The organism is Bradyrhizobium sp. UFLA05-112, assembly GCF_053572325.1.
In genome coordinates this window covers 1-115,343 of record NZ_JBANBK010000011.1, presented here as the reverse complement: position 1 = coordinate 115,343, position 115,343 = coordinate 1, and the positions used below count along the sequence as shown (strand labels likewise).

Below are 115,343 nucleotides of genomic sequence, written 5' to 3'. Positions count from 1 at the left end.
GGAAAACTATGAGGTGCGCGACCTCATGCGGCGTGGGATTGAGTATGGCCGGAAGTATGGTGCGGCGTTCGATCTCTTCGTTGAAATCGCGCGGCTAGGCACAGCAGCGGGTGCGCGAGCTGGTGCAGGAATGGCCGCCTTGGGCGTGGACAAGGCAATCATCGGCGTCTCGCCTGATCTGCGTTCGGCAGGTGCGGTGCTCGTCCTGATGACTAAATACATGCGAAACGCGGTCGGAGAACTCGTGCAGAAGGTAGATGGCTACAATTCGAAGGTTGAGGCAAGAGGTGGCTCGGCTGTCATTATCGACGCCTCGCTAAAGGGAGACCTGACGGCGATCCATTTTCTCGCCGATCGAATTTGCACAGAGTTGCAGAAGATATTGGATGAAGAGCCATAATATGAATCGTAGCGCGCTTGAACCCAAAAAGTTGCCTTACACTTACGGAAGGGAGGCGAACGGGCGTTGATTCGATCCTCATCAGATAACGACTCGTCTTCTCATTTCCTTAACGTTCTTCAATCCCTTTTCGAGCCCGTGACCGTTAATCCAAATGCCGATGTCGACTCCGCCTCCGTCGCGCGTGAACGCTTGACACTCGATTTTCGCATTAGGGATGTCCAAGTCCGCCAGTTCCGATTTCTCCTTCAATGCCGCACGATGGCACTTTTGCGAGGCGACCTCCAGCGTCCTATCGTCGACACCTGTGACCGCATTCCCTGCCCTTGCGAGCAACGTGAACCACTCGTTCGGTGGAAAGCCGCTAATTTCCCACTTCAGGGAAACTCCGGTAAGCCGATGGCTCATGCAACTTAAGTACGCTTCTTGAAGAAGCCATCGTCACCTGAAGGTGAGTAGTGATCGAAAGTGGTGCCCGTCAGATCGACCAGACGAGCCGTTATCTCCTTGGATTCAGGAGACTGCGCGCCGTTGTCGGCAATCGCTTGCGAGCCGCCAATCCTGATCCAATGAGCGTCATGACTACCGACATCTTCTTCGTGCTTTGCGTTATCCCGTTCGGCCAATGTGAGCCGTCTTGAGTTCGGAAGACATTTTCTCTCCCGCTTCAGCAGTAACGAGACTTCGTTGAAGTAAGCCTCTGAGTACGTCAGTTGGACTTACTCTTGGAGCCCAAAACACCGGAGTATCTGCTCTTCGCGGATTGGAATTCAAAGCGGCAGACTTAAGGACGGCTCCTCGATCGTGAGTATGAGAAGCTCTCATCCACCTACCGGAGAGACGGCAATGCTCCGCGCGTTTCTGGTCGACCCGGGTCTCGCATGCATGCTGACGAGTCCTAAACGAGCGGTGCGCATCCGCGTCCGCTTGGGTCTCATGGAGGCGGGCACGGCGCTGGAGGCCGCCAAGAGGCCGCTGGCTGCGCTCGACGCACACCACCGATCACGCCTGAGGCGCTGGATCGGCTTTCAAGGGTGATGCGATGGCATGGTGAGAAGCACACCATGCTCGTGATACGGACAATCATCGAGTCTGAGTGCAATGAGTCAGCCCTGATCGCCCCCGTGATGAGTGCCGTCTCACAGTGATTGTCTGGGGCCCAACTGGGCGAATAAGGGACTACCTGGATCGAGGCTTTCGACTCGCTTCTACTACTCCAAATCTTGGACACGATGCGGAGCCTCAGCCTCTTCAACGATAGCTCGCTAGGCGGATATCTCGCGAATATCTTGCATAACAATCTGCTACCCGTGTTTGATCCGCCGCCCGCACCACCCGAGCCTAAGCGACCATATCTGCGCCGTCGGCCGGGCGAGCCGCTCGCGGTTAAGATAGCCTGAACGTGCCTCCGGGCGCATATTTCGGTCCAATGGGCGCCTTGCCTATTGAGGGCATTCACAATGTGGATGATGGGAATTTGAGCCCGACCACTCGGGAACGTTCTCGCGCGCGCTGGGTTTCTGAATACCCTTCTTGAAGGGTACTTTGACGGCCCCAGCTCTCCCCTGCCCCCTAAGAGCTGGGGCCTTTTTATGTGCCAACACTCGCAACACGAGACCATAACGTTGACAACGACTTTACCGTCTCGGTATGGCCCCTTTCGAACTTTGAAAGGCTCCCGGCGGGACATGGAAGCTGGTAGTCAGGAGCCGATTGGCGCGCATGTGGTGACGGGAACCTTGGGGACCGCGGGCAGTTGATTAGGGGTCCCCGACAAGCGGAGTTTTTCCCATGCGCGAGAAGCGCAGGCTGGCGGCGCCAATAGCGTCCGCCCGCACCACCAAGGCATCGATTGAGCCCCTGAGGACCGGTTATGCCTTAATCGTCGACGGCCATGTCAAGGCGACCTTCACCGCGAAACCGAGCGCCCTGGAAGCTGGCACACAGTTGAAGAACCGATTCCCTCGGCTTCAAGTCAAGATCTACGACGCCGAAAGCAAGCTCAGCGAGGTCGTTGAGATCGGCCGCGCTTGACGCGCCGATCGGCGGCCGTTTGGAGTTGGCACTATCATGAGGCGAAGCGGAGACCGGATGCTGGTCATCCGGCAGGACAAGCGCGTGCGACATGCAAGCAGGCTTTATCGATTGACAGGGCTGCAAGACAGTGGTTGTTCGAAGCTGGCGACGAACGTCAACGCCACCATCCTCGAAATCGCAACGAAGCTCCTGCGCAATTGGCTGCCGTGCAGGATGTGTCGCAATTCGCAGCCCCATCGAGGAGGATTAATTGCAGGTACTTGTCCGAGACAACAATGTCGAGCAGGCACTCCGTGTTCTTAAGAAGAAGATGCAGCGAGAGGGCGTCTTTCGGGAAATGAAGCAGCGGCGGTCCTATGAAAAGCCGTCGGAAAAAAAGGTACGCGAGAAATCTGAAGCTGTTCGCAGGGCCCGCAAGCTCGCTCGGAAGCAGGCGATCCGAGAAGGATTGCTGCCCGCGCCGCCCAAAAAGAAGCCTTTTGAGCGCAGGCCGCCCCTGCCGGAGATCAAAGCACGCGCGGACTAGAGCGAATTTCAGTTCGCCGCGAAATGAGTACTTGAAGCTAACGACTCGGCTACTGAACAGCGGGAACGTCGATGGGCTTGCGAGATTAAACCCGGTCCTGGAGTGAAGACGCAAATGTTTGGCCGTGAGGATTGACAAGGCAGGAAGAACGGCAGATCACGGCAAATCTCTTTGGCGACCTGGCTAGCCGCACCTTTGAGGCCGCAGGACGGGCCTCGACCTTTATGCTGGCGCTTGCGGTGGTCGTCGTAGGGCGGTGACTGGCCCCCTAGCCGCCGACGACAAGCAAACATCAACTCTGCATCGGTATCCAGGCCACCTAGCTGATCAAGACCGTTGGTACGGCCGGCCAGCCTCTGCTCATCTCTACTCACAATGACCAGCGGCCCACGACAAGCGCGTGCGCAATTGGATGCTTTCAGAAAATGTCATTTGCGGGCGATCTATGCTTCAAAGTGCAGGCGCCTCGACTTGTTCACATCGAACAATTTCCAACAGAATCAAGGCTTGCCTAGCGAGCGTTATATGGGTCCGCTTTTCAGCTTGTCGTGCCGATTTGAAGCGTATCATCCGCCGCTTCGTCGGCGAGCAACTTAGCTGGAGCCGGAAGATCGACGAAGTGCCTTTGACGCGAGCGAGCTCTCGCAATCGCGCCGCGCTGATAGGCTTTGGCATGAAGTCTTAAACGTCAAGGGGCGTCTCGTTCTGCACTCACCGGTTTGAGTTCAGTCCAGAGGACGGATCAGGCACTGCAGGGTCCTATCATGACTATCGAGTGGCATTCCCACGGCGAAGCAGTCAGGTTTAATGGATCGAGTGCACTTTCCATTCCGTTCGTTTTCGAGAGAGCTTGAATCGTACGTAGCGTCATATTGTACGATCTCGATCGTATGAACCGGCCCGACGCGGTTGTGACAATCCTCGGGATCGTATTGACTGCCCATTGGTACGTAGCTGCCAATGGCATGGCCAACGTGTGTATCGCAAGAGGTTAGAACAATGACCAATGCCGGCGAACTGAGGAGTGGATCTTGCGCCGGCGGTTACCGAACTTGCCGAAACATCGACGATGATTAGGTCCCGGGCTTGGCGCGCTTACTCCCGCACATCCGCACCACTTACCGGCATTTCAACTGGATGCAGCGGAAAGGGAGCCCTAGACGTGGAATAACCTCGATCCAGCTGCGTTTTGGCCCCAGCTGTGTCGCCTTTATCGACCATCGTCCGAGAACATGCATGAGCAAGCCCCTATGAAGTACGCAAGTGGGCTGCGTCGGGACGCTCGATGTTCCGGACATTTGGGAGAACACCCTGCAAATGGTTGATTCATACCCGACGAATTTACAGGACCTGCGCGCTGCAATTCCTCTTAGCGGCCGGGTTTTAGAGATAACGACGACCACGGGCTGCGTCGTCGGATGCTCCTATTGTCCGCAGGCCCAGTTCGCCGAACGGCAAAGAGCCGTGTCTCATGCAAAGCATCTTCGTCTCGAAGATTTCAAGAAATGCCTGGCGCACGTACCGGCAGCTGTCGATATCAGCTTTTCCGGGTACTCGGAGCCCTGGCTCAATCCGGCTTGCACCGAAATGGTTGAGCATGCTTACGAAGCTGGCCATGGCATTCGGATTTCCACGACACTCGTAGGAATGAACGAGCGGAATCTACGACGCTTGCAAGCGCTGCAATTCCGGATTTTCCTGGTGCACGTCTTCGATGACGGCGCGCACATGAACAGCCGCCTGGTCAGGCGCAAATTTGTCGATTTGATACGCCAATTGGTCGACGCAGACATCTCATCCATGCTTTTCGTCGTCATGGGAGAAGTCCATCCCGACCTAGTCGAGATAATACCCGAGGAATCGTTGGTTCGCTCGCGACCGCTGAGCAGCAGCGGTGGAAGTGTCGATTCAAAAATCGTTGAGGCACGACAGCCGATCGTCGGAGCACTGACATGTCCCGACGAACGAGAACATCGTAATCTTCTTCTCCCAAACGGCGACGTTACGCTCTGCTGCATGGATTTTGAACGACGCCACATCTTGGGCAATCTTCTTCGCGATGAATATCAAGATCTTTTTAAAGGACCGACTTTCTGCGAAGTTGTCGATCGTATGCACGGAATGGACGGCTTTCTGCTTTGCCGAACCTGCGAATTCGCCCAACCAATAGCATCGGCCGCCTGATTTGTAAGAAGTTGGCGCCTGTCCAGCCAACACGAAGCTGGGCATGCATTGTTTAGTTCTATCCTGGTTCAGTTCTACTCTGCCCGGCTGATCTGCAAGACCCGCAGGCCTAGCAAGGTCAGTACCGGTGGGGGTTCACACATGATGCGGGCGCGCGGAGAGCACGCGTTTCACAGACAGCGGCTTGTCAGCGCCGATGCGGTCGGGATTGCTACTTTGTCAGGCGGCAACGGCGCGGTCGGATAGTTGATAGCGTTTCACACCCATCCACGCAGCCACAAAGCAATAATTCGGAAGCTATTGATTCTGGACTCAATGCAGACAATCCTGAATGTGGATTGTCCTAGAGCATGATCCGGAAAACGTGAAGCGGGTTTGCTTCGCGACAAAATGCGGAAGGCGTTCGGGCGGAGATCACGCTCAAATAACCGAAGGCGCGATGATGATTCAGCAAAATCTCATCGCGCCTTAATGAACCGGACCTTGGTTGATCAGATGGGCCCGCCTCCCCTCTGGTCTGCGCGCATTCTCGAAGACAAGACCCAACGCATATCCTGCACATGATTCACCGCGACATTCAACTCCTCAGCCGTCGCGTAGATGGGCATTTGGGCATCGTTGATCCAACCGAACCCGAGATATCGAAACTGATCAGCTGGCACTCTCACCCGACTGTGGTCGAGCTCGCGAAGAAAGTCCTTCGACCAGCCGTGGATCGTATACGCCTCGAGTTTGTCGCTCATCGCTCGCCAGCGTTCGATGCGCTCCTCGCGCGGCATCTCCATGGCTGTTGAAATCGCGGCCGCAATGTTCTCAGGAGAGGTTGGATCTACATGCAGCGCCTCATCTTCGTTGAGGTCTTCTGCCGCGCCTGCGAACTTCGATAATACCAGCACGCCCGGATCGTCCGGATCTTGCGCAGCAACGTATTCTTTCGCCACCAGGTTCATGCCGTCACGCAACGGCGTCACCACACCGACCTCCGCGGTGCGGTAAAGGCCCGCGAGCTCCACCTGCGAGACGTGATCCTTCTCATAGAGAATCGGCCTCCAGCCGCCGCCCGTTCCATGCTTACGATTGACGTCGTCGACGAGGCCGTCGATATCGCCCTGATATTCACTGTATGCTGGAATATCGCTGCGCGAAGGGGTCGCGATCTGCAACAGCGAGATGCTGTGCGGCTTATCTGTCTGCAACTGATCGAAAGCTTTGATCCGGTTGTCGATACCCTTCGTATAGTCGAGCCGGTCGACGCCAATTGCTAGCCTCGTGCCATCGAGTTTGGACTGCACCGACGAAATCCTCTCTCGATGCTTGGTCAGCGATTCCACAACATAGTCTGCGAACTGCTTCGGATCGACACCAATCGGAAACACTTGGCACCGGGTCAAGCCGCGGGCCGAGATCACAACATCGCTCCTGCTCTCGAGCCCAAGATGCGATTGGAGGCAAGAAAGGAAATTATCGAGATCCCAGCTGGTCTGAAAGCCGATAAGATCGTACGCCAGCATCGATTCCATCAGTTCGTCATGATGGGGCACCTCTTCTATCACATCAGGTTTCGGCCATGGCGTGTGTAGGAAAAAGCCAATCGGTTGCTCAATCTTGAGCTCGCGCAGCTCGCTGCCGAGGGGAAGGAAATGATAATCATGCACCCAGATCGCGCCTCGACTTTCAAGGCGCGACAGCGCGCGCGCTACGGCGCAGTTGACGTCGCGATAACTCTTATAACTTTCCTCCGATGCGGGGGACATCCGCTCGGTCAGCGAATGAAATGCCGGCCACAGAGTGGAATTTGAAAATCCATAATAGAATCCGGCATAGTCGTCGGTCGGCACCTCTATCTTTGCGACTTGACCCTTGCCGTGCTGTTCGAAGGCAGTTACCTGCTCGCTGCCCTCGCTTAGGGTGCCCGAAACCCCAATCCAAATAGCGCCAGAACGTTCAACGACGGGTTCAAGGGCCGCGGCAAGACCACCCGTCTTGGGTTTGTTAGGGTCGAAAGTCGAAACACGGTTGGAAACAACGATCAGTTTTTCATCTGGCTGCTGAGACGCTGTGCCGATCTCGGCCGCGTTCAGGGCAGACGCAATATGAGGGGAGAGCTCCGCATCGGCTTGCCTTGGCCGCCCCTGTGCGGCTTTCCTCAGGCGCGGCTCAAGGGCGGCTTGGTTCACTTGCAGCCGTTCCGGCCTGGCGCGCGACATGCCAGAAGAAGCCGTACTTGAAGCCTTCATGACGTTAAACGGGTCCATTCCACACCTCCGATTGAGCAATCAGAACGGCTAGCTCCGGACTCCCCCGCTTCTCATGTTAGGAGCTAAATCTTTCGAGAAGCCGACGAGACTTAGATCGAATCATGGCGGCCGCACAGAAGGCTCGATGCGGCGGCAAGCTCGATCATGTCCTCGATGCCGGGAGGGCAGTCGAGGCATCCTATGACGACCTTTCTTGCAGCAAGGCCAATGCAAATCGCGCTTCGAACTCAAAAGCCGGCGTATGGAACGAAAGGTATTTTCGGCGGCCACCCTACAGCAGGTGCCTTTTGGCATAGCTGCTGGTGGCATAGCTGCCGGTCTATGGTTCACAAGACCCGACCGTATAATCGTGGCGTGCGCACAACAACAAGGCGGTCTCTCGGGATGGATATGCTTGAGCTACCCGCTGCCACTGCTCCATCGCCACGCGGCCGTCAGACGCCTTGAGCATAACGGTCATATCTTCATACTTTTTTGCTTCAGCCGATCTTGAACGTATTCACCCGCCCCCGCGCGCTCAAGGCACTTGAATCGCACGGAGCGTCATATTGTACGAGTTTCAAAGTAGGTCGCGACGGTCTGACGCGCGCGTACGTTCAAAGCTGTCGCTGACAGTTCTCGTTAGCCGTCTTAAGTTTTTTTGTGGGCACGTCGCCATGACGCATGGCCGATGTCCCTTGCCACAGGTGGGACAATGACGTCCAACGCCGTTGACGTATGCGTAGTCGGCAGCGGTGCCAGTGGCTCGATCGCTGCCCATGAGATCGCCCGAGCCGGATTCCGGGGGCTCGTCGTCCAAGCGGACTACATGCTTCCCACTGGCGCCTCACTGTCAACTGTCCAAAATGGCAGGGATGACGCGGTCCGGGTGCGCTCTTCGGCCGGCACATTGACGCCGTTCGGACAGCCATGGACCGTTTCGGTGCCTGGCGGCGGAATGACATTGTACGCCGCCATCGCCTTCCGATATCGCATCGGTGATTTCGACGCGAAAACCCATGTCGCGGACGACGCGCTCGACCTGATCTCGCCCATCGATTACGCCGACCTCCGCCCTGATTGCGAGGAGCTCGAACTTCGGATCGGGATGGCCCGGCTGGCCGGCGCAGATCCACTCGAGCCACCCAGCGATCCAGCCGTTCTGCCGCCGCGCGGCTGTCGAGCGGGGATTGACCCAAAGGCCTCCGTGGTCGACCGCTGGGGCCGTGTGCACGATATCGACAATGTCTACGGCGCTGACGGCGGGTTCTTCCCCTATCCCCGGGGCGTCAATCCAATCTTCACCATTCAGGCGAACGCGCCGGGATTGCTCGGAGAACGAAGCTGGTCTGACCGGCCGCGACCGGAGAATTGTTGATGTTTACCAGCACCTCCAATGGCACGTTGGCCGCGACGGATAGGCACAAATCCGCGCTACGCCGCGCCTTGCGGATCACGGCGTCGGAAAAATGGGATCTCAATCGGCGTTTTCCGGTCGTCATGAGCCGTGCCTGCGGTGCGCATGTCTGGGATGTCGACGGAAGACAATATGTGGATCTGACCTCCTGTGGCGGGGCTGCGCCGCTTGGAGCCGGATATGAACCGGTCGTCGATCATGTGACTGCAGAAATCCGCCGCACCGTCGGCATTCTGCCCGGCCCGTTGTCCGTGCATCGGATCGAGGTGGCCGAGCGGTTGGCGGAGATATTCCCCCTCGCGCAACGCTCGATATTTTTCCGCACTGGCTCCTGCGCCACGACCGCTGCAGTCCGCCTTGCTCGCGCGCATACCGGTCTGAATCTGGTGCTTACCAGCGGATATCATGGCTGGCACGACTGGCACTTACAGGACCGTCCCGGGATGGGACTACCCGACCGGGACCTTGACAGTATCGACTTCCATTACGACCTCGACCTGCTCAAGAGACTGATCAAAGGGCAGCTTGTCGCTGCTGTGATCATCACCCCCGAGGTTAACTTCTTCCCGCCCGAATATCACCGGGAATTGCAGAATCTCGTGCACCAGTACGGCGCCCTGCTGATCCTGGACGAGGTGATGACGGGATTCCGCTACGGCCTCGGCGGCTATCACACCGCGATCGACCTTGCGCCCGACCTGATCACACTTAGCAAGGGACTGGCCAATGGCATGGCACTGGCGGCGGTGGTAGGTCGCGCAGACGTGCTCGATGCCGCCGAAAAGACCTACATGGGCAACACCTGTCAAGGCGAGATCAGCCCCTTCGCGGCAGCGCTCAGCACCCTCGAAGCGCTTGCCAATGGCAGCGCGCTCGCGCGGATGCGACAGGTTGGCGAGCAACTCATGAGCGGTCTCAACGAGATCTTCGTTCGTCAAAAGGTTCAGGCGCGCGCGTTCGCATGGCCCACCATGTTTGACGTGGTGTTTGCCAATGCCGACCTCGGTCATGCCTTCTTTCAGGAAATGTCGTCGCGCGGCTTTCTCATGCAGTACGGCCGCCGTTTTATGCCTTGCGCGGCGCTCTCCGATGCCGACGTGCGAGCCACGATTGAAGCCGCCGCTCACGCCCTGCCGGCGGCACTTACTCGGGTAGAGGCGACGTCCGACGATCCGGATCCGACTGGCGCTGCCGTGCGGTTCGCCGGTGATCACTTCATTGCCACTGCAGATTCGATCCGGCATTGGTTGTCCGCGCCGAGCCGCGCATGAGCACCGACCGTCGAACAGGGAACACTACCATGCCCGAGGCCGACCCGTTCTCCACCTCGCCAGTGCTGCTCGGTGGCGATAACCGGTCCGGCATCACCTTGCTGAGCGTCATGCTGGACTCGCATGCCGACCTGGTGGTGGGGCCGGAGATCGACTTCCTAGAACCGCCCAATCTCGGCCCGCACATTTTGGGAGCGACCGACCTGCTCGCAGCTAGCGATCCCGGCGTCACCGGCACGATCAAACGTGTGATCGACCCGTTCTGGTATGACGGCGCGCACTTCGTGGTGCAATGCCAGCGGTTTGGCCTCCACTTCGACGATGTACGCAAGCTCGTCATCAAGGTGATGGACGAGACGGCCGGCGACATCGTTTCATTCGCCGACAGATGCAGGCTGATTAACGAGATCGGGGAGCTCCGTAAGGCACGAAAGGGCGCGCGGCGCTGGGGACTGAAGCTGCAACGCAAGATCACCCAAATCGACGTCTTCGCCCAGCTGTGGCCGGATGCGCATTTCGTGCACATCGTACGGGATGGTCGGGACCTTGCCGCCTCGCATGTAAAAACTGTGCCAGACTGGGGTTACCAGACCATACCCGAAGCCGCGCGCGGATGGCTTGAATTGGTATCTCGGCCTCATTTGGTCGCACCGCCTGAGCGCTATCTCGAGGTACGCTATGAGGATCTGATGACTTGCCCCCGTGTCTGCCTGATGCAGATCCTAAATCACCTGCACCTGCCCTGGGACGAGGCGGTTCTGCGGCATGCCGAACATGAGCACGCGCCGTTCGAACGGCCGTACGGCAACCCAGCGGTCAAGCCCGCAGGGAAGCCGCTGCATGCCAGCCGTCTCGGACGTTACACGCAGGATCTCACACGCGCGGAGATCGAGGAGTTCGAGCGTATCGCCGGCGGTGAATTAACCCGGTTGGGTTATCTATCGGCCGCGAGCCCTGCCGTCGACGCATGAATCCCATCGAGATCTCCAGCCCATCTCGCAGGCTACCGGGCGGCTACTTGGGGCTGCTCGTCGGACGCACGGTCTCTGAATTGGGATCCGAAGTGACGCTGCTGGCGCTACCGCTGACGGCGATCACTCTGCTGGGAGCGGGCCCGGCGCAGACCGGGCTGCTACTCGCCTGCGGCCGGGCGCCGTACCTCATTATTGGCCTGTTCGCCGGGGTGATCGTGGACCGCCTCCCGCACCGATGCATCCTATTGACTGCCAATTTAGTGATGGCAGCAACGCTCGCAACGATTCCGCTGCTCGCCAGCCTTGGCCAACTCGGAATGGGCCAACTGTGTATGGCAACCACCCTGGTTGGGACGGCTGCAGTGATCGGCGACGTCGCCTATCTGGCGTACGTGCCAACGGTCGTCGATCGGGCTCTACTCGTCAGAGCGCAGAGTTCCTGGCAACTCAGTAGATCTTGCGTAGTGACAGTCGGTCCGTTCCTGGCAGGCTTGCTGGTCAGCGCGTTCTCCGCGCCAACCGCGATTCTCGCCGACTCGGCCTCCTTCGTGCTGGCCACTGTCTTGCTGTCGCTAGTGCCGGCACGCACGGCCGAGCTGCCGACAAGTGGATCGAGCTCGGTCGTCATTCAGATCGCGGAAGGACTGACGGCCGTGTTTGGCAATCCTTTTCTGCGAGCGGTTACATTTGCGACCGCCAGCTTCATCTTCTGCTACAACGCTTACTCTGCGGTTTTTCTGCTTTACCTGACCCAACAGCTTGGTTTGGACGGTTGGACCACGGGCTTGGTTCTCAGCGTCGGCGCACTTGGTGGTATTGGGGGCGCTGTCACCTCAGGGTGGGCCGCCCGCGTGATCGGCCTCGGTCCGGTATTGATGGTCACCTTGGCGCTCAGCGGCGCAGGCATGACTCTGGCAGCGCTGATCACGCAGCCGCGGTCGGCGGCCGTCATTTGCGTGGCGCTGTCCCAGTTCGTGCTGTCGTTTGGTCAAGAGATCTACAACGTGCACCAGGTCTCCGTTCGATACGCGCTGTCCCCGCCTCGGCTGCTGGGCCGCGTCAATGCGAGCATCCGGAGCCTGGTGTGGGGGCTTGCGCCACTCGGCGCGGTGCTTGGCGGTGCGGTCGGTGCCGGATCTGGCCTGCGGGCTGCGTTACTGGCCAGCAGCGCGCTGGGCGCGGCCTCCCTGCTATGGATTTGGCGATCGCCCCTGCGCCACACCCGCAGCTTGCATCTGTGAACCTACGGACTGGCTGGCAGGACTGCGTATTAAGATCAAGAGCTCGGGATCTCGAGCTGCGGCCGGGCCGGCTGACCTTGGGGCGCATCAGGGTGCCCGGCCCTGTTCAACACGGCTCGCTCAGCGCGACATCGACGATCATGCGATCTTGTGAGCGGCGAAATCACGGTGCCGCTCCGTGGAATTGGCCGGGGTTCTTGTCGGCGCCGCACTCGCCGAAAAAGTTGGCATGCAGTGGTCACGCATTCAGCCGCATTGTCGCCGTCAGGCTTTTGGCGCGGGACGATCGTGGGATCGGCAAGTTGATGGAACGGTGCGCTCTCCGGCGGCCGTCGTCCGCGCGCGAGCTTCCAGCCTCTCGATCGAGGCGCCAGGGCTCCTCGCCATCCGGACGCAATGAGCGGGCGTCTCGATTTGGTCCCCGCTATAAGGTCTAGACGTCGCTGCGAGCCTGGTCTTGGACAGTCCGCGTCGGCAGAGGCGTTGAGCAGATTCACAGTCAACTTTAGCAACATGACCAGCATCATAAGAGACGTTCGAGCTGCGATTTCCGGCCAGACCACACTGGTTTGACCTACCCCGAAAGCCAACCGGCCAGCGGGACGCCTATTCATTTCGGACCAGCGGCTTCAGGCCAATCTGCGAACTCCATCTCGAATCGACCAAATCCGGCCGGCTTGGTCGTGAAATTGACGGTCTTTCCCGACAGAGCCGCCAATGAGCCGGATGCGAATTTAAAGACCATCTTACCGGACGCGGCTATGCCAAGAGATCTCTCGTCCCGCATGACAAGGAAGGCAATCCCCTCCAGAAGCTGTCCAACCGCAAATCCGTCGATCGTACGGTGAAGATCGAGAGACGCTAAAGATGTCCCTTTCTCACCGTTCAACTCGCTGACCGAAATCGCCGTAATGCCCGCATCTCGCAATGTCCCGTCGGCCACGTGACAGGTATATTGAAGGCTAACAATGACGTGCTCATCTCGATCACCTATTGGCTCTCGGTCAACCCCGTCTATCGAGCAGTCGTACGCCGGATCGTATCCGCAAGCGCTCCCCCGCCGAGCTCAAGCAAACTCAAAGCGGAACATAGCACGATCGCGAGAAAGGACGTCTTCATCTGCCTATGCCTTCGTGGGATATCCTCCGTTTGATGCGTACAACTTGACGCAGCGGCCGATTCAAGCGCCTTCGGCGGCTTGCGGCCCGGACGGTCGTCAGGTGCCCTCGGTCTCCGGCAGCGCCGCAGGATCGGAACGCGCCCAAGCGAACAGCTACGGTGAAAGCTCGCGTTCGGCCTGCGCACTTATGGGGGTTTCCCGAGCTAGGCGTAGCACAGTGTTTTCGCATCGGACGCCAGACAACAAATGGCGGAGCGCGCCGCTTCCGCTAGCGTCACAACTCGGATGAGGCGCAGCGATGCCGGTCTCCACGCGCTGACTTCCTCCATTGAGGCTGAAGTCCGCGCCATCGCTGCGGAAGAGCGGCGGCCAGCCGTTTTGGAAGGTCTCGCCAGTCTCGGTTATGAGGTCTCGGAGGGCTGATGACAGCATAGGTCACGGGCGGTCGGGTTGTTCTCCGAAAGCCCGCCAGTCCGAGATATGGGGTCCGAGCTTTCGGGCGGATCCCAAGCGGACAACACGTAGGCAGCCGTCGGCATCGAAATCCCACAGAGAGGCGCGATCCAGTCCGAGATGGGGACATGGAAACGACTTGGTACGGTGAGTTCGAACGCCTGCAGTCACTGGTCGCAAAAACGGGAGAAAACGTCTCCATCGAATCTGCCGGGCCCTTTGGCCAATATCCTCACAAGGTCGTTGCCGACCTCGCAACGCATCCGGCGGATAGTGACGCTATCGCGACGCGACAGCGTACGCGCTGAGCGGTCCATCGCTGATCTTGACCGTCGTGGGCGCGCGCGTAGTGTATGAAGCTGCTCGGGCCGCTCGATAGCGTGCTGAGATGTTGGCAATCTCCTCGTTTCCGTCATCGGTCGTGCCCGACCATGCTTGACTTTCGAGAATTAGGCTCCTCCTTTGCGGTCCGCCTCAAACGCTTGCTTCCCCTTTGCGGCCCTTCAGAGGAACGACGGTCTCCAGCATGGCCTCATCACTGCGCGCGCCGCCTTCCATCAAGAGGTCTGCCTGCCATTGGGCTCGCCCAGCCGCCGACGATGAGTAAACAAGTCTACCTGCAGTCCAACGGCTTCGCGCTGATCATGCTTTGGTACGAGCCCGCGGACGATCCTGACTTCGACGCGGACGGCAAACGGACGGCCGAAGAACGCCTGCAGTATCGTCGCGCGGTTCTCCTGAATGCCGTCAGCGCCTTTTGGTCTAGGATGCGACGCGCCGGAGCGCGCATTCCGCAGCGATCGACTCTCGCGCAGGTCACGGCCCCCTGAGTCCGACTGGCTCTTCTAGATCCAACTGATTGGGAAGTAGAGGCTCTTCGCCGAACGGACGATTGATGATACTGAGCGCTTCGGTGGCGACATAAACGCGATTGCGCGAGTAACCGGTACGCTCTTTCAGAATACCCGCTTCTTCCAATTGCACGATCGCCTGATGGACCTGCGGCGGACTGATGTCCAGCAATTCGCCAAGCCGCTTGGCGGTCACGACCGGATAGTTGTGAAGTTCGTCGAGAGCGCGCGCGGCCGCCGACGCCTTGCGGAATTTGCGGCGCTCCCGCCAGACATTGGATAATTGGGACAACGCCTCACGGGTCCGAATGAGTTCTTCAACCGTGCCGGCGACGGCGTCGGCCATGAAAGTGATGATCGGCTGCCAGTCCAACCGTTGTTGGGCATCCTTGAGCGAGGCGTAGTACATACCCTTTTTGCTCTCGATATATGGCGACAGGTACAGCGGCACATGCTTCTCGGCCGCCATCATGAGCGGAAGGAGGAGACGACCGACACGGCCATTGCCGTCGCGGAAGGGATGGACCGCTTCGAAATGAGTATGCGCTATCGCCATTCGCGTGACGAATCCTTGTGTCATCTGCTGCATTCCCTCGTTCCGCAGAAAGTCGACGGTTTGAGCGAGGCAGCCGGGGACGTCTTCAGGCGGAGGAGGATTCACACTCGAATACGCGATGTCCTTATTTCCACCGATCCATACGACGCGCGTGCGAAGGTCGCCCGGAACGTCCTTATAATCCCGATCGTCCTTCATCACGGCGCGGTGGAGATCGCTGATCAGATCCATCGTGAACACGCCGTAACCGTCCTTTGCCGCCAGCGGAATGAATCCATCGAGTGCCACGGCGTAGTTGCGTACTTGACGCGCTTCATCCCTGGCGCCGTCGTCCCCCGTCTCCTCGACTGACAGCAGTTCGTCGAGAGTGCTCCGGGTACCTTCGATTGACGACGAGCTCACCGCCTCACGTCTGGTAAGCACGCGGCTGACGATGTAGGGGTCTTTCATCTGGGTGGGGATGGCATCGACCTTACCGAAGGCCACTTGGGCGGCATCCAAAGCTTTCGCCGCAGCGGCTACCGGTACGCCCTCCTCCGGGGGTGCCGGTGGAATGATCCCGTAATGGGAATCGTACGGCGGCGGCAACCGTTTCAAGGTTTCCCGGATGGTATGGCTGAGGTCGCTACGCTTCATGGGAAACCCAAATTAAGGAATAGATTTCCCTTTTTATAATTAGGGTTCTTCCTTTGTATAATTAGGGTTCTTGAAAAAAGCCATACCATGTTGCGATCTAAGCCGCGAATGTAGGGGCCGGTTATAAGGTCTCCATTTTTTGTCTGAAGATTGCCGCCGTTATAGTAGCAACCCCCGCGGTCAATCGGGATGACGACCGATTGGAGTGACGCGTTACCCGCTCCCTTAAACGCCACGGTCGTACTTTGGCTGCCCTTCTGGGTTCCGCCTGATCCCGTCCATTGGAATCGGAGATCGTACGTGCCCTTGCCGTTGACGTGCGCGTCAACCGCCGCATGGCGGAACTGTCAGGCAAGCCAAAGATAGCAGGCGGGACGGCGGCTTACTTGACCGCCGGAAACAGGAGATCGAGCATTGAGTGGAGCGGATGGCGCTGCATGCCGCCCACAAGTCGGAAGCGCAAAAGCTGTTTATCCGCGCTGCAGGCGCGATATTTGCTTTATTCGACCGTGTGCCAGGGCTGCGGTCGATGATCACGCCGCTGCGCAGGAACCCCAAGATCAATCCTGCTGAGCCGCGAGGCGCTTTTTCGTCCAGCGCAGACAACGCGATGCCCGGTCATTGGCGGGATCCATACACTTGGCCGGAGTGGCCCTATTGACCAGATTCTGACCAACTGAACGTTTTTCACGGAATCTGCATTGGGAAATTGTTTTTCATGGGATATGATAGAAATTCGACCGGTGAGGGTTTTCCGCGAAGGAAATTCGAGGTCAGAGATCGTTTTTCAGGAAACCTCAGGTGAGCGTGCAATTTTCAGGGGCGGTGAGCGTTTTTCATGACCGGCGGGTGCCTGAAACGGCGGTCCCAGCGGGTTACGCTGCCCTGATCGACGCTTACAAGCTGCCCGTTCCCGTCCCTAGTACCCTCTCGGGGATTGGCATCAAGCACCGTATCATCGAGCAGGGCGGCTGGCGCATCTACACGCCGCGACACGCCCCAGAGGCATCCCTTGAGGGGCATCTGACTTTTGCCCTAAAAAACGAGGGGTTGGACCTGGCCGTTCTGAAGCGGCTTTTCCTCGCCGTGAACGAAGGAGAGGTCGCGGCGCTCGTACGGCAAAAGCCTACTGGCCTCTACACCCGCCGCATCTGGTTCCTGTACGAGTGGCTGCTTGGCCGTGAGCTGAAGCTGCCGCCCGCCGACAAAGTCTCATATGTGGACGCGGTCGATACCGAACTCCAGTTCGCAGGGACCGGCGAGAATTCGGCCCGGCATCGTGTCCGTAACAACCTTCCCGGTACGCCGGAATTCTGTCCGCTCGTGTTCAAGTCTGCTGCGCTGAATGAGTTTATTGCGCAGGACTGGAAGGAGCGCGCGCGCGCGGTCGTCAGCGCAGTTCCGAAGGACCTGCTCGCGCGGACGGCTGCGTTTCTTTTGTTGAAGGATTCGAAGTCCAGCTACGTGCTTGAGGGAGAAAGGCCGCCACAGGATCGTATTCAGCGGTGGGGCCGTGCCATCGGCGAGGCAGGCCGTGCGCCGCTCAATGAGCAGGAATTTCTGCGCTTGCAGACCATCGTCATCGGCGATGAGCGCTTTGTGAAGATGGGCTTCCGCCAAGAAGGCGGCTTTGTCGGTGAGCACGACCGAGACACGCAGCGGCCCATTCCCGACCATATTGACGCCCGGCATGAAGACATTCCCTCCCTCATGGCGGGTTTGATTGCCTTCGATCATAGCGCCGAGAACGATCTTGATCCCATCATAGCCGCAGCGGTACTGGCATTCGGATTCGTCTACATCCATCCGTTCGAGGATGGCAACGGACGCATCCACCGTTACCTGATGCATCACGTTCTCGCGCGTCGAGGGTTTAATCCTGCTGGACTACATTTTCCGGTATCGTCGGCAATCCTGGACAGGTTCACCGAATACAAGGGCGTGCTGGAGAGCTATTCCGCACGACTGCTTCCCTGCGTCCAATGGGAAGCTACGCAGAAGGGCAATGTAAAGGTCCTCAACGATACAGCCGACTTTTATCGGTTTTTCGATGCAACGCCGCACGCTGAGTTTTTGTACGAATGCGTGCGCCAGACGATTGAGCAGGATCTGCCGAACGAGACGAGCTTTCTCCGTAACTTCGACGCTTTTCGTGCAGGCATCGAGAGCATGATCGACATGCCGGAGCGAACGCTCAATAACCTGTTCGGCTTTCTGCGACAGAATGATGGAAGGTTGTCGAAGCGGGCACGAGAGAACGAATTCGCCGAGCTCACTCAGGACGAAGTCTCGACGATTGAGCAACTATACACGGACTCATTCGGTCAAAGCGGAGCCGCAAGTGGCTGACGGCGCATCTGGTTCAGATACAGGAAAGCCCACTCTTTCCAGCGGTGGCACGTCCCTTGAAGGGGACGGTTCGTCATTGGAGGGTTGATGAAACGCATCAAGATCGACGCCGTAGAGCCAGGGGACATTCTCTTTACAGCGCGCCCTGGAAAGATCAGCAAGACCATTCGGGTCACGACGGTGGTGTAGTATCTCACGCAATGATCTGCGTGCAGCATGGTTCCTTTATCGACTCGACTTCGAGCGGAGTGCAGGCACGCAATCTGCAGCGTGAGTTATTTGAAAACGATGAAAAGGCGTTTCACTTCCGTCTGAAGAATCCACCTGATCGCAAGGTGCTTGAGCAGATTGTTGACTATGCTCGATCTGAAATCGGTGCGCGCTATTCCATAAGCGAAGCGGCACGGTCAGTCGCCGCAGCCATCACCGGACGTATGAACTTCCGGATTTCGGACTTCGATGCGGGCGTGGCCGCAGCTTTATGAGCATGGCATTGCTGGCATAGATGCGGGACGCTCAAAATGAGCTGGGCAAGCGCGTTGATCAGCGGGCTGGAAAGCCAGCAATGACCGTCGTGCCAGTGCAAAGCGACTTGGCCGCCTTTGTCCGAGAGCTCGGCGATGATTGGAAACAAGGTGAGCAGCGGGGCATTCATCGGCGCCGCTATGTGCGGCGCAAATCTGTGCCACGTCGGCCATCGATGCTCGATCCTTACATTCCCATGATCGAGGAATGGCTCGCCGCGGCCCCGCACTTGTCCGCGGTCGATCTTCTCTCCCGGCTAGAAGCGCATGCGCCCGGTCAGTTCAGTGGCCATCAGCGGCATACGGTGCAGCGGTTGGTGAAGAATTGGCGATCAAAGGCCAGTCGACCGCTCATCAGCAGCACAGAAACCATACTATCGGTCCGAGCTTCGTGCCTCGGCGTCTAATCCCACGGGTTGCTTCGCCGAATCACCGCAAGGCGCTCGCTCGCTACGGCGCTTTGGAGGGCGCGCTTCGCGAGCGGCTTGCTCGGACTCGCGGCGTCCAATTCGGGCGACGGCAGGGGGGCACTTCGGTAACATTGTCATCTGAGGCAATATGAGGGGGCAGTTCCGGGTGACGTTTGACACGCAGAAGTGGACGTTGCCTTTCAGTTTGTGGGGCAAAAGAATCTGTTCATCCCTTTGGCCTTCACCAACAAGTTGCTTTGGATTGACGGAACATCAAACACCTGCTTGCGATTGGCTATCATCGTCGAGCAAGGCGTAATGCCCATTCACGTCGCAGCCGGTTCCTTCGGAAATGGCGTGATGGGAGCCGCCGCGCCGCGGCGTCACTTCGGTCGAGCAGCGTCAGGCCAATCTGTGAACTCCAACTCGAATCGACGGGAACCGACGGGCTTGGTCGTGAATTTGACGGTCTTCCCTAAAAGAGCCGCCAATGAGCCGGATGCGAACTTAAACACTGTCTTACCTGAAGCCGCGATGCCCGCGGCTCTCTTGTCCTGCATGACAGAGGAGCCGCTCGCCTCCAAGAGCTGTCCAACTGCAAATCCTTCGAGCGCTCGGTGAACGTCGAGAGAAGCCAAATACCTTCCTTTCTCGCTATCCCACTCGCTGACCGATATTGCGGTAATACCGGCGTCCTTCAACGGCCCATCCTCGACGCGGCAGGTATATTGAAGGCTGACGACGACATGCTCGATCCGATCGCCGATTGGCTCCCGATCAGTCCCGTCGATAGTGCAATCGTAGCGCCGGATTGTGTCCGCGAGCGCACAGCGCTTCACCTCGAGCAGACCGAAAATGAAAAGCACTACAATCGCAGAAAAGAGCTCCTTCATTTGCCTATGCCTTCGCGGGTAGCCATATTTTATATGTACAACTTGACGCCACGACCGATTCAAGCTCATTCCAATGGCTCCTCGCGTGTGGACATCTCGCCCAACCTCGAAATCCTCGGCGCTGCGGCAATCGAGACGCTCGAGGGCTTTGCATAGTGACAATGAGAGGTTAGTGGGGCCGGCCTGCAATAGTGCCGACATAGCTTCACAGATGTACTGACCACGCTGTCACAGCGTGGTCAGCGAATGAAGCATGCTGGATTTCATAGCAATACGACGCAAAGGCAGGCCGGCGCCACATTGTAAATCGTGACGGGGCGTTCAAACCATTCGAGCTGCTGGGTCAGCCGGTCCAAGCACCGGCTGATCACTGCCTCCATTCCTCCGAAATGTCCGGCGACAAGAATCTTCGGGAATGTCGCCTCAACAACGAATGCCTGGGAACTCGCTTGCGGCAGTACTTAACCTCAATTGTCCTAGCTTTGGGTGTGGCAATTCCCTAATTCGTCCTGAACGGCCTAAGTCTGTTCCTTGTCCTCTTCACGGTTGCCGGCGTTCGGCCAACTTCAGTTCATGTCCGAACAGACTAGCCCGTTATACCTAAGCACTCACGAACTTTTAGCGAACGCGAGGGTCCGCCAAACGAACAGTCTAAGTATTTCCGGCGTATGGTAACTCGAGCGGCGCAGACCCGAGCTCAGCCCCAAGAGATCGACGTCCCCGACTTTGATGAAGCGTCGCAATGCGCCGAGATGAGCTGCTACCCCCTGCGAATCGTAGCGGTTGCTCGAATCTCGGGCCTCGCGCCGGCCCAGCTTCGACCATCTTTGAACGGGTCTGCGTTGAACGCGCCGGTTGGCCCGTAAGTCTTTCGAAGAATTCGGACAGTTCGATGTGGTCGGCGAGCACCACTCGTTCTCCCAGCGCAAACTCCACCGCACCTGAGAGGAGGTGGACAGGCCCCTATCGCACTCGACATCGGGATGTTCATAGCTGGTTCCTGACCACGGCTGGGCGTCCAAGGGCAGATTTGACGAACGCGAGCAGTTCCCGCGGAAGCGGGCCCACCGCGTGCGCGGCCGCGAAAGCAGTGGGCACAGCGCGCGAATTGTCGCTGAATGGCTTGCTGCGTAAATGTGTGGTGCAACCTCGCAGCGCCCGCGCACGCTGATGATCAAGAAAGCGATCCACGAGCAGAATGGTCGGGATGGCTTTTCCAGATGCCACCAGATGCTTGTAGAGCTGGAGCCCGCTCATTTCGGGCAGTTGCATGTCCGCGATCAAACAGGACGTTCTAAGACGGCATTCTGATTCCAAGAACTCCTTCGCCCCCTTGAAAGGTTCTGCGACATAGCCTGCCGAAAAACAAAGCGCCGTCAACTCTTCGCGCAGCTCTGGGACGGCATGCACGATGGAGACGACCTCCAGCGAGTGTGCCCTTCGCACCAGATCCATGAGGGACTTCCCGGGCATTTTACACTCGGGCCTACTGCACAACCCACGAAGCAATCGACAGGGCCGGCGCATATGGTACGCGCGATCGGCTCCGGACTGGTCGCGAACCTGCGTCACGAGGGAGCGGTGCCTCAATCGTACGGACGTAAAGGGGTTTTATAAAAAGGGTTGTGAAAATCATACCCTCGTTTGGTCGGAAGCGCCGACCAGAGCAAGCGCACCGTCGTCGCATTGGGCGGGCGGCATGCAGGGTACATCGGAGCCAGACGGGAGTGAATGAAGTGGAGCTGCGCCTCCGGCTATACTCGGCGCGCAACCGAGAGCTTGCCCCCGACCCAGAGCAACGATCGACAATCATTGGAACATGCCTCAGTTCAAGTTCTCTAAACTGGCGTTTGCTATCTCCTTTTGGTTGAATTGGTAAAATCGATTATTTGGATGGAGCACATCCAGCTAACGGATAAACTAAGACCAATGCGTTTCAACGGCCTCGATCTTAACTTTCCCGCCGCGCTCGATGCTCTGATGACTGAGATCAATCTCACGGCCGCGGCCCGCAGCATCAACCTCAGCCAACCCGCAATGAGCGCCGCAGTCGCAAGACTGCGCGCTTATTTTGGCGATGAACCATTCACGATGAGGGGGCGTGAACTTGTCACAACTGCGCGAACTGAAGGGCTTGCTGCTCCCCATTCGCGAGGCCCTGGTGCACATTCAGCCGTGCATTATTTCGCCTGATGCATCCAATCCAGCGAAGTCGAATCGCCGATTTCGAGTCGTTCTCTCCGATTTCATGACTGTCGTATTCTTTCGGAAGGTCGTGGATCGTGTTGCGAGGGAGGCTCCTTTCGTCAGCTTCGAATTGCTAGCACTCACTGATGAAGCCAACGAGCTACTCCGGCGAAGTGACGTCGATTTTCTGGTCACGCCGGACGTATTCATGGCGAATGTGCCCCCTAAAGCGGCCCTATTCGCGGAGACGCTAGTGTGCGTGGGCTGTCATACAAACAAGCAGCTATCCAGCCAGCTTTCATTTGACCGATACGTGTCGATGGGACACGTTGCGGCGAGATTCGGGCGGACACTGAAGCCTTCGATTGAGGAATGGTTCCTGCTCGAGCACGGCACACGAGCCGCATCGAGCTAGCCGTACAAGGCTTCAGCATGATCCGCCCATGCTGTCGGGAACAGAGCGTATAGCAACCATGCCATCTCGGCTGGCCACCATCTTGCGAAGACGATGCCTATAAAGATCGTCTCACTTCCGCTTCCCCTTCCCGCATTCACCGAGGCTGTCCAATGGCCAGTGATTCACAACAGCGTTCCGGCCAGCATTTGGACGCGCCGGATCTTGTTGGATGAGGCATCTAAGATGACCGCGGCGCTCGAGCCCGTCAGACCTCGCAGGCGGCGCTGATTCGGAAAAGACTTTCGTCCCTGGCAAGGCTCGAGCTGCTCTTGAGTGCACGAGGGGTCGTCTGCACCCTCCTGGTTGGAATGCATTTTCGTCGACAGCAGAAAGCTACAATTCGCGGCGGCAGCAGCGGAGCAGTCGGGCCTGCGTAAATTGACGATCGATTCGGCCGTGCTGCCCAACGAACCGGTCGCAGCCCGAACAGTTTTGTCGCCTGAGATTAGTCAAGCCGCGACAGTGATCCGATACTCTTTAATTCATGCGAACGTCTTTTGCGCGTTATCGTGCCACAGCTGGCGCAATTTCTCGGACCCGGCGAGACCGAAAAATGACAAGGCCCCGAGGATTTGGCGGACGGTTATGTCCGCCTAGCTTTGCCGGCGAATGAGGACACTTCATGTCAAGCGGCCATAGATTAGGATAAAGTCGGGTCACTCGAACAAAATCGCTTGAATCGTACGCTGCGTCAGGTTGTAGGAAAGCCCGGCATTCGCGATGATCAAAGCTACAATGGCGCAGACGAAGACAACTTCGAGAGGCTGCCGGCACACTATTCCTAGCGGATCAGCGCCGACGTTCATGAGTGATCATGAATCGAGCAATCGGACCGTTAAGAGCGCACTCAAGACTAAGAAGCAGCCTGTCGTGTCGTCGCGCGCTGCTGCGAATCGGGCCGGTCTGACTGCCGCTGTCGGCGAGCTGGCGCATGCGGCGACAGTGGTCCGCCGGGAACCAACTTCTGTCCTACGCTTTGGACGCTCTCGGCCATGAGACTGCAATCGCAAATGGCAGGCAATTGAGTTGCTCAAACGTGCGACGCACCGCGATAAAACGGAGCAAGAGACGTGCGTTTTAAGGGTCTTGATCTAAATCTTCTGGTCGCGCTCAACGCTCTGATGACAGAGCGCAATCTCACCGCAGCAGCGCGCAGCATCAACTTAACGCAGCCGGCCATGAGCGCCGCAGTTGCCCGGCTGCGCGTCTATTTTTGTGATGAACTATTCACGATGAGGGGGCGCGAACTTGTCCCAACTCCGTTAGCTGAAGAGCTCGCCGCTCCAATTCGGGAGGCTCTGGTACACATTCAGGTCTCCATTATCTCCCGGACCGTGTTCAACCCAGTGGAGTCGACCCGCCGCTTCAAGATTATCCTTTCCGACTTCATGGCGGTCGTCTTCTTCCGTAACATCGTCGACCGGGTCGCGCGAGAAGCACCCGGCGTGCGTTTTGAATTGCTCTCACGCGCCGACGAACCCGATGAGCTTCTCAGGCGCGGCGAAGTCGACTTCCTGATTCTACCGGAATTGTTTCTGTCCAGCACGCATCCCAAAGCGCAACTGTTCGAAGAAACTCTGGTGTGTGTGGGCTGCCGCATGAATAAACAGCTATCAGGCCAACTTACGTACGAGAGATTCGCGTCAATGGGACATGTTGCGGCCAATTTCGGACCGACACAGAAGCCCTCCATCGATGAATGGTGCCTGCACGAGCATGGGTTCAAGAGGCGCATTGAGGTCATTGTTCAGGGCACTAGCATGATCCCGGCTATGCTATCGGGGACTGAACGAATAGCGATGCTGCCGTCGAGGTTAGCGAAGCTCGTCGCAGAGACGGCACCCTTGCGGGTTTTGCCGCCCCCATTGCCGTTACCAGCTTTCACCGAGGCCGTTCAGTGGCCGACACTTCAGAATGCAGATCCGGCAAGCATTTGGATGAGGCGCATATTATTGGATGAGGCGTCCCACATGGCTTGCGGTGCGTGAGACCAGTCAAATAAGTAACCCTCCTAACGCAATCGAAGCGCCTCGTCACGCTCTATCGTCATACAAGCTCTAGCCGTTCGAGCGGCTCGAGGAACAACTATGTTCAAAAAGCAGACTCTTAGTAGACGATCAGAGAACGGTTTCGTTATTAGCAACATTTCCCCTTTCTGGCTTCTTTCGGATATCGTCATTTTCGAAGCTCACGTTCGCGAAACACTCGCCGGGATGGGTCACCGGGCTCGGAAAGTCTCGGAAGCATTCCTTGTGCAAGTGCAACTCTTCGTGCAAGTGCAACTCTTCCGCCCAGAAGGTTGTAGGCGATGAGCTCGCCGCTTTGCACCTACCATTTTTGGGTGTCCTCTCGTTTAGAGTTCCGAGTGCTTGTGAACACAATGGTGCAGCGGCCGTGCGCTCTTGTTAATGTTGAGTCGCACCTCAGGAACCTGCAATAAGCTTCTTTGAAGCGTGCTATTCAGGTTATCGATCACAGCATCTCCACTCATGTCGAGCGCGAACTCGATTTGGGGTTAGCCGCTAGGTCTGAGGGAAGGCCAAAAAACGCTCTGTTGCACGACTGCCTCACTCGAGCAGTGCTGCCGTGTTATTGGTGTACGCCGCAAGTCTGTCTTGTTTTAGCCCTACCGGAGCCAAACGCCTTGGTCAGGTGCGCTATTGCGCGTTGGTAAGCAAGGACGCGAGCGTGCAGCAACGCATAGGTGTCTACGATCCAGAAAACCTCTCGCTCTTAGGAAAGATTTTTGACGAGACAATCGCCGCGCTGCCTTGTTGCCTCCCGGTCCTTGACGGGAGTCGACCACAGTTTTGGCGGAGTTCGAGATTCCACCTATGATGTCGCCGATTTCGGCAAGGGCAGCCACCGACTAAGACGCCGCTGCCTGAATGCCGTTGATGTGTTCGCTGATCTCAAGGTTCGCGTAGGCGGTTTGTGCAGCAAGAGATCTGAGTTATTCGACCACGACTGCAAACCCTTTGCCAGTACCCGCGGCTTCAAATCGCCGCGTTCAGTGCGAGCAAATTGGTTTGGCGCGCGATCGCGTCAATCAGCTGCACAACGTTTCCAATTCGCGCCCGCCCCTGCCGTCACACTCAGTATGCACTTGTCGCTGAGTGGCCTAGCGCACGGCTTCGCCGGCCAGATTGGCCACTTCCTCAACGGTCGGCCGATGTTGGTTATCGTGGCCACCATTTCGTCGGTCGCGGCCGCAACACGCTGAACATTAGCGGACGCATTCTCCGACGAGGAGGAGACTTCGACCGAGCTGCCGGCTCGATCCGCTGTCGAGGCCAGGTCGTGCGGAGCCTTCAACTTCTGAAGATGCAAGCTTCGGCCATTTGCCCAAGCTCATCTCTTCGGCCCAAGGCCCTGAACGACATCGGTGACCGTTGTCGAGCTGGCGCATTGCCGCTGCCATGGAAGTTCTGCCGGTGAGCTGACCAGCGTCCATTTCGACTAGTCTGGAGCAACTCGAGGAGTACGCGCGGAAACCTTCGCCAAGTTCTGGTTGAGATGCTGGTGGAGGGACTCCGTCGGCTCTCAACCGACTCGCCGAGGCATTATTTCGAGAGCGCTCGTCAGCGCGGATTGCAGAACGAATCAGATTTCTCGCTCATTAATGAAAGCGCTCCAAAAGTGCAGCCTGTCCATGGCATCTGAAACTCCGAACGAGAGCATCCGGCAGGGTTTTTTACGACGAGCATAAGCAAGCATTTGAGCTATCATATCTCTTTACACGAAAGTCGTTTCTGATGTCACCAAGCCCGGTACCGGTCTCGATTCATCCACGGTTGTTCTTTGTTTTGCGGAACTGGATCATTTGCTTCGCTTCTCGCAGTAGCCTTTGGAATCGACCTGAGCGCTGGAGCCTTTTAGCGGCGTTTGCGGCAACGGCGACGCCCCGAACTCGCGGAATAGATTTCATTCCTCAGTCGAACGCGCTCGGCGTCACGAGCCGGTCTCCCGAAGATGATGCCCGAATTAGAAGAGCGCTGTGAGGCCAGCCGAATGATATCGAGCGCGTCAAACCGGCATCAAGCTTCGTGGTGCATAGTACTGACCGCGGGACATCCCCATACTAAATCCCGTGTGAATCGTCCCAGGTCGATCGGTGTTCCGGCTCGGCAAGCCGATACTGAGCAGTGCCGCTAAGCACAGTGGGCAACAAGGACTTGCAGAATGCAGGTGTGAGCTTGCCGCGGTGGACCACGACGTTCTCGTGACCCGTGGCGGCCCGGGCATTCTGCCACTGCCGATTGAAGCCGCGTTGTGAATTGGACTTGACGTGGCAAGCGGCGAAGTCAGCGTCGTCCAGCGTCGTTAACTGCCACCCATGTACCGGCCGCTTCGTATGGATGTGCACCCACATGGGATTCGGCATTGTACCATTGCGCAGCGCCTTGGGTTGCAGCTTGATCTCAAACAGCGCCCCAGGCTCGCCCTTTAGCGCGCGCGGTAGATCCGGGGATGCCAACTCCTCGGCCGTCCGCAACTGTTCAAGGTATTTCTGCGAGGGGAAGGCGTAGGTCTTCATGCAATCAATCCTGGTGGTGGCCTTTCGCTTTTCCAAAGAATCGGCAATCCCCTGGACTTGGGACGACACCTCTCTGAGTCCGACTATCTTGCTGTGTACTTGGGGCAGTTGTGCAGGCGTGAGTAAGCGCAGTCGACCGGGCTCCTGCAACGCGCCCACACAGGCCCGCATCTCGGCGACCTGCGTCCGCAGGCGCTCGACGACTGTGTCCACGACGTGGTCGGCATCCTCTGGTTTCATCTGGCGCGCTTCCGAGGCTGCCCGTTGCTGACCAGCCAGATCGAATTGCAAAAGTTCATCCAACCGGTTGAGGAGTTGGGGCAATTCTTCGATCGAAGGCGAGGCCTGCCAGATCCCCAACTGTGCCGTCAGCGACGATGATGCCCGCGCATGCGCTTCTTCCGCCCTCACGAGCTTCTTCGTACCTAAATCCGTGAGCACGACAACCTTAGCTGGTGGCGCGGTTGCCTCGTCGGCTGTAGCGGCCTGCGGTTGCGCGCGCCCGTGAGCCGAGCTTTTGGCGCCACCGGCCGACGTGCGCTTGCTTTTCCCTTTTCGGCGCGCTGTTGCGCCTTCGGCCACTACAGCCTTCTGGGTAGTGTTGGCCCGTATCGCAGCTCCAGCGTCGGCCAATGGTGCGGTAGCCGGCGTCTTCGGCTGCAAGGCCAGGAGGCGCATGACCTCATGCGCAGTTACCCACGCGCCTTCGACGATCTGGCCCGAAAGTTCCGATGGGAGGACGGTATCTTTTCCGAGATCGCTTACGTTGGCAACGATGTCGTGCCACGCGGCCCCAAATTCAGAAAGCCGCTCCATGACTCCTTCCAGAACGGCACAGTGCTCTGCGTCGAGTGCGCGTCCTTTGCTCTGTAAGACAGCATCGCTCGTCGAGTTGAACGCCGGGAAAACGTCTCGGACGAAGGTCCCCAGCAGACGCGCCCGCCCGTTCTCATCCATGAGGATTTTTTCCGTGGTTGGTTCGAGCGTGCTCGCCAGCGGCTCAATCATGACCTGCGCGAGAGCGATCCGCTGCTGCAGATGCATGCACTTCGTATTGAGTGCCCAACCCGTTTGCAGGCGGAGTGCGGCTTCTTCAGCCTGCCGCATCTCGGCCGTTGAACTCGGGAAATTGGCAGTGGCGGCGCAGACGGACTGCATCCATTCCGAGCGCAATGCCTTCTTTCCCCACCACTCCATACAGGCCGCATAGTGCTTTGCTACACTGGAAACCGCTCGGCTCAGCTGGTCGGATGGAGCATCGGATTTGCGCAACCGGTCGAGCACGGTTGCCGCACTCACCCTCTTCTGCTCCAAGAGGTAGATTGTCGGGGTGGCCAGCTCGTTGCATCGGTCCGCCGCACGGAGCGCCTCGTCGCGGATTCCGCGAGCCTGATCGTCGGGCAAAATCCTACGCGCCACATGCGAAGGCAGGCTCGCGCGGTACTCCAGAACGTTTGAGCTTGCTTTGACAAGCTTATCGAGCTGCTCTTGCATCTCTGACGAGTTCTGCGGTTGCATGGCCGCGGTACGGCAAATGTCGAGCTCCTGAAGCAGCCTTTCCATTTCTCGCTTTGCCGCCTTGATATCGTCGGCTGACGACGAAATCGGGACTGCCATTCCTGAGCTTCGCGTCGTTGTATCTTGAGGCCCAGAGCGCATCCGCTCGACGACGGAATCGAAAAAATGGCTAGCTTCCCCAGGGGGACGACCCGACTCCGAGCGCGAACTGCTCGATACCCATGTGCTGTCGCCTCCAGTAGCCTCACCGTGCGAGTTGCCAGCTTGGCCAATGCCCTTCATACTCCACTCCGATGCAAGCGAATGCGCAGCCTGTTTAGATAAAGCGCCTGGCTGACAATTAGCTGACGAATGAGCCCGCCCCGTCACGGAAATCTCGTTCCTCCTCGTACTCTACGGAACCGCTCCTGGGTCTGCCCGGTCGAGGGGCGGACGAGCCTTTTGGTCGGCCGACGGGACGACTTTCCCCAAAGGAGGAGCGTCATTCCGTGAGTCCATTCCGCTATGCCAAATGCAGGCGTCTCGCTCTCGGGCGCAAGGTGCGAAACATACCAGTTCGCCTAAACTGAAGGCGACTGCGAGCAGGCTCGGGCAGAGCAGCACGAGGCCAGTCGCAGTCACTGCCAAGAGGCTGTCGGAGACATAGAGAATGCGCGTTTGCCCTTGGTGGAGCACTGTCGGCGTCATAAGGTCATGGCTTTTGCTTCAGAGCAAGCATGCAATCCAGCAAAACCGATAGCTGAATCGTTGGCTCTTTAAAGAAATATGTCTGCACGCAACGAACAAAGCGCATCGTTATTTCAACGCTGCAATCGGAACTTTCGTGCGAAAGCGTTCCGGCTGCTTTGAACGGCGGCCCCAGGCGAGAATTGAGACGGCCCCCAAATGCCGAAGTGATTCACGATCTGCGAATGCGCATGCGTGCTCGCGCCGATCGCGACGGCGTGAGGTTTGGTTTCTTCGCGCTGCCATTGAGGCGTTCTCGCTGTGGGGTACCGCGACTGATCCCTCCACGAGATGAAGACTGGCTTTTACGTTAGCATGACCCGGGGCACTTGAGTCGCATTACCCGGTGGCCCTTCTCCGCCGATGAGGGCGCGCTCACGATGGTTCAGCCCGCGCGAGAGCTTAACTTGCGAGCTTGATCCTTGGGCCGATTTCGACCTCTTCGGAACGTGCTCTCGGACGCCGCAGATAAGATGGGCGTGCTCAATGACCCACTCGCGCCTGAGTGGGGTTAACTCGCCTCGGACTCATCCACATGACGGATTTAGTCCCGCCGAACGTCTCGCTAACCCGATTTGAGGGCGTGGGAAAAACGGCTGATCTGAAACGGTGATATGGCCAGAGCATTTGGATTGGCCGTAGGGGCCTTGGGTGAAATGACCGGTAAAGATTCAAAGCGGCGTGGCCCGCTCCGGCAGATCGCGCCAGGGTCCCCGCTCCGTGCCGGTACAGAACCGCGTCGACGAACAGTCGATTGTCGGCGGCGGTTCCACCGACATGCCTTCCCGGCCCAGCACAAGATTGATCCGATACGTAGCGTCGCATCGGCCGGTTCCTCCAAAAGCCGACACTCATAAATCACTCATTCCCTGATTGGGAATCCCTCAAGACAGGTTCTAACCTGAGAGACATCACCCGATCGCTCGCATTCGGCCGAGTTGGGGACGTTTGAGTTGCCGTTAGCGAATCGCGTGGCTTGGATCAGCAAACTGCGGCGCAAGGATCGAACACCAGATGACATACTGGTATAAATGCAGACCACGCGTGCTTGGAGGCGGAAAACCGTGGCACCTCTCAGCGTGATGCGTGGCAGACACATCCCTGCCGAACCTGTGGTGCTTCTGATGATCCTCCTAAGCGCGCTCATCTGGGCTGCCGCCTAGTGGCTCTTCTGCCCGTTCCCATGAACGGGACCGCAACTGCGCACCAAGAGCGCGCCATTGTAGACGCGTGAGGACTAAGTGCCAGGGGACGGCCTGAGGTCCTCGGCTGACGTTTCCCACCCATTGCCGCGTGAGAGTGCTGGGCAACATGCATACGCGCGCTGTTCTGGTTCTGCGAATCATTGATCTCGTCTAGGACCGGGCGTAAGAGGGGCCCTGGCAAAAAAGAGGCCCAACTTCGCCGTTAGGCCGAACAGCGTCGTCGACGCGGCAAGCTCGTATCTAAGGGGAGGCCGCCGCGATCGGCTCTCTTGTCGCACCATTCGAGTAGCGCTGATGAATGGGTCCGTCCAGTAGCTGATAAAGGGGAACATCTGGTGCGCAAGCGCTCTGACTTGCGGACCATGCGCGCGAACGCTGAGATACCCGGTGGGAAGCGAAGATTTTCATTGTGGACGGCGATGTCTCGGTGCGCCGCTCACTCACGAGCCTTCTTCGGTCGGTGGGCTAGATGTCCTTGCATTCGGTCAGCTCAGGAGTGCTTCAGAGCAAGCTCCCGCATGTCACCAGCTGCCTCGTCCTTGACGTCTGCCTGCCGGGAGTAAGCGGGCTCGAGCTCCAAAATGAACTTGCGAAACTGAACATTTCACATTCCAATAATCTTTATGACGGGGCATAGCGACATCCGAGGAGCGTCCAGGCCATGAAAGGCGGAGCCGTTGAATTTCTTGCGAAGCCGTTCCGCGGTCAGCAGTTGCTTGATTCCGTAGTCGCTGCGACCGAGCGGGATCGCAGTAGTCGGGAAGCCGAGAAGATGACCTCAAAGCTGCACTCGCTCTTCTTTAAGCGGCCGCGTACAGGAGGTTTGAAACTGGTCGCTTGTGGCCTTATGAACGAGCAAATAGCCGCGGAAATAGGCTCGCGAGATTGCCGTCAAGATCTATCGCGGACAGATGATGAAGAAAATGGGTGCCCGGTCTGTGGCCGATTTGATCAAATGACTGAGCGGCTGGGAATTGAGGCCACCCATTCCAGCGCCCAAACCTACGTACGATTTTACAATCTAGCCGCTTGGGCCACTTTCGGTCCAGGCGGCTTTACTCAGGCAAGTTGCCTTCTCCCTTGAGACGATCGTTTCGTCCACGCGCTCGACTACCGTTGTAGATGATGACGCGTCTATCCGTGCTGCAACGAACATATTTTGAAGTCGTGCGGATACACCGTCCATACATTTGCGTCGCTGGACTTTTTGGTCCCCCGCACATGAACGAAACTGCATGTGTGATCACGGATGTGCGGATGTTCCCATGAGCGGTTGGACCTGCTGGCATGCACGTGCTCGTGGGTACCGCGTTCATTTTCATCACTTCCTTTCCAGATGATGACGTTCGCGCGATCCATTCGCCGGCTGGATGCATTACATAAAAACAATAGATTTTTCTCACCTTACCTGAAGGTCCATAAGGCAGTCGCCATTCTTTACAAGTAGGAGCAGGAACGTCGTGCGAACCGATTTCCCCTTCTGTTGGGCGGCTAGTTCGACCAGGTGGCCGATTCGCCAGACTTCACTGTCGACCGCAACGCGCTCGGGTTTCGCTATGGATGTACGCTAGGCTATCGAATGCGAGTTCTCTTGGTTGATCGTGATGCGGCTTTTGCGCGCGCCGTAAAGACAGGGCTATTGGACCGCGGTTTTGCCGTCGATGTAATCGAGACTCTTGACGAGGCGCAGACCGCGCTAGATTGCGCGAACTTTCATATTGTCTTGCTCGAATTGGTCTTGCCGGATGGAAATAGCTTGGACTGGCTGAAGCAGCTGAGACGCCAGGGATGTCCAACGCCAGCCATGATGATCAGCAACCTGAACGATGTAGCCACGCGGATTGAGTTCTTCAACGGCGGTGCGGACGACTTCCTGCGAAAACCGGTGTCTATCGATGAGCTCATCGCCCGGATGCGCGCCATTTTGCGGCGATCGACGCAAATGACGGCACCTGTCGTAAGCTTCGGCAATCTACATTTCGATCCCATCGGCCGGCAAGTTACAGTTGAAGGTCGGCCATTGCGGATTGCGCGCCGCGAAGTCTGCATTCTTGAACTTCTGCTCAGTCGGGCAGGCCGCACCGTGCCGCGAGCGTCTCTGGAGGAAGGTCTCTATGCGTTTAACGAGGAAGTCTCGACCAATGCTTTGGAGGTCGCGATCTATCGCTTACGCACACATTTGAGCCAGTCGGGTGCGACGCTACGAATTAAAACCGCGCGCGGCATCGGCTATGGACTTGAACTGAAGGCAGCATGCGCTGCCCAGCCGATCACCTTGAACACGAAGCAGCTACCTTGAACTTCGCCCTTGATCCTCGCATAAGCGGACGGCCAATCGCCGTCACATCCGCTATTCTGCTCCGACTTCTGTACGCCTTTTGCACGGTCGCCCCCATATTTCCTCTCACTGCCGCAGCTCAGATAAAGCGGAATGGCAGTCAGGAGGCGCCGCGCGCAACTGCCGGCAGCGTTAGCGGAACTTTAAATCTTACCTCCTCTCAGGGAAAGACCGTCCATCTTTCGGCGGCGGCGGCCAGCATCTTTGTTGCCGACCCAACGATCGCCGACTACCAGGCGCCGTCGAACACAACCCTCTTCGTCTTTGGCAAAAAGTCGGGACGGACCAGCCTGTTCGCTTTGAACGATAAAGGCGAGGCATTGGCCGAGCTTCGTGTTGTGGTCACCCAACCTGTCGAGGATCTTAGAGCCACCCTCAAGGCCGAGCTCGGAGACTATCCGATCCAAGTCACCTATACACCACGCGGCGCGATTCTGAGCGGGACAGCACCTAATGCCGAACTAGTCGACCAGGCGAAGAAGGTTACGGAGCAATTTCTGGGTGCTGGCGCGCTGGTCGTCAACAAGATCCAGGTGGCCGGCTCACTGCAGGTCACTCTGAGCGTGCGCGTGGCCGAGGTATCGCGCACCGCCATGAAGGAGCTTGGCATTAGCCTCTCTGCGAAGGCGCAGAACGGCGCGGTTGTTTTCGGCTTTAACAGTGGCAGAGCGAGCAGTTCCGGCAGCAGTGGCGGTTCCACCACGAGCGGCGGCTCCGGCACGAGTAGCGGTGGTGGCGGCACGGCAAGTATCGGATTCGGCGTTGCCGGTGCGAACGTTAGTGCTGTTCTTGACGCACTCGCCGACGACCATCTCGCTTCAGTACTGGCTGAACCGAATCTTACCGCCATGTCAGGCGAATCAGCAAGTTTCCTGGCAGGTGGCGAATTTCCAATTCCGATCATGCAAGACAATCGGCAAGTCTCAGTGCAATTCCGTCAATTCGGGATCAGCTTGGAGTTCGTTCCGACCGTTCTAAGCAATAATCAAATCAATATTCACGTGAAGCCTGAAGTCAGCGAGCTATCAAAAGAAGGTGAGGTCAACGTCAACGGAATATCCGTGCCTGCTCTCTCGACGCGTCGAGCCAGTACTGTCGTGGAGCTTGCCAGTGGTCAAAGCTTTGCAATAGGAGGCCTCATCGGACGCAATTTCAACACTGACATTAGCACGTTTCCTTGGCTGGGCGATGTGCCGATTCTGGGTGCACTTTTTCGCTCCTCCTCATTTCAGAAGCAGGAGACCGAATTGGTCATTGTTGTCACTCCCTACATCGTGCGACCGGCATCGACCCCCGGCAACATGAGCGCGCCCACCGACAGAATCCGACCGCCCTCAGACGCGGGGCGTACGTTGACGAACACGCTGGCAAGTCCGCCGCGAGGCCGCAACGCGCCCCGCACGCCTAACCCAGGCGCGACAGAGGGAGCCGGCTTTATTATCGAATGAGGACCATGAATGAGCTTTCGACATCTGTGCCCCTTGATCGCTATTGCGGCAAGTGTAGGCGGATGCACAAACAGTGCTCCGATTTATTCTGCGCCAGCTGAACAAGCGATTGAAGTGGAGCAGAAGACCAGTGTGTTGCTATTGCAGCGCCTTCTTCGCAGCGAAACGTATCGTCTGCGGGATTTTATCGCAAATGCCAGTCGCGGTCGGCGGGATGCACTCCATCTCGAAGTCTCCGGCTCACCCCGACTTATGGCGCAGGTGGCCCATGAAGCGCGAGCGATGGGCGTTGCCCCCTACAATATACATCTGATGCCTTCCTCAGCCGATCTGTCTGGTCATTTCGGGGTACGAATCGAGGCGATTGTCTACCAAGCACGTCCTCCCGTCTGTCCATCGCGTCCGATTGTTGGCCCTTCCGTAGACGACAATTCTTTCGATCCAACGCTTGGCTGCTCGGTCCGAAGTAATCTCGGAGCGATGGTGAACGATCCCCGCGACTTGCTGGGCAATACCGCAGTCAGGCCAACCAGCGGTGATCGTGCGGTGCTTCCCCTTAGCGCACACGGAAGCCTCCCGGCCGCCGACAAAAGCAACTTGCAAGACGATGCTCACAAGTCACAAACCCAATGAGCGGCCGAGCCCGCGAGCAGCGCTAAGCCATAGACTGTTCAATGAAGGTGTCGCGGAGGGGACTAGTCGCCATAGAGAGTGCGTTTCGCTTTCCACTTTTTTTAAGAGTGCGCCGCTTGCATTTCAGGTTCCGCAAGTTGAGGTTGGTTGCTAAAAGGCCGGATTGAAGCCACTTTTTGCGCGCCGAGCTAGGCCAAGCCCGCGGCAAAGACTGCCTTTGCGACCCTCTCGAAACATTCGATCGGAACGGCCTTGCCCATCGTAGCCTTTCGGATCAGTTGCCGCGCCAAAATGGGGTCCTCGACGATACTCAGATTCAGCCCTCGCGCACGTTCAAGCAACCGTGAGCCAAGTTCGCCCTCACCGCGACACACTAATACAGGCACTCCAGTTTCGGCGCGAACGTAACGCAGCCCAACCAACAGTGCAGGCCCCGTTACGATCATTGTGGCGCGATGCACGCCAAGCGGCGACTCTTGCGCCGTCTCCCGACGGAGACGGCGATGTTCACCCTTTATCTGCGGATTTCCTTGTTGCTCCTTAGACTCGCGCTTCGCCTCACTCTGCGTCATGCGCATGTCGCGCAAGAATAACCACCGCTGGATTAGCAGATCGATCAAGCCGCCGATCAGGAACGCGCCGGCCGCAATTTCGATCAGAGCTCTGATATCCTTGAACACAAGGCCAAAACAATCCAAACCGCAGGCGGGTACGTATACCAGTGCTCTCCAACTTGCGAGTGCCGTGGAAAGAAGAGTAACACCGAGTATGAGCACTTTGATCAGCGATTTACCAAGCTCGAGAAGCGCTTTCTGCGAGACAATCCGCTTTAGCCCTTTGGTAGGATCCAATTTCTGAAGATTTGGCTTCAGCGACTCCAGGGAAAAGGTTAGCCCACCGGCAGCCAAAACACTGGCCAGAATGGTTGCAGCCACGGCGGCTGCGATGGTTGGGATGACGGTGATCATCGAAAGTTGGATCAATCCGAGCACTGCTCGCTGGACCGCACTGTTGAAGGGCTGCCCCTGGAGCTTGTCAATGAGCCGTACTGCTTCATGCCACTCATCTTCGATTGAGCTCGCTGTCAGGCAGAGGCAGCCGAGACCGGCCGATACGCTGAGCGCGCTCACAAAATCGGCGCTGCGCGGAATCTGCCCTTTCTTACGCGCATCGCGCAGCTTCTTGGGAGTTGGCGGAAGCTTTTTCTCTTCGCTCGAATCGTTCATCTCAAGAACTTCTCGAGCCACCCCAGCACGCCATGGAACTGGATAATCTCCGCTCCCATGTAGTCAATGAGGAAGACGGTGTAGCTGGTCATGACGATTCCAAAGGCGACATTCTTGATAGTCGGCGAGAGATCGTTCAGCTTGATTTGCGGCGCAAACCGCCCAAGCAACATAAGGCACACGTCGACCAGGAGCAGGAGAGCGACCACCGGCCCCGAGACGAGCAAGGCCGTATGCATGATATGATCGAGAAGGCGTAAGAATTCCATTGCCCCTTGCGTGCTCAGGGTAGGCAGTGCCCGATAGACAGGCCAGATCAGATAGCTGTCATAAAGGCATGTGACCACTGTCTGCAGACCGCCAGATACCACGAAAATCGTAACTGCAGCCGTCCCGAGAAAAAGGGCTGTGGCCGAGACTTGGCTGCGTGTCGCAGGATCGTCCACCTGGCTTGAAACACCTCGCTGGGTGTCGATGATGTCACCAACTGCCTGGATGCTCCATAGCGGCGTGCTCAGTAGGAAGCCAAACAGCAAGCCGATGAACATCTCCTTGAGACCGAGGAGCGCGACGGCGACCACACGGGTACCCGGATCTAGCGTCTGTAAGCCGTCCTTGATATGTGGCAGGCATGGCAGCCCGATCGCGATCGCTAAGCTTGCGCGGATCATCCCGCTAATGCGCGGGCGCGTAAATACCGGGAGCACGAACATGATGCCTAGGGCCCTAGCCGAACAAAGCCCTGCTGCAGCGGCGTAGTCGATAGCAGCCCTGACCACAGTTTGCGTCTCGGTAGGTGACAAGCCATCCATTTTAGGTGCTAGTTGCTTGCTTGTGTCAATAAGCCGGCTCCGCTCGACGCGCGGAGATGTTCGACCTCGAAGGGCTGAGGACAATCGGTTGCTGAGTTGCCATAACTGGTCAACAGAGCATCAGCCAAACTGCCCCTACGGGGGTCCGACGGTCTCTATACCCGCATGCTACTGACCCTACCTTTGCACTATCTGTCTCTTGGCAATTCATCACGGATGACTCTGACCAGACACTCAGCGGCCTCCTTCGAGGCATCAATAGTTCGCAGTGAGGATAGGGAAATCACTGAAAATCCGCTGAGCTTGTTCGATAAGCGGGGCGCTCAGTACCGGAGCAAACATCACGAGCACGCCGAGAACGACGAGAAGCTTGACAGTCAGGGGCAACGTTTGGTCCTGCAGCTGCGTTGCGGCCTGAACGATGCCGATCACCAGTCCGGCCACGAGAGCGGCGACGAGCGGCGGCAGGACCCAGATCATGAAGACAACGAGCGATCGGCTCAAGTGAGTGAGGATGCTAGCTTCATCCATGTTAACCTCCCGGCGTTGCGTAGCTTAGGACCAGCCCGTGCATGAGCCGCGACCAACCGTCGATCGTGACGAACAGAAATAGCTTGAAAGGAACAGAAATGAGTGTTGGCGTTACCATTGACATGCCCATAGCCATCAAGATCGTCGTCACGATCAGATCGATCGTGATGAATGGAAGATAGAGCAGGAAGCCGATTTCGAAGCCACGCTTAAGCTCGGAGATCAGAAAGGACGGTATAAGGATCGCGAAATCATCAGCGCTTGCGTTTGCGCGCATGTCGTCCGACCAGACACGTTCAGCGGATGACAGGAAGAACGTGCGCTGCTCCTCATTGGTAAACTTTTTCAGGTGGGCGCGCAGCGGCTCGCTCGCCTGCTTGGCTGCTGTTACCCAGTCGTCTAAACTTTGATAGTGAAGTTGCGGGTCGCTGACGCGGCTGTAGATCCCCTCTAACAACGGAGCACTGATGAAGACGGTAAGAATCAGTGCAGCGCCATACAGAACGATGTTCGGGGGTATGGACTGTGTCCCGAGCGCGTTACGAACGAGGAAGAGAACGACCGAGACCTTTATAAACGCCGTCGTGGTGACAACGGCAAACGTCAGTAGACCAAGGCCGACTGTTACCGAAATAAGCGCAAGGATGTTCGGTTGAATCTCAGTCATTGACCGCCAACTCGCCGCGTAGCCTGATAGCCAGTTGTTCACCGACACGCACGATATCGCCGTGGCCGATCACTCTTCCATTCGCAATAATATCGATCGGGCGATCGATGGAGCGGCCAAGTTCGAACACGTGGCCTTCGTTGATGGTTCTCAACGCACCCAGCGGGATGGGCCAACGGCCACATTCAAAGACGAGCGTGATCTCAATGCTATCGACATCGGCTTCCGAGGGCGGCATTGCTGGCTGTGTTTGCGGTTGGTTTGTCATATCTGCGCACCTTAGTGGGTGGAATTGCCGGCGGAATGGGCCCCGCAGAATCGCTCCTCCACCAGCGACCTGCGAGGGGGCCCACAGCGTTCCGGCAGTGAGGATGAGCTGGCCGCGTGCAAAAGGAATGACGTCCGGCAAAAGCGCGTCGCCAGTTCGTGCTTGGCGAAGTAGCGCGAGGGGAATGCGCAACGAGCCAATCTCTGCGGCAAGCATCACAGGCAATTCCGGAGAAAGCTTGCGCCTCTCTTGCGGCAATTGGCCAAGCAACTTTCGCATCATAGAGAACGCGGACGGAACCAAACCGTCTAGTGACGAGAATAGGAACAGGCGCGCACTGCCCGTAAGCGGTCCACAGGCGATCTCGAGCTCCAGATACGGGCCTTGCATCGTTGCTTCGTCTATGCGGATTACTTGTACCTCCTCGGCTAGCAAGTTCTCCAGACGAGTGAGCCACGCTTCTAGGGCCAGTTCGAGAAGGAGAGAACGGGCTGGATCGGAAGGTAAAGCAAGGTCATTCTGCACAATCGAGATCAGTGTCTCGACCATCGGGCGAGGCAACGACAACACAAGCTTTTCGGCTCCGACGCGGAATACACAGTCAAGCATGGACATGGCAGATGGCTGCGGTTGCCACACGATCCGGTTCACCCGAACTGACAGCGGCTTATCAGCAAGGCGACTCTGCGGGACCATCCGCTGAGGCGCGATATCGTTCAGCCACAAGACCACCTCATGGGACAGTCTGAGCGCTGGCTCGAACGGTGCAGAGTCACCCCGCATACTCGCCGGTCTCATTCTGACACCGATACAAGAGGAGCAGTCATTAGATGGACTTGCCAAGCGTTTGGCTACGCGAACCATTCTGATATCGGACCAAGATCTCATCCTCTGTTTCGAGTTCAGCCGCGAATTCCGAATGCGCGGTGCTCGTGCGCTGAACGTCGCACTCGATCTGCTGCCACTTTTGACTCGCCGCCGAACGCGTGGCCCAAATGGTCTGCGCCTCAACAAGCTCTGCCGTGACCTGCTCTTGAGCGATGCGCGCCTGCTCAACTGCTTGGCGTGCTAATGTGACCTCGGCTGTGAGCCTCTCAAGGGCGCGATGGCAGCGACGATCGAGTTCCGTTGCAGACATCGTGTCACACGATGTCAGCTCCAGATAAAGTTCAGTTTCGAATCTTGCGCGGCGCTGCTCGACCTTTGCAAGATCCTTTGAGGCACGGTCCATGGCATCGACCGCGATGCGGCGCTTGGTTTCCATGTTGGATAACTCACGTAGCGCGCTGCGCTCCCTCATGTCCTTCACACGCCGCAGTTTCGACGTTTGAACGGAAGTCAGGCGGTCAGATGCGACATCCACGTGATGGTCTCCTCAAAAGTGGACGGCTCGTCCTGCCCCTGGCGCAAGAACTTGTGTAATTCCTCGATGGAGGCGATTGCCCGATCAGTTAGCGGATCGGAACCCGGGCTGTATTCACCGACCTTGATTAGGAACTCTGTCTCGTTGTAGCGCGAGAGCAGATCACGGAATAAAGAGGCCGCCTTGCGATGTGGCACAGATACGACGGCATCCATCACGCGACTTCGGCTCGATAGCACGTCGATGGCCGGGAAATGCTCACGGGAGGCGAGCGCGCGTGAGAGAATGATGTGACCATCGAGAATCCCCCGCGATTCCTCGGCGATTGGATCGCCCGTACCGTCTCCTTCGACAAGCACGGTATAGAAGGCGGTGATCGACCCGGTCTCGCCCATACCGGCGCGCTCTAACAAACTAGGCAGCATTGCGAAGACGGAGGGAGGAAAGCCGCGTCTGGTGGGCGGTTCTCCTGCGGCAAGGCCGATTTCGCGCATCGCGCGGCTAAAGCGCGTCAACGAATCCATCAACAGAACGACGCGCAGCCCCTGATCACGAAAGTACTCGGCGAGTGCAGTGGCCATATGAGCACATTGCGCGCGCTCCATTGCCGAGCGATCGGACGTCTCGACGACCGCGATTGTACGATCAATGGCATCTCCAATATGGCGCTCGATGAACTCGCGCACTTCACGCCCACGCTCTCCTATAAGCGCAACGATGGTCACGTCGGCGGCCGCGCCTTTTACGATTTGCGACATCAGCGTGGACTTGCCGCAACCGGCGTCCCCATAGATTCCTATCCGCTGGCCTTCGCCGCACGTCAGAAGCCCATCCAGCACACGGACGCCTAACGGAAAGGGCCGCTCGATGCCACGCCTCGTCATTGGGTTAGGCGCCCTGCCGCGGAGGGGGCGAGTGTGGGCCGTCTTTATTGGACCCTTGCCGTCGAGCGGACGGCCGAAGCTATCGATGACGCGCCCGAGCAAATCGGGGCCGACTGAAGCTTCCTGCATTCGCCCAGTGGGAACCACCTCCGCGCGGCTAGACAACCCCACCATATCGCCGATTGGCGTGAGTAATACCCCATCCGGCAGCAGACCAATGACCTCGGCTTCAAGCGACCGTCCGGTAGCTTGATCCTGCAGCAAGCACAGCTCTCCAACGCGGGCTCCTGGCAATACGGCGTGAATCAGCGTACCAATCGCCCGCGTGATGCGTCCGCGTACCGCACGCGTGTCGATATGCTTTGCTGTAGACCTCAGAGATGATAGCGCCGCATGCACAGATCCTTCGCTAACCGCATCGTCGTAGCTTGCTTGGTGGGTCGTCACGGTGCGCCCTCCTGGGAAGACGGATTAAGGCCGAGGCGCAATTCCCGGAGTTGGGCCGAAAGCCCTAGATCGACATTGCCAAACTCACTCCACAAGACGCACTGGTCCGGCGACAGAGCGGGGTCAGCATCAATGGTAACTTTTGGCCGACCATCCCTTCCATCGAATGCCGCGAACTCGCGTGTCAGTGCATCCGTTTTCACAGGAGACACACGAAGACACACTTCGCCACTGCCATATTTTTCGTCAATGGCGTGGCGAACGGCCTTCACCAGCATCTCACCGGGATCAAACGACCCTAACAAGTCGCTCAAGATTTCAAGGACGAGCTGGGGCAACGCCTGTTCCAGAGTGGCTTTCCGACGCGCCACCTCGCAAGCGGCTCGGGCAACGAGCCGCGCCATTTCGTCCGAGCCTGTCTTGAGGCCCTCAGCGTGGCCGCGCGCTCGCTCGCGCTCATAGGCTTTCGCTGCCCAGCTGCGAACCTGTCGTATATACCGCTCTGCTAGCGCGCCCGTTTGTACCGCATCGTACCAGATCCCCAGTTCCGCAGCTGGTATGAGTGGACCCAGCGGGCGTATCTGCGGGCTTTCCGGCAATCCAGGCTCGTTGGCGGTCATTCTGTCCCTGCCTCTTCGGCTAAATGGGCCATCACCAACGACAACAGCTGGCCTGCGGCCTTCTGGTGCTCGGCTGCCGGGGCGTCAGCGGCCGTTCCTACAGGTAAGCGGAGAAGCACGCGCCTACGGTCAAGCTCCGAGGCTTCCGCGAGCCAAGCGCCCAGGCAGGCATAACCGTCATGTTCAATCTGGTGCGTAAGTTGCTCCGGATCGACAATCGATTCCGTTGCGACGGCGTTCGATAAGTGTCTGATCGCGAACGCATGTGCTTCCGCACCAATGTCTTCGATTAGCAGTTCGAGATCACGCTTTGACACTCGCTTTACCAACGAACGAGCATGCCAAACACTGCCGGCTAGGAGTGCCGCCCGATGCGGATCATGCCCGAGCAGTACATCCCTTCCCCAGCTACCTTCATTGACCACCAGTTCACCGCCTAACAGCAATTTGGCTAGTCTTTCCTGCAGCCTGGTAGCCTTCTGCAACTGCAACACTGTGGAAGGCGACAGCCGCGGATCAAGACGGGCGGCAAGACGGCTGGGATCACTCAAAGCCGTAAGCTCACGTAGGCGATTGCAGCGTGGGCTGACTGAATAGTTTTGTTCCTTGGATGTCATCGATACCGACACTGGATTCCGCTCATCGCGCATCAAAGTTCAGCTTTTGCCGGCGGCTTGGGAGCGGGCATCCTCGCGCCTATGCCAAGATTTGCCAGTTTGCGCCAAGATTGACTGAGCCGGCGCGCACGTGTGCTCAGCAGGACGTAAGACAGAACGCCGAACGCAGCACCAGCACCTCCGACGCCGACTGCAACAAAGGGAGTTGAGATGAACTTCGTTGGTTGAACCGAAACAGCTGCCGGCGCAGACGTGAGCTCACGTTGAGTCCGCTCGACCGGCACGAACACAACCGCCACTTTGTCGTATGCCAGCCCCTCAATGCTGTTGGCGACGAGCATCTTGATCTGGGGCAGCAAGGCTGAGAGCTTTGCATTGGAATCATGTCGGATGAACACCGAGGCCGAGGACGGGGTGGCATCTTGCCGCAAAAGGTCGTTCTTCGGCAGAACAACATGAACACGCGCGGAGATAACCCCGTCGATATCGCTGATCGTGCGCGATAATTCTTCGCTAAGGGCATAAACGTAGCGGGCGCGCTCCTCAACCGGGGACGCGACCAGGCCGGATCCCTTGAACACCTCGCCAAGGCTCTTGAAAGGTTGGCGGGGCAGACCCTGGTCATTCAGAACGTCGATCGAAAAAGCCAGTTGCTTTGCTTCGACTTGAATCGTGCTGGTACCATCCTTGCCAACAACACGGACGGCATCGACCCCCTTGCTAAGGAGAACAGCAAGCATCTCGTTGGCTTCACGCTCCTGGACCTTCGTATAAAGATCGGTCTTGCAACCGCCTAACGACAGCAGAAGCGGCAATAAGGCTAAACCATAAAGCCGCCTCCCCGTGGCCACGCTACGGCCGATCTTTGTTTGCGCCAAGACAATCATCACCCGCCGCTCAGCCCGCTGACATCAGCTTATTCATAGAGGAGCCGACAGCACTGGCACCCTTGGAGATGAGCGACACCTGAATGACCCCCTCATAAACATTCCGCAGATTCGCCAATGTCGATTCGAAGTGATCCACGCCTTGCGGCCCGCCGACCGGATGCACCTCGACTTCGTGCGAGCGCAGGACGGGCTGCGCAGCCGGCCCAGGCGGAATGCCCGCCACAATCGGCTCGCCACTTACCTGCGAGGGAAGTGCGCTGGCTGGCAATGGTGCGGCTCGGTGCACTGCAGAAAGATTCTGAAGAAGGCGATCGCCAAGCGGGCCGGCGTGCGGAATTGCACGCTCAAGTTCCGACACCGGCGCTGCGCTATGCTTCACGGAGACTAAACTCTCTTGAAACTTTGCCTGCGCGGACGAACAGGCATTGGAGAGACATTCGGCGGGGTTGGCAGAGATCGGCGTAACGCCTAACGTTGTGGATGAGATCATGCTCGCACGTGATGAGATTAGCTGTTCGTTGGCGTGAACGGGCACCCTAGAGACGCCAGCTGACAAAAAGCTGACGAGAATCAGGATCCAAAATTCACGCGCCGGTCCACCTAGCGACGAATTCTCCGCTCCCAATTTTGGACGAATTTTGGTGCGTCTTCTCGCGCGCGAAATGAGGAATCCTTACCGAGCCATGACGCTGCACATATTCAAGAACGTTCTGAACGTCGGGGTTTTCCTTTTCGTGGGTCTCGCCGGGCTGCACGGTGCTGAGCTGGCGCTCCCAACGACGCCTTATAGCTACACGGTCCTGGATCAGGATCTCGCGTCCGTACTGCAGGAATTCGGCAACAACCTAAAAATTCGAGTCAATGTCAGCCCAGAGGTCAAGGGACGGATCCGCGGGCGCATGCCGGATCTTGCACCGCGAGAGTTCCTCGAACATTTGGCCAATCTTTACAATCTTCAGTGGTACTACGATGGACTCGTACTTTACGTATCCGATGCGCACGAGGCGCAGAGCCGTCTATTTGTCTTGAATCCGATCACGTTCGATGCATTCAAGTCGGCACTGGATTCGCTCAAGATCTCCGATGAGCGCTATGTCGTGAAAGCGGCAACCGGAGATGGCGTCGTCTTTGCTTCCGGTCCGCCTCGGTTTATGGCGCTTGTGGAGGAAACGCTGAAAGGCCTAATGGCGGAGGCGCAGGCGCGGCGGAACCCTGCGCCAGTCGAAAAGCCGCGCGAATCGGCCTTGATGTTGTTTCGGGGGTCCTCAAGCATGATCATTCGTGGTGGACCGGAGAGTTTTCTCTCGCCCGACGCGCCGCATCAAGACAGCGTGATTCACGGGCCTGGTCTCAGCGAGAGATAAGCTGACGCCAAGACTGACATGCGAACGAACTCAATGCGCTCGCCTACCCTCTGTCCCTTCTTAGAAACCTAGTGCTGGCCTCACGATGGAGCGTTATGTACAGGATGATCAGCGCGAGCGCACAATGACGTTAACGTCGGGCCACGGATACTCCAACTGGAACTCCGCCAACTGGCTGAGCATATATGACCGCGAAGTGAGCCCAATCCGCTTCGATCACTCAAGAGCTACTTCCTTCGCCCATTCCACGGCGCCAACGATCGCAATCATTAAAGCTATACACCGCGAACATCTCACGATGCCGAATTGCGCTGATTGGAAGGGCAGTAAAACAGCCTTGCAGGATTGCGCAGCCCTTGCGACGGCTAATCGGGCCCACCAAGAGGCCCCGCAGCTTCGGGCAAGACCGGTTTTGTGTCTCAATTCTTCTGAGCGCCGTCAGCTTCTGGAAAGCTAACTGGTCCTATCATAGCCAGAGGACGATCTAAATTGTAGCGGGACTGAGAGCTTAATCGGAAGTATCTGAGCTCTTGGACTCTGCCCGTCCACGCTATTTCTTCGTCTCGAGCTCCGGCCGCACCACATGACGGGATGTGGTGCAATTTCCTGTCAAAGGACGCATTGATGTCAGTCACCAACTTATCCGTGACCAACGTAACTACGGCTTTCTACGGGCCTGCTCCCTCGGTGCAGGAGGTTTCGAGTTTCGAGGCGATGCTGGCCGGTTACTCCTTGAAAGACACGAGCTCCGATCATTCCGCACCGCCTGACGATGGCGCAGCAGAGTCGATCAAAGAACTTACGGCGGGGCTCTCGCAGGAGGCGCAGAATATCCTACCCCCAGATCTCAGGGCTGCACTGGAAGCATCTGCCCAGGCCCCGCAGCCATCCCCTGCTGCGAGCCCAGCTCCGATTGCGGCCGCGCCAGTGCCCAGCTCGAGGGTTACGTGGAACGGCGGCACCTTGACCAATTCCGAGTTGCAGATTGTATCCATTCTGAACCGCCACAAAGACAAATGTCCGCTCGATTGGAACTCTCTTGGAGATTTGGCCAATGATCCCACCACGCCTTCGGATCTGAAGGCGGCGATCCAGGGACTGCAGCAGGACCCGGAGCTCTTCTATGCCATAGGCTCGCAAGGCGACGGCCGTTGTGGCGGGAAGATCAAGGCAGGTGATCTCTCCGGCTTCTCCGATCATCACTCACAGGTTGCCGCATTCCAGGAGCAGCGGGCGCAGAGCTACGAAAATAACTACATTCCTTCGGACGGCGCAGGCAATGGCCAGCCATCGGTCATGGCTGAAACCGATGCATTGCGTGAGCTATATCGGTATTCCGACAACCTGCCCAAGAACCTAAGTCTCGCCGATTTCAAGCAGATCGTCGATGGCGATGCCAAAACCGGTAAATGCCCGCCTCAGGTTCTCGCGGCCGCTCAATACTTCCTCAGCCATCCCGACGAGTGGAAACAATTGTATGGCGGCTCGGTAGACAAGGTCCACAAAGAGGACTTCTTGCAGGTTGCCTCATCAGCGATGAATCTGACGCAAGCCGAGCTGGACACGCTCGCTACGATCGACAGGAACCAAGGCGCCTTTTTTGGAAAGGGCGACCTGACCCGGGACAAGCTGGCGAGCATGGCCGATGACAAGAGTCTTGCCCCGGATGTGCGAAAGGCCGCCTCACAGCTGCTCTCGGATCCTCTCTTATTCGGATTGATCAACAATTCGATCACAGGCTACAAAACCCACCACAAGTTCTTCGACTTTGGCGGCGGCCATACCGTCGATTCCGGCAACATCAGCAATAAGGATTTCACGCACTTCTTCAACAATATGTCGGCCGCAAACCGCACTGCTCACCTGTCGAAGACGCACGTCGCTCAAACGACTGCCGAGCAATCTGCTGTTGCGGACATGGAGATGGGCGCGGCGGATCAGCCCGACATCAAGTCACCAAAGAAAAATGGAGGCGCCTTCATGCACGGACTTGATGACGTGCTGAAGGTTGGCTCAAAGGTCCTCGACTGGGCTGCCACGGCGGTTGGCGTACTTGGCTTCGTTCCAGGCCTAGGCGAATTAGCCGATCTGGCGTCAATGGAGCTCGAGAGCGAGGCGCAGATAGCAAATCTACTGCACACCGCGATCACAGGCGGAAATATTAAGCAAGCACTGGAAGAAGCGGGCCTCGGTATTGCAGCGCAGGCGGTGGGCTGCATCTCCGGACCGGAGGTCAAGCTGGCCATGCGCGAAGGCTTGGCGAAGCAGGCAATTCAAGAAGCCGCGACGGCCGGCGTCGACCTGCCGGTTTCGGTGGCCCAATCCTATGCGGAGAATTATTTGCAGAACCTGAAGGAACGTGTTGCGTCCGAGCGTACCCAAGCTGTAGGCGCTTACACCTAGTCAGAGCGACGCAAATCGTCTCAGATCACCGCCTGACAAAGGCAGCTTGCGGAGTTCCGCCCGGTGGGTCCGCGAGTCCCGCAAGCTTTGCCCTCACGTTCTTTCGTCCAGGCGGAACGATTTTTTTATCGTCCGTTCGCGCCGCGTTGCTGTTCAGCTGTATAGATCGCCGACTTCACGATCGGCTTCAACGCAGTTCACTGTTGCCACGATTCTTTGGAAGCCCATCCGAACCGGTCCCTTGACTATCGGCTCTTTTAAATGCGCCGAGGTGGAACTCGAATGGAGTCAGTGTCGAGGACGAAGCGCCTCACAAAGCGGTCCGAAGCCGAATGTCACCACATGAGTCTTGGACGTCTGCGGCGGAGCGGCAAGCTGACCCATCGCATTCGGTTGATCGGGAACTATCGCTCTTCGCGCGCAGATCGTCTGAGCAAGCCTCATAGCTCATTTCTTATCGTATCAAGACAATTCGCTGGTTCTGGGAAGCAAATTCGCACAAGAGCTGCCACCGACGCCGGCCACGCTGTAACGGAGCCAAACGCGGCAACTAAACCTCGGCTCAATTGTATTTTCTCTGGAGGTCGTCAGCTTGCCGAAAGCTAACACGGGCAGAATAGGGACAGCGGAGACAGCCTCCATCCGCATGACCTAAATTGCAAAGGAGAACCCGATGCGCATTTCCGGCTTAGGCCACCCCGCGCCAATTGACAGCGAGCTGCGTGCGGCTCATGGGCACAAAGAGCCTTCGCACGCAGCTGGCGCGCATGAGGGGCATCCCAAATCGCCTGTTGCAAGCAGCCCCCCTGCAAATGGCGCGTCGGGTCCGGATAGCAACAGCAACTCGCATGACGCAGCTATGCGCCAAGCATTCAACACCGTTCTCGGAGCCATTGCTTTCCAAATGGTAGATAGCCAAATGGCTTCTTTGTCAGATGCCATGACCGAGACGGAAGAAGATACCTGACGTCGCATGTCGTCGCCAGGTTATACGAGCCGCTACTAGCGGCGAACTCTCGATAAAACAGGAGAAACGATATGCCTCACTCACCCGTCAGCGGCTCGACTGCAGCCGAGACAGCTAACACAGCTGCCGCCACTGTTGGTTCCACGGCTTCCGACGTTGCGTCACAGGCTGCGTTCCAAAAGGAGCTCGCTGCTCTCACCGCCACGAGCTTGCAGGCCACTCAGCGAGATGTGGAGCTTCGCGTCGTCTCGACGAACCTTACGACCATCAAGAAAGTAGCCGACGAGCGCGTGCAGTAACAGACAAGGTGGGAGACACCGTCGTCCCACCTTTCCCGAGTAACGTAATCCGCCAAGTCGTAACGGGCCGTGCGGCTTCGCCGCACGGCTTCGTTCGCTCTTCAGGAGATCGACCGTGCATGAAACGAATTCCCCGCATTTTGAGGTGCTGTCGGGGCTTTACTGCGGGGTTACCGGCAAAACTGGTATGGGACCGAGCCTGATTGGTAGCGGCTTGGATGCTGACCTAGTCTTTATCGAGCAAGGGCTCGAACCGCATCATGTTCGTGTCACGCCACATCGCAATTCGATTGAAATCGAGGCTTTTGCGACGGAAGTTGGGATCGAGGGACGCGAGACGATTTCCCCGAACGAGCGTGTTCTTGTTCCTCTTCCGACGGTCATGCATTTGGGCGAGATGTCCATTCGCTGGTCCATTGAGGGTACTAAACAAACTGCCTCTACTGGTCGCTGGCTCGCGACCATCGCACTCGCCTCAGTCCTGATCAGTTCTGTCGCGGTCGGCGCAGTCTCAACCAGTTTCTCCCAGTCGGACGAGGTGGTTGGTTTGAGCGCCGATGTGGGCCGTGGCAACGAAGTTGCAACGAAGCCAACCCCCAAGGCTCCCTATGCTCTGATGACCGATGCAGCTGCCGAAGAGCTGCAACAGGAGGTCGAGCGCGCGGGGCTTTTCGATATCAAGGTCGGGTCTGGGGCGGGAGTTGTTACCGCTGATGGCACGGTTACGCCAGCTTCGCTGCCTAAATGGCAAGAACTCCAGCAACGGTTCGATGACCACGGCAACGGCGCTTACGTGCTCATCAACACAGTAGCGGTAAAGCAAGAGAAGGCGCCCTCCTCCATAGCTGTCGAGGCTGTCTGGCGCGGAAGTGACCCTTATCTGGTCATTGCTGGCCAGAAGTATTTCGTGGGCGCGCTGCTGAATAATGGATGGACCGTCAATGGGATCGAGGAGGGACGCGTGCTCCTGAGTCGGAATGGCCGGCTGGTTGCACTCCCCTATTAGAGTTTCCGGCCCGCAGCTCAGAAGGAAAGTGTCATGACTAGGCTGTCCCAGCATTCCGTCGCGCCTGGCGCCTCGTTTCAGGGGCTTACGGTGGACGATCATCTACCTGCCGCCTCGCCCACTATACGTCAAGCGAAGGGCACCGAACTCAAGGGAACGCATGCAAATAGCGGCCAGAGCTACAAGACTTTTCAGGATAGCCCCCCGCAAGTTCGGCTTGTAGACGCGACGGTCGAGACCGCATTGGAGCTACACTCGATTGATCGTGTCTCGCGCATCAACGTCAACGAGGCTCAAGTCCAGTCCGGTGAGATCAAGTCAGGCTCAGAACTTGCTTGGCTTACTGGTCCGAGTCTTGCGGAGAACCTGCTCTCCTTCGTTACACCGCGTTTACGCGATACGGGCGTCCTACGCCCAGAAAAACACAGCTTACTTGTGCAGGGTTTAGCCGATGCACTATCTACCGTGCCAGAAGCACCGATGGCGCGTGAAGGAATAGCCATTTTGCAAATGGAGCTGCGCCATTTGATCCTACTCCGGCAGAATAAGAACGGCTTGATCGAAGGCTAGAAAATGGGCGAGCCAGAGGAGCGCAACACATCTGCCCCGGGGCCACGCGGTTCAACAGCCGGTGATGTCTTGCTGATCTCGACCAACGAACGCGATTTACTTTGCGCGCTTTCGTATGTCCATCTTGCGTGCGGGCAGAGCGCACAGTGTCTCGCTTTATTGCGACTCGCAGCTCACGAAGGTTCTCAAGACGTCGACCTGCTTCGCATTCTGGCTTACGCTCTAATCTCTGAGGGCCACGGTGACGAGGCATTGGTAGCTTTGGATCGGCTGGACGAACTTGACGACCAGCCGTCTTCCCGTCTGCCTTTGATGCTCTTGCGCAGTCACGCTCTGCGTCAGGCCGGCCGCATGGCTGAGGCCCATGCCACATTCAAGAGCTATGTATCACTACGGGGCAGCACCGCTCCAATCAAGGAACAATAGACCCTTTATGCCCAACCTCCTGCGTAGTTTCATCGTACGCGCGCCGGCTAATCCGGACTTGATGGTCGCGTTGATGCTCCTTCTGGCGGTCGGAATGATGATCATGCCGATCCCGATCGTAGTGATCGACATGCTGATCGGTTTCAACCTCGGTTTTGCCGTACTGCTGCTGATGGTTGCGCTCTATCTCAACACACCAGTTGACTTTTCGTCCTTACCGGGCGTCATCCTCATCTCCACCGTCTTTCGTCTGGCTCTTACGGTGGCAACAACGCGCTTGATTCTCGCGGAGGGTGATGCGGGCAGCATCATTCATACGTTTGGCGATTTCGTCATATCAGGCAACATCGCCGTTGGAATTGTCATATTTCTGATCGTGACCATGGTGCAATTCATGGTTCTCGCCAAGGGGGCCGAACGGGTCGCAGAGGTATCAGCGCGTTTCACGCTTGATGCATTGCCTGGGAAGCAGATGGCCATTGACGCCGAGCTGCGCAACGGACACGTCGATCAGCACGAAGCTCGCCGTCGGCGCGCTGCGCTAGAGCAAGAGAGCCAGCTTCATGGAGCCATGGACGGCGCTATGAAATTCGTGAAGGGCGACGCCATCGCCGGGCTCGTAGTCATCTGCATCAACATGCTGGGCGGCATCACAATCGGTTTGCTCTCCAAGGGCATGTCGCTTGAAGATGCGCTCGATCAATATACGATCCTGACCATAGGTGATGCGCTAATTTCGCAGATTCCGGCTTTGCTGCTGTCAATTACAGCCGCAACCATTGTCACTCGTGTCAGCGGTCCTTCCAAGCTGAATCTTGGTGCCGACATCGTGAGCCAACTTACGGCCAGCACACAAGCGCTACGGCTAGCCGCCTGCGTGCTGGCTTTGATGGGCCTCGTCCCCGGGTTCCCCTTGCCACCGTTCATGATACTGGCCGCACTCTTTGGCGGGGCGAGCCTTGTCAAGGCTGGTGCGCTGGGCGCCAACACCGCGGCCAAGGCGGACGCCAAGACGGGCACCGATATCACTGGTTCGGCTCCAGCTGCCGCACAGACTCAGACTAAAACCGTGCCTGCGGAGGCACTTCCGATCACACTATTCCTCGCACCAAACCTGACACATGCAATCGACAAAGAGGAGCTCGAGGGTTCCATCCGAGACGTTTCTGCGCTGGTCTCATCTGATCTTGGCATCACAATCCCACGTATTCCCACCCGAGTCGACCAGCGCCTATCGGACTCGCAATTCAGGGTAGATGTCGAGGGAGTGCCCGTTGGCGGGGATTTTGTTGACCCCACGCAACTCGTGCTCGACGACGACGTGGCGAACATTGAATTGAGCGGTATCCCCTTTCGGCAAGATCCAGAGAAGAACCGGATTTGGATCGAACAAAGTCATGCGCCAGCTCTCAAAGCTGCGGGAATAGGGCATCGCACTCCAAGCGAAGTCATCGCCTTGCGAGTAAAGTCGGCGTTGACACGGTATGCACAGCGGCTGGTGGGCATCCAAGAGACGCGACAATTGCTGGCGCGAATGGAGCAGGAATATGCTGATCTCGTTAAGGAGGTACTGCGCACGACCCCGATCCCCCGGATAGCCGATGTTCTACGTCGATTACTAGACGAGGGCATCCCTATTCGCAACACGCGCCTGGTCCTCGAGGCGCTGGCAGAATGGAGCGAGCGCGAGCAAAATGTCGCCCTGCTCACCGAATATGTTCGCTCCGGTCTCGGACGTCAGATCTGTCATCGCTATGCCAATGCCCACGGAGTTGTGGCTGCGTTCATTGTCGAGCGTGAAACCGAGGAAATCGTGCGCGCGGCGGTGCGCGACACCGCGGTCGGTCCCTACCTCGTTTTGGAGAACCACGAGAGCGAGATGCTGCTTTCACAATTCCGTCAGATCCAATCAACCATCGCACGCAGTCAGAGGCCGCCCGTCATTCTCGGGCCAATGGACATCCGGCGGTTTCTCCGGGGATTTCTCACGCGCAACGGGATCGATCTTCCGGTTCTGTCTTATCAGGATCTCGCCTCGGATTTCACGGTCCAGCCGATTGGATCCGTCAACCTCGGTGCCGCCAAGCATAAGATCCCCTCAGGAGCGCGCCCTGGCGCGACGGCCGATTAGCTAACAGAGGACGGCAGCCGGTCGTAAGGTCATGTTATGAATTCATATCAGATGGATACCCTGCGGACGTTGTGCTCCCGTAGTGCGAACTTGCGCCTAGCTATCCTCCCACTTCTGCTGCTTGGAAGTTGCACGAGCTGGGATAAGCCAGGACTTTCAACACAGCAGATGCCGACACCAGAGCTACAGGACACGAGGGAGATCGATGCTGCTACGCGCGAACGCTCTGCATACGCCGTACGTGGGGACCTTGACGAGGAGGCTTTGCGCGATGCGTTGAAGAAGCAACCCGACAACGTCAACGCTGCTATTCCCCTTGCGCGTGCTCTGCTGGCGCGAAATTGCCCGGATCAGGCGCTTGAGGTACTTGACAAAGTCTTACTCGCTGCCCCTGGCGACTTGCGCATATTGAACGCGAAGGGGGTTGTCCTTGACAGCGAGGGGCATCACCAAGAAGCACAAGCGCTATATCGGCAAGCTCTCGCAATGGCTCCTGACAGCCCGATGCTGACCAACAACCTCAAGCTCTCGCTTGCCCTCGATGAGAAGGGCAAAGCCGGGCGCACGAATCTACAACCGCTGTCCGATTCGCCTAACCAGACAGTACAAAAGCCGTAGTCGCCTCTTCGCCGCAGGTTCTTGCACATTAACCGCGCCGTCAGGTTTATGCCTCTCAGCCCTCATCTGCTTAGGTCCGATGGTCTCACCTGGATGCAAACGGGAGGATCCCGAGCCATCCTGATGGTGTACCGCACACAATAACGGGCTGGAAGCGGACACACTGGCGCTCGCACCCGCCATAGCCAATCTGCTCTTCCCGTCCGGGGCGTGCAATCGAAAACCCCGGCCGAAAGCCGGGGTTTCCTGTTGCCCTGTTCATCGGGTCTCGTAACCGCCGCGGTGCGTCCGTATAGTGCACCTCGCGAATTCAGCCGAATTGGTTTCGGCTTCGTTCGATCCTAGACTCGATCGTAAGCCGCAGATGTTCGTTGGTCTGCGCTCCTTGCTCCACCTCCTTCACGGATCGGTGGAGATCTCACGTCACATAAAGTCTCCATCCGAGTCGGACGCTGCTGAAGATTCAGTATCGCTGGCCTCTTTGGAGAGATACCTCGAATGATGGGTTGCACGCTGCCATTCACCATCCCTGTAGTTCCAGGGTCCGGACCGGGTTGGGTCAAGTACCATATCGTCTCGGTCCACATGGACGAAGCCCATTTGTTCTGCACGGGTCCTCGCTTCATCATTCGCAGGACGCCAGTTCACCAGAGGCCGTTCGCCGTCTTGCCGAAGTTGATGCTCGAGCAAAATATCGCCGGCATTCGAAACGAGCGGATGAGCGACCTGGAAATCCACGATTGAGGTGACGTCAGTTCGTCCGGGGAACTGTTCTCGCCAGCCTTGGCTGTTGAAGTCAGTCATAGGAAATCCGCCTTCCGTTCTTTGGAGACCGACACTCCTATTTCCGAGTTGGTAGCTGTAATATCGGGCGGCGTCCGAATCTCTTCGGATGCCATACTCGCTAGCGACGTCCGATGTGCGCCTAGCCCTTTCGGATACACGTTCTGAGTATTCCTGTGGATTGTTGGCGATATGATTGATTTCGTCGCCATGAAAGGTCCTCACCTCTCGCCGGAATGTCGCTTGGTCGATCTCGACGATAGGAGGTCTTGAACTGTTGTAATAACTTGGACGCGAGGATGAGCTGGCACCGGAATCCTGCAATCGCATTCTAGCGAATGCGTCCGCGAAGTCGTCGGCATTCCCGTGCTCCGGGGAGCCTGCGCGATGATATTCATCATCGGATGGAACATCCGACCAATTGTTGATTCGACCGTACATGACAACCACACTCCTATGGATGTTGCATTGTGTTCAGGTCATTAGACCTGACTCCGCTGATACGCAGCTTAGCTGTCCGTAAGCTGACGAGCCGCTGACTTCGGTCGCGTTCCATGCCAGGCCGCACCGCATCGAAAAGTCATGATCACGGAAAGGCCTCAAGAAAGCACAACGAGACTCGTGCTTGAGGTGGATGATCTGATCCAACCTGACACGAAACAAGTCGCCTTCCCCCGCCGTCTGCCGATTCGGAATTGCAGGCTTTTGAGGTCGGAGGGCCGGAAACCTCGCAGAATCGCCAGCCGTGATTCCGTTCAGCGGAGGCGCGCAATGCGACCGAAGAAGCCGTAGCAGATGAGCGGAATCGATCGCATCAGGGCAACGTAGCTACGGACGAACTGGCGCAGCGTGCGGAGCTCAAAGTGTTGCACGAGCGCGAAGAGCGTTCCAAGAAGCATTCCGATCAGGAAGGCGGCAGCCATTAGAGAAAACGAGAAGAGCAATCCTGACGATAGATAGGGCCACGACTGTGCGATAATCGAGAGCTCGAGGCTGTTTATTTCACGACCGCCATGCTGCCAGGCAGGCACTTTGCAACTTCACGTCGTCAATATCTGATCCCTTGTCTTACTTACCCGGTGCGGTACCCGGGATCCGCACAGCTTTGTCGATGAACACGATCGTCTGGTAGGCGATCAAAGCGCTGGCCATCTGTGGTCTACTAAAAAGGAACTCCGAACATCGCGAGCCTCACAATTGCGGATGTATACGACGCTATGCTCCGCATGGTCGGTCGTCGTGCGCGCTGCGCCGGTACTAATCGATCGCGTCACCAAAATGCGCGATCCTCTCCTTCAACATGTCAGTGTGTGAAAAGGCAAGATGCTCGCCCTTGGGCAGGATCAGGCTGCTGTCTACTTCGCGTGCGGCTTACCAAACTGGCCCATGCAAAGTCCTAAGCGGCGCTGAATGACTTTCTTGATTGGCGTTCGCGGATGAGATGCAGCAGACGATCCACATCGTCGACCGTGTTGAGCATGCCGAACGATATGCGGATGCCGTCGCGTTCGGGGGAAATACGCACGCTATTCTCTTCGAGGTAGCTGAGCCAGTCTGTCGCGGGCCGACCGACGACGTAGATGTGGGGCGAGCGATGTTGCCCGACTCGGACCAACGAAGACCAATGTCGAGCTCATCCAGTTGAGCGGTGAGATGATCGCCCAGATCGAAGCAATGGTTCTGAATGTTCTTCACGCCGATGTGTTCGACCATGTCGAGCGAGGCCCCAATGTCAATTGCAGGAAGATTGAAGTTTCTCAGCTCAAAACGTGATGCGGTGGGAGACGGCGCCAAGCGATGCGCCTTCTTAAGGCCTCCTTGCCTTGCGCCTTCCACCGATCGATTGCGAGCAACAATGGATGATTCGTTGTCGACCATTGTCCAAGCGTGATAGTTCGCAGCAAGCGCGGTGAGTTCGTATACGGCTCGATAGGCAAGAAGCTTCACGTGCTCGCGATCGTTTTTGCCGACAAGCCTTTCAAGGGCTCGTTTCGCACGGAGAGATTTTTCTAGCATCTCAGACGCGAGAAGGGCACGATTGAGTTGGTGTGAATCCCTCATTGCAGGATTCAGTCGCCAATTTTCTCTCCTCCCTCTGAGCACGCGATTTCTTCGAAAGCGGCGAGATTTCTCTTGGACTCGAGCCAGTTCGGGCCGAATGTGATGATCTGCTCACCCTGGCGGTGGTCGTAGTGAACGACACAGCGGGTTTTGTGCAGGAACACGGACATTCAAGGTCGGGCCCGGCTCTGTTCGGCTCCTAATTACCCCCTTCAGGCTCGACCGCTTCTTGGGCATTATGCCACCTCCTCACCAGCCGGACGCCATCGACCGTGGCTCCGCTTCGTGACGTTTGCGAACGACTATCGCCTCGTTCATACCTTCTTGCCGCGAGGGCGCTTCTTGCGCGCCTTCGCCAACAGTCTCCCGAGCGCTGATACTGCTTCGATCATCCCGCATAGTGTAGCACAAACGTTCGCGCGATGTTGTCCTCACCCATTGCCGAATCGAGGGCAGTCTTGAGCGATTTCTCGAATTTTGGTGTCTACAACGAGCTGACTGACGCCGTGGCCGCGCAAAATACCTGTTCCTCAAGTCCACCTAGACATTTCTTTCGCAACATCGACGACACGCCGAAGGTGCAGCGGATCGCCGTTGCCGACCTCGAAGCGCGCGTTGACTTTCCGACGTGGTATGCCGAGTGCAAGGAAACGGTCGGATCCATGGTCGGCAGCGGCACACTATCATGGCCCCAGGACAAAACCGACCGGCTGCCTCTGCGCGTTGCCCTGCTTCTGGCGTTGAGCAACGGTGAACTAGACATCTACGACCTTGCAGGGACTTCCTCTACACGGGCAACAATTACGACATTCATGTTTCCGACGTGTCGCGGCAGATTTTTCTGCCGACAACGCGCGAGCTGCTGCGCCACATCGAGGAGCATTTCGGTAAGGTCGTGCCGGCATCGGATCGCACCGTCACGATCAATCACAACAGCAAGGAGTGTACTGACGCCGACGCAGCGGTGGAGAAGTTGGAGAAGGCAATCCGCGAGGCCAACGACTTCGACGATCCGCTGGAGAAAGAACAGCGCGAGGCCGAAATTTCAGCCGCCCGGTCCCTGTTGAAGGCCACGCGGGTTCACGTCGATGTACTGGTGGCGCTCCTGAACCCCATCATTGCGCAGTATGGGACGAAGCTGAAGGACAGCCTGATCGGAATGGCTATGCAGGGGACGATCGGCGCGCTCGGGTACCTGTTGGGGAAGATATTTTAGCTGTCAGCGATGTGGCGTAGTGACCGAAAAGCTGCGCGAATGTCAGATTGGTCTCGATACGGATATTGTAGTGCGGATCGAGTGTCGGCATCTGGATTCATACCGGCGCCACTACGGGCTGGTTATTTTCGTTGGCTGGGAGCGCCGTGCAACGAGGCGAACTAACAGATGTCGCTCGCCGCATTTTTGGAGTGTAGGGCTTCGCCTTATAGTGCCCGACTTCTAGAGCTTAGCGACCGGACGCGAGAGCTATAGCCCGCTTCGCCCCGACCAGCACCTGATATTCTGGACGCTGCGCGAAATGCGCAAGCGGCCATACAGCCACGTGGCCGAGCCTTCGGCTCAAATGGACTGCCCGATCGTTACCCGTGTAGACGGCAACATGGGCGCCCCAGGCGGTCTGATTCCGGTTGAAGAGCAGAAGATCGAGTGGCTGATATTGATCGACCACGATCGTATATTCTGTATCGTCCCACAGATTGCTTGACCGCAAGTTGGGAACGTAACGGCCGAAATGTCGCAGCAATTCGTAGGCGAAGTTTTGGCAGTTTGCCCCGCATTCAATTCCCAACAGCGTTGCCGAGTCTGCGTCGTGGTTCGGGTCATAGCGTATCTGCCAGAACCATTCGGGAATTTCAGGAACTAGATCTACAACTGACATCGACTTGAGGCATCTGCACAATGAAATAAACTAAACTCCCGCAATGTAACAGAAAAGATCCTCCTCTCCACAATGTTGTGAGGTCAGCCGACTGGCTTGATAGCGCTAACTTGAGGAGATCAGTTGCGGCAAGCGTTTGAACCTCGTACACGCAAAGGTTGATTGCGTGGGAAATAAAGTGGTAAATGTATCTGCTCGGCTCACAGCGAGGTCGCATGACAGAACCTGTACCGCCCATGCTAGCGAAGCCCTCAGGCGATGAGCTTGCACGCGCAAAGATGCTGGCCGAAACGATGGCGGCAGTGCTTATGGACGAAGACGTTACGGACGCGGCAGTTGCCATTGCACTTCTGACATGCAGCGTCGTCAATTACTATGCTCGCGATCGTGCCGACGCCGCCGAACTATTGAGCAAAATCCGCCGAGTCGAAGATTGGCTCTTGGCGAAGGCGGGGCAGGCCGCTAAGCCGACACTGCAATAATGCTCCTCCCGTCCTACCGCTGCGTCGGTCGAAGGAGACATTCGGCCGCGGTCAACGTGGGCTCAGGAGCTAACGTCTACAGATCACAAAAGAAATTTACACGTAGCGGAACGGAAGGATCGATTTCCGTTCAATCTGGCCGCACCTCGAAAGGCAACCTGTTTTCGAAATTTGACGAATTTAAAAGAGCACGGGTTGCAAGCGAGGCAGACGAACGTCTCTGCCGGATGATTAAGGGCTTCTTTTCGAGATCGCGACCTTCGTACTCAGGGCTTCGATCAGGATCTCCTGGCCCTTGATCTACATCCGAAGTCTTGTGATTTGGCGGCGCCACGCGGACAGTTTCTTTTCAATATCCTTAGAAAGCAATTTCGTCTCATAGCGCGGCGGCCTCTCAAAGCCGGCATCCCAGGACCTTCGATTAGGCAATTGCCGCAAGAGTGCCGCCCAAGCTAACGCCAAAACGAACCTTGCTCTTCCGGCATCTCATTCAGCCAGATCAACGCCTCCCGCGCCTCAAGACGAAGAAGCCTCTCCTCGTTAAAGGCAGAACGGGATAACCCCTTGGTGAGATATAGAAGAAATCCGTGGTGATCGCGAAACAGCGCCTCCCGGGCTTCGAAAGGCAAAAGGGACTCCGTATCCAGCGCAGGTATACTGCGCGAGCAAATCAATTCCATTGAATCAATCCGCGGCAGAGCTAGGCGACCTGTCGGAATGCAACGCGCGTTCACCACGAGTCCGGCTCATTACGAATTCGACTCCGACTTCGGAGCCGTCCAGCCGGACCAACTCGCATCTGCGGTAGACCAACCCCGTCGTCGAAAGCAGCAAGAAGAACTGCCGCGCCTTGAGGACTTCAGGCGATCCATCTATCCGAAGCCGTGCTCCCGTTTGGGAAACATCAAGGAGAACGCAATTGCGGCGCCATGTGCCGTCGGCGCCTACCAAAGTTGCGCGATATCGATGATCGAGCTGAACGCGTTTGGCTTTTCGCTGATCCCAACCCATAGACTTAAAGCGACCTCGGCCGGCCCCCCTGAAAAAATCTTCTGAAAACTTAACCGGTGCCGTAGAACCAAAACGGCTCCCTCGACGGCTTAATCTTAAAAAACGATGACGCGAATCGAACCGGTCAGCCTATTACCAAGCGCAAGTTAACAACCCTTACCAGCACGTAACTATCGGCGAGCCGACGCACAGTGCGTTGTACGAATATCGGGATAGTGCGTAGAGTATTTCGTTTCGGCTATTACTTCCATTCGGAAAGATTTGAGCACGACCAAAGGCGCTACGCACAAAAAGCGCACATTTCGAGAAATCGCGAAGAGAAACTGCGTCTCGACATTAGTAACGCTAATTCGCCAGCTCCGGAGTGCAAGGGCTTCGAACTCGCCAGCGTAACAACATCCGGGGCGACTTTTCTAGTCGATCCTGCCAGCGCTGATATGCCACCCCGATGAGCCGGTGCTGACGGTCTAAGGCATCGAGCGAATTACGACATGTTGGCGTCTGCAGGGTGCGTTGGCGGATGATGCCGCTGGCAAGAGGTCACGCAGCTCGGTGTACTCATCGATTCGGAACGCGAGCTTGATCGCGCGCGGTGTATAAAAGTGATGTTGGTATTACCCGGGCTTAGAACGGCTTCTGCTTCTTACCCGTCTTCGCCTACATCGCTTCATAACTTTCGATTCGGCTTTCGTATCGGCCACAAACGATCCGATAGTCACACGCAGAGCAAGCGCCAACCTATGCAGATTCAGGAAGCACCGCCCGCTGTGATAGCGCTATCGGCAATCGACCTTGAACTTTCGTTTGTGGATGGCTCCAACGCCGAACAACAATGATCGCGCTTCTGGTTTCGGAAGCACGACCCCATTGAGAAAAGCCTATTTGAACATATGAGAGCTCGTGCTAAGCGAGCGCCGTTTCAAGCAGGCCGCGAGAACGCTGGACGCGGTTGCGATTGAAGCAGGTCTGAGAGCGAAAATCATCGTTTGTGATCGTCCCTCCTCGGCGGTCCTGGGTCGCCGCGTCGGCTGACTGCGAACTCTCGTTGCTCGGGACACAAGGCTTCAGGCATGTGAGCTCCGCGGCTTCTGCTAGGGCTGCTCCGGCATGGAAGTTGCAGCGCTTGAGAGCGTCAAGCAGCGCGATCAGCCGATGCAGGTGCCTTGGCGACTTGGCATCGTTCAAGAGACGTTTTCTACCCGCAAGGATCTTTCGTGGTGAAGCTCACCTCCAAAGCATGGCCCCCAACTATGCGGTACGATCGGATCGACGCCCGCATCCTGGAGATCCTGCAGAAGAACAACCGCCTTACGACGGAAACCATCGGCGAACTCGCCGGCCTTTCTTCTACGGCGTGTCAGCGCCGTCTGAAACGGCTGCGTTCGGAGGGCATCATCGAAGCCGATATCTCGATCGTTTCGCCAAAAGCGGTCGGCAGATCCATCCAGGCGCTTTTGCTCGTGAGCCTGGAGCGAGAGAGCTCGGAGATCATTGACGGGTTCAAAAAGGCCATCAAGACTTCGGCTCAGGTTGTGAATGGGTTCTATGTGACCGGAGAGGCTGACTTCGTCCTCTACGTTACCGCGCGCACAATGGACGATTATGAACAGTTCACCCGCCGTTTCTTACAGAAAAACCTCCATATCAAAGGATTCAAAACCATGGTCGTCATGGACCGGGTGAAGGCGGGCTTTGCCATTCCAGTGGAGCCTCCCTTCGCCGACTGACGACACGCTCATGAAAGATGTCTCGTCCCCCCAAGGTGGCAGATGGTGGTCGGGCCTAGGCGAAGGGCCGAAGGGCTCCGACTGATGCGCCAGCTCGATCTGTGGTTTCAAGCTCCTACTGTTGTGCAGCGGCAACAGGCTAATATGATTGCTTTCCCTTACCGAAATGCCTCAGTGACTGAACTGTCGACCTCCAACGACCACGCCGCCCATAGTGTGCTCACCGAGCCCGGCCCTACGCGGGCAATCCCCCTTCAATGCCGGTGCTGCCGATCCTGATTTCGCCATTGCATGATTTGATCAGGACGTGACGACAATTCGCGGATCGCCTCAGGCGGGTAAAGAAACAATCCAACCTGCTTCCTGCCTTGGCCGAAAAAAGCCCGGCCGCTGGTTGGTATGCGACCGTCCTTTGACCAGCGACGAAGCTCGGCGCTGGAGACCGCGAGAATCTCTTCGACCATCTTGGCGGCGAGCGGCTCCTTCTTCAGCCGCTCCAGTTTTTGCTCGACGACAATGCATAAAGTCAGGATTGCACACTCAGTCGCCTCCGGGCATTCGATAACGATGCCCGATTTGACTTGCGTCACGAGGCATTTGAATTCGTCGCGAAACGTCGCTTTGACCAGCCTAATTGCCTGATTTGCCTTGTGCGTGCTGCCCGCAGTCAAATGCTCAGAAGGAAAGAAGCCGACGAGATGCGCGGCAACGTCAGATGTGTCCAGATAGCGGATATGGGCGGATTCCTCGCGCATGCGTCATTGGAATTTGGACGCTGCATATGGCGAAAAGAACGACTGCCTCTCGTCTATCATCAGGGAACGCCCGACCGGGGGAAAAGCGCGTTGCGGACAATCGATACGTTCGCACACCTTACATCCCATGCCAATGGGGACCGCTGACGCAGGGTCGTGAGCGTCCAATCCTCGTGAATAGACAAGCTCTCCCGCGTGCCTGACGTCGCACCCCAGGGCCACGGCGAAGGTCTTGCTCAGAGATTCATAACCACCGCTCCTGCGAGAGACGGTTCGTGCGATCCAGAGATAGGCGCGGTCGTCGGGCATGCTGGCAAACTGGATCACAATGCGGCCGTGGGACGCGAACGCCTCGTAGACGTTCCACAGCGGACAAGTGCCGCCAATCCGCGAGAAGTGAAAGTCCGTCGCCGACTGACGTTTCGAAATGTTTCCCGCCCGGTCCACGCGGATGAAGAAGAACGGCACACCGCGCGCGGACGGCCGCTGCAGCGTGCTCAGGCGATGGCAGATCGTCTCGAAGCCGACTCCAAAGACTTCACCGAGCATGTCGATGTCGTAGCGCTGCACCTTCGCTTCGGCCAGGAATCGCCCGTAGGGCATGATTAGCGCGCCCGCGAAATAGTTGGCAAGCCCGATGCGTGCGAGCCCGCGCGTCTCCTGATTGGTAAATCCCGCAGCATCGACGAGCGCACCCAGTTCGCGATCCAGGCCGAGCATCGCAATCTGGGTCGCGAGCTGGAAGGCGCGCTGCCCGGGTTCGAGCCTGCGCGAAAGATGCAGCGTCCTGTTCTGCGGATCGTAACGGCGATGGACATCGTCAGCCGCGTCACCGATCAGGACCGTGACGTCGAATTTGGCCCGGAGGTGGTCGCTCAGAATGGCGGGAGTGATCGCGTCCGACGGCGCCAAGTCCTGCGCCAGACGTTCGGCAGCTTCATCGAGCTCGGCGATGTAGTTGTGGTGCGCATAGAAAAAATCGCGCACCTCTTCGTAGGCCGTCGACGGCGGGATTGCCGTCTCAGCCTGCCGATCCTCGCCGAGCCGCGCCGCGAGCGCCGCACTTTGCTCGATCGCCTGCCGATAGCGGCGATTGATGCTGACGAGCGCCCTGCCTAGCGCCGGCATGTTGAGCGCGAACTCCCGCAGCTCAGCGGACGATATCGTCTCGCCGATCTCGGGATCGGACAGCGCCTCCCGCAAATCGGCGACGAGCCGGGCATCCTCCGAGAACAACTGAACGTCGACGCCGAAGGCGGCGTTGAGCTTGAGCAGCACAGCGATGGTGAGGGGCCGCTGATTGTTTTCGAGCTGATTGAGATAGCTCAGGGAAATTCCAATGGCCGAAGCGAGCGCCTGTTGTGTCAATCTGCGCTCCTCGCGCAGACGCTTCAGGCGCACGCCCATGAATGCCTTCTTCATCCGGCACCCCCTGTCGACTTTGCAAACTTTGCAAATTCACGACCTCGGCTTCGCAAAGCTTCACCTTTTCAGTGCTATACGCGGGTTTTGGCTTTGCAGATATTGCGAACAGCAGACCGAGTTGCAAGGGTCCTTGAACAAGGTCATCGGATATCGTGCCATGCAGGCCGCTCTCGAACCAGCCGCCGGACCCGAACGAGCCGACACGCTTCGTCGAGGTCGTCTTCCCCGAATAAGCCAACCATTGTGGCACCCTGTTCGGCGGCAACGCCCTGAGCCTGATGGGCAAGGCAGCTTTGTCGCGGCCAACCGCCGAGCCCGTTGTGCAGTGGTGATGGCGACCTCCGACAAGGTGCAATTCCACGAGCCCGTCCGCGTCGGCGAACTCGTCGAACTAACTGCATAGGTCGAACGCGTCGGCCGTTCGTCGATGACGGTCGCGGTCGAGGTTGTTGCCGAAACGCTTGCCACCGGCTCTCGCCGCATTGCCATGCAAGGTTCGTCCGAAATGGTCGCGATCGACGCGGCCGGAAAACCGAAGCCGGTCGATGCGGCTTCTTCAAACTACACTTAGAGGATTCCCTATCGTGAAATCGCACAACGTCCGCACCTACAAGTCCTCCGAGCATCTGGCACGGGCGGACCAGCTCGCCTGGAAGATCGCCGAGGTCGCCTCTGATCCGGTCGCGGTCGAGCCGACCGTGACCGAGATGATCGGCAACCGCATCATCGACAACGCCGCCGTTGCCGCGGCTTCCGTCGCGCGCCGTCCCGTTGTCAGCGCGCGGGCGCAGGCCGTCACACATCCCTTCAAGCGCGGCGCGACGGTGTTCGGATTGCCGCAATCGCAACGCATCTCGCCGGAATGGGCCGCCTGGGCCAACGGCGTTGCGGTGCGCGAGTTGGATTTCCACGACACGTTCCTCGCCGCCGACTATTCGCACCCAGGCGACAATATTCCACCGATCCTGGCAGTGGCCCAGCACTGCGGCCTCGACGGCGCCGCGCTGATCCGGGGCCTTGCGACCGGCTATGAGATCCAGGTCAATCTGGTGAAGGGCATCTGCCTGCACGAGCACAAGATCGACCACATCGCCCATCTCGGCCCGTCGGCCGCCGCCGGCATCGGCACCGCGCTGGGCCTGCCAATCGAGACGATCTATCAGGCCGTACAGCAGGCACTGCATGTCACGACCACCACACGCCAATCGCGCAAGGGTGAAATCTCGAGCTGGAAAGCCTACGCACCGGCCTTTGCCGGCAAGATGGCGATCGAGGCGGTCGACCGCGTCATGCGCGGCGAAGGCGCGCCCTCGCCCACCTGGGAGGGCGAAGATGGATTTATCGCGTGGCTGCTGTCAGGTCCGAAAGCGCAATACGTCGTTCCCTTGCCGGAGAAGGGCGAGCCGAAGCGCGCCATCCTCGATACCTACACCAAGGAACATTCGGCGGAGTATCAGAGCCAGGCTCTGATCGATCTGGCGCGCCGGATGGGCCCGAAGATCGGCGATCCCACCAAGATCGAAAGCATCGTGATCCACACCAGCCATCACACTCATTACGTGATCGGCACCGGCGCCAACGATCCGCAGAAGATGGACCCGAAGGCCAGCCGCGAGACGCTCGACCATTCGATCATGTACATCTTCGCGGTCGCGCTCGAAGACGGCGGCTGGCACCACCAGAAGTCTTACGCGCCCGAGCGCTCTGCACGGCCGGAGACGGTTGCTCTGTGGCACAAGATCTCGACAATCGAAGATCCCGCCTGGACCCAGCGTTATCACAGCCACGATCCGAAGCAGAAGGCGTTCGGCGGCCGCGTGGTGGTTAAGCTCAAGGACGGCTCAACCATCAGCGACGAGCTTGCCGTGGCCGATGCCCATCCGCTCGGCGCGCGACCGTTCGCCCGTCCGCAATATGTCGCAAAATTCCGTGGCCTTGCCGAGGGCGTCATTGTGCCGGGCGAGCAGGATCGCTTCCTCGGCCTGGTCGAACGACTGCCCGAACTGACGGCCGGCGACCTCTCCGGCCTCATCTTCACCGTCGATCCATCGCAGCTCGGCGCGAAGGGATCGACTGGCGTCTTCGACTGGTCCGGCCGCTAAGGCCGCAACGCCGGCTCTCGGAAATCAAGGGATTGGCATCATGACGAACGAAGCGTCTTCAAAGCCCGCGCCCAAGAAGTCGGTCGCACTATCGGGCATCGTTGCCGGCAATACCGCGCTCTGCACAGTCGGCCGCACCGGCAACGATCTGCACTATCGCGGCTATGACATTCTCGATGTCGCAGAGACCTGCGAGTTCGAGGAGATCGCCTATCTGCTCGTGCACGGCAGCCTGCCGACGCCGGCCGAGCTTGCCGCCTACAAGACCAAGCTGAAGGGCCTGCGCGGCCTGCCCAATGCCGTCCGCGCGGCGTTGGAAGCTCTCCCCGCTGCAGCGCATCCGATGGACGTCATGCGCAGCGGCGTTTCAACGCTCGGCTGCGTGCTGCCGGAAGCACACGACCACAACCATCCTGGCGCCCGCGACATCGCCGATCGCCTGATGGCTTCGCTGGGCTCGATGCTGCTGTACTGGCACCACTTCGCCCAGAATGGCCGGCGCGTCGACGTCGAGACCGACGATGACACGATCGGCGGACACTTCCTGCATCTTCTGCACGGCCGTAAGCCGTCGGACTCGCATGTCCGTGCCATGCACACCTCGCTCAACCTCTACGCCGAGCACGAGTTCAACGCCTCGACCTTCACGGCTCGCTCGATCACCGGCACGGGCGCCGACATGTACTCGGCGATCACAGGCGCGATCGGCGCGTTGCGCGGGCCGAAGCACGGCGGCGCCAACGAAGTCGCCTTCGAGGTGCAGAAGCGTTATGGTGACGTCGATGAGGCCGACGCCGACATCCGCCGCCGGATCGCTGCCAAGGAAGTCGTGATCGGGTTTGGCCACCCCGTCTATACGATCGCCGACCCCCGCAACAAGGTGATCAAGGAAGTCGCGCGCCGCCTGTCGCGCGAGGCCGGCTCGATGAAGATGTTCGAGATCGCCGACCGGATCGAAGCCGTGATGGCGGAGACTAAAAAAATGTTCGCCAATCTCGACTGGTTCAGCGCGGTGTCCTATCACATGATGGACGTGCCGACCGCGATGTTCACGCCGCTGTTCGTGATCGCCCGCACGTCGGGATGGGCTGCCCACATCATCGAGCAGCGTATCGACAACAAGATCATCCGTCCGTCAGCCAATTACGTCGGTCCGGAGAATCTGACTTTCGTGCCGCTCGAACAGCGCAGCGGATTGCGCTCGTCGGTCCGCGCCGCCTGAGGAACTGCCAGATGCCCTATCTCGTTGCCGCCGATCTGCCGCAAGAGCCTGCCGGGCTCCGCTTCCGCGCGTTCCTGAAGCAGCCGGGCATTCTGAAGCTTCCTGGCGCGCATAACGGCATGGCGGCGCTCCAGGCCAAAGCGGCCGGCTTCGAGGCGCTGTATCTCTCGGGTGCCGCGATGACAGCATCGATGGGCCTGCCCGATCTCGGGATCATCACCGTTGATGAAGTTGCCTTCTTCATCCGCCAGATCGTCCGCGCGTCGGGCCTGCCCCTTCTCGTCGATGCGGACACCGGCTACGGCGAGGCACTCAACGTCATGCATGCCACGCGCGTGTTCGAGGATGCCGGCGCAGCTGCGCTTCATCTCGAAGACCAGATCTTGCCGAAGAAATGCGGTCATTTGAACGACAAGAAAATTGCCGATGCACATGATATGGCAGCCAAAGTGGCAGCCGCGTCAAAAGCTCGTCGCAATCTCGTGATCATCGCCAGGACCGATGCGGCCTCAAGCGAAGGCCTCGATGGCGCCGTTGCCCGTGCCAAACTCTATATGGAGGCGGGTGCCGACGCGATCTTCCCCGAAGCGCTTAACACTGCCGAGATGTTCCGCGCCTTTGCCGAGCGTATGCCTGGCTTACCCCTGCTCGCCAATATGACCGAATTCGGAAAGACGCCGTTCTTCACAGCCGCGGAGTTCGAGGCGATGGGCTACGCCATGGTGATCTGGCCCGTGTCCTCGTTGCGCGTGGCGAACAAAGCGCAAGCAGAACTTTATGCTGCAATTTCGCGTGATGGAGGCACGCATAAGCTCGTCGACCGTATGCAGACGCGCGCGGAACTCTACGCGACAATCGGATTACACAATTACGAAGCTTTGGATGCCTCGATCATTCAAACAATCGTTCCGTCCGGTATGCCGCAGCGCAAGTGAACGGCGAGAGGTTGACGCCCCCCTCTCTTCCAGATAATCGGAATCGTCGAGGTTCTCCGGGTCCCACTTGATCCGGAGCTAAGAGGGAAGCCGGTGCGCTCCCGGTCCATTCGGACTGACGCAATGCCGGCGCTGCCCCCGCAACTGTAAGCGGTGAGCTCGCATCCAAAAGTGTCACTGAAGCACGTGCTTTGGGAAGGCCAGGATGCAGGCGACGACCCGCGAGCCAGGAGACCTGCCCCCGACAACATAATCGTCCACGGGCGGGGTGTCCCGGTGGTACGCCAAGCAGCTGCCGCATCTGCGGCTGCCCTGCCTGCATCCGCCATGGCCTTTTGCCCCCACCACAATGGGGTTAAAGCTATGACTTCTCTTTCACTTCCAGTCGCAACACTCGGCACGCCCCGCATCGGGCCACGCCGCGAACTCAAGCTCGCGCTCGAAGCCTTCTGGGCCGGCAAGATCAGCGAGCAGGAGCTTCTCGAAATCGCAGCCGGGCTCCGTGCTGCCAACTGGGCTCGCCAGAAATCGCTCGGCGCAACCATCATCCCGTCGAGCGATTTCTCGCTTTACGACCAGGTGCTCGACACCAGCGTCATGGTTGGCGCCATCCCCGATGCCTACGGCTGGAAGGGCGGCCTGGTCTCGCTCAAGACCTATTTCGCGATGGCACGCGGATCACAGGGCGACGCACACGACGCGAGTTGCGGTCACGCCCATCATGGACAGGTGCAACAGCGCAGGAAATGACCAAGTGGTTCGACACCAACTACCACTACATGGTTCCGGAATTTCACAAGGGCCAGACCTTCAAGCTCTCCTCGCGCAAGGTGATCCAGGAGTACGATGAAGCCAAGGCGCTCGGCTATCAGACCCGTCCGGTGCTGGTCGGTCCCGTCACCTTCCTGAAGCTCGGCAAAAGCCATGACGCGGCGGTCGATCCAATCTCGCTGCTCGATGGCCTGCTGCCCGTCTATGTCGACGTTCTCCAGGAGCTCGCCAAGCGCGGCGCTGAATGGGTCCAGATCGACGAGCCTTGCCTGGTGCTCGATCTCAATGAGATCGAGCGGAACGCACTCCAGCGCGCCTATACGCGCTTCGCCAAGGACGTGCCCAACGTCAAGATCATGCTCGCCACCTATTTCGGCGCGATTGGCGACAACCTTGCAACCGCTCTGGCGCTCCCGGTAGCCGGGCTGCACGTCGACCTGATCCGCGCGCCGCAGCAGCTGAGCCAGGTCGAATCCGGCGCCCGCGCCGACCTCGTGATCTCGCTCGGTGTCATCGACGGCCGTAACGTCTGGCGCTCCAACCTGTCGGCGCTGATCGACCGCTACAAGCCGATCATTGCCAGGCTCGGCCCCGGCCGCGTGCAGATCGCGCCGTCCTGTTCGCTGCTGCATACGCCGATCGATCTCGAGCTTGAGACCGGCCTCGATCCCGACGTCAAGAGCTGGCTTGCCTTCTCGGTGCAGAAGATCGCGGAGCTGTCCACGCTAGCGAGGGCCCTCGCAGGCGATGACAGCGTCGCCGATGCCCTCGCCGCTTCGGACAAGGCCGCGAAAGCCCGCCAGATCTCACCCAAGATCCACGACGCGGCGGTCGCCAAACGCATGGCGGCGATCGACGACGCCATGCGCCGTCGTACCAGCGCTTTTGCGAGCCGCGCGGAGATCCAACGCAAGCGCTTTGGCCTTCCGGCCTTCCCGACGACGACGATCGGCTCGTTCCCGCAGACCGCGGACGTGCGCAATGCCCGCGCCGCGCATGCCAAGGGCAAGCTGACCGACGCGCAGTACGAGCACTCAAGGAGCAAACCGCCCGCACGGTGCGCTGGCAGGAGGAGATCGGGCTCGACGTGCTCGTCCATGGCGAGTTCGAACGCAACGACATGGTGCAGTATTTTGGCGAGCAGCTCTCCGGCTTCGTCTTCACCCGGTATGGCTGGGTGCAGTCCTACGGCTCCCGCTACGTCCGCCCGCCGATCCTGTTCGGCGATGTCTCGCGGCCAAAACCAATGACGGTCGACTGGTGGCGCTATTCGCAGTCGCTGACGAAGAAGCCGATGAAGGCGATGCTCACCGGGCCGGTGACGATCCTGAACTGGTCATTCGTGCGCGACGATCTTCCGCGGAGCGAGGCCTGCCGCCAGATCGCGCTCGCGATCCGCGACGAGGTCACCGACCTCGAAAAGGCCGGCGCGACCATGATCCAGATCGACGAAGCCGCGCTTCGCGAGGGCCTGCCGCTGCGTCACTCCGAATGGAAGACCTATCTCGACTGGGCCGTGGAGAGTTTCCGCATCTGCTCGACCGGCGTTGCCGATGCCACGCAGATCCACACCCACATGTGCTACTCGGAGTTCAACGCCATCATCGACGCGATTGCGGCCATGGACGCCGACGTCATCTCGATCGAGACGTCGCGCTCGAAGATGGAGCTTCTCGATGCTTTCACCAGCTTCAAATATCCGAACGACATCGGCCCGGGCGTCTACGATATCCACTCGCCGCGCGTCCCCGAGACCAGCGAGATGCGGGATCTCATCACGCTGGCCCGGAAGCGACTGTCGGACTCGCAACTCTGGATCAATCCCGATTGCGGCCTGAAGACCCGCAAATGGGAAGAAGTTCGACCTGCACTCGTCAACATGGTCGCCGCCGCACGCGAATTGCGCAAGGCGTCTTGATGCCGACGTAGCCTTACCTCCCGTTCCTGCACGGAGACTGCCGATGCGCTTCTGGATCAAATGCACCCGCTTCGACGGCGGCAAGCCCTATCACGTCAATTTCTCGTTAGTCGGCGGGATGTGGCGCGATGGCGACAAGACGATGCTGGAGTTCGTCGGCAGTGGGGAGCAGCGGATCGAGGTTCGGGAGACTCCCGAAGAGATCCTCGCCATCCACCTCGGTACATCGGAGGTGTCCGCTTCGTGAATCCGGTAACGAACCCTGCCGGCATCGGCGCAAGTCCGGTGTCGGCCGACCTTCGGAAGATCGGCTCGCACCCCGATCACTGGTATCCCCTGGCGTGGTCGCATGAGGTGAATCGCGGATCTGCCTTTGCTTCCTCGTTTGCGGGCGAGCCCATCGTCATTGTTCGCGCCGACAATGGCGATCTGTTTGCGCTGGAAGATCGCTGCGCCCACCGGTGGGTTCCGCTGTCGAAGGGCGTTGTCAGGGATTGCCACCTGCACTGCTGCTATCACGGTAGGAGCTACGACTCCTCGGGTCGCTGCGGGTCGCTGCGTCGACGTTCCCTATCTCGGCAAGGGCTTCCCAACGGCGTGCGCGCCTATCCGTGCTGCGAGCTGGATGGCGTCGTGCTGGTATGGCCGGGCCACCTGCCGCCAAGCCGCTGCCCACGACGCTTGGCGCCGCCGCGGATCGCGCCTACAAGACGCGACGGTTCGGACGGGTCGTCAATTGCCATTACACTTTCATGCACGAGAACCTGATGGACATGAACCATCCTGCACCGACGAACCACCGGAAAGGTCGGCCCTCGCTATCTCGGAGCGATCCGGTCAGGGTCTCGCGACACAGCAAGTTTAATCCCGCCCCGCCTCCATGATCGCGCGTGCCAGGCGGGCCGGATCGGAGAAGCACAATTCGTGGCTGCCCGGCACCTGAACCAGTCGGAATAGCCCGAGCTTCTCCGACAACCGCGGATGCCAGGGATAGCCGTGCGGCAGCGCGGTATCCTCGGTGCAGTTGATGTAGGACTTCGCCAGCTGCATCTCGGCCGGGTTGGTCTTCAGCACGATCTTGTCGCTGAACGTCTTGAGGGGATGCGGATTGAGGATGTCGTAGGCACGCTGCGCCAGCTCCAGGTCAGCATCGTTGATGAACGCCTCGCGCCAGATCGGGAATGGCAGCACCACCGAGCCGTCGCCGCGCTCGGCGGCGATCGCCTCGAACAGGCCGAGATAGTGTGGCGGCACCAGGTCGTTGAGCGACTCGCCGTTGTTGGGGACGAAGGCATTCCAGTAGATCAGCCGGCGGATGCGCTCCGGCACGAGGTCGGCGACCCCCGTGATCACCATGCCGCCATAGGAGTGGCCGAGCAGGATCACGTCCTTCAGATTGTTTTCGGCAAGATAATCGGCGATGGACTGGATCGCCTCCTGGAGCCCTGTGGTCTTGGCGTCGCCCGGCCGGTTGCCCCTGATCGTGGGGGTATGGACGGTGTGGCCGGCGGCACGAATGGGGGCGGCGACGGGCTCGAGCTCGGCTCCGGTGTGCCAGGCACCGTGGACGAGGACGTAGGTCGACATATTGTAGCTCCTGCGCAAGGACGAGTTAGATCGGCGCGGCAGTCAGCGGATTCGGAAAAAGGTATTTGTCGCAAAAATATCAGGTATCCGCTTCTCGTTTACTTCGATCGTATGACGACTCATCTGTTCTCCCACAAAACTTTTGCCGTCGCGGGTCTCCCCTGGTCCGGAGCAATCAAAGGGACAAAAACGAAATCGCTACCGACCGAATGACGGCAAGCGCGCCCCGCAGAAGCCGCCAGCCTGCTACGGGAATCTGGTCAAGTCAAGGATACGCTGACCATGCGTACACGAGCGAAGACGCAACGGGCGCAAAAAATGCGTTTCGCAAAGATAAATAATGAGACGATACGCCGGAAAGGTACTTTGTATGTGCCATTTAATTTCTTGGTACGATGGATGACCCGATGGAGTTTGTTTACACGAGTCTGCCAAGCGCCATTTGATCTCGCCCTGTCGCTCTTTTCGACCACCGAGCGGCAAAAGTAGCACGTCTCAGATACTATGATCTTTGCCGTATCCAGGTTCCGTTCATTATGTTCGCCTAGACTGCTCTAACGGTTTCCAGGCGTTCGCTTTCGATCCGATCTTTCTGGGAATTCGCACATACGCCTGTGGTTCGCTTGAACCACGCAGAATATCATGACGTCTGCAACTTCCTCCATAGAGCGATTCTGAAGGACATTAGGATGAGAGGCGTTGCTCAGCCGGAGGGAAGGCCGTGGCTGCGCAATTGGGGAGTTCAGCCGCCTCTCCAAACCCTTGGCGGGCGGCAACGTCATCCGGAACAGCGTTGGGGTCGCATCCATGTGGCGCGTGTCAATCGCGGATCAGACGCGATGTCACTCCAAAATGCCGCCAACCGTAGCTTCTTCGCTCAGCCCAGCGCTTTGCGCTCGCCAACTCAGTTGCGGATTCCGCTAGCCGATGCCATCGAGCATAGATGGCCAACCATGTTCCGGCAGTCGCGCTGTACGTCTTTCATGATAATCTTTGCAGCTTTCAGGAACCATCTTCCGTCCCGACAGCTCGTTCTGTTCTCCGGTGAATGCTAGGCCTCCATTGGGGATTTCAATGGCCGTTCTGCCCTCCTCGAATTCCGCGTCACTCGACATCTCATCGAGACGCCGCAAACTGCATTGCGCGGCCTTCCGGAACTACAGCATTAGAAATGTACGTTGTTGGCGGCCAGTCGGGTTCGGCAAAATCAAAACCGATTTCAATCGTTTCCCCGTTGCTTTGAACCACGCGCGCCAACGCATCCATCACGGCAGCGGTCGCCAAGTGAGAGTCCAAATTGCTGTAGGTTCTTCTGCCGTCGATCTAGTCCTGAAACAATGCCGATTCAGCCGCATAAGAGAAGGAATTTCCATATGGATGCGTTATGCGCTCTTCGGTTAGGAAATCTTGAGTTCCAGCAACGAGTGCATTCGATCGTGATGTCACAATCCCGATGTTCTTTCCTCGCAAGTCTGATTGGCTTTTCCTTGAGGAGATAGGAATTTTCACAACATGTCCGTTGATGGAAAAGAGTGTCCCTAAACAGACGCAAACATCTGTGCAGTGCAGTCGACCGTTGACGTTGTATGGCACCTCCGGGAACGTTCCCCATGACCGCATCCCCGGCGTCGTCTGTTCAAGAGCAATAGTTCCTAGACATAATGTTACCTGGGTGCGGCGAAAACAGAGTGCCAACGATGCGACGACATCGGTCTCTCCATAGTGGATTCCTGGATCAAAGCTCGCCATATGCTCACGGTAGTTATCCAGCTTATTCATTATGCCAAGAGGCAGCCGTTTCGCCTGATCTCTCGGAAACGCTGAGAAGCCACTGATGCGCAAACACAGTTCATCGTCCGCATACATCCGACGGCTCATTTGCAAGAGGCGGGTTACAAGATCAACATAGTGATAGGCGCCGTGCATCAGCATGCCGTAGCCATACTTGTACGGGTGGTCTTCCCTGAGTGCGTATTCATAGGGAAGATTCCACACGCCGGATGCTGTTTTGAAGTTGATCGAAGTGATCGGAACGTTTAGCCTTTCCATCATCACCGCGAGTTGGGAACGAATCCGCTTTTCGTATATCTCGTGGTGACGATCCAGTACGATCAGACTGTGCTGGCCCTTACCGCCTTTTGCCCAGGCGAGTAGATTCTTTGTGCGCTGATAGATCGAGCCGCCGTCGAATACACCGTCGCGCATCGGCACCAATAAAGGCTTGGTCGTTAGCGTATCGTATCCCGCTGACATGCAATGCCGCAAATAGCTCTCATGCGCCTGAGGTTCTGTTGCGATGACAACCTTCAGAGTTTCGATACCTTCATTGGCACGATCCTTAAGGAACGGAGCGACATGGCTTAAGGTCGCATCGGGACCGCCATGCAATTCCGGATCGGGGACGAACATCGTATGCATTGGCTGCGCCGGCAACCCAGCCAGTCTACGCAGGACGGCATCACGTTGCGATTGAAGGTCAATGACTGAATATCCGGCGATAGCTCCGGATTGCATGGCGGCTCGAATGCACCGCGAGTACTTGTAGCCAGAAACGGGACCAAATCCCACAATTACAAGGTGATTTGACATTGAATAGGGTCTGCCGAACCGACGAAAGGATGATCCGCTCACATCATTTACGAACGCATCACAACAAACGAGAAGAACTGCTGGTAGCGTCATTGTCCAGCTGCCAGGAATAGCAGCTTGTGTGCGCCTCTTGGCTCGGTCCAGGATGGGTACCGAACGTCACATCTCGGATTTGAGCTGGAATGCCGATGATGATGGGCACACACACATCCATCCCCTCACGACCTGAACTGGCGCCGCCTTGCCCAAGGCACGGCGTCACGATAGCCGTCGCCTGTTACAATGCTGGCTCCTACTTGGCAGAATGCGTCGCATCCGTTCTTCGTCAGCCAATCCGAATACCTCATGAATTGATTATCGTAAACGATGGCAGTAACGATCCAACAACACTGCGAATACTCGCTAGCTTCAACACCAACAAAGCTATCCGTCTCATACATCACGATCGAAATAAAGGACTGCCCGCGGCTCGAAACTCCGGTCTATTTGCCGCCCGGTATGCTTATGCAACCTTCGTCGATGCGGATGACTGCCTGAACGAAAACGAAACTGCCCTGAAGAAGGGAGCGTACCTGGACCGCGCCGTGAACGCATTGAGCTCCGACCCCAGGCTCGCCTTCACACATTGCGCAACTCTCATGATTGGCGATTGCAGGGGGTTTACCAGCTCCGCCTATCCCCTCACTGAGGAGCTAGTGGCAGCTAAGCATCACGTGCCGGCGTCAATCGTTTATCGAACGGAGGACGCCGTCGAACTCGGTGGCTATAATCCCAAAATTGTCAAATGGACTGATTGGAGCTTCGGCGCCTCGCTGCTTTCTCATCGAATAACAAAGGGATTGGATAACAAAATCGCCTACTTCTCGACTCCGTATTATCTGTACCGCGCCTATGTGGATCCACAGAGGGTTTCCCAACGGAGCGTATCGGAACTGGAGATGATTCGAGCGACCATCGAGAACTTCCGACCGCTATTCGACAAATACTACCCAAACCTGGACGACAATGAGAGGGTTCGGCGCATCTTCGCCGCGAAGCCGACTTTACTTGAATGCGTCGCGCACATGGCGAAATCAGACTTGGCTCGAGCGAGGCAATTCATCCGTGAACGCGAGCTCGATCGTCTGACTGGCGACCGCAGTATCGCACTTGCCCCATAGCCGCTTGCGGCACTGACGCTGTGGTTTCAGCACCGCACTTTGCCTTGCGGAACGGCCATCATGCCGCTCTATTCGGTCCTGGCGAAACTCCCGATACCGCTGAGCGGTGGGATGCGCCCAACGACCGACGGCTGATATGCTCCGTTTGCCGTCCCTGTCGGCAGCTCCTTGATCAGCGCCTCGCGGTTCATAGTTACATCTGCTATGTACAAGTGGGTCGGAATGAGAGATGACGCTCGCACGTTAACGATGGACTATCAACGTTCATGAAGCCTTCGGGTGCCAGACTTGGCCTCCTAACATATTTATTCATCTCCTTCATACTTGTCGGAGCCGGCATTGTCATTCCGGCCTGGGGCGCGTTCCATTATGGTGGCACCGGGTTTGTTGGACTGGTCCTTATCTTCACCAACGGCTCAACATTCGCATTAGCGCCCATCGCTGGCCATATCGTGGACAAGCACGACAAGCGAGCTGTCGCAACCGCCGGACAAGCGCTGCGTGCCATTGGATTCATGGGTTTCTCCCTACCCGAGTTGCTTCCCCATGGAGTCGCTTCGTCCGCCATCTTGATCGCTTCGGGCGCCATCGGAGGCTTCGGGTTCTCGCTTCAGATGGGCGCCATCAGTGCGCTAACGCAAATGACCGTTGCCGCACATGACAGAGCGAGAGTGTCATTTCAGATATCGCTCGCAAAGCAGACTGGGATTGCAGCCGGCACCGGCCTTGCAGGGTTATCGATTGATAAATTCGGCTCGTCTACAACCGCCATGTTGCTGGCGGTGCTGGCGTTAGTCGCTGTTTCTTGCTTAAGCTTTATGCGCCTTTCAGCGTTGCGCTCTTCTACGACTGGAAACACGATTGGATTTTTCGGAGCCTCTTGGCGGGCGCTGAGGTATCTTCGCCAAGACGCAGGTGCGCTCAATGCGACGATCGCCGTTGGCTTGGCATTCTCAATTATCCAGACGACCAATCTTTTGCTGCCCGGGTTCGTGGTACATGAACTCAAAGGCAGCACCAGTCTTTTTGGGACCTTGGAGATGATCGCAGCAGCAGCGGGATTCGCGGCCGTTGCCGGCTCAGCACATCACTCTTTGGCTGATAAACTAAGCGTAGCCGTTATCCCCTTGCTGGTTACAGCCGGACTGTCCCTCATCCTGTTCTCGTTTACAAATCAGAGAATGATAGCAGTTGCCGTTTACGCTTTGGCTGGGGTTCTCTGGAGTCTTTCTCGCGCGGCAGCAGATGCCGCGTTACTGACTTTCGTAGAGACAGCGTTCATTGGTCGAGTGCAGGCCCTGACGACATTGATTACGGCCGTCGTCGGTCTTGTCGTCTATAGTGTGCCAACGATATTCGCGGCCTTTAGTGAAGCGCAGCAGTACGCCCTTTTCGGCAGCGTAATCGCGGCTGTCGCTACTGGCCTATACCTTTTCAGACCGTCACATCGTCCAAGCTCTTTATCGGAAGAGGAAGTCCGAGAAGAGGGCGAGCCCGAAGGTCCAAAACAAGTCCGAAAATTTCCGGTGCGTTGATCATGGACCCCGTGCCGGGCCAACGGCCCAGTCGCGCGAGAACTCACAATCTGATGAAGCCCAAGCTGATCAGATACGGCTTGTGTATCAAGTGAACATGCGCTAGTCGGAAAACATGAGTATTCACACGCCAATCCGCGGAATCGTAGGCCGTCCTCTGTTGAGGACGTGATCCGCCGCTGAACGTCGGCGCCATCCGATCCTCACTTTGTGGATGGATCGGCATTCTCCATCCGCGTTAACGATGGAGAAAATCATGCTTGAAAAAGTTTTCGATCCAAAGAGCGCTGAGCCACGGCTGTACGCCGCTTGGGAAGCTTCGGGCGCCTTCGCGCCGACCAATGAACCGGGAGCAGCGTCGTTTTCGATCATCATGCCGCCACCGAACGTTACCGGTTCTCTGCATATTGGCCATGCGCTGAATAGCACTTTGCAAGACGTATTGATCCGCTTCGAGCGTATGCGTGGCAAAGCAGCGCTCTGGCTACCGGGCACAGACCACGCCGGCATCGCCACGCAAATGGTGGTCGAACGCCAGCTCGCACAGGAGGGGAACATCAACCGCCGCGAGATGGGCCGAGAGGACTTCCTCGCTGAGGTCTGGAAATGGAAAGCCGCCTCCGGCGGCAAGATCGTTGAGCAATTGCGCAGATTAGGCGCTTCCTGCGACTGGAGCCGGGAGCGCTTCAGCCTCGACCAGGGCCTCTCGCGCGCGGTGCGCAAAGTGTTCGTCACCCTCCATAAGGAAGGCCTGATTTACCGCGACAAACGCCTGGTGAATTGGGACCCTCAGTTCCAGACCGCAATCTCGGACCTGGAGGTCGAGCAGCGTGAGATGGAGGGCCACATCTGGCATCTCGCCTATCCACTGGCGGATGGCTCCGGCGAGATCGTTGTAAGCACAACGCGTCCCGAGACTATGCTAGGTGACGCAGCCGTCGCTGTTCACCCGGATGACGAGCGCCACAAGCATCTCGTGGGAAAAGAGGTCATTCTACCGATCGTCGGCAAGCTGATTCCGATCGTGGCCGACGAACATGCGGATCCCGAGAAGGGCTCCGGAGCGGTGAAGATAACGCCTGCCCACGATTTCGACGATTTTCAGGTGGCCAAGCGCCATAGCCTGCCGATGATCAATATCCTAGACGAGTATGCGCGCGTTAACGAAAACGCTCCGCAGGCCTACCGCGGGCTAGATCGCTTTACCGCACGCGCGAAAGTGATCGAGGAGTGTGACGCCCTCGGTCTGCTGCGAGGCACCGAGAAAATCCGCCATGCGGTCCCCCATGGAGACCGCTCGGGCGTGGTGGTCGAGCCTTTTTTGACTGACCAATGGTTCGTGAACACCCAGGTGCTAGCGCAGCCGGCGATCAAGGCGGTTGTTGATGGCGACACAGTGTTCGCTCCTAGGCACTGGGAAAAAACCTACTTCGAATGGATGCGGAACATACAGCCTTGGACCATCTCGCGTCAGCTCTGGTGGGGTCATCGCATTCCGGCTTGGTTCGGCCCGGACGGCACAATCTTCGTCGAGGAGTCCGAAGAGGAAGCCAGGCTTCAAGCCAGCGCGCACTATGGCCGCGACGAGCCGCTCGTTCAGGACGAGGACGTGCTCGACACCTGGTTCTCTTCGGCGCTTTGGCCATTCTCGACGCTCGGTTGGCCCGACAAGACACCCGACCTCAAACGCTTCTATCCTACTCACACTCTCATCACGGGTTTCGACATCATACCCTTCTGGGTCGCCCGGATGATGATGCAGGGCCTCCAGCTTACGGGCGAAGTGCCCTTCAAGCGGGTCTTCATCAATGCTCTCGTGCGCGATGCAAGTGGCGTGAAGATGTCGAAGTCGAAGGGAAACGTCATGGACCCCTTAGATCTAGTAGACGAGTTCGGAGCTGACGCCCTGCGCTTCACGCTGACGGCCATGTCTGGAGCTGCACGCGACATCAAACTGTCCCGGCAACGCATTGAAGGCTACCGCAATCTCGCCACCAAGCTCTGGAATGCGACGCGCTTCGCCCAATTGAACAGGTGCGGGCGGGAAACGTTTTCGCCGGAGCTGGCAACGATGCCGCTGAACCGCTGGATTGTTGGCGAGACGGCCCGGACGACGAACGTCGTGACCGGGGCGCTGGTTGAGTGCCGCTTCGGCGAGGCTGCCGACGCCCTCTATCGCTTCATCTGGAATGTCTTCTGCGATTGGTACATTGAGCTGAGCAAGCCGGCACTGAACGGCGCAGACAATGCCGTTCGGGACGAGACGTGCACTGTTACGGCTTGGGTCTTGGACGTCGTCCTCAAGTTGCTGCACCCGATCATGCCATTCCTCACCGAGGAACTTTGGGCCGAGACAGCCCACCTTGGTGCGCCGCGCGACCACCAGGGCTTTATCATGACCGCGACCTGGCCTCAGCTCGCGGAGAGCTTGATCGACCCGGCTGCCGATGCCGAAATCCGACTGATCATTGATGCCATCTCCGAAGGCCGATCGGTGCGCCAGGAGCTGAACATCCCTCCCGCCGCGCGTCCGCTGCTCTTGGTGGTCGAGGCCTCCGAGACGCAACGCGAGGCCCTGACGGCTAATGCGCAACTCATTACCCGGCTGCTGCGCGTCGCCGACGTGCGGTTCGTCAACGCTGTGCCCCCGGGGGCGGTCTCCTATGTAATCGCCGGCGCGACGCTGGCGCTGCCGGTTGCCCAATTCATAGAGCTGACCACAGAGCGCACCCGCCTCACCAAGGAGATCACCAACCTAGGCGCGGAGGCCGGCAAGCTGGCCAAGAAGCTCAGTAACCCGGACTTTATTGCTCGCGCTCCCGAACACGTCGTCGAGGATGCCCGCAACCGTCTTGCTGCAGCCGAGGCTGGCCAGGTCAAGCTGGAAGCAGCCCTCACCCGATTATTGGCCGTGCTGGACTGATCGACGCTGCGGTCGCAGGCGTCGCGGGTTCGATGTCCCTCGGCGGCCGTCCATCGGACACCCCCCCACCCCCGCCAGCAGACAACAATTCGAGCGCTCCCGGTACGGGAGCTTCGCTAAACCGCAATGTGTCGGGAAACTAACACCGTGGGAATCGTGCGACAGCGAAGAGCGGTGGCCCAAATCCTGCTTCCTATGGCTCGCAGACAGCGCCCCAAGACTCGAGCAGGATCGCGCCTTGCGTCCAAACTTGAGCTTGCAGCGGCCCCCGACAGGGAACGAAAAACATGGACAGGCCATTCTCAAGAGAGGCGCACATACCGGAGGGCAGGGTCTTAGAAATAACGACCACGACAGGCTGTATTGTCGGATGTAAATACTGTCCGCAACAAAAGTTCGCAGAGCGTCAGAGGACAGTTTCCGATGTGAAGTATCTGCCGCTTGAAGGATTTAAACGATGTCTGGCGCGTCTACCGACAGCGGTCGACATTCATTTTTCTGGCTATTCCGAACCATGGCTCAATCGGGATTGTACAGAGATGGTCGAGCAGGCTCACGCGTGTGGCCATGGCATCCGAATCTACACAACGCTTGTGGGAATGAACGAGCGCGATCTACGCCGCTTACAGCCGCTGCGCTTTAAAGCGTTTGTAGTCCACGTATTTGATAGCGGCGAGTACATGAATAGCCGCCTTGTCAGGAAACCTTATCTCGATTTTTTCCGTCAATTGGTGGACGCAGACATTCCCTCGATACAATTCCATGCCTTCGGCGAGATCCATCCTGATCTCGTCAAGCTCATCCCCGCCGAGGCGCTGGTTCGCAAGGGATCGCTGATCAGCAGGGGTGGAAGCGTCGACCCTAAGATCGCTGAACCACGAGCGCCAATAGCTGGAGTTCTCACATGTGCTGAAGGAAGGCATTATCGCAATGTTCTTTTGCCAAACGGCGACATCACACTCTGTTGCATGGATTTCGAGAGGCGCCATGTTTTTGGAAATCTTCTACGTGATGACTACAACGAGCTCTTCGAAGGGCAAGATTTTCGGCAGATCGTTGATCGTATGAACGGGGCGAGTGGCTTTCTGCTTTGTAGAATGTGTGAACACGCCAGGCCAAAGTTGCTGGATCACTGGCGCTGATCGCCAACACGTCGCGCATGCACTGATCGATCAGCCGACCGTATGGTCTGGAGTTGCTTCGCGCCTTGTATATTCGGTCGAAACGCCCGTGACTTGAGCGCGTCGCAAGCGATTGGGCTCTATGCGCTGTGTGTGTCGTGCCGGGCCCGGCCTGCCGGTGGCGCTTTCTCGCGCGTCCTGGTTGGACGACTCCGCCGACGGTGTCACGCGGCCGGCCAAATAGGAGATCACTTCAATCCAATGAGCCTGTATTCAAAAAAGGAGGACGTTCGCGTCACCCCGGCATGACTTCCACGTGGCCTATCAAGCGTGCGCGCTCGAGCGCGATCGCCACTACGATCGCGAAGACGAGAAGTTGTATGGCGGGCCAAGAGCGACGGCTGAAAACCCGCATCCTTCAGCCAGCTCAATCGACTTCTCGAACCGCCGTCGCGATTTGGAATCCGTGCGCCTACTAGCGGACTGGGTAGCCCTTTCGGCTCCCTGCTTGAGACAGGTTCTCTGACTTTCAGCTTTGGAACGTTGAGCAGGTGCTCCGCTTCCCGGCGCCCGCAAGGGCCGACGGCGCTCGCCGCTGCGGTCTCCCCGGCCTTCGGCGCTGCGCTTGAGCAGGCCAGGCGATGCCACTCGGCAGCCGCGCCCCTGCGTGCGCCCCCCTCCTTCTGGGGCTCGGCAAGACGTTTCGGCCCCGGAGTCTGGTGCAGACTGTAGTTTAACTAACTATCAGCTGGACCGCCTTCCAGGTCGGCACGGCGTCCCTGCGGCGGACGGGGAGAATAGATTGTCCGATTTTTTTCGGCCTAGTATCGTATTCTACGACGAGGACGTCATCGACCTTTACCATCGGATCTGCGCGCTGTATCGATAAGTAAGGAAGATGCAGAAACAAAGGAAAAGTAGCCCGGTGATTCAGCCGTGCGACGTCCGATCCTAAAACGTCGCACGAGACTCGTTTTGTTCTCTACAGACATCTGGCGAAGCTATTGCGTTGCATCGCCCTTCTGGCCCGCAGCGAGCATGAACCATACCGGACATCCCAAGCCGCGAACGGCCATATGTACCTTCGGCTCAGGCCGCCGCGCGAGCGGCAGGCGCCTGATCTTCAGCCCCCCTTTTTCGCCCCGGCGGCGTTCTGATCCGCCCGGACGATGGTGGAATCAACGATCAGATATTCGAAGTCTGGATCATCGGACATCGCCTCGAAGATCCGCTCCACCCTTGATGCTCCATCGACTGAAGCGCCGGAATACGCTCTTCCGAACGCCTCCGGAAGGTCACGCCAGGGTGAGCCCGTGCGCACGATCCAAAGCACACCTTCCACACACATCCTGTGTCCCGCCCGGTCGAGCCCTTCTGATCGGGCCGGCCTATGATCAGCGGCGCCAGTCGCTCCCAGGCGGCCTCGCTCAACGCCAAACGATCCATCACACCCGAGGCCGCCTCCCAAAAAGAGAAAAGGGAATCTGCGAGCAGCCGTCTCTTTCTCGTTCTGCAGATCGAGATTCAAACGCGCCCCATTCCAGGTCCCACTTCCTAGCGCGGAGCAACTTTAGGGCAACTCTGGTGTCGCTCGCCGAGAGTCCAACGCCGCGTCTCCTATAGCCCGCTGACGGTGCGGGCAGTCACTGCACATCACGTGTGTGGTTACATCAGACCGAACATGCCTGAGTCTGCAATCAGACAAACCTGCTAGCTGAAACGACATTCGGGAGCGAATACATCGCGCGATTCCGCTGGTTCGCTTGGCCCAGTTTCTGCATCGAGATACGGCGGAAGCTAGATTTTTGGACGTTAGACATGGAGGCGCTATGCGCATTTGCGGCCTCAAATTGAGCCATGACGGAGCGATTGCTCTTATCGAGAACGGACGGCTTGTCTTTTGCGTGGGGCAAGAGAAGCGGAATAACAATCTGCGGTATCAAGCTATCGAAACTCTTGATGCCGTTATCTCCACCTTGGCGGAGCACGGGCTGAATTCGCGCGATGTTGATCAGTTCGTGATCGACGGCGGCGCGGACGGCCAGTCCCAGGTGCTCAGTGGTACTGAGTTGGTCATTCTCAAATGGGGACCGTATGTGGAACCTCATGCGGAAGGGCTTGTCACTTCGTACGAGGGCTCTGGTCTGATTCTCGAACGCAAAGCATTTCCCTATAGAAGCTATTCACATGTCTCGGGCCATGTGGCCTCCGCATCACGCCGAATGCGCAAGTATGTCAGAGACACCTGGAGGCCAGCACCGCGGTTACGACGGTGCTCACCCCAGCGATCGGCTACGAGCGTCCGGCCAAGCTGGCGAAGGGATTTCAAAGGCCGCATCGTGCATCCGCAGAAGTGGACCGAGGACAACCAATCACCGGCCATTCGGTGGTCTTCCCGGATTTGATCGCATAGCGAAATTTTCCATAGCCGATCATCAAAGATGCTCATCTCGAGCAAAACAATCCGGGAGGTGCTCGACGACCAGTCGGATCTTTCCCCGACTTGATCGCCCAAACGACTGATTCGCATCGTCAAGGCCGATGCGAAGGCGAGCGGCACCATAGATCGCGATCACTGACGCAAAGAGAATTACGGGGTGACGAATGCTGATCGTCGTCCTGCAGAATTTGTCACTCGAAGGAGCATGTATGAAATCCAGAGCAGCCGTCGCCTGGGAAGCCAAGAAGCCGCTGTCGATAGAATCGATCGAAGTCGGTGGTCCGCGACAGGGAGAGGTGCTTGTCGAGATCAAGGCGACGGGCATTTGTCATACCGACGCCTACACGCTGTCGGGTCTGGACTCGGAAGGTAAATTTCCAGTGATCCTCGGCCACGAGGGCGCGGGAATCGTGCGCGAGATTGGCGAACGTGTAACCTCGCTGAGGCCAGGCGATCACGTCATTCCGCTCTACATGCCGGAATGCCGGCAGTGCAAAACCTGCCTGTCGCAGCGGTCCAACCTGTGCACTTCGATACGCGCTACCCAGGGCCAAGGTCTAATGCCTGACAAGACGACCCGCTTCTCCTGCGACGGACGTGAAGTCTTCCACTACATGGGCTGCTCGACCTTCTCAAATTTCACGGTGTTGCCGGAAATCGCTCTGGCGAAGGTCCGCGAAGACGCTCCCTTCGACAAGATCTGCTACATCGGATGCGGCGTTACGACCGGAATCGGTGCGGTGATCTACACAGCGAAGGTGCGTCCGGGATCGAACGTAGTGGTCTTTGGCCTCGGCGGCATCGGTTTAAACGTCATTCAAGGCGCGCGAATGGTGGGCGCCGACAGAATCGTTGGCGTCGATATCAACCCAGCGAAGGTCGAAATGGCCAAGAAGTTCGGTATGACGGATTTCATCAGTCCGTCCGAAGTCGGTCATGACAAGGTCGTGCAGGCGATCCAAGACTTGACGGACGGGGGCGCCGACTATTCCTTCGATGCCACGGGCAACGTGAACGTCATGCGACAAGCGCTCGAATGTTGTCATCGCGGTTGGGGTGAATCGATCATCATCGGTGTCGCGGAGGCCGGCAGGGAAATATCGACCAGGCCGTTCCAGCTCGTCACCGGTCGTGTGTGGAAGGGCACCGCCTTCGGCGGAGCACGCGGTCGCACGGACGTGCCGCGGATCGTGGACTGGTACATGGAAGGCAAGATCAAGATCGACGATCTGATCACCCATACGATGCCTCTCGACGAGATAAACACAGCCTTCGATCTCATGCATGGGGGCAAATCCATTCGATCTGTCATTGTCTATTGATCGCGACCATTGCGCTTTACGAGGAGGGAAGTATGACGAAAAGACTGTTGCATCGGACGATTCATGACGCTGGCTTTCGCGGAGGAAGCTCCTCATTCGCGGGAGGTCGCCTGCCATTGAGACCTTGCCCCCTGGACTTACTCCAGATTGACGTTCGCTCTGGCGCATATGAGGACCAGAGCATGAAGCGCAGCCGCCTTTCTGAAGAGATGGGGTATTCGGTCCCGGTCGCCTGACCTATTTGCCGTGCGGCCGGCCTCAGATCAACACGTTGTTGAGCACCACGCGAAAGCGCTCCGCTGCACGATAATGGATATCGGTAAGGTCGCGCATGCAGGCAGCGAAGTCCTCTGCGACCCGGCGCTCGGTGATCTTCACTCTGCGCCAGGGGCGGTTCACATCGAGGAAGACAAACAGGTTGGCGGTGCCGTTGCGCCGGTACTCGCAGTCGTAGCGCTCGAGCTGCCCCGGCTTCGCCGGGATTGGCTGGCGCACCTCGCCGATGAGCTGGATCGGGCTCTCGTCGAAGCAGACCACCGGGTGCTCCGGGTCAGGTGTCTCGGCATAGAGATCGAATGCGGGCGACATAGTCGCCGTCCACCTGGGGAATGCACCACATGTCTTTGCGCCACGGCTTCAGATCGTTCTCGGCCAGGCGGCGGCGCACCGTCTCGCGCGACAGGCTCCCGTGCGCGGTCAATTTGACCATTGCGCCCGCCAACAGCTCCAGCGTCCAACGCGCGCGCCCTGCGGGCGGGCTCGAGCAGGCGGTCGCCACCAGCAGGGCTTCCTCCTTGCCGGTGAGCTTGCGCTCTGCTCCGGGGCGCGGTTCTTCGCTCAGCGCTCGCTCCAGGTTGCCTTCGACAAACCGCCGCTTGGTCCGGTAGACCGTCGAGCCGCCAACCCCGACACTTGCAGCGATGTCCTCGTCGCTGACGCCGGCGTCGGCAGCCAGCAGGATCTGGGCTCGCTTGAGCTTGCGCGCCGCCTGCTTGCCGCCGCTCATAAGGTGCATGAGCTCTGCACGCTCGCTTTGGCTCAATTCGACCCGATAGCGTACATTCATCCGTGCCTCCTCGTGTTGAGGCACGGATCACCAGCTGAATCGGATGGCCGGCGTGAGTCGCTCGGGAAAACCTTCACCGCAAAGCAGGGCCAATATCTGGCCTATATCCACCTGTACACGCGGTTACACCGCCGTCCCCCGGCCGAGACCGACATGCGGGAATACTTCTGCGTCAGCCCGCCATCGGTTCATCAGATGGTGCTGACGCTCGAACGGGCAGCATTAATCCGAAGGCGGCCGAGGACATCCCGCAGCATCGAACTGCTCATTGATCCCAACCAACTGCCGGACCTATTCTGATCCAGCCCTCAGCCGGTCAAATTCACCGTGCAGAGTTACCAGTTGTGCGAGTATCTTATCGAGATCGCCCATCTTATTATCTTCAAAGATAGGCCCGTCCGACGCAAGTAGCCTTTGCGCTTGTGAGCAATGGGTACAACACGACCTAAAGAATTCACCGGTTAAGTGAGAGAGAGATGCCTCCAAGCGCTTTGAGATTGTCGAATTCATAGCCGACGCGGATAGTCGGCTCGGGTCGAACCAGTCAGATGCGACGAGAAACCCCCAACCTCGCAAGAATGACGGAATCAACGCGCTGTAAGTATGAACTTGCTCAAAGACGCTCTTGAGCGTTCGCGCCAGCATTGCATGAGCGCGGCCGTCAGCAAAAGAAAACCTCAGCGCCTGAACGGCAACAACGCCGCCAGGCCTCAGCCGCCTTTTGATACGCAGATAAAATTCCCGAGTGTAGAGAGCCAGCGCCGGGCTGTCGGAAACGAGATCGCTCAAATCGATGACAATGACATCATAAAGATCTTGGTCGTTTACGATGAACTCTCTACCATCCGAGAAAACGAGCCTGCATCGGGGATCATCGAAGGCTCCTCGATGCCAGTCTTTCAGATATTTCCGGCACACATTAATCAGTTCGCTGTCGAGATCAACCATCGTTGCCGTCTCGACCGACTTATGGCGTAGCGCCTGCCAAATGGTCGCTCCTTCTCCCCCGCCGATAACCAGTACATTCCTAGGTGCTGGATGAGCGAGCATCGCGGGTTGGACCAAGAGTTCGTGATACAGTTGCTGATCCAAAGCAGCGCTTTGGATCATGCCATCCAAGAAAAGAGTGACGCCATAATTCGCGGTCTCCGCAACGCATACAGTTTGAAAAGGCGTATGGCCGAGATGAATGATGCGGCGCAGACAATAGCTGTATCTATCGAAGAGATCGCTGTCTTCCGAGAACGCAAGATAAGTCGGATGTTGATTGCGTTGCCTTGACACCTCGGGTTTGCGCGTATGCGAAGAAGAATTCTCACTCATCATTCGATGACCTTACGCTTGAAGATCAATGGAGTTTTGCAGTGCGGACGACAAAATCAGATGCGGTGACTTGATGAGATCGGCGCGAAACTATGTCTGTTTGTCAAGACTATGAGGGTGAGCGGCAGTAGCCCGATGCGAGAGATCCGGCGGGCCGAACTGATCGGCTCCCTTGGTGCGTTGTGCCCTACTGTCGACGGGTCATGACCACCAATCGCATGCCCCTCCCGCGACCACGTCTGGCTGCGGCGCACCCTTATGGGCTTTGGTCGTAAGTTCCACTTGCCTGACCGCTACCTCTTCTCACACTGCGGACGTCAGATCGTCTAGGCTGGAAAGCCTCGATCAAAACCGCGACTGCACTTTTTGCATCACCGCTGCCACAGACAAAAACATCAGCAGCCACATAGCCGCTCTCAGGCCAAGTATGTAAGGTCATGTGCGATTCGGCCAGCAACGCTACTGCCGAAACGCCGTGACTTGGGACGAACCTATGCACATGAAGGTGGATCAGCGTCGCTTTCGCTGCGCGAACGGCTTTTCGGATTGCGTCTTCCGCGATGGACGGATCGTAAAGGTGGTTCGCTTCCCAAAGGTCAAGCAGGATATGAGATCCACCAATAGAGTTTACCGGTCCAGCATCAATCGCTCCGTCATCGGTCATTTTGCATTCTCAACTGAATTTTCGATCCGATAGTCCTTTTGAAGGCGCGGGGCAATTGTCAACGGAAGACGAGGCGACACGATCGCAGGGGCGAAACAAGTTGAGCGAATGGGGCAATCATTGAGAGAGGTGTGACGCAGCGCGGTGAAATCAAACCGCATCGATTCTTCTCCCCTCCCGGCCGCGCTTTGCGCGCACGACATGTGCCTTCCGAAACAGCTCAACTTAGCTGATAGGTGAAGAGCAAGAAAACTATCAACTCCGGTAGTATGGCCGTGCCTAAGTCCGACTGGCGCAGCAACGCTCGCGCAGCCGCCGGGCGCTTACAGAAAGGCAATCAGTTTCCGACGAGCACATCCAAATGGATTGTTGCGAGCCCGTTTTTGGCGGTGCGAAGTTGTCCTCTATGGTCCGGCAATGGCCTTCCACCGACACCGGCTTCTGCATGAACGTGCCCCTCGAGATCTGCGATGAACGGCATCATCATTGATGCGAGGGTTGGTTCAATACTCTCATGTTCGGCAATTTGGAAAAACTTGGGGCGCTGACGACAGGATCTGCATTACGCGGTAAAGGTCCACTTCCTTCACAGCCCAATGCTTGCGCTGTGATTCAAATTCGTGGAGCATGTCAAGCGCCGTACGATTGAGGTAGATCGTGCTGTTTTGGAGCGGAGACACCTCGGCATGGAGTGGCATTCAAATGAAACTCCCCGCGGTCCGTTAAGCTGACCAAGATGCGCAATCTCGTCCGGCACTTCTTCCTGCATGATCAAGCAACCAAGAGGGAGCCGGCCCACCAATTCCGGCAGGTTGTTAGCGGCGAGAGCGAAGCGTAGATGCTGGCCCGGAGATAGCTCATGTTCTACGTTTACAAGTACGCGCGCATGCCCGGCCGGGTAAATGGACCTTTGCGTTGCAGCACTCGAAGTTGGAAGACCCGAATTGGCAGCGCGGAGGCTTTGCCCACAAGGCATTGACATATGCACGGAACCAACCACCAAACCGCGACATGGCTCCCTCGGCTCCGTGCAGGGGCTTGATTGCTGCGCAATGATCGTGCGGCAGAAACTCAAGTAGAAGCGGATAAGGGATGGAGACTCACCAGCCCATTGCCCATCCTTGACATGCTTCGCTGGGTCGAAGTGTACGCGCCAGCCTCAAGCATGAGACAGTCACTTGCTTGATATTCGCTTCAGTCGCGACAATGCGACGCCGAGCCGCCTGATCACGAGCGGAACATGATCGCAGCATTAAACGGCGCTCCCGAACGAACAGTAGGTGCAACTTGCCCAAGATGACAGAAAGCCGACCTCATCGCGATAGAAGTGACTGTGTCCTCGCGTGCGCGATCCGACGAGCGTAATTGACTTTTATCGCGAAGATTGTCGGGACAGTGCGACTGATTACATCCCTGCAAGGATGGCGGCCCTTTCGGCGTGCGGCCGTCGCGTCTCGACGAGCAAGCAAGCAAACGGGTGATCTGGATCTGTCCAATGAGGATTTTCGTGTGAACGCCGATCAACTTGCTGTGGCCACGTTCGCAACATCACCGGGGCAGGACGCCGCGCCGAGTTTGGAGTTTCGTGCTCTGATGCTGGGGGACCGCATCAATGCGGCGGGCCTGGAGATCGGAACGATGGTGTCGTCGACGCCGGCCGCTTTCCGGGTCCATGCCGGGCTCGCCGTGATCTTCCGCTACGGCATCGTGGTGCTGATCGGCCTCTCGCCCTCCGAAGAGAAGGTTCTGGTCGACACCTTGAAGCCGCGCGTGATCGGCGAATTCAGTCCCTACGAGGAAGAGACCGCGCAGGCGCAGCTCTGCAACGATGACGCCTCCGAGACTATCCAGCCTGGCGGGCCAATCTGCATCGCCAAATTCTCCGACGACCGGCTGCTCCTAATCGCGGACGCGATCGCCAAGAGCACCGCGCTTGCCCGCGACGAGCGCCGTGTCGGCGCCGTGTTCGACGTCATCGAGCCCTTTGCGCGAGAGCTCGCCCAGCGCGGCCGCACGCCGCGCCGACGCAAGGGAATCCTGCAACTGATTGGTAACGTGCTGTTGGTGCAGCAGCGCGTCGCTGGCCGTGTCGCCGTCGCGGAAAAGCCTGACGTGCTCGGGGAGAGGCCCGGGCTCGACCGTCTCTATTCGCGTCTGGAGGACGAATATGAACTGCTTGAGCGTCTCGACACGCTCGAGCGCAAGCTCAAGGCAATCTCCGAGACTGGGAATGCGCTAACGGATATTATCGACACGCAACGCTCTTTTCGCCTGGAGGTCGCCATTGTCGTGCTCATCCTGATCGAGGTCGTGATCGGCTGCGTCGAGATCCTCATTGGAACTCACTAGCGATTAGGTTCGCTCAATCGCGAAGTCCTAAGCGTCTACGAGCATTTCCGATATAGCATCGGTGGCCAGAGCTCCCCCCAAGCCGTTCAGTTGGCTCGACGTTTGCGAGACGTGTTCCGCGCTCCGGGACGCCTTCCCTCCCATTTCGCTGGGGCAGCAAGCTGGCCAAACGCATCGGCGGCAAAAAAAGCCAAGGTTGCCAGATGCAAGTCCAGTCAGCACAGCAAGAGACTAGCTAGGGATTTTAGAAGCGGTCGGGCTGAATTTTGGGCTGCCCGAATGAGCGATCACAACGCTGGCTGGATTACGAGAAGATCATTATTTCGTCTGGTGAAGCAGAACGGTAGCTGCCTCGAATGAGAAGACGGTCACCCCATCGGGATATCTTGCCATTGATGTCGGTCTCGCCAGACTGGCTGCCCGGCGGGCTTAAACCCAGATAGGCGCCGACGCTGGATGCCGATCGAAATCGCGATGGACGATCGATCGCATGACGGAACCTCAAGGCAGTCACACCGCCGACGCCCGGCCGAGGGTGGTCGTAGCATGCTTGACGAGAAGGGCAGAAACCGCGAGCATGTGGGCATGGCCTTTCAAAGCTTCAATTTGTTTCCGCTTCGGACAGGGCTCCAGAATGTCATGATGGGGCGCGTGTCGGTTCAGCGCCGAGACAGGGCTGAGGCGCGGCAGCAGGCGCTGGCGTTGCTCGAGAAGGTCGACATGGCCGAAAAGCGCTGACCAATATCCCGCCCGCCTCTCCGGTAGCCAACTGCAGCGCATGGCAATCGCCCGCGCGCTCGCGATGCGACCCGCCGTTACACTCTTTGACGAGGCGACATCGGCTCTCGACCCAGAACTCGTGGGTGAAGTGCTCCGCGTCATGAGAGAAGTGGCCAAGCAAGGCACGACGATGATCGTATTCGCACACGAGATGGGCTTCGCCCGTGGCCATTGCGGCTCGTCAGCGAGATGCGCCAAGGCGCGCCTTAGCCAGCTTGATGTCTGCTGTCGGACTTGTAGCACTCGGCGTCGCACTCGCGTGGTGTCACGAGGATGTTTGGAGCAATACGCTGCTACACCGAACTCCCGCCTACGCGAACTTTGCCCGTCTAAGCGGATCACTCCCCATAAATGATGAGCCAAAAGGGAGTTTGTTCGTTCGACCGAATGGCTCGCGGGCAGTGCGTGTTTCGGATCTATTTGCAACCTAACATCACCTGTGATACCGCAATGAAGCTATTACGACTTTAAGTTACTTTTTGATGGTTTTGGAGGCACGGATGTCATTCGCCGCGCTGGATATCCCGCAAAAATCGATCAGGCCGAGCCGGTGTATGACCGCGAATGGCGTCACGGCCCTCCTATCGATTTTCGCGCTTTCAGCAACCGATGCTTTGGGCGAGGAATGTGGCTGCCGCTTCCAAAAGGCTCGGTCCGAATCCACAATCGGGACCTGCGCGGTCCGGGAGGACATGGCGCGCGATTGCGACCTGGTCTGGGGAGCGCCGGCCGGTTCTAAGGAAGCCAATGCCGGGCCTTCGGACAACGACGCCATCTTCTCGGATCTGACCAAGGCCGCCAATGCCGGCCGTTCGCCAGACGCCGACAAATTCGCTCCCGGCGCGTCAGGGATGTCAGACCCTGGTTTCTGGAACCAATTCAGAAATGAGGTGCGCCGGCGCTCTCAGATTCCGGATGGCGCGAAAGCCAGCACGTTCGATCACGCGTTGGCTTTTTTGGCCAACCAAGGCGCTACATCTGATTTCCGGCAGTATACGCTCGCCGCCATCATCTTCACCACGGCCACCAACTTAAGCCAAGGCCGGATCGATCCAGAGCTTCGTCTTGCGATCGTTACTGCCATGATGAGCAACCGGGATAAGCTGACAGCCTTTGCGAGTGGCGGGTCCGAGCCCAGTCAGTTCACCATGCCTTTGACGGTCAAGTCGCCGGTAGCTCCATCCAACCAGGTGACGCTGAACGGACAAGTGACGCGAGGTTGCTTCGACATCTGGACCGAGGTGCCGACCGTCGGATCGCTGGTCAAGGCGCCCTGGGCCTCCGTTAAAGGAGGCCGATGCTAATGAGGATCGTCTGGCTAGCCGTACTGCTTGTTCTGGCAAGCATTTCTCTCGCGAGCGCTCAAAGCGTCCGCGTTATTGAGTGGAGCCGCGGCCGCTCTCCAATCGCGGTTCTCTTCCTTCATGGCCTGGGCGGCTGCGCGGTGCCTTCAGGAAAGACCGCGAGGGAATCTTGCGCCGATGGCGCGATCGACAGCTTCCGCAATCCCCAGAGCTCCAAGAGCTGGCCGGAAATGATTGCGTCGGACGATTATCGTTTGGCGGCGGCGGCTCTCCGAGATATATTGCCGGCTCCTCTCCGCCTTGAAGATTTGGGCGTCTGGGGCGTCGACTACAGCCGATTGACGACGTCGGGCTGCGCCACATTCAGCGTGCCAGAGGCCGCGAGGCTGATCCGCGGACAAATCGAAGCGAGCAGGCTTTTCGAACGCTACGAGCAGGTCATCATCGTTGCCCATAGCATGGGCGGCCTGATTGCCAAGAACATGCTTTTGTCGTGGCAAAATTCCAACGATCCCGACGGAATGTTGGCCCGCACGATCGGCGTGCTGCTGCTCGGCGTCCCCTCTCAGGGGAGTGATATCGCGCCAGCGCCAGGCGTTTTGCGGTATGTGCTCGAAACTCTCGGCGTCGATAAACTCGCAAACGCTTGCGGCCGCCAGGTCAAGGACTTGTTTGCCGCGGATGAAAACACTTATCTTCGCGACCTTGAGCGACGGTGGGAGCAGCTTCTCAGCGCACGCCGGTCAGCCTCCCATTCGCAAGCCCCGCTGGTTTATTGCGCGTACGAGACAATACCGGAGCCGATTGCGACGAAGTACATAAGCGCTACCGTCGTCAAACAACTGTACGCCCAGACGCAATGCAGCGACGAGCAATTTGCCATTCCAACCTACCATACGATGCTTCCAAAACCACTGAACATGGAAGACGACGTGCATCGTGCCTGGTTCGCCCGCCGTTTGGACGATCTGTTCCGTCAGTGGACTCAGTGGGACTTCGTCCGTTTCGACTTCCTCGCGAATGACACACTCGAAGCCTTCGCCCGAGCTGTGAATCGCAATCAAAGCGCGTTTGTACTCGATGTCGCCGACGTCAAGGATGTCAAAGTCGCCGCTGGCAAATTCACGGCGCCGGACAACTTCGCTTTGGCGACGAAAGTCGCGAATGTGAATTCGCTTTGTCTGAATCAGGAATGGCCTGATGGCAAACCGGGCCACGTGTGGATGCGGCCTATGGGAAAGTGCTGACGCGCGGCGGTGTTCGTACGCAATGTGCCCACGGATAAGCCGTCCAATGCCATCTCGGCCGTGAATTTTCATCGCGCATCAAAGGAAGCCAGCGGATCTAGAATCGCTAGATCGCGGGCATTCGTTCAGCAGCGTCACGTGGAGAAAGGAAGGCACCTGACAGACGCCTCCCCTCGTTAGCCTAGATTACGTAAGTAAGGAGAATATACAGAAGCAAAGGAAAGTCGCCCGGTAATCCAGCCGTGCGACGTCCCATCCTAAAACGTCGCACGAAATTCGTTTTGTTCTCAACAGACATTTGGCGAAGCTACTGGAAACCAAAGATTTTCCTTTGATGGGCGCACCAGGGCTCTAACCTGGGACCCGCTGATTACGAGACAGCCCCGGGTTGAGAACAATCAATGACATACTGGTCGCACAACTGGGCTTATCCCACTGAAAGTGGGCATTCGTCGGACGATCATAGCGATTGACTGCCCGCCGGGTATTCGCGCGAGCAAAGGGGCTCTCACCGAGCCGGTGCGCGCGTCAGACCTGACGCGCGACTGCTGCTACTCGACGTCAATCCCAGCTCAGCGCTCCCCCGTTCTGGTATTCGATGACGCGGGTCTCGAAGAAGTTCTTCTCCTTCTTCAGGTCCATGGCCTCCGACATCCACGGGAACGGGTTCTCGACCTCGGCGAAGACGGACGCAAGTCCAATCTGCGCACAGCGCCGGTTGGCAATGAATTGCATGTATTGCTCGCACAGTCCGGCGTTGAGGCCGAGGAAACCGCGGGGCATCGTGTCGCGACCATAGGCGGCCTCGAGCTCGGCTGCCTCCCGGATCATGCTGCGGACCTCCTCTTGAAACTCTGGCGTCCACAAATGCGGATTCTCGATCTTGATCTGGTTGATCACGTCGATGCCAAAGTTCAGGTGAATGCTCTCGTCGCGCAGGATGTACTGATACTGCTCGGCGATGCCGACCATCTTGTTGCGTCGGCCGAGCGACAGGATCTGCGCAAAGCCCGTGTAGAACCACATTCCTTCAAACACGACGTAGAAGGCAACCAGGTCGCGCAGGAAGGCGCGGCCATGGTCCGGCGTTCCCGTCTGGAACAAAGGGTCGTTCAGATGCTGTGTATGCTTAAGCGCCCAGGCCGCCTTGTCGGTGATCGACGGCACCTCGCGGTACATGTTGAACAGCTCGCCCTCGTCGAGGCCGAGGCTTTCAACGATGTACTGGAATGTGTGGGTGTGAACCGCTTCCTCGAACGCCTGCCGCAACAGATACTGCCGGCATTCCGGATTGGTGAGATGACGGTAGATCGCCAGCACGATGTTGTTGGCAACGAGCGACTCCGATGCCGCGAAGAAGCCAAGGTTGCGCTTGATCGCGCGCCGCTCGTCCTCGGTCAGGCCGTCCCGCGATTTCCAAAGCGCGATATCGGCCTGCATCGACACTTCGGTCGGCATCCAGTGATTGTTACAGCCGGAGAGATACTTCTCCCAGGCCCAATTGTACTTCAGCGGCAAGAGCTGGTTGACGTCGGCGCGGCAGTTGATCATCCGCTTCTCGTCGACCGACACGCGGCCGCCGGTGCGATCGATCGCGCCGAGACCGGTCCCATCTGCCGGCTCGAGCTTGAACTGGGTCTGCGGACGCAGCGCCGTGGTGAGGGTCAAGGCGGCCGGAGCGGCCGCCGTGGTTTCGGTATCGGACCAATTGAGCATCGTCATCTCCTTACTGACACACTTCACATTCGGGATCTTCGATCCGGCAGGCCTTGATACCATCGAGGTCCAGGGCTGCCGCGGCTGGCATTATGATTGGGGCATGCGAGGCCGCAGCCGATACGGAGACCGCGTTGAGTTTTCCGTCGGTGCCCTTCAGCGTCGACTTCTCGACATGCGTGGCACTACGGGAGCGCAGGTAATAGGTGGTCTTCAAGCCGCGCCGCCAGGCGAGGCGATAGAGCGCATCGAGCTTCTTGCCGGAGGGATTGGCGATGTAGAGGTTGAGCGACTGCGACTGGTCGATCCATTTCTGCCGCCGTGCGGCAGCCTCGATCAGCCAGGCGCTGTCGATTTCGAAGGCCGTCGCGTAGAGCGCCTTCAGATCCTCCGGGACGCGATCGATCTGGCCGACGCTACCATCGAAATATTTGAGGTCGGACACCATCACCTCGTCCCAAAGCCCCCTCGCCTTGAGGTCGCGGACCAGGAACTCGTTCACGACCGTGAAGTCGCCGGACATGTTCGACTTGACGAACAGGTTCTGGTAATTCGGCTCGATCGACTGCGACACGCCGCAGATGTTGGAGATCGTCGCTGTCGGCGCGATCGCCATGACGTTCGAATTGCGCATGCCGCCTGCCACTATCTTCTTGCGGAGGCGATCCCAGTCAAGCGTCGAGAAGCGATCGACATCGAGCCCGCCGCGCGAGTCGGCAACGAACTGGATAGAGTCGAGCGGCAAAATGCCCTTCGACCACAGCGAGCCCTCGAAGCTCGGATAGCGGCCGCGCTCGGTGGCGAGATCGGAGGATGCCTCGATGGCGTGGAAGGAGATCGCTTCCATGCTGATGTCGGCGAAAGCGATCGCCGCTTCGGACGCGATCGGGATACGCTGGACCTGAAGTGCCTCCTGGTACCCCATCAGGCCGAGCCCGACCGGCCGATGGCGCATGTTGGAGCGGCGCGCCTCAGGGATGGTGTAGAAATTGATGTCGATGACGTTGTCGAGCATACGCACCGCCGTCGTCACCGTCCGCTTCAGCTTGGCCTGGTCGATACCGTTAGCTCCGACATGGGCGAGCATGTTGACGGAGCCGAGATTGCAGACCGCGACCTCGTCGGCAGAGGTGTTCAGCGTGATCTCGGTGCAGAGGTTCGAGGAATGGATCACACCCATGTGGCGCTGCGGCGAGCGCAGGTTGCAGGGGTCCTTGAAGGTAATCCAGGGATGGCCGGTCTCGAACAGCATGGTCAGCATGCGGCGCCAGAGGTCGGTCGCACGCACGGTCTTGAACACACGCATGCCACCGGCCTTCACCTTGGCTTCATAGGCCTCATAGGCCATCTTGAAGGACGTCCCATACAGATCGTGCAAATCGGGCGTCTCGTCCGGCGAGAAGAGCGTCCACTCGTCGTCGGCGTCGACGCGCTGCATGAACAGGTCCGGCACCCAGTTGGCGGTGTTCATGTCGTGGGTGCGGCGGCGGTCATCGCCGGTGTTCTTGCGCAGATCGAGGAATTCCTCGATGTCGACGTGCCAGGTCTCCAGATAGGCGCAGACCGCGCCCTTGCGCTTGCCGCCCTGGTTGACGGCGATCGCGGTGTCGTTGGCCACCTTCAGGAACGGGATGATGCCCTGGCTTTCGCCGTTGGTGCCCTTGATGTGGGCTCCGAGGCCGCGCACCGGTGTCCAATCGTTGCCAAGGCCGCCGGAGTACTTTGCGAGCAGCGCATTGTCCTTGATCGACTTGAAGATGCCATCGAGGTCGTCCGATACGGTGGTGAGGAAGCAGGACGACAGCTGCGGGCGCAGCGTGCCGGAATTGAACAGCGTCGGCGTCGAGCCCATGAAGTCGAACGACGACAAGAGATCGTAGAACTCGATCGCCTTGGCTTCGCGGTCGATCTCTCGAATTGCCAGGCCCATCGCCACGCGCATGAAGAAGGCCTGCGGCAGTTCGATCCGCTTGCCTTGCTGATGCAGGAAATAGCGGTCGTACAGCGTCTGAAGGCCGAGGAACTGGAAGTTCAGGTCTCGCTCAGGCTTCAGCGCCGCGGCGATGCGGCCGAGATCGAAGCGGGCGAGTTCGGGATCGAGCAGTTCGGCTGCGATGCCGACCTTCACATAGGCCGGAAAGTATTCGGCATAGTGCGTCGCCATATCGCCCTGCGAGGCCAACGTCGTAACGCAATGGACATGCGACAGCACCTCGCCGCGGAGCTTGTCGAGCAGCAGGCGTGCGCTGACATAGGCATAACTCGGCTCCTGCTCGACCAGCGTGCGCGCGGCCATGATCGAGGCCAGCGCCAGCTCGTCCTGGCTGATGCCGTCGTAGAGATTGCGGGTGGTCTCGGCCAGCACGGGGGCTGCGGAGACGCCGTCGAGACCGGCGCAGGCCTCATTGATGATCAGTTCGAGCCGGCGCGTGTCCAGACCGACGCGCGAGCCGTCCGGCAGCGTGACGTGAAGGATCGGTGCGGCGATGGGCGCCGGCTGCGCGGCCGCTTCCTCGGCGCGCTGGCGGGACCGTTCCTCGCGGTACAGCACATAGGCCCGGGTGACCTTGTGGTGCTCGCTGCGCATCAAGGCGAGTTCGACCTGATCCTGCACATCCTCGATATGAAAGGTGCGCCCCTCACCTGCGCGGCGCATCAGGGCTGCTATGACTTCGGCCGTCAATTGCTCGACGCTCTCGTGAACGCGGCGCGAAGCAACCGCAGTGCTGCCCTCTACCGCGAGGAAAGCCTTGGTCATTGCGACCGCGATCTTGGCGGAATCGAACGGCGAGACCTTCCCGTTGCGGCGGATGATCTGCATGGCCGGCTCGCTGGAAGCAGCCGCAAGTGACTGTGGACGCAACTGGATGATGGGTGCGGAAGCGGTGTCCGCGTCGTGCAGGTTCAGTGACATCAAAGGGCCCCGTGATGCGCGCGTTGTGTTTGGACGGGGCGATAAGGAAGGACGCTGCCGGAACGCCGGCAGACGTGTTGCCGGACGGTGCGTGCAAGCGACCGCCGGGACACCCCGCCCGTGGACGTTCAGATCTTCACGGCAGGTCTCCTGGCTCGCAGGTCGTTGCTTGCTTCCTGTCTTCCCGGCGCGGCGCACCAGTGACGTTGTCCGGAAGCAGCTCGCTGCTGACAGTTGCGGGGGCAGCGCCGGAATTCCGCACCAAAGGCGCAGTTCACCGGCTTCCCTCTTAGCCACTACATCTTGCGATGCAGCAGGACCGTGACACCCATATATGGAGATATTCGAGGCAAGCTGTCAATGATTGTTTTCATGGGGGGCGCACGCGGACGGCCATCCCCAATCAGTTATCGAGTATTGACGAGCTCAAGCATGCTTCTGATAGGTCGCCACCATAGTCAATTCGCACAGCCGGCTAATGCTCTCAATCCTTGCTCATAGCCAGAAAGCATCTTACGCGCGTCGAGGCTTCTCTCGGCGCCGGCTCTCGCAGCTTGCTTCATCCCTTTGAGGAAATTCCGATCGAGCGCAAGCTTTTCAATTCTATTGGCAAATTCGCAAATCTGTCGCGGCTGGCAAAGAAAGCCGTTTACGCCATCCTGTATGAGCTCTGGCAGTCCACCAACGGCGGAAGCAATAACTGGAACCCCGAGCGCGAGCGCCTCTAACACGACGACCGGCCGACCATCCAGCCGCGAAGGCAGCACGAGCACATCGTATGATGCAATCCATGGACGAACATCTTCAACCTCCCCGATGAGATGGAAGCGACCGCCGAGATTTGCCCTTACAAGAGCACTTTCAATGCTAGAGCGAAGCGCCCCGGCTCCAGTCATTACAAAGTGGATTGGCAAGTGCGATAGTTTCTGTGCGACCTCGACAAAAGCCAAAGGATCCTTTTCCTCGGACCATCGCCCCGAAAAGCCGACGATAAGCTCTTCCGATGTCGCGCTCAGTCGATCCACCACGGAAGCGTCTCGTGAGCTTGGCACGTACCTGTCGAGGTCGATCCCGCTGGAGATCTGCTGGACGCGATCCGAAGACACTCCCGCATCCTTCAGGAACCGTAACACCTCTCGATTTTCCACGAAATTTAGGTCGATGAGCTCAGCATATTTCCGATTGCTTCTTGTGTGACCGACCGTGTTGAACAGCATATCGGCTACTTTCAGCGTCGGAAATTTCGCACGAAGGACAGGCAGATGATTGTACATGAAAGCGCTGCCTGCGATCCAGACGACATCTATCTCGCGCGACACAATCAAGTAGGACACGAAGTCTGGCCATCGATCGATGGTAAGGAAGCGCGGCAAGTGGAAGATTTCCGCAGTTGCTTCCTCGAACCAGCTGGTCGCGTCGCCGTGCTCGTGACCGGGATCAATCGAGGTGATAACTGTTATGCTCCATCCTTCTTTAGCAAGATGCGCGACGATGCTGCTGAGGAGCCGCTCTGCCCCGCCTATGATCGTGAACGGAAGCGCGAGAAGGATCGAAGGCTTTCCGCCGCTTCGGTGAGCTCGCTCCCTGAAGTTCAGAAGGGGTTCATCCGGACGCTTGTCGGTTGCTGCAGCAAGGCGCGAGTTTCGGTGCGCTGCAGGCGTGACAAGATCGCCCAGCGCTTCCTGAATTAGCTTACGGTGAATGGTCATGCTGTATAAATCCGACTGGGTGCTCAGGCTTGGACCGTGCCGGCGATACAAGAACAAATGCTCCTTGGAAAAGTTGTGAATTCTCGCTCCCATTGCAGCGAGCCGCGCCCAAAACAGCCAATCCTCGTAGACATGTCCGGTGATCGCGCGATCAGTGTCGCGAAAGCCGCCAGCCTTTTGCCAAAGGCTATGACGAAATACTGCACAGGTCAGAACATGATTACCTTCGACCATATCCGAAAGTATCGGGTCATCAAGAATTCCGATTTTTTCATCAGTGCTCCCGAATTGTTGCATCGCGCAGGAGACAACGTCATATCCATAGGTCTCAAGCAGGAACACGGCCTTTTCGATATAGGTTGGTTTGAGCAAGTCATCGGCATCCAGGCAGCAAATGTACTTGCCACGCCCGTTGCGTATGCCGAAGTTTCGATTGGCTCCGACTTGGTGCGGTTCTGCTTGGGCAATAACCCTTGTCTTGGGTCTCTCAAGGGATAGCGTTCGCTCGCGAGATTCAGGATCGCTGGAGCCGCCTTCGACCACGATCACTTCAATGTCCTGAAAGGTCTGCGCCAGGACCGAATCGACTGCTTCTGGAACAAAACGGCCATAGTTGAATGACGTGACAACAACCGTCACGAGAGGACGGTCCGCGGGCCACAGTTCAGTATTCTCGGTCGCCTCGACATATCCGTCGAGGCAGGTACGCGCATCGAACACCAGCTTAGGCATCGGCATTTTGCGCGCGGCCATTTCCTCGGCCCGACGCTTTCGTCGAGCTTGGATCGCCTCGGACAACCTCTGGCGCAGCTCCAGGTTTGCAGTCCATTTGAGAAGCTTGAGTACGCGGCGCGTCGCGCGAGCTATCCGTGGGAGGCTGTGCCCCGCCCGACGCAACATCGCGGTCGACTTCCAAGCTGTGCTACGAAGGATTTGGTCGATCTCGGCACGAAACGCCGTGCTTTGGTCGACAAGCGCCCTGATATTCTCTGTTAGCCGCGCCACTTCCAGCTCTTTCGAATTCTTTTGGCATTCAGCAGATTGATTGAGGTCCGCATAACTTTCTTTCAGCAGTGCAATATGGGCGGCGAGACGCGCTCGCTCCCTGTCAGCGATAACATTCAGTTCAGTAGAGCGGGCGAGCCGATTTGACAGTGAATTGACGTGTAAGGCCAAGTCCTGGATTTCCGCCTTGGCATGTCGTTCCAGAGCGGAATTTTGGGCGACGGCGCGATCTAGCTCGCTCGAGAGAAAATTCAATCGAGCCTCGAGTGCTTCTGATGCGTCCTTGCTGTCTCGCACCAGCGCTGCGTGCTTTGCAATTTCATGGCTGAGTTGGCCGGAGAGGTCTTCAATTCGTGCCTCCAACGCCCCAACCTTATCCCGGCTGTCACGCGCCAGCTTTGCAGAGCTTGCAAGCTCCTCTTCGAGTTGATGGGAAACTTGTTCTATCCGGGATTCCAGCGCCCCCGCTCTCTGTCTACTGTCGCGCGCCAGCGCAGCGTATTTTTCAGTTTCCTGACTGAGTTGGTCATAGAGGCCCCTTATTTGGGCTTCCTTCGCCTCAGATGCTTCTTTGCTATCACGAACCAGACTTGCATATCTTGCCGCAAGTGCACCGGTTTCAGCGCGCGTTGCGGCAAGTCGCCGCAAATCGTCCGCCCAGAGCTTTTCGATTCGATTCAATAGGGGCGCATCGGCAGACGTCTGCAGGAGATCAGCCAACCCAGCAATCAAATCGGGGGTACTATTGGCCGCGTGAACCAGCATCAGCCGCTGACGGGTAACCCTCAGGTTCCGGTCGAATACACGGCCCTCGGTCCTGGTTATGCTTGCGAACAACTCCTCGATGTGGCTGGCCATCTCGCTATCGCGAAATACGACGCCAATGAAGTTGGACGCGAAATCACGAACATAGATCTCGCCGCCGACTAGGTGAAATCCGAGTTGTTCGATGAGCAAACGCAGTGACTCGCCCGAGGGGTAAAACACATGCTCCAGCGAACTCTCGTACCAGAGCTTGTTTTCGTGGTTCTCGGAGATGTAAGGTACCTCGAACAGCAAAATACCGTCTGGTTTGAGCAGATTAAGTGCAGCTTCAATTCCGCGGCGAAAGTCCGGGAGATGCTCAAATACGGCGACTGCTGTTACGCAGTCGAAGTCGTGCCGATGGTTTTCGAGGATGCTTGGGTCGAGCAGATCCCGCCCGAGGATCCTTATGTTGGCCTCTACGGACCGTTGAATCATCTTTTCATTGACCTCGATGCCATAGAGGTCAAACGTGTTCGGGAGCTTCTTGAGAAGAGTGCCGTCCGCACAACCGATATCAAGAATCTTGCCCCCGCGCTTCAACCGGCAGACCAGCTCCGCCGCCCAGGACAAGCCATGTTCGGCCATCAACTGGTAGTCGTTGTATCCGACTGATCCATCGACCTTCTGAGCGCCATAGTAGGCGTCGTCGTAATATATCCCTAACTCGTCCGGTATGGTTTCAATGACGCCTAGACCGCAGCTTTCACAACGAAGAACCGCAACATTGTCCTTCCGTCTGGCCATTAGCGTGGCGCTCTGTCCCTGACACGCATTGCAACTGAAGCTGCTGGTCGGGCCGTGGATATTCATGAGATCAGCGTGCGCTCTTGTTGTGGTGGGATGGTACTTGTTACCGACTTCGTCGTCTGAAACCGGAGCTCGTTAGGCGACCCGTCCTCGCTATCAGCTGGAACGCAGCTCATCGCGATAGGCTGAAATGATTTCGTCGATATCGCCGACCCGTTTGACCTGCCCGCCGTCCAGCCAGACCGCCTTGGTGCACCAAGTTTTGCAAATTTGTTCGTTGTGCGAGGCGAGGACCAGAATGCTCGCATCGTGGACAAAGGATTCCAGGCGGCGTTCCGCCTTGGCTAGAAACCTGGCATCACCCGCGAGTATCCATTCGTCCATCAGAAGGATTTCGGGTGCAAAGCACGTTGCAACCGCGAATGTGAGCCTTGTCAACATGCCAGAGGAGTAGGAGCGTGCGGGCAATTCAAGATACTCGTCGAGCTCGGTGAAGCTTCCAATCTCGGGTATCAACCGCTCGATTTCCTCGGGCTGCAGACCCAACAAGAGTCCGCGGAGCCTTATGTTTTCCAGCCCGCTCAGCTCCGGGTCGATACCCAGCCCAAGATCAAACATTGGCGAAATTCGCCCTGAAACGCGGACCGCTCCCGAGCAAGGCTCGTATATGCCCGCCATAACGCGCAGCAGAGTTGTCTTACCAGCACCGTTTGCGCCGATAAGGGCGATGCGATCGCCGGAGGCGAACCGGAGCGACACATTTCGCAAAGCTTGCACTACGATCCGGTCATTCGCATCGCTCGCAATTCGCCCCCGCGACCCCCGGTAGAGGAGACCGTTCTTCAGCGACCGCGATCCCCCACTGTAGATTGGGAACGAAACACTGACATCGTCAAGTGACAACCGCTCGTCGTTTGCTTCCGTCAAATCCAACATGTCAGACCCAATAAGATATTCTTTCGCGGTATCGTCTAAAGAGCAGTCCGACAACCGCAAGATTGATCAGTGTTATCGCCACAACTGCCAAATAGGTCGTGGTTGAGGGCACGTAACCCAACAAAGGCGCTCTCATGATCTGGATCAAATGGTAGAAGGGATTCCAGTCCGCAACAAAGCTCCCGTCCTTGAGCACGTCGGACTTCCACATGACGGGGGTAACGAAAAACGCGATTTGGACGAAGGAATTGACCAGTTGCGGAATGTCGCGGAAGCGTGTTGAAACCATACCGATGAACATGGTCGCTAGAGCGCCATTGACGGTCAGGAGCAAAAAGCCGGGAATTGCAAGCAAAGCCGGCAGACCCGGCCAGATTCTAAAATAAACTATCAACCCCAGGTAGATGACAAAATTGTGGGCGAAGATGATGATCTTGCTCCAGGTTGAACGAAAAACGTATGAAAAGAAGGGAAGCTTGATCTGTTTGATGTAGGATTCGGATGAGATGAATAACGAGCCGGATTCGATCAAAAAGCTGGAGAAGTAGCCCCAGACCAAGAAGCCGACGCAAAGATATGGAAGAAACTCATCTACGGCGCTTTGGAAAATCTTGGCATAGAGTACCCCGAGAGAGACGATCATTATTGCCATGCTCACCGTGAGCCAAAGCGGACCGAGTACCGAGCGCCGATATCTCTGCAAGACATCGTTCCATCCCAGGCGAAGCCACAGTTGCCGCTGTCGGATGGCGGCTTTCACGTCATCCACGGCAAGGGAGCCGCGTGCTTTCCTGACGGAAGAAAACCTGTTCGCGGTCAAGGGAGCACCCGCTCGGGGCAGCGCAACCGGGCGCGCAAGACCGAATAACGTCCTGTGATTAGGACGGTGCCGACAGATAGGTAGCGTCTTCTTTGCCGTCGGTGCATCACGTCTTGTTCTCACCTTTCAGTTGGACCACTAGGGCTCCGATTTTACGCAGCTCGACGACGGCAATGCGCCGCAGAAATTTCACGAGCGTCCAAACGATGAGGAACACATATTCAAATACGTTCATCAGCTCCTCGCGCCAGAGTGAGAAGTGACACGACATTTCCCCAAGTAGCATGGCATGCAGCTGACCACTGAGGCCATCTGCCCCAAATGCCGGTTTATGAGCCCGTGCGAGCATCTGCTTGATCCTGACCGCTTTGACGCCAGAAAGGATATTTGCAGCGACGAACCAATAGTCCTCGCAAGCGTAGCTCGGCCGGAAAAGGTATTTGACGGCTTCCCGCTGTATCACGACCGTCGAAATCGAGGCCACGTTCGAGGCCAAGATTGCCCATCGCGTGATGGATCTTGCTTCCAGCGGCCCGTCGGGGTTCGGCCACGGCAAGCCGTCGAACCCTTTGCGATGTGCGCTAAGAAGCGGCGCTCCCGGCCCGTACATGATAACCATCTGACGTTCCAGCTTTTCCGGATGCCACTCGTCGTCCGCGTCGAGAAAGGCTAAAAACGCCTCAGTACTTGACGCGATACCAGCGTTTCGAGCCGCGCCCGGGCCAGTATTGCGGGGCAGCTTAAGCAACTTGATGTTTGGAATTCGGGCCTCAGCGCAGATCTTGTCGGCGGAGTCGTCTCCGGTTGCATCATCCACCACGATGACTTGACGCGGTCGAAGCGACTGGTCGGCCACAGATGCCAGCGCGCGGCGCAACGCATCGCCGTCGCGATATGTTGGAATGATTACGCTGACGGAGGTTGTCTTCAAAGCAGGACTCGCTGGCGCGTCTCGTTTCCCGCCGAGGCGGCGGAAATCATCCGGCGCAAAATCGCGTCTATATCTGGAGGGGGAATCGCGAGACCAAGTTGCCTGTGGCGGCCCGTGTCGCCGACAACCGCATGGACGTCACTTGCGCGGCCGCGGGTTGCATCGATCTCATGAATAATTGGTGCATCAATAAGTGCGATTAGGCGATTGACCAGGTGTTGAACGCTGGTGCCGACGCCCGTGCAAATATTGACGATTTGGCCTATAGCGTTGCGAGCTTCAACTAGATCGACGAGAGCGCGCGCAGCATCCACGACGTCAACAAAATCTCGGACAGCGTTGAGCGGTCCAGTTGTCAGGGTACGTCCGTTCGGGGGTGTCGTTGCGAGTTGATCCACGAAACTTCCGAGTGCGGTTGTTCGTGGTGCGCCGACCCCTATCGGATTAAACAGCCTTGCCACGATCACCGGAAGGCCGCGGGAAACTTGCGACAGCCCGTGAAAGGTCTGTGCTAGTTTCGAAATGCCGTACGCGGTCAGCGGAGTGCAGGGGTCCGTCTCCCGCACCATGCAATCTGTACGCCTCGGCAGTCCGTATTCGGCTGCACTTCCAACCAGGATGACGATTGGCAAACGGCCGGTGTCCAAGGCGGCCTCTAGAAGATGGGCGGCGAAAAGCACATTTGCCTGATAAAGGCCTTCGGGCTCAGCGTGGGTTGTACCCGCCAAATGAAAAACCATCGATGGTGCGACACCATCTAGAATTTTGGCTAGATTCTGTCGGCTAGGTGTCTCCGTAAGCAGAAGCGAATGTTGATCGACATGGACTGATGATCTGTACAACGCGACGGTTTCGATACCTCGCGTAGTCAACTCCCTCCGGACATGACGTCCCAAGAAGCCGTTGGCACCCGTAACCAGCGCGACCGTCATTCGTTAGCCCCTAAGAAAAGCTCGCGTCGCTGTTCAAACAGTTGCTGCGCCGCTGCGTAGTCTTCCGGCCGGCCGATATCGAGCCATATGCAATCTTGCGATCGGCACATCACGGACTTGCCGGACTCAATCAAAGTCTGCATTAGTTGAGGCATATCGAGGAACTTGCCACGCACCAGATGTGGTTCCACCGACGATCGATTGATCACGTAAAGCCCCATGCTCACCAAATGTGAATAAGTGGGCTTCTCGCGATAGCCGGTTAGCCGCATACCTGCGTCAACCTCGACCAGACCGAATTCGATCTTCGTTCTGCGTTCGAATACAGCGATCGAGGCCGCAGTTGGTTGCTTGCAATGGTCATGGACCATTTTGCTTACGTCGAAGTTTGTAAGTAGATCTCCATTCGCAACGATAAAGTTATCGCCAAGCCTGTCTAACGCTAGGGCCAGCGATCCGGCGGTCCCAAGTGGCTTGTCTTCCATTACGTAATCGATTGTGAGACCAAACTTCGAACCATCCTCACAAAATGCTCTTATGAGGTGATGCAAATGATTGACCGAAAGGAGGACCTCGTCGATACCGGCTCTCTTCAATTGTCGCAGCAATAATTCCAGAACCGGCAGGTCGCCTAACGGCACCAGCGGCTTGGGAAACGAAGCCGTAAATGGTTTCAGGCGAGTACCTTTTCCGCCGGCCATAATGAGCGCTTTAGTCATGAACGCGTCTTTGCTAAATATTGTAGGTATCCGCGCGATACGCGCTGATATGGGTTGTCACAAACTCAATTGTGCGTTTCAGACCCTCGTCGATCGGAGTTCGAGGTCGCCAGTCAAGCAAACGTTTAGCCTTTTCATTATTTGAGACGAGCCGAAGCACTTCGCTTGCTGCGGGACGGATTCGCTTTGGATCTTGAACAACTCGCTTTTTGACGTTCATCAGAGACAGTACCCGCTCTGCAAAGTAACTGATGGACAAGGTCTGACCGGTGCCTAGATTGATGGTTTCGCCTTCAATTCCCGGGGCAGCTCCGGCGGCAAGGAAGCCATCCACCGTATCGTCCACAAACGTCATGTCTCGCAATGTATCGAGAGATCCGAGCTCGATGACCTCACGTGTCGCGGCCTGCGAGATGATCGTCGGAATGAAGGCCCGCGCAGATTGCCGCGGCCCGAACGTATTAAACGGTCTGAGCGTCACCACTGGTGTTGAGAACGATCGAAAATAGCTTTCAGCTAGCTTGTCAGCTCCAATTTTGGACGCAGAGTACGGTGATTGCCCCTGGAGAGGATGGCGTTCGTCGATTGTTTCTGCGAGGGCCGTTCCGTAAACCTCAGATGTTGATGTGTGAACGACCCGCGCAACACCCAGCCGTCGTGCCGCCTCGATAATATTCAACGTGCCTTCGATATTTGTGCGGACGTAGCTCCGCGGCGCGATATAGGAGTACGGAATCGCTATCAGAGCGGCGAGGTGAAATACGATCTCTTGCTCGCGCACAACCTGAGTGACGAATTCTTGATCTTCAATATTCCCGGCAGCAACCTTGATCGACTTCTTCAGATCAGGCGGCGAGTACTCGAGATTTCCCCAACCCGGAGAAGAGCCATACTTGATCATCGCGGTTACATCAGCGCCCGCCCTGACGAGAGCTTCGGTAAGCTGGCTTCCTATGAATCCGCCAGCACCTGTGACGAGGACCCTTTTTCTACCGAAAAATTGGGCGAGATTGGTCATTGCAAAAGACTTCCGATGAGGCTGCGTACTTGTGGCAAGCTATGAGACTTGCGTAGATCTCGAGAATCCTCGGAACGACCGCATCCGTTGAGAATGTCGTCTCGAATCTTTCGCGAGCCATTCGCCCCATTTGCTTACGAACGACCGCATTTTGCGTGAGACGGACGATCGCTTCTGCCGTCGCCTGTGGATCGTTGCACGGCACCAACAGACCATCGATTTCATTTCGAACTACAGAGCGGCAGCCGGGCACGTCCGTCGCGATCATTGGAACGCCGTGGCCGGCAGCCTCAATCAGCGCGCGCGGCAACCCTTCGCGCTCCGACAGGAGAATCGCGATATCGGCACGCTGCCACACCGCCTCGACGTGGGGAGCCCTACCTTTCCACTTCACGCCGTCGACACAAGAAAGATGGATGAGCTCCTCTTCCGTATGGCTCGTTGGATTACCCGGGTCAGGACTTCCCCAGAGCTCCAACTCAATTCGCTGATCGCGCTCTCGCGCCAGTCGCACTGCTTTTACGGTGTCCTCTATGCCCTTGGCCCTGAGCATCCGACCCAAGAAGGCAACGCGCACAGGCCCCTCGGGCCGTTGCTGCGACAGGCGAGCTGGCTCGACCTCAACGCCCCAACCGCCAAGAACGACACAATTTCGTAGACGCGGAAACTCCGAACGATCATCCGTGTTCTCGAAGGAAACGAGCGTCGATCGGTCGCGAGCAATCCAGGCTGTCTGCAGTCGAATAAATCGGCGGACTATCTTTCCCGTCCACCCGCGAAGCCCCCACAAATATCCAAGGCCCGTGAAAGACGCGAGAAGGGGATAACGCTGACTAATCAGCCGCAACAAGCCGAGCAGAATTACGGACCTTATCTGCAGGGCATGAACCAGGTCCGGTCGTAGATCCGATAGGATGCCGCTGAGACGCAGCACCGAGCGAAACAAGGAAACGATCGAAAGCGACGCGCGATCGGTCGGCATCTCGACCACACGGACTCCGCACCGCTCGATGACTTCCTTGTGCTCGGCCACGCACGTTGCGACCGCAACCTCAAACCCAGCCGCAAGAGCCGCAAGAGCAGTCTCCATAAAATGTGTGGCAAAGGTCCTATCTTCTGCCACGACATACAATAGCCGAGGCTTGCTCCGTGCCTTCTTGTCGCCCAACCCCACGCCCGCGCCCCAACCAACTAATCAAATACAGCGCTGATGTCCTCCGAGAACATGCCGCTATTCAGCGTCGGAAAGACATCGCTCGCCAAAGTTTCGTCTTGTCTTAGGCGCAGCGCGACGGCGAGTGAATCCTTCAAATGAGGTAGATTGCGAAGCTTTGGATCGGTGTAGGCATTCACGATGATTAGCGTGCACAAGCAGAAACAACCCCCTCAAGCGAGGGAGCGCGGCTGTTTGTTGCGACTTCGAGACGACGTGATCCGCTCATGCTCGACCAAACATTTATCGGATGAAGGGTGAAATGGTCCCCAATGCGCCTAGACCCACGCCAAAGTCTCTCGCGGCAAGCCGGCGTATCAGCTGAGGGCGTCAACAAAGCGCCCGCCACATTGCTGCCCGTTCAACATGATGGGCCACTGCTGGCAACAACCGGCAAACCGGCGGCTGAGCACTGCATTGCCGGCGCTGGTTGCGTCAGCGGCGATTAGATATTTGGCGACGCCCGTGCTGTCCGCCCATCTTCAATTCCTTCAGCGCGCCCTCTAAACTTTCAAAACCCTTTCCTTAACCGGAGGAGTCGCGCAGATCTACGATCTCTAGAGCTAAATGTCGCAGAAATTCAGCGACCTTCCGGTCCATAACGCAGAATACCAACGAGACTTGACCAAGCCGCTCTGGATAGGCGAGCAAGCTAGCCAGCATTATCAGATCGATCCGCGCCGGATGACCGTCAGCGCGCAGCCACCTGTGCTGTCGAGCGCGGATGCGCTAATTGAAATGCTCAGCCCACCTTTGTCGCACCTCCTAATTGCACCTATCTTCAAACGCTAACAATGGCCGAGATTAAATCGACAATCGAATTGCCTCGTTTTCAATGTTGGCTCATCAAGCGCGCACAAATGCAGCATTTCATACAATGAACCCGCACGACACTTCGTCATGCCCGCATCGGTGACGACCCCGACGATAATGGTGCCTATGGCCAGAGCCACAACAAGTCCGATCCAGTTCATCGCGTGGTCTGCCCAATTTGCACTCAGCGAATGTCTCGTACTAGCGACGGGCCCTGTCAGCGAGCGCCCGATGGATCTGGGCTCGACGACTGCGTCGCGAGATGGCCGATGTCGTGGTCAACGCGTGCAGCCCAATCAGAGGTCAGATCTGATGCACAATAACCAGCATTATTGCAATGACCTCCAATCGATCGGTTACTGCGAACAAGGTGCCTCTTAACCGCAAGTTGGGACGGCAGCGATACGGTACTCTCTGATCGATGACGATTTCAGAAAGTTATTTCCGCGGCGCGAGCCGGCCAATCTAGAGTCAATCTAGAGTTGACCACGTTCAAACGATGCGGCGCTGAATACAATCTGACCTCCCCCATATGGGGGATTAACCGAGGTTTCTCACTGTGATTAAAGTGCTTGAGGGATGGAACTATGTTCTAGGGGGAACGGTACTATGATCAATCACAGATAGTTTCCAGTATTGGATGAAAAGGCTGGCAATCGGTAGACGGCGACCGCGCAGCCATTTCCACATGTTCGATATGCGCGCGACACTTGGCGGTCTCCGCACTTCGTCTGCCTCAGCTCGGCTTAGTGTCGTGCAGATTTTTATCTGAATGACTAAAGTCTCTTTCATATCAATCTCTTTCTTGCAGCTTGGCAGCGCATCCGCATCGAACGCGCACAACGCGCGAAGGCCCTACCACAACGTGTGCGGCCTCTACGTTCGACGCGTGATGGCTTGTACCGCGACGACGAAATGCCTTGCTCATCTAGCACCGTACGCTCGTATGTTCTCTTCAACCGATAAGAGCCTAATCAACCTCATCTATGAGGCCTCATTTGTCCCCGAGCGATGGCAGCAAGTCTTAAATGGATTGAGCGCGATAGCCGGCTGCGAGCAAGGCGCGGTCTTTCAAGTAAACGGAAGAGCTCCCGGGAGCTTCGTATCAACCGAGCCCGCGCGGGGGACGTTTGAGAGCTACTTTAAAGAGGGATGGAATAACCGTGATATCATTACTGCACGCATGCTGGAGCGGCGTCCATCTCGCTTCATGACCACGTGGGATCTGTTCGAGGGGAATGAATTCGAACAAACGGAGTACTATCGGGAATTCGCCGAACCGCGCGGGCTCGGCTCATGTTGCGGCTCTCTGCTTCCACTGTCGCAAAACGAATTTGCCGCGATCGTGATGGCGCGTCCGTGGAAGGAGGGACCAATCGCAGCAGCGGCGGTCAAAAAGCTGAATTTGCTGCACCCTCACCTCACCCGCTCTTTTTCGACCGCCTCGCGCCTTGCCGGCGAACGAATTCATGGTGCCCTGGATATCCTCTCACGATTGCATCTACCTGCCTGCGCGTTGACGAGCCAGGCGCGTTTGCGGCTCTGGAATCCAGAGTACGAGAGTTTGGCCCCGCAAGTGGTCGCCGAACACCCAGAACGCCTCGCTTTCATCGATCCAGCCGCCGACAGAGTGTTTGCCGCGATATTAACGAAAGAACGGTCGATAGCGAGCGAACGCGCGGAATTGACCTTTCCGATCAAGAGCCGGAGCGCACAGCCGCCGTGCATCGGACACCTCGTGCCGATTCGAGTGCCGGCGAGGGACATCTTCAGTTCTGCAGAATGGTTGCTGATCCTGAGGCCTGTGATTCTGCCCCAGACAATCAACGCGGCACTCATCGAGACTCTGTTTGATTTAACGACGGCCGAGACAGCCATCGCCGGTGGATTACTGACGGGAAAAACTCTTCACCAGATTGCTGAGGAGAGACAGTCGTCGGTTCAAACCGTTCGTTCGCAACTCAAGGCAATCATGAGTAAAACTCGAACGAACCGCCAATTGGACGTGGTTCGTCTGTTGTCTGAAACGCAATTGTTCGTCGAGTAGGTATGTCTCGCCCTGAGCTAGCCTAGGGCCGACGCGGATGAGTGACGTCTCTTGGAGCGTTGGGGGATGTACCTAGATGACGAGGCGGCCACCCCTTTGAAGAGTTCTCACGATAAACCGCGTTGGTCTCGTCTGACCGAGACGACAAAGCTTTTGTTGTTCGTTCGCAATGGGCGCGATCAGCCTCGGGCGCACCGTCTCCGGATCGGCGTTATCGATTTCTTCTTGGTGACCTTGGCCGTCACGTTCCCGTGGTCAACGACGCTTACGACTGGTCTTGTGCTTTCTCTATTCCCCATGGTGCTGACCACGCACTCGTCGCGGGAGTTGATCGAGGAACTCAAGCGCCCGGCCTGCGCTCTTCCGATTGCGCTTGTTGGACTTGCTCTCATCGGTACTGCGTGGGCCAACGGAGTCCCGTGGTCAGAGCGGCTACACGCGCTGCAAAAGGTCCTCAAGTTGCTCTGGGTATTGCCCCTCTTTCTTCATTTCCGGCAGACACGCCGTGTTATGCCGGTTTTTGTCGCTTATACCGTTTCGAATCTGATACTGCTTGCCCTTTCGTTCCTCGTGTTCATTTCGCCTGAGATCAGCAACATCGTCGGGGCGAAGGAGCCAGGAATACCGCTGAAGAACTATATCGACCAGAGCCAGGCCTTTGCCCTTCTTGGGGTAATATTCCTCGGTCTCGCGGCGGAATCCATTCGTGTTAGACACTGGGATCGAGCGATTATATTCGCCGCGGTCTCGGCGAGCTTCTTCGTCAATCTTGCCTATGTAAATATCGCACGAACGGCCTTTGTTTATGTACCTCCCATGCTGTTGCTTCTCGTACTGCGGTACGCGCGCGGATGGCTTTTCCTGGCTCCGCTCGTAAGTCTTTTTCTTCTTGCCGCCAGCCTATGGGCGACATCTCCCAATCTTCAATCCAAAATCTCACGCATTTACAAGGAAGTCGACGCGTTCGAGGCCAATGTGACCGTTGTTGACGGGCATCCGGCGGGCGGCGCGGAGCGCCTCGAATTCTGGCGCAAGTCGATCGGCTTCGTCCGTTCCGCACCCATCTTCGGTCATGGCACGGGCTCTACCAAGGGATTGTTCACCACTGAAGCTGCCGGAAAGTCAGGCGTAATGGCAATGGTGGTCGACAATCCGCACAATCAGACTCTCGCCGTAGCGATCCAATGGGGGATGGCAGGATGTTTGCTGCTCTACGCGATGTGGGGAGCACACTTGTGGCTATTCCGAAGGGGATTTGGCGGACCAGAGCAGAGTCTGTTTGCATGGATAGGCCTGGTATCTATCGTACAAATCCTGGTGAGTTCGTTGCTGAATTCGCACCTCTTTGATTTCTATCAGGGTTGGCTCTACCTGTTCGCGGTCGGCATTGCAGCTGGCCAGCTCGAGCGCGCAAAAGCTGGCGCGACGGCAGGGCCCCATGCCCAATTACCGGGCTAGTTTAGGTTATCGGCCTGGTTGGGCTTGACATAGCCCATTGGCCCGAACAGGCGCCCATTATCGACAGGGCAGCATCGATCGACCTACGTCATGAAGTGCCTGATCGCTCACTGTTTAAGGTGTCGGCTTTGCAAACATGAACGTCGACCCAGCCAGGCGCAAGATTCTCATCCATTGCCTTGAGCTCTCTCCATCGAAGATACATGTCTCTGATTTCGTTCACAGGGCGCCATTTCTCGGGTGGAAGCTCAAGGCCAAATAGGCCGCTCATTTCCCCGGTAAATTGGCGTTCAAAATAGCCTCCCTCCGCCGGCGGATGCGGCGCCTTCGTAAAGGGGTGCATCCACTGATTAACGATTTGCGCCCGATCATAACCGGCCTTTCCCAGCACTTCGATATCCATTTCGCTATTTATCTCAAGAGAAACGAAAGCCGGCCGACGATCATCCTTTTCCAGTTGATCACGAAAAAGCTCATCAGCTCCTTCAAGATCGCATTTGACGTAGTACGGCACACCGTACTGATCGAAAAGCTGATGAAGATCTGTCGTTGGCACAATGATTTCGACGGACTGATATATTCCCTTCTCCGCGGCAAGCTTGGTCAGACTTCCCCAATCGTCCTTTCCTGGAACGCTGTAGAATTTGGTCGTCTCTCCAGCTCTGTACGACAAGGCCTTATTGACAGCTGTAAATCTAGCCCCAAATGGTGCTAGCCGCTCCCGCGCCTGGTCGCAAATTTCTGGAACGGCCTCCAATCCGACTACCCGAAAGTCCTTGGACAGATAGAACTCGGCATCGTAACCACGGTGTAATCCAAGATCGAAAATGAGATCGCGCTGGGGAAGTGAGCGCTCGGGTTCTGCGCGCCCGTCCATAGAGTTCATTTGAAGTACGCCCTTGCTAGAAAGGCGGGGATCCAACTCTAGCCGCGAGCACAAGTCAAGCCACTGCCGCCGCCGCATCGGGCCACTTTTTCTGTGAGATTTCGCGATCTCCGATATTGACGCACTCAAGGTGGTGAAAGGCCTACGACCAGGCGAATGCGCGGATGCATGCGTCGCAATTGTCGAGCTTCCCTGCCACATCGGTACGCCTTTGCTCCGACACCAAGGGTCTCGGTCAGAACACCATTTATCGCGTGGACGCGAGGTCGACTTGAAGCTCTGATTGATTGCGCATGTGCCGCGCACGAATCGATTTACTGCTTGTTCCGCGAAGCACTCGTCACGGGCCGGCTGTTCGTACGGACGGGGGCACGCGATGTGAGGATTGATTGCAGTGATCGGCCGCGGAGCTCGCTTTGACACGCTACTAGCACTACTTTGGCAGATTGTCGGTTTTGCCGTGCTTTATAGGATTCCCGAATCAATTTTTCAATGATTCATGGGTGGTCGGCTCTTGGAGGGCTGACCATGGCGGGATGGGAAGACGAACTTGAACGCTGGCTGATGCCGTTCTTGGACCGGCTGGGTCATAAGACTCGGCAGCGGATGTGTCCTCTGTATGTTGCGGGACTGATCGGTCCTGGCGATCGCAAGAGCGTTCAGCCGATGGCGGAGCGCCTTGCCACGGGCAACTACGACCAGCTGCACCATTTCATTGCGGACGGTGTCTGGGACACGACGCCGCTCGAGACGGAGCTGCTCAACCAGGCGGACCGACTTGTCGGCGGTAGGGATGCGGTGCTGGTTATTGATGACACCTCACTGCCGAAGAAGGGCGAACGCTCGGTTGGTGTTGCGGCTCAATATGCGTCCGCTCTTGGCAAAACGGCAAATTGCCAAACGCTGGTGTCTTTGACGCTTGCGCGCGGCGAAGTGCCAGTGATGGTCGCGTTACG

General features: G+C 57.7%; 92 protein-coding genes, 11 pseudogenes and 2 riboswitches (1 of these 105 running past the window's edge). Of the genes and pseudogenes, 51 read left to right on the top strand and 52 right to left on the bottom strand.

Annotated features, from left to right (window positions below):
* Nucleotides 1–400, top strand: the final stretch of a protein-coding gene (locus tag SO180_RS09190) for an ATP-binding protein (protein WP_449378504.1). The gene continues 449 nt to the left of window position 1, outside the view; 400 of the gene's 849 nt are visible here — the last part of the coding sequence; its start codon lies off the left edge, out of view; its stop codon occupies nucleotides 398–400.
* A gap of 81 nt (nucleotides 401–481) precedes the next feature.
* On the opposite strand, the gene SO180_RS09185 is transcribed toward SO180_RS09190, so the two are convergent.
* Both SO180_RS09185 and SO180_RS09180 read right to left on the bottom strand, forming a co-directional pair.
* Complete coding sequence (locus SO180_RS09185) at nucleotides 482–808, bottom strand: hypothetical protein (RefSeq protein WP_449378480.1); 327 nt, start codon at nucleotides 806–808, stop codon at nucleotides 482–484.
* A gap of 5 nt (nucleotides 809–813) precedes the next feature.
* Nucleotides 814–1,026 (bottom strand): hypothetical protein, encoded by a 213-nt coding sequence (locus SO180_RS09180; RefSeq protein WP_449378479.1) that lies wholly within the window; start codon nucleotides 1,024–1,026, stop codon nucleotides 814–816.
* Nucleotides 1,027–1,246: 220 nt separating this feature from the next.
* Here SO180_RS09180 and SO180_RS09175 point away from each other — a divergent pair, with 220 nt between their 5' ends.
* The 4 genes from SO180_RS09175 (at nucleotide 1,247) to SO180_RS09160 (ending at nucleotide 5,147) form a co-directional block, all read left to right on the top strand.
* Nucleotides 1,247–1,438, top strand: a complete 192-nt coding sequence (locus tag SO180_RS09175) for a hypothetical protein (RefSeq protein WP_449378478.1) — start codon at nucleotides 1,247–1,249, stop codon at nucleotides 1,436–1,438.
* Between the two features lie 753 nt (nucleotides 1,439–2,191).
* Nucleotides 2,192–2,434 carry a hypothetical protein gene (locus SO180_RS09170; RefSeq protein ID WP_449378477.1) on the top strand — a complete coding sequence of 81 codons (243 nt, stop codon included), beginning with the start codon at nucleotides 2,192–2,194 and terminating at the stop codon, nucleotides 2,432–2,434.
* A 253-nt stretch (nucleotides 2,435–2,687) separates the two neighbouring features.
* Entirely contained in the window at nucleotides 2,688–2,963 is a 276-nt protein-coding gene (gene rpsU / locus SO180_RS09165) for a 30S ribosomal protein S21 (protein ID WP_449378476.1), read from the top strand.
* A 1,317-nt stretch (nucleotides 2,964–4,280) separates the two neighbouring features.
* A complete protein-coding gene (locus tag SO180_RS09160; protein WP_449378475.1) occupies nucleotides 4,281–5,147 on the top strand; it encodes a radical SAM/SPASM domain-containing protein in 867 nt (288 codons plus the stop codon).
* Between the two features lie 491 nt (nucleotides 5,148–5,638).
* Here the strand turns inward: SO180_RS09160 and SO180_RS09155 are convergent, their stop codons facing one another.
* Nucleotides 5,639–7,402: an alpha,alpha-trehalose-phosphate synthase (UDP-forming) gene (locus SO180_RS09155; protein WP_449378474.1), complete on the bottom strand. Its 1,764-nt coding sequence runs from the start codon at nucleotides 7,400–7,402 to the stop codon at nucleotides 5,639–5,641.
* A gap of 673 nt (nucleotides 7,403–8,075) precedes the next feature.
* On the opposite strand from SO180_RS09155, the pseudogene SO180_RS09150 reads away from it, so the two are divergent.
* From SO180_RS09150 to SO180_RS09130, 5 genes and pseudogenes are all read left to right on the top strand, one after another.
* Nucleotides 8,076–8,297 (top strand): annotated as a pseudogene (locus SO180_RS09150) (NAD(P)-binding protein); the annotation flags it as partial.
* 45 nt (nucleotides 8,298–8,342) lie between these two features.
* A complete protein-coding gene (locus tag SO180_RS09145; RefSeq protein WP_449378503.1) occupies nucleotides 8,343–8,762 on the top strand; it encodes a GMC oxidoreductase in 420 nt (139 codons plus the stop codon).
* Entirely contained in the window at nucleotides 8,762–10,072 is a 1,311-nt protein-coding gene (locus SO180_RS09140; protein WP_449378473.1) for an aminotransferase class III-fold pyridoxal phosphate-dependent enzyme, read from the top strand. Before SO180_RS09145 ends, SO180_RS09140 begins: the two co-directional genes overlap by 1 nt.
* A 29-nt stretch (nucleotides 10,073–10,101) precedes the next feature.
* Complete coding sequence (locus SO180_RS09135) at nucleotides 10,102–11,043, top strand: sulfotransferase family protein (RefSeq protein ID WP_449378472.1); 942 nt, start codon at nucleotides 10,102–10,104, stop codon at nucleotides 11,041–11,043.
* Nucleotides 11,040–12,287, top strand: a complete 1,248-nt coding sequence (locus SO180_RS09130; RefSeq protein ID WP_449378471.1) for an MFS transporter — start codon at nucleotides 11,040–11,042, stop codon at nucleotides 12,285–12,287. Before SO180_RS09135 ends, SO180_RS09130 begins: the two co-directional genes overlap by 4 nt.
* A gap of 610 nt (nucleotides 12,288–12,897) precedes the next feature.
* Here the strand turns inward: SO180_RS09130 and SO180_RS09125 are convergent.
* Together SO180_RS09125 and SO180_RS09120 are read right to left on the bottom strand one after the other, a co-directional pair.
* Nucleotides 12,898–13,230, bottom strand: coding sequence for a hypothetical protein (locus SO180_RS09125; protein WP_449378470.1), 333 nt, complete (start codon nucleotides 13,228–13,230; stop codon nucleotides 12,898–12,900).
* 1,446 nt (nucleotides 13,231–14,676) lie between these two features.
* A complete protein-coding gene (locus SO180_RS09120) occupies nucleotides 14,677–15,903 on the bottom strand; it encodes a Fic family protein (RefSeq protein ID WP_449378469.1) in 1,227 nt (408 codons plus the stop codon).
* 427 nt (nucleotides 15,904–16,330) lie between these two features.
* On the opposite strand from SO180_RS09120, the gene SO180_RS09115 reads away from it, so the two are divergent.
* The 4 genes from SO180_RS09115 to SO180_RS09100 all read left to right on the top strand — a co-directional run bounded on the left by SO180_RS09115 (nucleotide 16,331) and on the right by SO180_RS09100 (nucleotide 19,183).
* Nucleotides 16,331–16,564 carry a hypothetical protein gene (locus SO180_RS09115; protein ID WP_449378468.1) on the top strand — a complete coding sequence of 78 codons (234 nt, stop codon included), beginning with the start codon at nucleotides 16,331–16,333 and terminating at the stop codon, nucleotides 16,562–16,564.
* 140 nt (nucleotides 16,565–16,704) lie between these two features.
* Entirely contained in the window at nucleotides 16,705–18,252 is a 1,548-nt protein-coding gene (locus SO180_RS09110) for a Fic family protein (protein ID WP_449378467.1), read from the top strand.
* 56 nt (nucleotides 18,253–18,308) lie between these two features.
* Nucleotides 18,309–18,737, top strand: coding sequence for a C40 family peptidase (locus tag SO180_RS09105; protein WP_449378466.1), 429 nt, complete (start codon nucleotides 18,309–18,311; stop codon nucleotides 18,735–18,737).
* 80 nt (nucleotides 18,738–18,817) lie between these two features.
* Nucleotides 18,818–19,183, top strand: coding sequence for a hypothetical protein (locus SO180_RS09100; protein ID WP_449378465.1), 366 nt, complete (start codon nucleotides 18,818–18,820; stop codon nucleotides 19,181–19,183).
* Between the two features lie 386 nt (nucleotides 19,184–19,569).
* On the opposite strand, the gene SO180_RS09095 is transcribed toward SO180_RS09100, so the two are convergent.
* The 4 genes and pseudogenes from SO180_RS09095 to SO180_RS09080 all read right to left on the bottom strand — a co-directional run bounded on the left by SO180_RS09095 (nucleotide 19,570) and on the right by SO180_RS09080 (nucleotide 21,534).
* Nucleotides 19,570–20,079, bottom strand: coding sequence for a hypothetical protein (locus SO180_RS09095; protein WP_449378464.1), 510 nt, complete (start codon nucleotides 20,077–20,079; stop codon nucleotides 19,570–19,572).
* A 608-nt stretch (nucleotides 20,080–20,687) separates the two neighbouring features.
* A pseudogene (locus tag SO180_RS09090) lies at nucleotides 20,688–20,966 on the bottom strand (hypothetical protein); the annotation flags it as partial.
* A pseudogene (locus tag SO180_RS09085) lies at nucleotides 20,903–21,058 on the bottom strand (hypothetical protein); the annotation flags it as partial. The pseudogenes SO180_RS09090 and SO180_RS09085, both read right to left, overlap by 64 nt.
* Before the next feature lie 8 nt (nucleotides 21,059–21,066).
* Nucleotides 21,067–21,534 carry a response regulator gene (locus tag SO180_RS09080; protein WP_449378463.1) on the bottom strand — a complete coding sequence of 156 codons (468 nt, stop codon included), beginning with the start codon at nucleotides 21,532–21,534 and terminating at the stop codon, nucleotides 21,067–21,069.
* Nucleotides 21,535–22,008: 474 nt separating this feature from the next.
* Here SO180_RS09080 and SO180_RS09075 point away from each other — a divergent pair.
* Nucleotides 22,009–22,951, top strand: a pseudogene (locus tag SO180_RS09075) (LysR family transcriptional regulator).
* A 428-nt stretch (nucleotides 22,952–23,379) separates the two neighbouring features.
* Here the strand turns inward: SO180_RS09075 and SO180_RS09070 are convergent.
* Complete coding sequence (locus SO180_RS09070) at nucleotides 23,380–23,529, bottom strand: hypothetical protein (RefSeq protein ID WP_449378462.1); 150 nt, start codon at nucleotides 23,527–23,529, stop codon at nucleotides 23,380–23,382.
* Nucleotides 23,530–23,793: 264 nt separating this feature from the next.
* On the opposite strand from SO180_RS09070, the gene SO180_RS09065 reads away from it, so the two are divergent.
* The gene (locus tag SO180_RS09065; protein WP_449378461.1) at nucleotides 23,794–24,711 is read left to right on the top strand and encodes a LysR family transcriptional regulator; all 918 of its coding nucleotides are present in this window, start codon (nucleotides 23,794–23,796) and stop codon (nucleotides 24,709–24,711) included.
* Nucleotides 24,712–26,804: 2,093 nt separating this feature from the next.
* Here SO180_RS09065 and SO180_RS09060 read toward each other — a convergent pair.
* Both SO180_RS09060 and SO180_RS09055 read right to left on the bottom strand, forming a co-directional pair.
* A complete protein-coding gene (locus SO180_RS09060) occupies nucleotides 26,805–29,060 on the bottom strand; it encodes a hypothetical protein (RefSeq protein WP_449378460.1) in 2,256 nt (751 codons plus the stop codon).
* Nucleotides 29,061–30,190: 1,130 nt separating this feature from the next.
* A pseudogene (locus tag SO180_RS09055) lies at nucleotides 30,191–30,329 on the bottom strand (IS5/IS1182 family transposase); the annotation flags it as partial.
* A 1,959-nt stretch (nucleotides 30,330–32,288) separates the two neighbouring features.
* On the opposite strand from SO180_RS09055, the gene SO180_RS09050 reads away from it, so the two are divergent.
* From SO180_RS09050 to SO180_RS09040, 3 genes are read left to right on the top strand one after another with little or no spacing between them, the layout of a single operon-like run.
* Nucleotides 32,289–33,008 carry a response regulator transcription factor gene (locus SO180_RS09050; protein WP_449378459.1) on the top strand — a complete coding sequence of 240 codons (720 nt, stop codon included), beginning with the start codon at nucleotides 32,289–32,291 and terminating at the stop codon, nucleotides 33,006–33,008.
* Entirely contained in the window at nucleotides 33,005–34,495 is a 1,491-nt protein-coding gene (locus SO180_RS09045) for a type II and III secretion system protein family protein (protein WP_449378458.1), read from the top strand. The genes SO180_RS09050 and SO180_RS09045 overlap by 4 nt, the downstream gene beginning before the upstream one ends.
* Before the next feature lie 9 nt (nucleotides 34,496–34,504).
* Nucleotides 34,505–35,128 carry a CpaD family pilus assembly lipoprotein gene (locus tag SO180_RS09040; protein ID WP_449378457.1) on the top strand — a complete coding sequence of 208 codons (624 nt, stop codon included), beginning with the start codon at nucleotides 34,505–34,507 and terminating at the stop codon, nucleotides 35,126–35,128.
* A 188-nt stretch (nucleotides 35,129–35,316) separates the two neighbouring features.
* On the opposite strand, the gene SO180_RS09035 is transcribed toward SO180_RS09040, so the two are convergent.
* The 11 genes from SO180_RS09035 to SO180_RS08985 form a co-directional block, all read right to left on the bottom strand.
* A complete protein-coding gene (locus SO180_RS09035) occupies nucleotides 35,317–36,354 on the bottom strand; it encodes an EscU/YscU/HrcU family type III secretion system export apparatus switch protein (RefSeq protein ID WP_449378456.1) in 1,038 nt (345 codons plus the stop codon).
* Nucleotides 36,351–37,166 (bottom strand): type III secretion system export apparatus subunit SctT, encoded by an 816-nt coding sequence (gene sctT, locus SO180_RS09030; RefSeq protein WP_449378455.1) that lies wholly within the window; start codon nucleotides 37,164–37,166, stop codon nucleotides 36,351–36,353. The genes SO180_RS09035 and sctT overlap by 4 nt, the downstream gene beginning before the upstream one ends.
* A 255-nt stretch (nucleotides 37,167–37,421) precedes the next feature.
* The gene (locus SO180_RS09025) at nucleotides 37,422–37,697 is read right to left on the bottom strand and encodes an EscS/YscS/HrcS family type III secretion system export apparatus protein (protein ID WP_449378454.1); all 276 of its coding nucleotides are present in this window, start codon (nucleotides 37,695–37,697) and stop codon (nucleotides 37,422–37,424) included.
* Between the two features lies 1 nt (nucleotide 37,698).
* A complete protein-coding gene (sctR, locus tag SO180_RS09020) occupies nucleotides 37,699–38,364 on the bottom strand; it encodes a type III secretion system export apparatus subunit SctR (protein WP_449378453.1) in 666 nt (221 codons plus the stop codon).
* Nucleotides 38,357–39,364, bottom strand: coding sequence for a type III secretion system cytoplasmic ring protein SctQ (sctQ, locus tag SO180_RS09015; protein ID WP_449378502.1), 1,008 nt, complete (start codon nucleotides 39,362–39,364; stop codon nucleotides 38,357–38,359). The genes sctR and sctQ overlap by 8 nt, the downstream gene beginning before the upstream one ends.
* Nucleotides 39,365–39,458: 94 nt before the next feature.
* Nucleotides 39,459–39,995, bottom strand: coding sequence for a hypothetical protein (locus SO180_RS09010; protein WP_449378452.1), 537 nt, complete (start codon nucleotides 39,993–39,995; stop codon nucleotides 39,459–39,461).
* Nucleotides 39,971–41,326: a type III secretion system ATPase SctN gene (gene sctN, locus SO180_RS09005; RefSeq protein ID WP_449378451.1), complete on the bottom strand. Its 1,356-nt coding sequence runs from the start codon at nucleotides 41,324–41,326 to the stop codon at nucleotides 39,971–39,973. Before sctN ends, SO180_RS09010 begins: the two co-directional genes overlap by 25 nt.
* Nucleotides 41,323–41,946, bottom strand: coding sequence for a type III secretion system stator protein SctL (sctL, locus tag SO180_RS09000; protein ID WP_449378450.1), 624 nt, complete (start codon nucleotides 41,944–41,946; stop codon nucleotides 41,323–41,325). The genes sctN and sctL overlap by 4 nt, the downstream gene beginning before the upstream one ends.
* Entirely contained in the window at nucleotides 41,943–42,497 is a 555-nt protein-coding gene (locus SO180_RS08995; protein ID WP_449378449.1) for a nodulation protein NolU, read from the bottom strand. The genes sctL and SO180_RS08995 overlap by 4 nt, the downstream gene beginning before the upstream one ends.
* Before the next feature lie 98 nt (nucleotides 42,498–42,595).
* Nucleotides 42,596–43,450: a type III secretion system inner membrane ring lipoprotein SctJ gene (gene sctJ / locus SO180_RS08990; RefSeq protein WP_449378501.1), complete on the bottom strand. Its 855-nt coding sequence runs from the start codon at nucleotides 43,448–43,450 to the stop codon at nucleotides 42,596–42,598.
* A gap of 10 nt (nucleotides 43,451–43,460) precedes the next feature.
* Nucleotides 43,461–43,943, bottom strand: a complete 483-nt coding sequence (locus SO180_RS08985) for a nodulation protein NolB (protein WP_449378448.1) — start codon at nucleotides 43,941–43,943, stop codon at nucleotides 43,461–43,463.
* Between the two features lie 193 nt (nucleotides 43,944–44,136).
* Here SO180_RS08985 and SO180_RS08980 point away from each other — a divergent pair, with 193 nt between their 5' ends.
* The 7 genes from SO180_RS08980 to SO180_RS08950 all read left to right on the top strand — a co-directional run bounded on the left by SO180_RS08980 (nucleotide 44,137) and on the right by SO180_RS08950 (nucleotide 53,237).
* On the top strand, nucleotides 44,137–44,817 hold the full coding sequence (locus SO180_RS08980; protein ID WP_449378447.1) for a secretin N-terminal domain-containing protein: 681 nt from the start codon (nucleotides 44,137–44,139) through the stop codon (nucleotides 44,815–44,817).
* A 714-nt stretch (nucleotides 44,818–45,531) separates the two neighbouring features.
* On the top strand, nucleotides 45,532–47,220 hold the full coding sequence (locus SO180_RS08975; RefSeq protein ID WP_449378500.1) for an HrpF/NolX family T3SS translocon protein: 1,689 nt from the start codon (nucleotides 45,532–45,534) through the stop codon (nucleotides 47,218–47,220).
* Between the two features lie 673 nt (nucleotides 47,221–47,893).
* Nucleotides 47,894–48,187: a hypothetical protein gene (locus tag SO180_RS08970; protein ID WP_449378446.1), complete on the top strand. Its 294-nt coding sequence runs from the start codon at nucleotides 47,894–47,896 to the stop codon at nucleotides 48,185–48,187.
* A 414-nt stretch (nucleotides 48,188–48,601) separates the two neighbouring features.
* On the top strand, nucleotides 48,602–49,492 hold the full coding sequence (locus tag SO180_RS08965) for a SctD/MshK family protein (protein ID WP_449378445.1): 891 nt from the start codon (nucleotides 48,602–48,604) through the stop codon (nucleotides 49,490–49,492).
* Between the two features lie 33 nt (nucleotides 49,493–49,525).
* Nucleotides 49,526–50,062, top strand: coding sequence for a hypothetical protein (locus tag SO180_RS08960; protein ID WP_449378444.1), 537 nt, complete (start codon nucleotides 49,526–49,528; stop codon nucleotides 50,060–50,062).
* A gap of 433 nt (nucleotides 50,063–50,495) precedes the next feature.
* Nucleotides 50,496–52,619: a type III secretion system export apparatus subunit SctV gene (gene sctV, locus SO180_RS08955; RefSeq protein ID WP_449378443.1), complete on the top strand. Its 2,124-nt coding sequence runs from the start codon at nucleotides 50,496–50,498 to the stop codon at nucleotides 52,617–52,619.
* 264 nt (nucleotides 52,620–52,883) lie between these two features.
* Nucleotides 52,884–53,237, top strand: a complete 354-nt coding sequence (locus SO180_RS08950) for a tetratricopeptide repeat protein (RefSeq protein ID WP_449378442.1) — start codon at nucleotides 52,884–52,886, stop codon at nucleotides 53,235–53,237.
* 423 nt (nucleotides 53,238–53,660) lie between these two features.
* Here SO180_RS08950 and SO180_RS08945 read toward each other — a convergent pair whose 3' ends face one another.
* From SO180_RS08945 to SO180_RS08930, 4 genes are all read right to left on the bottom strand, one after another.
* Entirely contained in the window at nucleotides 53,661–54,041 is a 381-nt protein-coding gene (locus tag SO180_RS08945) for a hypothetical protein (RefSeq protein WP_449378441.1), read from the bottom strand.
* Between the two features lie 734 nt (nucleotides 54,042–54,775).
* On the bottom strand, nucleotides 54,776–55,051 hold the full coding sequence (locus SO180_RS08940) for an ABC transporter permease subunit (protein ID WP_449378440.1): 276 nt from the start codon (nucleotides 55,049–55,051) through the stop codon (nucleotides 54,776–54,778).
* Between the two features lie 365 nt (nucleotides 55,052–55,416).
* Complete coding sequence (locus SO180_RS08935) at nucleotides 55,417–55,545, bottom strand: hypothetical protein (RefSeq protein ID WP_449378439.1); 129 nt, start codon at nucleotides 55,543–55,545, stop codon at nucleotides 55,417–55,419.
* A 544-nt stretch (nucleotides 55,546–56,089) separates the two neighbouring features.
* Entirely contained in the window at nucleotides 56,090–56,251 is a 162-nt protein-coding gene (locus SO180_RS08930; protein ID WP_449378438.1) for a hypothetical protein, read from the bottom strand.
* A 653-nt stretch (nucleotides 56,252–56,904) separates the two neighbouring features.
* Here SO180_RS08930 and SO180_RS08925 point away from each other — a divergent pair.
* Entirely contained in the window at nucleotides 56,905–57,297 is a 393-nt protein-coding gene (locus SO180_RS08925) for a hypothetical protein (protein ID WP_449378437.1), read from the top strand.
* Between the two features lie 229 nt (nucleotides 57,298–57,526).
* Here SO180_RS08925 and SO180_RS08920 read toward each other — a convergent pair whose 3' ends face one another.
* Nucleotides 57,527–57,958 (bottom strand): NlpC/P60 family protein, encoded by a 432-nt coding sequence (locus SO180_RS08920; RefSeq protein WP_449378436.1) that lies wholly within the window; start codon nucleotides 57,956–57,958, stop codon nucleotides 57,527–57,529.
* A 215-nt stretch (nucleotides 57,959–58,173) separates the two neighbouring features.
* On the opposite strand from SO180_RS08920, the gene SO180_RS08915 reads away from it, so the two are divergent.
* Nucleotides 58,174–58,440 carry a hypothetical protein gene (locus tag SO180_RS08915; RefSeq protein WP_449378435.1) on the top strand — a complete coding sequence of 89 codons (267 nt, stop codon included), beginning with the start codon at nucleotides 58,174–58,176 and terminating at the stop codon, nucleotides 58,438–58,440.
* 452 nt (nucleotides 58,441–58,892) lie between these two features.
* Here the strand turns inward: SO180_RS08915 and SO180_RS08910 are convergent, their stop codons facing one another.
* Both SO180_RS08910 and SO180_RS08905 read right to left on the bottom strand, forming a co-directional pair.
* Nucleotides 58,893–59,120 (bottom strand): hypothetical protein, encoded by a 228-nt coding sequence (locus SO180_RS08910; protein ID WP_449378434.1) that lies wholly within the window; start codon nucleotides 59,118–59,120, stop codon nucleotides 58,893–58,895.
* A gap of 4 nt (nucleotides 59,121–59,124) precedes the next feature.
* Entirely contained in the window at nucleotides 59,125–59,451 is a 327-nt protein-coding gene (locus SO180_RS08905; protein ID WP_449378433.1) for a PilZ domain-containing protein, read from the bottom strand.
* 1,250 nt (nucleotides 59,452–60,701) lie between these two features.
* Between SO180_RS08905 and SO180_RS08900 the strand changes: the two genes are divergently transcribed.
* Nucleotides 60,702–61,178: an Lrp/AsnC family transcriptional regulator gene (locus SO180_RS08900; protein ID WP_449378499.1), complete on the top strand. Its 477-nt coding sequence runs from the start codon at nucleotides 60,702–60,704 to the stop codon at nucleotides 61,176–61,178.
* Between the two features lie 254 nt (nucleotides 61,179–61,432).
* On the opposite strand, the gene SO180_RS08895 is transcribed toward SO180_RS08900, so the two are convergent.
* Together SO180_RS08895 and SO180_RS08890 are read right to left on the bottom strand one after the other, a co-directional pair.
* Nucleotides 61,433–61,933 carry a hypothetical protein gene (locus SO180_RS08895; protein WP_449378432.1) on the bottom strand — a complete coding sequence of 167 codons (501 nt, stop codon included), beginning with the start codon at nucleotides 61,931–61,933 and terminating at the stop codon, nucleotides 61,433–61,435.
* Between the two features lie 3 nt (nucleotides 61,934–61,936).
* Entirely contained in the window at nucleotides 61,937–63,355 is a 1,419-nt protein-coding gene (locus SO180_RS08890) for a short-chain fatty acyl-CoA regulator family protein (RefSeq protein WP_449378431.1), read from the bottom strand.
* Here SO180_RS08890 and SO180_RS08885 point away from each other — a divergent pair.
* The 8 genes and pseudogenes from SO180_RS08885 (at nucleotide 63,273) to SO180_RS08850 (ending at nucleotide 71,074) form a co-directional block, all read left to right on the top strand.
* Complete coding sequence (locus tag SO180_RS08885; RefSeq protein ID WP_449378505.1) at nucleotides 63,273–63,761, top strand: hypothetical protein; 489 nt, start codon at nucleotides 63,273–63,275, stop codon at nucleotides 63,759–63,761. The two genes, SO180_RS08890 and SO180_RS08885, sit on opposite strands and share 83 nt — an antisense overlap.
* A 24-nt stretch (nucleotides 63,762–63,785) precedes the next feature.
* Complete coding sequence (locus SO180_RS08880; RefSeq protein ID WP_449378430.1) at nucleotides 63,786–63,929, top strand: hypothetical protein; 144 nt, start codon at nucleotides 63,786–63,788, stop codon at nucleotides 63,927–63,929.
* A 13-nt stretch (nucleotides 63,930–63,942) separates the two neighbouring features.
* The gene (locus SO180_RS08875; RefSeq protein WP_449378429.1) at nucleotides 63,943–65,460 is read left to right on the top strand and encodes an MmgE/PrpD family protein; all 1,518 of its coding nucleotides are present in this window, start codon (nucleotides 63,943–63,945) and stop codon (nucleotides 65,458–65,460) included.
* A gap of 40 nt (nucleotides 65,461–65,500) precedes the next feature.
* Nucleotides 65,501–66,682, top strand: coding sequence for a bifunctional 2-methylcitrate synthase/citrate synthase (gene prpC / locus SO180_RS08870; protein ID WP_449378428.1), 1,182 nt, complete (start codon nucleotides 65,501–65,503; stop codon nucleotides 66,680–66,682).
* 11 nt (nucleotides 66,683–66,693) lie between these two features.
* A complete protein-coding gene (prpB, locus tag SO180_RS08865) occupies nucleotides 66,694–67,617 on the top strand; it encodes a methylisocitrate lyase (RefSeq protein ID WP_449378498.1) in 924 nt (307 codons plus the stop codon).
* A 32-nt stretch (nucleotides 67,618–67,649) separates the two neighbouring features.
* Nucleotides 67,650–67,875: riboswitch (cobalamin riboswitch) on the top strand.
* 105 nt (nucleotides 67,876–67,980) lie between these two features.
* Nucleotides 67,981–70,306, top strand: a pseudogene (gene metE, locus SO180_RS08860) (5-methyltetrahydropteroyltriglutamate--homocysteine S-methyltransferase).
* 43 nt (nucleotides 70,307–70,349) lie between these two features.
* Nucleotides 70,350–70,553, top strand: coding sequence for a hypothetical protein (locus SO180_RS08855; protein WP_449378427.1), 204 nt, complete (start codon nucleotides 70,350–70,352; stop codon nucleotides 70,551–70,553).
* Nucleotides 70,550–71,074, top strand: a complete 525-nt coding sequence (locus SO180_RS08850; RefSeq protein ID WP_449378426.1) for a Rieske 2Fe-2S domain-containing protein — start codon at nucleotides 70,550–70,552, stop codon at nucleotides 71,072–71,074. Before SO180_RS08855 ends, SO180_RS08850 begins: the two co-directional genes overlap by 4 nt.
* Nucleotides 71,075–71,167: 93 nt before the next feature.
* On the opposite strand, the gene SO180_RS08845 is transcribed toward SO180_RS08850, so the two are convergent.
* From SO180_RS08845 to SO180_RS08835, 3 genes are all read right to left on the bottom strand, one after another.
* Complete coding sequence (locus SO180_RS08845; protein WP_449378425.1) at nucleotides 71,168–71,893, bottom strand: alpha/beta hydrolase; 726 nt, start codon at nucleotides 71,891–71,893, stop codon at nucleotides 71,168–71,170.
* A gap of 1,116 nt (nucleotides 71,894–73,009) precedes the next feature.
* Nucleotides 73,010–73,177: a hypothetical protein gene (locus SO180_RS08840; protein WP_449378424.1), complete on the bottom strand. Its 168-nt coding sequence runs from the start codon at nucleotides 73,175–73,177 to the stop codon at nucleotides 73,010–73,012.
* Nucleotides 73,178–73,216: 39 nt separating this feature from the next.
* Entirely contained in the window at nucleotides 73,217–74,311 is a 1,095-nt protein-coding gene (locus SO180_RS08835) for a hypothetical protein (RefSeq protein WP_449378423.1), read from the bottom strand.
* Nucleotides 74,312–74,664: 353 nt separating this feature from the next.
* On the opposite strand from SO180_RS08835, the gene SO180_RS08830 reads away from it, so the two are divergent.
* The 4 genes from SO180_RS08830 (at nucleotide 74,665) to SO180_RS08815 (ending at nucleotide 81,242) form a co-directional block, all read left to right on the top strand.
* Nucleotides 74,665–75,642 (top strand): glycosyltransferase family 2 protein, encoded by a 978-nt coding sequence (locus tag SO180_RS08830; RefSeq protein WP_449378422.1) that lies wholly within the window; start codon nucleotides 74,665–74,667, stop codon nucleotides 75,640–75,642.
* A gap of 266 nt (nucleotides 75,643–75,908) precedes the next feature.
* Nucleotides 75,909–77,177, top strand: a complete 1,269-nt coding sequence (locus tag SO180_RS08825; protein WP_449378421.1) for an MFS transporter — start codon at nucleotides 75,909–75,911, stop codon at nucleotides 77,175–77,177.
* Nucleotides 77,178–77,433: 256 nt separating this feature from the next.
* Complete coding sequence (locus SO180_RS08820) at nucleotides 77,434–80,100, top strand: valine--tRNA ligase (protein ID WP_449378420.1); 2,667 nt, start codon at nucleotides 77,434–77,436, stop codon at nucleotides 80,098–80,100.
* A gap of 287 nt (nucleotides 80,101–80,387) precedes the next feature.
* Nucleotides 80,388–81,242, top strand: coding sequence for a radical SAM/SPASM domain-containing protein (locus SO180_RS08815; RefSeq protein WP_449378419.1), 855 nt, complete (start codon nucleotides 80,388–80,390; stop codon nucleotides 81,240–81,242).
* A 983-nt stretch (nucleotides 81,243–82,225) separates the two neighbouring features.
* Here SO180_RS08815 and SO180_RS08810 read toward each other — a convergent pair.
* Nucleotides 82,226–82,667 (bottom strand): annotated as a pseudogene (locus tag SO180_RS08810) (IS5 family transposase); the annotation flags it as partial.
* 383 nt (nucleotides 82,668–83,050) lie between these two features.
* Between SO180_RS08810 and SO180_RS08805 the strand changes: the two are divergent.
* Both SO180_RS08805 and SO180_RS08800 read left to right on the top strand, forming a co-directional pair.
* A pseudogene (locus tag SO180_RS08805) lies at nucleotides 83,051–83,434 on the top strand (carbamoyltransferase N-terminal domain-containing protein); the annotation flags it as partial.
* A gap of 436 nt (nucleotides 83,435–83,870) precedes the next feature.
* The gene (locus SO180_RS08800; protein ID WP_449378497.1) at nucleotides 83,871–84,983 is read left to right on the top strand and encodes an S-(hydroxymethyl)glutathione dehydrogenase/class III alcohol dehydrogenase; all 1,113 of its coding nucleotides are present in this window, start codon (nucleotides 83,871–83,873) and stop codon (nucleotides 84,981–84,983) included.
* 267 nt (nucleotides 84,984–85,250) lie between these two features.
* Here SO180_RS08800 and SO180_RS08795 read toward each other — a convergent pair.
* The 3 genes and pseudogenes from SO180_RS08795 to speD form a co-directional block, all read right to left on the bottom strand.
* A pseudogene (locus SO180_RS08795) lies at nucleotides 85,251–86,049 on the bottom strand (IS630 family transposase); the annotation flags it as partial.
* Between the two features lie 291 nt (nucleotides 86,050–86,340).
* Nucleotides 86,341–87,372 (bottom strand): spermine/spermidine synthase domain-containing protein, encoded by a 1,032-nt coding sequence (locus SO180_RS08790; RefSeq protein WP_449378418.1) that lies wholly within the window; start codon nucleotides 87,370–87,372, stop codon nucleotides 86,341–86,343.
* Between the two features lie 256 nt (nucleotides 87,373–87,628).
* The gene (gene speD, locus SO180_RS08785; protein WP_449378417.1) at nucleotides 87,629–88,036 is read right to left on the bottom strand and encodes an adenosylmethionine decarboxylase; all 408 of its coding nucleotides are present in this window, start codon (nucleotides 88,034–88,036) and stop codon (nucleotides 87,629–87,631) included.
* Nucleotides 88,037–89,545: 1,509 nt separating this feature from the next.
* Between speD and SO180_RS08780 the strand changes: the two genes are divergently transcribed.
* A complete protein-coding gene (locus SO180_RS08780; RefSeq protein WP_449378416.1) occupies nucleotides 89,546–90,385 on the top strand; it encodes an RMD1 family protein in 840 nt (279 codons plus the stop codon).
* Nucleotides 90,386–90,719: 334 nt separating this feature from the next.
* Here the strand turns inward: SO180_RS08780 and SO180_RS08775 are convergent.
* Nucleotides 90,720–90,914 (bottom strand): annotated as a pseudogene (locus SO180_RS08775) (transposase); the annotation flags it as partial.
* Nucleotides 90,915–90,919: 5 nt separating this feature from the next.
* On the opposite strand from SO180_RS08775, the pseudogene SO180_RS08770 reads away from it, so the two are divergent.
* From SO180_RS08770 to SO180_RS08760, 3 genes and pseudogenes are all read left to right on the top strand, one after another.
* A pseudogene (locus SO180_RS08770) lies at nucleotides 90,920–91,331 on the top strand (ATP-binding cassette domain-containing protein); the annotation flags it as partial.
* A 334-nt stretch (nucleotides 91,332–91,665) separates the two neighbouring features.
* On the top strand, nucleotides 91,666–92,469 hold the full coding sequence (locus SO180_RS08765) for a hypothetical protein (protein ID WP_449378415.1): 804 nt from the start codon (nucleotides 91,666–91,668) through the stop codon (nucleotides 92,467–92,469).
* Entirely contained in the window at nucleotides 92,469–93,716 is a 1,248-nt protein-coding gene (locus SO180_RS08760; RefSeq protein WP_449378414.1) for an alpha/beta hydrolase, read from the top strand. Before SO180_RS08765 ends, SO180_RS08760 begins: the two co-directional genes overlap by 1 nt.
* Nucleotides 93,717–94,277: 561 nt before the next feature.
* Here SO180_RS08760 and SO180_RS08755 read toward each other — a convergent pair.
* From SO180_RS08755 to SO180_RS08705, 11 genes are all read right to left on the bottom strand, one after another.
* Nucleotides 94,278–95,432, bottom strand: coding sequence for a ribonucleotide-diphosphate reductase subunit beta (locus SO180_RS08755; RefSeq protein WP_449378413.1), 1,155 nt, complete (start codon nucleotides 95,430–95,432; stop codon nucleotides 94,278–94,280).
* Nucleotides 95,433–95,442: 10 nt separating this feature from the next.
* On the bottom strand, nucleotides 95,443–98,346 hold the full coding sequence (locus SO180_RS08750; protein WP_449378412.1) for a ribonucleoside-diphosphate reductase subunit alpha: 2,904 nt from the start codon (nucleotides 98,344–98,346) through the stop codon (nucleotides 95,443–95,445).
* A gap of 123 nt (nucleotides 98,347–98,469) precedes the next feature.
* Nucleotides 98,470–98,685: riboswitch (cobalamin riboswitch) on the bottom strand.
* 119 nt (nucleotides 98,686–98,804) lie between these two features.
* The gene (locus SO180_RS08745) at nucleotides 98,805–102,677 is read right to left on the bottom strand and encodes a glycosyltransferase (RefSeq protein WP_449378411.1); all 3,873 of its coding nucleotides are present in this window, start codon (nucleotides 102,675–102,677) and stop codon (nucleotides 98,805–98,807) included.
* Between the two features lie 93 nt (nucleotides 102,678–102,770).
* The gene (locus SO180_RS08740) at nucleotides 102,771–103,550 is read right to left on the bottom strand and encodes an ABC transporter ATP-binding protein (protein ID WP_449378410.1); all 780 of its coding nucleotides are present in this window, start codon (nucleotides 103,548–103,550) and stop codon (nucleotides 102,771–102,773) included.
* A gap of 1 nt (nucleotide 103,551) precedes the next feature.
* A complete protein-coding gene (locus SO180_RS08735) occupies nucleotides 103,552–104,370 on the bottom strand; it encodes an ABC transporter permease (RefSeq protein ID WP_449378409.1) in 819 nt (272 codons plus the stop codon).
* 106 nt (nucleotides 104,371–104,476) lie between these two features.
* Nucleotides 104,477–105,301: a glycosyltransferase family 2 protein gene (locus tag SO180_RS08730; RefSeq protein ID WP_449378408.1), complete on the bottom strand. Its 825-nt coding sequence runs from the start codon at nucleotides 105,299–105,301 to the stop codon at nucleotides 104,477–104,479.
* A complete protein-coding gene (locus SO180_RS08725; RefSeq protein WP_449378407.1) occupies nucleotides 105,298–106,233 on the bottom strand; it encodes an NAD-dependent epimerase/dehydratase family protein in 936 nt (311 codons plus the stop codon). The genes SO180_RS08730 and SO180_RS08725 overlap by 4 nt, the downstream gene beginning before the upstream one ends.
* Nucleotides 106,230–106,952 carry a sugar phosphate nucleotidyltransferase gene (locus SO180_RS08720; RefSeq protein WP_449378406.1) on the bottom strand — a complete coding sequence of 241 codons (723 nt, stop codon included), beginning with the start codon at nucleotides 106,950–106,952 and terminating at the stop codon, nucleotides 106,230–106,232. Before SO180_RS08720 ends, SO180_RS08725 begins: the two co-directional genes overlap by 4 nt.
* A gap of 13 nt (nucleotides 106,953–106,965) precedes the next feature.
* The gene (locus SO180_RS08715) at nucleotides 106,966–107,970 is read right to left on the bottom strand and encodes a GDP-mannose 4,6-dehydratase (protein WP_449378405.1); all 1,005 of its coding nucleotides are present in this window, start codon (nucleotides 107,968–107,970) and stop codon (nucleotides 106,966–106,968) included.
* Complete coding sequence (locus SO180_RS08710) at nucleotides 107,942–109,093, bottom strand: glycosyltransferase (protein WP_449378496.1); 1,152 nt, start codon at nucleotides 109,091–109,093, stop codon at nucleotides 107,942–107,944. The genes SO180_RS08715 and SO180_RS08710 overlap by 29 nt, the downstream gene beginning before the upstream one ends.
* 68 nt (nucleotides 109,094–109,161) lie before the next feature.
* Nucleotides 109,162–109,323: a hypothetical protein gene (locus tag SO180_RS08705; RefSeq protein WP_449378404.1), complete on the bottom strand. Its 162-nt coding sequence runs from the start codon at nucleotides 109,321–109,323 to the stop codon at nucleotides 109,162–109,164.
* A gap of 427 nt (nucleotides 109,324–109,750) precedes the next feature.
* Here SO180_RS08705 and SO180_RS08700 point away from each other — a divergent pair, with 427 nt between their 5' ends.
* The 3 genes from SO180_RS08700 to SO180_RS08690 all read left to right on the top strand — a co-directional run bounded on the left by SO180_RS08700 (nucleotide 109,751) and on the right by SO180_RS08690 (nucleotide 113,501).
* On the top strand, nucleotides 109,751–109,975 hold the full coding sequence (locus SO180_RS08700; RefSeq protein WP_449378403.1) for a hypothetical protein: 225 nt from the start codon (nucleotides 109,751–109,753) through the stop codon (nucleotides 109,973–109,975).
* A 967-nt stretch (nucleotides 109,976–110,942) separates the two neighbouring features.
* Complete coding sequence (locus SO180_RS08695; RefSeq protein WP_449378402.1) at nucleotides 110,943–112,043, top strand: helix-turn-helix transcriptional regulator; 1,101 nt, start codon at nucleotides 110,943–110,945, stop codon at nucleotides 112,041–112,043.
* 66 nt (nucleotides 112,044–112,109) lie between these two features.
* Nucleotides 112,110–113,501, top strand: a complete 1,392-nt coding sequence (locus SO180_RS08690; RefSeq protein WP_449378401.1) for an O-antigen ligase family protein — start codon at nucleotides 112,110–112,112, stop codon at nucleotides 113,499–113,501.
* Between the two features lie 88 nt (nucleotides 113,502–113,589).
* Here SO180_RS08690 and SO180_RS08685 read toward each other — a convergent pair whose 3' ends face one another.
* Nucleotides 113,590–114,387: a class I SAM-dependent methyltransferase gene (locus tag SO180_RS08685; RefSeq protein WP_449378400.1), complete on the bottom strand. Its 798-nt coding sequence runs from the start codon at nucleotides 114,385–114,387 to the stop codon at nucleotides 113,590–113,592.
* 492 nt (nucleotides 114,388–114,879) lie between these two features.
* On the opposite strand from SO180_RS08685, the gene SO180_RS08680 reads away from it, so the two are divergent.
* Nucleotides 114,880–115,343: IS701 family transposase (locus tag SO180_RS08680; protein ID WP_449378399.1), on the top strand; the 464-nt coding region annotated here is incomplete at its 3' end.

Coding starts and splice junctions, on each gene's coding strand:
- SO180_RS09185 (WP_449378480.1), bottom strand. CDS start 808: ATGAGCCATCGGCTTACCGGAGTTTCCCTGAAGTGGGAAATTAGCGGC.
- SO180_RS09175 (WP_449378478.1), top strand. CDS start 1,247: ATGCTCCGCGCGTTTCTGGTCGACCCGGGTCTCGCATGCATGCTGACG.
- SO180_RS09170 (WP_449378477.1), top strand. CDS start 2,192: ATGCGCGAGAAGCGCAGGCTGGCGGCGCCAATAGCGTCCGCCCGCACC.
- SO180_RS09160 (WP_449378475.1), top strand. CDS start 4,281: ATGGTTGATTCATACCCGACGAATTTACAGGACCTGCGCGCTGCAATT.
- SO180_RS09155 (WP_449378474.1), bottom strand. CDS start 7,402: ATGGACCCGTTTAACGTCATGAAGGCTTCAAGTACGGCTTCTTCTGGC.
- SO180_RS09145 (WP_449378503.1), top strand. CDS start 8,343: ATGACATTGTACGCCGCCATCGCCTTCCGATATCGCATCGGTGATTTC.
- SO180_RS09140 (WP_449378473.1), top strand. CDS start 8,762: ATGTTTACCAGCACCTCCAATGGCACGTTGGCCGCGACGGATAGGCAC.
- SO180_RS09135 (WP_449378472.1), top strand. CDS start 10,102: ATGCCCGAGGCCGACCCGTTCTCCACCTCGCCAGTGCTGCTCGGTGGC.
- SO180_RS09130 (WP_449378471.1), top strand. CDS start 11,040: ATGAATCCCATCGAGATCTCCAGCCCATCTCGCAGGCTACCGGGCGGC.
- SO180_RS09120 (WP_449378469.1), bottom strand. CDS start 15,903: ATGAAGCGTAGCGACCTCAGCCATACCATCCGGGAAACCTTGAAACGG.
- SO180_RS09115 (WP_449378468.1), top strand. CDS start 16,331: ATGGCGCTGCATGCCGCCCACAAGTCGGAAGCGCAAAAGCTGTTTATC.
- SO180_RS09100 (WP_449378465.1), top strand. CDS start 18,818: ATGACCGTCGTGCCAGTGCAAAGCGACTTGGCCGCCTTTGTCCGAGAG.
- SO180_RS09095 (WP_449378464.1), bottom strand. CDS start 20,079: ATGAAGGAGCTCTTTTCTGCGATTGTAGTGCTTTTCATTTTCGGTCTG.
- SO180_RS09080 (WP_449378463.1), bottom strand. CDS start 21,534: ATGGATCTGGTGCGAAGGGCACACTCGCTGGAGGTCGTCTCCATCGTG.
- SO180_RS09070 (WP_449378462.1), bottom strand. CDS start 23,529: ATGAACGTCGGCGCTGATCCGCTAGGAATAGTGTGCCGGCAGCCTCTC.
- SO180_RS09060 (WP_449378460.1), bottom strand. CDS start 29,060: ATGAAGGGCATTGGCCAAGCTGGCAACTCGCACGGTGAGGCTACTGGA.
- SO180_RS09050 (WP_449378459.1), top strand. CDS start 32,289: ATGCGAGTTCTCTTGGTTGATCGTGATGCGGCTTTTGCGCGCGCCGTA.
- SO180_RS09040 (WP_449378457.1), top strand. CDS start 34,505: ATGAGCTTTCGACATCTGTGCCCCTTGATCGCTATTGCGGCAAGTGTA.
- SO180_RS09035 (WP_449378456.1), bottom strand. CDS start 36,354: ATGAACGATTCGAGCGAAGAGAAAAAGCTTCCGCCAACTCCCAAGAAG.
- sctT (WP_449378455.1), bottom strand. CDS start 37,166: ATGGATGGCTTGTCACCTACCGAGACGCAAACTGTGGTCAGGGCTGCT.
- SO180_RS09025 (WP_449378454.1), bottom strand. CDS start 37,697: ATGGATGAAGCTAGCATCCTCACTCACTTGAGCCGATCGCTCGTTGTC.
- sctR (WP_449378453.1), bottom strand. CDS start 38,364: ATGACTGAGATTCAACCGAACATCCTTGCGCTTATTTCGGTAACAGTC.
- sctL (WP_449378450.1), bottom strand. CDS start 41,946: ATGACCGCCAACGAGCCTGGATTGCCGGAAAGCCCGCAGATACGCCCG.
- sctJ (WP_449378501.1), bottom strand. CDS start 43,450: ATGATTGTCTTGGCGCAAACAAAGATCGGCCGTAGCGTGGCCACGGGG.
- SO180_RS08985 (WP_449378448.1), bottom strand. CDS start 43,943: ATGATCTCATCCACAACGTTAGGCGTTACGCCGATCTCTGCCAACCCC.
- SO180_RS08980 (WP_449378447.1), top strand. CDS start 44,137: ATGACGCTGCACATATTCAAGAACGTTCTGAACGTCGGGGTTTTCCTT.
- SO180_RS08975 (WP_449378500.1), top strand. CDS start 45,532: ATGCTGGCCGGTTACTCCTTGAAAGACACGAGCTCCGATCATTCCGCA.
- SO180_RS08970 (WP_449378446.1), top strand. CDS start 47,894: ATGCGCATTTCCGGCTTAGGCCACCCCGCGCCAATTGACAGCGAGCTG.
- SO180_RS08960 (WP_449378444.1), top strand. CDS start 49,526: ATGACTAGGCTGTCCCAGCATTCCGTCGCGCCTGGCGCCTCGTTTCAG.
- sctV (WP_449378443.1), top strand. CDS start 50,496: ATGCCCAACCTCCTGCGTAGTTTCATCGTACGCGCGCCGGCTAATCCG.
- SO180_RS08945 (WP_449378441.1), bottom strand. CDS start 54,041: ATGACTGACTTCAACAGCCAAGGCTGGCGAGAACAGTTCCCCGGACGA.
- SO180_RS08930 (WP_449378438.1), bottom strand. CDS start 56,251: ATGTCCGTGTTCCTGCACAAAACCCGCTGTGTCGTTCACTACGACCAC.
- SO180_RS08920 (WP_449378436.1), bottom strand. CDS start 57,958: ATGTCAGTTGTAGATCTAGTTCCTGAAATTCCCGAATGGTTCTGGCAG.
- SO180_RS08915 (WP_449378435.1), top strand. CDS start 58,174: ATGACAGAACCTGTACCGCCCATGCTAGCGAAGCCCTCAGGCGATGAG.
- SO180_RS08910 (WP_449378434.1), bottom strand. CDS start 59,120: ATGGAATTGATTTGCTCGCGCAGTATACCTGCGCTGGATACGGAGTCC.
- SO180_RS08905 (WP_449378433.1), bottom strand. CDS start 59,451: ATGGGTTGGGATCAGCGAAAAGCCAAACGCGTTCAGCTCGATCATCGA.
- SO180_RS08900 (WP_449378499.1), top strand. CDS start 60,702: ATGCGGTACGATCGGATCGACGCCCGCATCCTGGAGATCCTGCAGAAG.
- SO180_RS08895 (WP_449378432.1), bottom strand. CDS start 61,933: ATGCGCGAGGAATCCGCCCATATCCGCTATCTGGACACATCTGACGTT.
- SO180_RS08885 (WP_449378505.1), top strand. CDS start 63,273: ATGGCCGAAGCGAGCGCCTGTTGTGTCAATCTGCGCTCCTCGCGCAGA.
- SO180_RS08890 (WP_449378431.1), bottom strand. CDS start 63,355: ATGAAGAAGGCATTCATGGGCGTGCGCCTGAAGCGTCTGCGCGAGGAG.
- SO180_RS08880 (WP_449378430.1), top strand. CDS start 63,786: ATGACGGTCGCGGTCGAGGTTGTTGCCGAAACGCTTGCCACCGGCTCT.
- prpC (WP_449378428.1), top strand. CDS start 65,501: ATGACGAACGAAGCGTCTTCAAAGCCCGCGCCCAAGAAGTCGGTCGCA.
- prpB (WP_449378498.1), top strand. CDS start 66,694: ATGCCCTATCTCGTTGCCGCCGATCTGCCGCAAGAGCCTGCCGGGCTC.
- SO180_RS08855 (WP_449378427.1), top strand. CDS start 70,350: ATGCGCTTCTGGATCAAATGCACCCGCTTCGACGGCGGCAAGCCCTAT.
- SO180_RS08845 (WP_449378425.1), bottom strand. CDS start 71,893: ATGTCGACCTACGTCCTCGTCCACGGTGCCTGGCACACCGGAGCCGAG.
- SO180_RS08835 (WP_449378423.1), bottom strand. CDS start 74,311: ATGCATACGATGTTCGTCCCCGATCCGGAATTGCATGGCGGTCCCGAT.
- SO180_RS08830 (WP_449378422.1), top strand. CDS start 74,665: ATGCCGATGATGATGGGCACACACACATCCATCCCCTCACGACCTGAA.
- SO180_RS08825 (WP_449378421.1), top strand. CDS start 75,909: ATGAAGCCTTCGGGTGCCAGACTTGGCCTCCTAACATATTTATTCATC.
- SO180_RS08820 (WP_449378420.1), top strand. CDS start 77,434: ATGCTTGAAAAAGTTTTCGATCCAAAGAGCGCTGAGCCACGGCTGTAC.
- SO180_RS08815 (WP_449378419.1), top strand. CDS start 80,388: ATGGACAGGCCATTCTCAAGAGAGGCGCACATACCGGAGGGCAGGGTC.
- SO180_RS08800 (WP_449378497.1), top strand. CDS start 83,871: ATGAAATCCAGAGCAGCCGTCGCCTGGGAAGCCAAGAAGCCGCTGTCG.
- SO180_RS08790 (WP_449378418.1), bottom strand. CDS start 87,372: ATGAGTGAGAATTCTTCTTCGCATACGCGCAAACCCGAGGTGTCAAGG.
- speD (WP_449378417.1), bottom strand. CDS start 88,036: ATGACCGATGACGGAGCGATTGATGCTGGACCGGTAAACTCTATTGGT.
- SO180_RS08765 (WP_449378415.1), top strand. CDS start 91,666: ATGTCATTCGCCGCGCTGGATATCCCGCAAAAATCGATCAGGCCGAGC.
- SO180_RS08760 (WP_449378414.1), top strand. CDS start 92,469: ATGAGGATCGTCTGGCTAGCCGTACTGCTTGTTCTGGCAAGCATTTCT.
- SO180_RS08755 (WP_449378413.1), bottom strand. CDS start 95,432: ATGCTCAATTGGTCCGATACCGAAACCACGGCGGCCGCTCCGGCCGCC.
- SO180_RS08750 (WP_449378412.1), bottom strand. CDS start 98,346: ATGTCACTGAACCTGCACGACGCGGACACCGCTTCCGCACCCATCATC.
- SO180_RS08745 (WP_449378411.1), bottom strand. CDS start 102,677: ATGAATATCCACGGCCCGACCAGCAGCTTCAGTTGCAATGCGTGTCAG.
- SO180_RS08740 (WP_449378410.1), bottom strand. CDS start 103,550: ATGTTGGATTTGACGGAAGCAAACGACGAGCGGTTGTCACTTGACGAT.
- SO180_RS08725 (WP_449378407.1), bottom strand. CDS start 106,233: ATGACGGTCGCGCTGGTTACGGGTGCCAACGGCTTCTTGGGACGTCAT.
- SO180_RS08720 (WP_449378406.1), bottom strand. CDS start 106,952: ATGACTAAAGCGCTCATTATGGCCGGCGGAAAAGGTACTCGCCTGAAA.
- SO180_RS08715 (WP_449378405.1), bottom strand. CDS start 107,970: ATGACCAATCTCGCCCAATTTTTCGGTAGAAAAAGGGTCCTCGTCACA.
- SO180_RS08700 (WP_449378403.1), top strand. CDS start 109,751: ATGTCGCAGAAATTCAGCGACCTTCCGGTCCATAACGCAGAATACCAA.
- SO180_RS08695 (WP_449378402.1), top strand. CDS start 110,943: ATGTTCTCTTCAACCGATAAGAGCCTAATCAACCTCATCTATGAGGCC.
- SO180_RS08690 (WP_449378401.1), top strand. CDS start 112,110: ATGTACCTAGATGACGAGGCGGCCACCCCTTTGAAGAGTTCTCACGAT.
- SO180_RS08685 (WP_449378400.1), bottom strand. CDS start 114,387: ATGAACTCTATGGACGGGCGCGCAGAACCCGAGCGCTCACTTCCCCAG.